99 protein-coding genes, 1 tRNA gene and 3 pseudogenes are annotated in these 107,090 nt (G+C 64.3%); 66 read left to right on the forward strand and 37 right to left on the reverse strand.

All coding sequences use genetic code 11. The features are described from left to right. Nucleotides 1–296 precede the first annotated feature (296 nt). From QK290_RS10180 to QK290_RS10225, 10 genes are all read left to right on the forward strand, one after another. Nucleotides 297–2,066, forward strand: a complete 1,770-nt coding sequence (locus tag QK290_RS10180) for a hypothetical protein (RefSeq protein WP_282330553.1) — start codon at nt 297–299, stop codon at nt 2,064–2,066. Between the two features lie 5 nt (nt 2,067–2,071). After that, complete coding sequence (locus QK290_RS10185; RefSeq protein WP_282330554.1) at nt 2,072–3,061, forward strand: HAD-IIA family hydrolase; 990 nt, start codon at nt 2,072–2,074, stop codon at nt 3,059–3,061. Nucleotides 3,062–3,070: 9 nt separating this feature from the next. Beyond that, on the forward strand, nt 3,071–3,301 hold the full coding sequence (locus QK290_RS10190; protein WP_282330555.1) for a hypothetical protein: 231 nt from the start codon (nt 3,071–3,073) through the stop codon (nt 3,299–3,301). A 2-nt stretch (nt 3,302–3,303) separates the two neighbouring features. Continuing rightward, the gene (locus tag QK290_RS10195) at nt 3,304–4,116 is read left to right on the forward strand and encodes a TlyA family RNA methyltransferase (RefSeq protein ID WP_282330641.1); all 813 of its coding nucleotides are present in this window, start codon (nt 3,304–3,306) and stop codon (nt 4,114–4,116) included. A 13-nt stretch (nt 4,117–4,129) separates the two neighbouring features. Next, the gene (locus QK290_RS10200) at nt 4,130–5,155 is read left to right on the forward strand and encodes an NAD kinase (RefSeq protein ID WP_282330556.1); all 1,026 of its coding nucleotides are present in this window, start codon (nt 4,130–4,132) and stop codon (nt 5,153–5,155) included. 3 nt (nt 5,156–5,158) lie between these two features. After that, on the forward strand, nt 5,159–6,898 hold the full coding sequence (gene recN / locus QK290_RS10205; RefSeq protein ID WP_282330557.1) for a DNA repair protein RecN: 1,740 nt from the start codon (nt 5,159–5,161) through the stop codon (nt 6,896–6,898). 87 nt (nt 6,899–6,985) lie between these two features. Further along, nucleotides 6,986–8,731: a CTP synthase gene (locus QK290_RS10210; RefSeq protein WP_282330558.1), complete on the forward strand. Its 1,746-nt coding sequence runs from the start codon at nt 6,986–6,988 to the stop codon at nt 8,729–8,731. 25 nt (nt 8,732–8,756) lie between these two features. Further along, the gene (locus QK290_RS10215; protein WP_282330559.1) at nt 8,757–9,419 is read left to right on the forward strand and encodes an NUDIX hydrolase; all 663 of its coding nucleotides are present in this window, start codon (nt 8,757–8,759) and stop codon (nt 9,417–9,419) included. Next, the gene (gene xerD / locus QK290_RS10220; RefSeq protein ID WP_282330560.1) at nt 9,419–10,402 is read left to right on the forward strand and encodes a site-specific tyrosine recombinase XerD; all 984 of its coding nucleotides are present in this window, start codon (nt 9,419–9,421) and stop codon (nt 10,400–10,402) included. The genes QK290_RS10215 and xerD overlap by 1 nt, the downstream gene beginning before the upstream one ends. 31 nt (nt 10,403–10,433) lie before the next feature. After that, entirely contained in the window at nt 10,434–10,919 is a 486-nt protein-coding gene (locus QK290_RS10225; protein WP_282330561.1) for an 8-oxo-dGTP diphosphatase, read from the forward strand. A 186-nt stretch (nt 10,920–11,105) separates the two neighbouring features. Here QK290_RS10225 and QK290_RS10230 read toward each other — a convergent pair whose 3' ends face one another. The 4 genes and pseudogenes from QK290_RS10230 to QK290_RS10245 form a co-directional block, all read right to left on the reverse strand. Continuing rightward, nucleotides 11,106–12,245: a bifunctional 2-methylcitrate synthase/citrate synthase gene (locus QK290_RS10230; RefSeq protein ID WP_282330562.1), complete on the reverse strand. Its 1,140-nt coding sequence runs from the start codon at nt 12,243–12,245 to the stop codon at nt 11,106–11,108. Nucleotides 12,246–12,319: 74 nt separating this feature from the next. Next, nucleotides 12,320–13,225 carry a methylisocitrate lyase gene (gene prpB / locus QK290_RS10235; RefSeq protein ID WP_282330563.1) on the reverse strand — a complete coding sequence of 302 codons (906 nt, stop codon included), beginning with the start codon at nt 13,223–13,225 and terminating at the stop codon, nt 12,320–12,322. Between the two features lie 33 nt (nt 13,226–13,258). Then, on the reverse strand, nt 13,259–14,779 hold the full coding sequence (locus tag QK290_RS10240) for an MmgE/PrpD family protein (RefSeq protein WP_282330564.1): 1,521 nt from the start codon (nt 14,777–14,779) through the stop codon (nt 13,259–13,261). Then, nucleotides 14,772–15,432 (reverse strand): annotated as a pseudogene (locus QK290_RS10245) (GntR family transcriptional regulator). The gene QK290_RS10240 and the pseudogene QK290_RS10245 overlap by 8 nt, the downstream one beginning before the upstream one ends. A gap of 173 nt (nt 15,433–15,605) precedes the next feature. Here QK290_RS10245 and QK290_RS10250 point away from each other — a divergent pair. Together QK290_RS10250 and QK290_RS10255 are read left to right on the forward strand one after the other, a co-directional pair. Further along, nucleotides 15,606–17,504 (forward strand): AMP-binding protein, encoded by a 1,899-nt coding sequence (locus tag QK290_RS10250; protein WP_282330565.1) that lies wholly within the window; start codon nt 15,606–15,608, stop codon nt 17,502–17,504. A gap of 55 nt (nt 17,505–17,559) precedes the next feature. After that, nucleotides 17,560–18,585: pseudogene (locus QK290_RS10255) on the forward strand (aminotransferase class V-fold PLP-dependent enzyme). Nucleotides 18,586–18,617: 32 nt separating this feature from the next. Here QK290_RS10255 and QK290_RS10260 read toward each other — a convergent pair. Beyond that, nucleotides 18,618–19,331: a response regulator gene (locus tag QK290_RS10260; protein ID WP_282330566.1), complete on the reverse strand. Its 714-nt coding sequence runs from the start codon at nt 19,329–19,331 to the stop codon at nt 18,618–18,620. Further along, nucleotides 19,328–20,968: a sensor histidine kinase gene (locus tag QK290_RS10265; RefSeq protein ID WP_282330567.1), complete on the reverse strand. Its 1,641-nt coding sequence runs from the start codon at nt 20,966–20,968 to the stop codon at nt 19,328–19,330. The genes QK290_RS10260 and QK290_RS10265 overlap by 4 nt, the downstream gene beginning before the upstream one ends. A 139-nt stretch (nt 20,969–21,107) precedes the next feature. Between QK290_RS10265 and QK290_RS10270 the strand changes: the two genes are divergently transcribed. The 10 genes from QK290_RS10270 to QK290_RS10315 all read left to right on the forward strand — a co-directional run bounded on the left by QK290_RS10270 (nt 21,108) and on the right by QK290_RS10315 (nt 30,747). Then, nucleotides 21,108–22,454, forward strand: a complete 1,347-nt coding sequence (locus tag QK290_RS10270) for a cation:dicarboxylase symporter family transporter (RefSeq protein WP_282330568.1) — start codon at nt 21,108–21,110, stop codon at nt 22,452–22,454. A 248-nt stretch (nt 22,455–22,702) separates the two neighbouring features. Then, nucleotides 22,703–23,602: an AAA family ATPase gene (locus QK290_RS10275; RefSeq protein ID WP_282330569.1), complete on the forward strand. Its 900-nt coding sequence runs from the start codon at nt 22,703–22,705 to the stop codon at nt 23,600–23,602. A 7-nt stretch (nt 23,603–23,609) separates the two neighbouring features. Then, nucleotides 23,610–24,422: a ScpA family protein gene (locus QK290_RS10280; protein WP_282330570.1), complete on the forward strand. Its 813-nt coding sequence runs from the start codon at nt 23,610–23,612 to the stop codon at nt 24,420–24,422. Beyond that, nucleotides 24,419–25,069 (forward strand): SMC-Scp complex subunit ScpB, encoded by a 651-nt coding sequence (locus tag QK290_RS10285; RefSeq protein ID WP_282330571.1) that lies wholly within the window; start codon nt 24,419–24,421, stop codon nt 25,067–25,069. The genes QK290_RS10280 and QK290_RS10285 overlap by 4 nt, the downstream gene beginning before the upstream one ends. A 110-nt stretch (nt 25,070–25,179) precedes the next feature. Continuing rightward, entirely contained in the window at nt 25,180–26,424 is a 1,245-nt protein-coding gene (locus QK290_RS10290) for a pseudouridine synthase (RefSeq protein WP_282330572.1), read from the forward strand. A 3-nt stretch (nt 26,425–26,427) separates the two neighbouring features. After that, nucleotides 26,428–27,537, forward strand: coding sequence for a prephenate dehydrogenase (locus tag QK290_RS10295; RefSeq protein WP_282330573.1), 1,110 nt, complete (start codon nt 26,428–26,430; stop codon nt 27,535–27,537). After that, nucleotides 27,537–28,250 carry a (d)CMP kinase gene (cmk, locus tag QK290_RS10300; RefSeq protein WP_282330574.1) on the forward strand — a complete coding sequence of 238 codons (714 nt, stop codon included), beginning with the start codon at nt 27,537–27,539 and terminating at the stop codon, nt 28,248–28,250. Before QK290_RS10295 ends, cmk begins: the two co-directional genes overlap by 1 nt. 31 nt (nt 28,251–28,281) lie before the next feature. After that, on the forward strand, nt 28,282–28,962 hold the full coding sequence (locus QK290_RS10305) for a lysophospholipid acyltransferase family protein (RefSeq protein ID WP_282330642.1): 681 nt from the start codon (nt 28,282–28,284) through the stop codon (nt 28,960–28,962). Between the two features lie 10 nt (nt 28,963–28,972). Continuing rightward, on the forward strand, nt 28,973–30,523 hold the full coding sequence (gene der, locus QK290_RS10310) for a ribosome biogenesis GTPase Der (protein WP_193340025.1): 1,551 nt from the start codon (nt 28,973–28,975) through the stop codon (nt 30,521–30,523). 147 nt (nt 30,524–30,670) lie between these two features. Next, a tRNA-Pro gene (locus tag QK290_RS10315) sits at nt 30,671–30,747 on the forward strand. A 77-nt stretch (nt 30,748–30,824) separates the two neighbouring features. Here QK290_RS10315 and QK290_RS10320 read toward each other — a convergent pair. Both QK290_RS10320 and QK290_RS10325 read right to left on the reverse strand, forming a co-directional pair. After that, on the reverse strand, nt 30,825–31,694 hold the full coding sequence (locus tag QK290_RS10320) for a DNA-formamidopyrimidine glycosylase family protein (protein WP_282330575.1): 870 nt from the start codon (nt 31,692–31,694) through the stop codon (nt 30,825–30,827). 4 nt (nt 31,695–31,698) lie between these two features. Further along, nucleotides 31,699–32,316: a hypothetical protein gene (locus tag QK290_RS10325; protein ID WP_282330576.1), complete on the reverse strand. Its 618-nt coding sequence runs from the start codon at nt 32,314–32,316 to the stop codon at nt 31,699–31,701. Nucleotides 32,317–32,434: 118 nt separating this feature from the next. Here QK290_RS10325 and gcvH point away from each other — a divergent pair, with 118 nt between their 5' ends. From gcvH to QK290_RS10350, 5 genes are all read left to right on the forward strand, one after another. Further along, nucleotides 32,435–32,821, forward strand: coding sequence for a glycine cleavage system protein GcvH (gene gcvH, locus QK290_RS10330; protein WP_282330577.1), 387 nt, complete (start codon nt 32,435–32,437; stop codon nt 32,819–32,821). A gap of 145 nt (nt 32,822–32,966) precedes the next feature. Continuing rightward, a complete protein-coding gene (locus QK290_RS10335) occupies nt 32,967–33,443 on the forward strand; it encodes an FHA domain-containing protein (RefSeq protein ID WP_282330578.1) in 477 nt (158 codons plus the stop codon). A gap of 23 nt (nt 33,444–33,466) precedes the next feature. Further along, the gene (locus QK290_RS10340) at nt 33,467–34,183 is read left to right on the forward strand and encodes a MerR family transcriptional regulator (protein ID WP_254750277.1); all 717 of its coding nucleotides are present in this window, start codon (nt 33,467–33,469) and stop codon (nt 34,181–34,183) included. Next, nucleotides 34,183–34,686, forward strand: a complete 504-nt coding sequence (locus QK290_RS10345) for a bifunctional nuclease family protein (protein ID WP_282330579.1) — start codon at nt 34,183–34,185, stop codon at nt 34,684–34,686. Before QK290_RS10340 ends, QK290_RS10345 begins: the two co-directional genes overlap by 1 nt. A gap of 239 nt (nt 34,687–34,925) precedes the next feature. Beyond that, on the forward strand, nt 34,926–35,522 hold the full coding sequence (locus QK290_RS10350; protein WP_282330580.1) for a MerR family transcriptional regulator: 597 nt from the start codon (nt 34,926–34,928) through the stop codon (nt 35,520–35,522). 106 nt (nt 35,523–35,628) lie between these two features. Here the strand turns inward: QK290_RS10350 and QK290_RS10355 are convergent, their stop codons facing one another. Further along, a complete protein-coding gene (locus QK290_RS10355) occupies nt 35,629–36,450 on the reverse strand; it encodes a ParA family protein (RefSeq protein ID WP_282330581.1) in 822 nt (273 codons plus the stop codon). Nucleotides 36,451–36,747: 297 nt separating this feature from the next. On the opposite strand from QK290_RS10355, the gene QK290_RS10360 reads away from it, so the two are divergent. Then, a complete protein-coding gene (locus tag QK290_RS10360; protein WP_282330582.1) occupies nt 36,748–40,149 on the forward strand; it encodes a pyruvate carboxylase in 3,402 nt (1,133 codons plus the stop codon). An 81-nt stretch (nt 40,150–40,230) separates the two neighbouring features. Here the strand turns inward: QK290_RS10360 and QK290_RS10365 are convergent, their stop codons facing one another. Next, a complete protein-coding gene (locus QK290_RS10365; RefSeq protein ID WP_282330583.1) occupies nt 40,231–42,039 on the reverse strand; it encodes an AMP-dependent synthetase/ligase in 1,809 nt (602 codons plus the stop codon). A 179-nt stretch (nt 42,040–42,218) separates the two neighbouring features. On the opposite strand from QK290_RS10365, the gene QK290_RS10370 reads away from it, so the two are divergent. Then, entirely contained in the window at nt 42,219–43,307 is a 1,089-nt protein-coding gene (locus QK290_RS10370; RefSeq protein ID WP_282330584.1) for an ROK family glucokinase, read from the forward strand. A gap of 10 nt (nt 43,308–43,317) precedes the next feature. Here QK290_RS10370 and QK290_RS10375 read toward each other — a convergent pair whose 3' ends face one another. The 3 genes from QK290_RS10375 to QK290_RS10385 are packed head-to-tail and all read right to left on the reverse strand — an operon-like array spanning nt 43,318 to nt 45,582. Then, nucleotides 43,318–43,977 (reverse strand): hypothetical protein, encoded by a 660-nt coding sequence (locus QK290_RS10375; RefSeq protein WP_282330585.1) that lies wholly within the window; start codon nt 43,975–43,977, stop codon nt 43,318–43,320. Then, nucleotides 43,970–44,764: an alpha/beta fold hydrolase gene (locus QK290_RS10380; protein ID WP_282330586.1), complete on the reverse strand. Its 795-nt coding sequence runs from the start codon at nt 44,762–44,764 to the stop codon at nt 43,970–43,972. Before QK290_RS10380 ends, QK290_RS10375 begins: the two co-directional genes overlap by 8 nt. Further along, nucleotides 44,761–45,582, reverse strand: a complete 822-nt coding sequence (locus tag QK290_RS10385) for an alpha/beta fold hydrolase (RefSeq protein ID WP_282330587.1) — start codon at nt 45,580–45,582, stop codon at nt 44,761–44,763. Before QK290_RS10385 ends, QK290_RS10380 begins: the two co-directional genes overlap by 4 nt. A 111-nt stretch (nt 45,583–45,693) precedes the next feature. Here QK290_RS10385 and QK290_RS10390 point away from each other — a divergent pair, with 111 nt between their 5' ends. Continuing rightward, a complete protein-coding gene (locus QK290_RS10390; protein ID WP_282330588.1) occupies nt 45,694–46,473 on the forward strand; it encodes a lysophospholipid acyltransferase family protein in 780 nt (259 codons plus the stop codon). Nucleotides 46,474–46,544: 71 nt separating this feature from the next. Beyond that, complete coding sequence (locus QK290_RS10395) at nt 46,545–47,936, forward strand: 3-deoxy-7-phosphoheptulonate synthase class II (RefSeq protein ID WP_282330589.1); 1,392 nt, start codon at nt 46,545–46,547, stop codon at nt 47,934–47,936. A 52-nt stretch (nt 47,937–47,988) separates the two neighbouring features. On the opposite strand, the gene pknB is transcribed toward QK290_RS10395, so the two are convergent. Together pknB and QK290_RS10405 are read right to left on the reverse strand one after the other, a co-directional pair. Beyond that, nucleotides 47,989–50,061, reverse strand: a complete 2,073-nt coding sequence (gene pknB, locus QK290_RS10400) for a Stk1 family PASTA domain-containing Ser/Thr kinase (RefSeq protein ID WP_282330590.1) — start codon at nt 50,059–50,061, stop codon at nt 47,989–47,991. 112 nt (nt 50,062–50,173) lie between these two features. Further along, nucleotides 50,174–51,583 carry a lytic transglycosylase domain-containing protein gene (locus tag QK290_RS10405; protein ID WP_282330591.1) on the reverse strand — a complete coding sequence of 470 codons (1,410 nt, stop codon included), beginning with the start codon at nt 51,581–51,583 and terminating at the stop codon, nt 50,174–50,176. Nucleotides 51,584–51,823: 240 nt separating this feature from the next. Between QK290_RS10405 and QK290_RS10410 the strand changes: the two genes are divergently transcribed. Beyond that, nucleotides 51,824–52,177, forward strand: coding sequence for an Rv2175c family DNA-binding protein (locus tag QK290_RS10410; protein WP_282330592.1), 354 nt, complete (start codon nt 51,824–51,826; stop codon nt 52,175–52,177). A 60-nt stretch (nt 52,178–52,237) separates the two neighbouring features. Here QK290_RS10410 and QK290_RS10415 read toward each other — a convergent pair whose 3' ends face one another. Both QK290_RS10415 and QK290_RS10420 read right to left on the reverse strand, forming a co-directional pair. Then, nucleotides 52,238–53,332 (reverse strand): polyprenyl synthetase family protein, encoded by a 1,095-nt coding sequence (locus QK290_RS10415; protein ID WP_282330593.1) that lies wholly within the window; start codon nt 53,330–53,332, stop codon nt 52,238–52,240. Then, the gene (locus tag QK290_RS10420) at nt 53,329–53,856 is read right to left on the reverse strand and encodes a hypothetical protein (protein ID WP_282330594.1); all 528 of its coding nucleotides are present in this window, start codon (nt 53,854–53,856) and stop codon (nt 53,329–53,331) included. The genes QK290_RS10415 and QK290_RS10420 overlap by 4 nt, the downstream gene beginning before the upstream one ends. 74 nt (nt 53,857–53,930) lie before the next feature. Here QK290_RS10420 and dinB point away from each other — a divergent pair, with 74 nt between their 5' ends. The 23 genes from dinB (at nt 53,931) to dnaE (ending at nt 80,977) form a co-directional block, all read left to right on the forward strand. Beyond that, nucleotides 53,931–55,154 (forward strand): DNA polymerase IV, encoded by a 1,224-nt coding sequence (gene dinB, locus QK290_RS10425; RefSeq protein WP_282330595.1) that lies wholly within the window; start codon nt 53,931–53,933, stop codon nt 55,152–55,154. Nucleotides 55,155–55,418: 264 nt separating this feature from the next. Next, nucleotides 55,419–55,793 carry a DUF3040 domain-containing protein gene (locus tag QK290_RS10430; protein WP_282330596.1) on the forward strand — a complete coding sequence of 125 codons (375 nt, stop codon included), beginning with the start codon at nt 55,419–55,421 and terminating at the stop codon, nt 55,791–55,793. Nucleotides 55,794–56,247: 454 nt separating this feature from the next. After that, on the forward strand, nt 56,248–56,676 hold the full coding sequence (gene mraZ / locus QK290_RS10435; RefSeq protein WP_058929387.1) for a division/cell wall cluster transcriptional repressor MraZ: 429 nt from the start codon (nt 56,248–56,250) through the stop codon (nt 56,674–56,676). 170 nt (nt 56,677–56,846) lie between these two features. After that, a complete protein-coding gene (gene rsmH, locus QK290_RS10440; protein WP_282330597.1) occupies nt 56,847–57,839 on the forward strand; it encodes a 16S rRNA (cytosine(1402)-N(4))-methyltransferase RsmH in 993 nt (330 codons plus the stop codon). Further along, on the forward strand, nt 57,836–58,489 hold the full coding sequence (locus tag QK290_RS10445) for a hypothetical protein (RefSeq protein WP_282330598.1): 654 nt from the start codon (nt 57,836–57,838) through the stop codon (nt 58,487–58,489). The genes rsmH and QK290_RS10445 overlap by 4 nt, the downstream gene beginning before the upstream one ends. A 70-nt stretch (nt 58,490–58,559) precedes the next feature. Further along, nucleotides 58,560–60,356 (forward strand): penicillin-binding protein 2, encoded by a 1,797-nt coding sequence (locus QK290_RS10450; protein ID WP_282330643.1) that lies wholly within the window; start codon nt 58,560–58,562, stop codon nt 60,354–60,356. 89 nt (nt 60,357–60,445) lie between these two features. Continuing rightward, complete coding sequence (locus tag QK290_RS10455; RefSeq protein WP_282330599.1) at nt 60,446–62,086, forward strand: UDP-N-acetylmuramoyl-L-alanyl-D-glutamate--2,6-diaminopimelate ligase; 1,641 nt, start codon at nt 60,446–60,448, stop codon at nt 62,084–62,086. Nucleotides 62,087–62,092: 6 nt separating this feature from the next. Further along, nucleotides 62,093–63,559 carry a UDP-N-acetylmuramoyl-tripeptide--D-alanyl-D-alanine ligase gene (gene murF / locus QK290_RS10460; protein WP_282330600.1) on the forward strand — a complete coding sequence of 489 codons (1,467 nt, stop codon included), beginning with the start codon at nt 62,093–62,095 and terminating at the stop codon, nt 63,557–63,559. Further along, nucleotides 63,556–64,665 (forward strand): phospho-N-acetylmuramoyl-pentapeptide-transferase, encoded by a 1,110-nt coding sequence (gene mraY / locus QK290_RS10465; protein WP_282330601.1) that lies wholly within the window; start codon nt 63,556–63,558, stop codon nt 64,663–64,665. Before murF ends, mraY begins: the two co-directional genes overlap by 4 nt. Next, complete coding sequence (murD, locus tag QK290_RS10470) at nt 64,647–66,224, forward strand: UDP-N-acetylmuramoyl-L-alanine--D-glutamate ligase (RefSeq protein ID WP_282330602.1); 1,578 nt, start codon at nt 64,647–64,649, stop codon at nt 66,222–66,224. The genes mraY and murD overlap by 19 nt, the downstream gene beginning before the upstream one ends. 2 nt (nt 66,225–66,226) lie before the next feature. Then, nucleotides 66,227–67,618: a putative lipid II flippase FtsW gene (gene ftsW, locus QK290_RS10475; RefSeq protein WP_282330603.1), complete on the forward strand. Its 1,392-nt coding sequence runs from the start codon at nt 66,227–66,229 to the stop codon at nt 67,616–67,618. 6 nt (nt 67,619–67,624) lie between these two features. Then, nucleotides 67,625–68,725, forward strand: a complete 1,101-nt coding sequence (gene murG / locus QK290_RS10480) for an undecaprenyldiphospho-muramoylpentapeptide beta-N-acetylglucosaminyltransferase (RefSeq protein WP_282330604.1) — start codon at nt 67,625–67,627, stop codon at nt 68,723–68,725. After that, nucleotides 68,722–70,098 carry a UDP-N-acetylmuramate--L-alanine ligase gene (murC, locus tag QK290_RS10485; RefSeq protein ID WP_282330605.1) on the forward strand — a complete coding sequence of 459 codons (1,377 nt, stop codon included), beginning with the start codon at nt 68,722–68,724 and terminating at the stop codon, nt 70,096–70,098. Before murG ends, murC begins: the two co-directional genes overlap by 4 nt. A 163-nt stretch (nt 70,099–70,261) precedes the next feature. Next, nucleotides 70,262–71,020 (forward strand): FtsQ-type POTRA domain-containing protein, encoded by a 759-nt coding sequence (locus QK290_RS10490; protein ID WP_282330606.1) that lies wholly within the window; start codon nt 70,262–70,264, stop codon nt 71,018–71,020. A gap of 187 nt (nt 71,021–71,207) precedes the next feature. Then, nucleotides 71,208–72,440 (forward strand): cell division protein FtsZ, encoded by a 1,233-nt coding sequence (gene ftsZ, locus QK290_RS10495; RefSeq protein WP_248761656.1) that lies wholly within the window; start codon nt 71,208–71,210, stop codon nt 72,438–72,440. Nucleotides 72,441–72,448: 8 nt separating this feature from the next. Further along, the gene (locus tag QK290_RS10500) at nt 72,449–73,138 is read left to right on the forward strand and encodes a polyphenol oxidase family protein (protein WP_282330607.1); all 690 of its coding nucleotides are present in this window, start codon (nt 72,449–72,451) and stop codon (nt 73,136–73,138) included. Next, nucleotides 73,131–73,871, forward strand: a complete 741-nt coding sequence (locus tag QK290_RS10505) for a YggS family pyridoxal phosphate-dependent enzyme (protein WP_282330608.1) — start codon at nt 73,131–73,133, stop codon at nt 73,869–73,871. Before QK290_RS10500 ends, QK290_RS10505 begins: the two co-directional genes overlap by 8 nt. A gap of 88 nt (nt 73,872–73,959) precedes the next feature. Then, nucleotides 73,960–74,490 (forward strand): cell division protein SepF, encoded by a 531-nt coding sequence (gene sepF / locus QK290_RS10510; RefSeq protein WP_056342219.1) that lies wholly within the window; start codon nt 73,960–73,962, stop codon nt 74,488–74,490. A gap of 120 nt (nt 74,491–74,610) precedes the next feature. Beyond that, complete coding sequence (locus QK290_RS10515) at nt 74,611–74,898, forward strand: YggT family protein (RefSeq protein WP_282330609.1); 288 nt, start codon at nt 74,611–74,613, stop codon at nt 74,896–74,898. A 177-nt stretch (nt 74,899–75,075) separates the two neighbouring features. Beyond that, nucleotides 75,076–75,768: a DivIVA domain-containing protein gene (locus QK290_RS10520; protein WP_282330610.1), complete on the forward strand. Its 693-nt coding sequence runs from the start codon at nt 75,076–75,078 to the stop codon at nt 75,766–75,768. Nucleotides 75,769–75,861: 93 nt separating this feature from the next. After that, entirely contained in the window at nt 75,862–76,452 is a 591-nt protein-coding gene (lspA, locus tag QK290_RS10525; RefSeq protein ID WP_282330611.1) for a signal peptidase II, read from the forward strand. Beyond that, nucleotides 76,445–77,371, forward strand: coding sequence for an RluA family pseudouridine synthase (locus QK290_RS10530; RefSeq protein WP_282330612.1), 927 nt, complete (start codon nt 76,445–76,447; stop codon nt 77,369–77,371). The genes lspA and QK290_RS10530 overlap by 8 nt, the downstream gene beginning before the upstream one ends. 48 nt (nt 77,372–77,419) lie before the next feature. Continuing rightward, on the forward strand, nt 77,420–80,977 hold the full coding sequence (dnaE, locus tag QK290_RS10535; protein WP_282330613.1) for a DNA polymerase III subunit alpha: 3,558 nt from the start codon (nt 77,420–77,422) through the stop codon (nt 80,975–80,977). A gap of 10 nt (nt 80,978–80,987) precedes the next feature. Here dnaE and QK290_RS10540 read toward each other — a convergent pair whose 3' ends face one another. Further along, a complete protein-coding gene (locus QK290_RS10540) occupies nt 80,988–81,485 on the reverse strand; it encodes a flavin reductase family protein (protein WP_282330614.1) in 498 nt (165 codons plus the stop codon). A 158-nt stretch (nt 81,486–81,643) separates the two neighbouring features. Between QK290_RS10540 and QK290_RS10545 the strand changes: the two genes are divergently transcribed. From QK290_RS10545 to nrdR, 3 genes are all read left to right on the forward strand, one after another. Further along, entirely contained in the window at nt 81,644–82,177 is a 534-nt protein-coding gene (locus tag QK290_RS10545) for a hypothetical protein (RefSeq protein WP_282330615.1), read from the forward strand. Between the two features lie 9 nt (nt 82,178–82,186). Next, nucleotides 82,187–83,563, forward strand: a complete 1,377-nt coding sequence (gene hisD / locus QK290_RS10550; protein WP_282330616.1) for a histidinol dehydrogenase — start codon at nt 82,187–82,189, stop codon at nt 83,561–83,563. 151 nt (nt 83,564–83,714) lie between these two features. Beyond that, nucleotides 83,715–84,209 (forward strand): transcriptional regulator NrdR, encoded by a 495-nt coding sequence (gene nrdR / locus QK290_RS10555; protein ID WP_282330617.1) that lies wholly within the window; start codon nt 83,715–83,717, stop codon nt 84,207–84,209. A gap of 77 nt (nt 84,210–84,286) precedes the next feature. Here nrdR and ppgK read toward each other — a convergent pair whose 3' ends face one another. Both ppgK and map read right to left on the reverse strand, forming a co-directional pair. Further along, nucleotides 84,287–85,090, reverse strand: a complete 804-nt coding sequence (gene ppgK / locus QK290_RS10560) for a polyphosphate--glucose phosphotransferase (protein WP_185263238.1) — start codon at nt 85,088–85,090, stop codon at nt 84,287–84,289. Nucleotides 85,091–85,147: 57 nt separating this feature from the next. Further along, on the reverse strand, nt 85,148–86,026 hold the full coding sequence (gene map, locus QK290_RS10565; protein WP_282330618.1) for a type I methionyl aminopeptidase: 879 nt from the start codon (nt 86,024–86,026) through the stop codon (nt 85,148–85,150). 120 nt (nt 86,027–86,146) lie between these two features. On the opposite strand from map, the gene QK290_RS10570 reads away from it, so the two are divergent. Continuing rightward, complete coding sequence (locus QK290_RS10570) at nt 86,147–86,311, forward strand: SPOR domain-containing protein (protein ID WP_185263240.1); 165 nt, start codon at nt 86,147–86,149, stop codon at nt 86,309–86,311. Between the two features lie 64 nt (nt 86,312–86,375). On the opposite strand, the gene panB is transcribed toward QK290_RS10570, so the two are convergent. Then, on the reverse strand, nt 86,376–87,281 hold the full coding sequence (gene panB / locus QK290_RS10575; RefSeq protein WP_282330619.1) for a 3-methyl-2-oxobutanoate hydroxymethyltransferase: 906 nt from the start codon (nt 87,279–87,281) through the stop codon (nt 86,376–86,378). Between the two features lie 263 nt (nt 87,282–87,544). Between panB and glnA (QK290_RS10580) the strand changes: the two genes are divergently transcribed. From glnA (QK290_RS10580) to QK290_RS10595, 4 genes are all read left to right on the forward strand, one after another. Next, on the forward strand, nt 87,545–88,885 hold the full coding sequence (gene glnA / locus QK290_RS10580; RefSeq protein WP_282330620.1) for a type I glutamate--ammonia ligase: 1,341 nt from the start codon (nt 87,545–87,547) through the stop codon (nt 88,883–88,885). 6 nt (nt 88,886–88,891) lie between these two features. Next, nucleotides 88,892–91,903, forward strand: coding sequence for a bifunctional [glutamine synthetase] adenylyltransferase/[glutamine synthetase]-adenylyl-L-tyrosine phosphorylase (locus tag QK290_RS10585; protein ID WP_282330621.1), 3,012 nt, complete (start codon nt 88,892–88,894; stop codon nt 91,901–91,903). Between the two features lie 66 nt (nt 91,904–91,969). Then, nucleotides 91,970–92,413 carry a VOC family protein gene (locus QK290_RS10590; RefSeq protein ID WP_282330622.1) on the forward strand — a complete coding sequence of 148 codons (444 nt, stop codon included), beginning with the start codon at nt 91,970–91,972 and terminating at the stop codon, nt 92,411–92,413. Beyond that, entirely contained in the window at nt 92,410–92,937 is a 528-nt protein-coding gene (locus QK290_RS10595) for a GNAT family N-acetyltransferase (protein ID WP_282330644.1), read from the forward strand. The genes QK290_RS10590 and QK290_RS10595 overlap by 4 nt, the downstream gene beginning before the upstream one ends. A gap of 965 nt (nt 92,938–93,902) precedes the next feature. Here the strand turns inward: QK290_RS10595 and QK290_RS10600 are convergent. The 12 genes from QK290_RS10600 to QK290_RS10655 all read right to left on the reverse strand — a co-directional run bounded on the left by QK290_RS10600 (nt 93,903) and on the right by QK290_RS10655 (nt 101,788). Then, the gene (locus tag QK290_RS10600; protein ID WP_282330623.1) at nt 93,903–96,836 is read right to left on the reverse strand and encodes a phage tail tape measure protein; all 2,934 of its coding nucleotides are present in this window, start codon (nt 96,834–96,836) and stop codon (nt 93,903–93,905) included. Beyond that, a complete protein-coding gene (locus QK290_RS10605; protein WP_282330624.1) occupies nt 96,829–97,104 on the reverse strand; it encodes a hypothetical protein in 276 nt (91 codons plus the stop codon). Before QK290_RS10605 ends, QK290_RS10600 begins: the two co-directional genes overlap by 8 nt. A 10-nt stretch (nt 97,105–97,114) precedes the next feature. Further along, entirely contained in the window at nt 97,115–97,450 is a 336-nt protein-coding gene (locus QK290_RS10610; RefSeq protein WP_282330625.1) for a P27 family phage terminase small subunit, read from the reverse strand. A gap of 288 nt (nt 97,451–97,738) precedes the next feature. After that, nucleotides 97,739–97,996: a hypothetical protein gene (locus QK290_RS10615; RefSeq protein WP_282330626.1), complete on the reverse strand. Its 258-nt coding sequence runs from the start codon at nt 97,994–97,996 to the stop codon at nt 97,739–97,741. Continuing rightward, nucleotides 97,983–98,630 (reverse strand): hypothetical protein, encoded by a 648-nt coding sequence (locus QK290_RS10620; protein WP_282330627.1) that lies wholly within the window; start codon nt 98,628–98,630, stop codon nt 97,983–97,985. The genes QK290_RS10615 and QK290_RS10620 overlap by 14 nt, the downstream gene beginning before the upstream one ends. Nucleotides 98,631–98,745: 115 nt before the next feature. Then, on the reverse strand, nt 98,746–98,949 hold the full coding sequence (locus QK290_RS10625; protein ID WP_282330628.1) for a hypothetical protein: 204 nt from the start codon (nt 98,947–98,949) through the stop codon (nt 98,746–98,748). Next, nucleotides 98,946–99,356 (reverse strand): hypothetical protein, encoded by a 411-nt coding sequence (locus QK290_RS10630; RefSeq protein ID WP_282330629.1) that lies wholly within the window; start codon nt 99,354–99,356, stop codon nt 98,946–98,948. Before QK290_RS10630 ends, QK290_RS10625 begins: the two co-directional genes overlap by 4 nt. A gap of 100 nt (nt 99,357–99,456) precedes the next feature. Continuing rightward, nucleotides 99,457–100,605, reverse strand: a complete 1,149-nt coding sequence (locus tag QK290_RS10635) for an AAA family ATPase (RefSeq protein ID WP_282330630.1) — start codon at nt 100,603–100,605, stop codon at nt 99,457–99,459. Between the two features lie 101 nt (nt 100,606–100,706). After that, nucleotides 100,707–101,054 (reverse strand): hypothetical protein, encoded by a 348-nt coding sequence (locus tag QK290_RS10640; RefSeq protein ID WP_282330631.1) that lies wholly within the window; start codon nt 101,052–101,054, stop codon nt 100,707–100,709. Next, complete coding sequence (locus QK290_RS10645) at nt 101,047–101,259, reverse strand: hypothetical protein (RefSeq protein ID WP_282330632.1); 213 nt, start codon at nt 101,257–101,259, stop codon at nt 101,047–101,049. The genes QK290_RS10640 and QK290_RS10645 overlap by 8 nt, the downstream gene beginning before the upstream one ends. Beyond that, nucleotides 101,256–101,486 carry a hypothetical protein gene (locus QK290_RS10650; protein WP_282330633.1) on the reverse strand — a complete coding sequence of 77 codons (231 nt, stop codon included), beginning with the start codon at nt 101,484–101,486 and terminating at the stop codon, nt 101,256–101,258. Before QK290_RS10650 ends, QK290_RS10645 begins: the two co-directional genes overlap by 4 nt. A gap of 74 nt (nt 101,487–101,560) precedes the next feature. Beyond that, nucleotides 101,561–101,788: a helix-turn-helix domain-containing protein gene (locus tag QK290_RS10655; RefSeq protein WP_282330634.1), complete on the reverse strand. Its 228-nt coding sequence runs from the start codon at nt 101,786–101,788 to the stop codon at nt 101,561–101,563. A 115-nt stretch (nt 101,789–101,903) separates the two neighbouring features. On the opposite strand from QK290_RS10655, the gene QK290_RS10660 reads away from it, so the two are divergent. Together QK290_RS10660 and QK290_RS10665 are read left to right on the forward strand one after the other, a co-directional pair. Next, a complete protein-coding gene (locus tag QK290_RS10660) occupies nt 101,904–102,305 on the forward strand; it encodes a helix-turn-helix transcriptional regulator (RefSeq protein ID WP_282330635.1) in 402 nt (133 codons plus the stop codon). Next, nucleotides 102,280–103,350: a site-specific integrase gene (locus QK290_RS10665; RefSeq protein ID WP_282330636.1), complete on the forward strand. Its 1,071-nt coding sequence runs from the start codon at nt 102,280–102,282 to the stop codon at nt 103,348–103,350. The genes QK290_RS10660 and QK290_RS10665 overlap by 26 nt, the downstream gene beginning before the upstream one ends. Nucleotides 103,351–103,469: 119 nt before the next feature. On the opposite strand, the gene glnA (QK290_RS10670) is transcribed toward QK290_RS10665, so the two are convergent. Beyond that, nucleotides 103,470–104,894: a type I glutamate--ammonia ligase gene (gene glnA / locus QK290_RS10670; protein ID WP_282330637.1), complete on the reverse strand. Its 1,425-nt coding sequence runs from the start codon at nt 104,892–104,894 to the stop codon at nt 103,470–103,472. Nucleotides 104,895–105,178: 284 nt separating this feature from the next. Here glnA (QK290_RS10670) and QK290_RS10675 point away from each other — a divergent pair, with 284 nt between their 5' ends. Then, nucleotides 105,179–105,616, forward strand: coding sequence for an RDD family protein (locus QK290_RS10675; protein ID WP_282330638.1), 438 nt, complete (start codon nt 105,179–105,181; stop codon nt 105,614–105,616). A gap of 70 nt (nt 105,617–105,686) precedes the next feature. Here the strand turns inward: QK290_RS10675 and QK290_RS10680 are convergent, their stop codons facing one another. The 3 genes and pseudogenes from QK290_RS10680 to QK290_RS10690 form a co-directional block, all read right to left on the reverse strand. After that, entirely contained in the window at nt 105,687–106,043 is a 357-nt protein-coding gene (locus QK290_RS10680) for a DUF3817 domain-containing protein (protein WP_282330639.1), read from the reverse strand. A 101-nt stretch (nt 106,044–106,144) separates the two neighbouring features. Continuing rightward, nucleotides 106,145–106,897: a DUF4191 domain-containing protein gene (locus QK290_RS10685; RefSeq protein ID WP_282330640.1), complete on the reverse strand. Its 753-nt coding sequence runs from the start codon at nt 106,895–106,897 to the stop codon at nt 106,145–106,147. 86 nt (nt 106,898–106,983) lie between these two features. Beyond that, a pseudogene (locus QK290_RS10690) lies at nt 106,984–107,090 on the reverse strand (lipoyl synthase); the annotation flags it as partial.

The raw sequence follows: 107,090 nt of genomic DNA on the forward strand, positions 1-107,090 counted from the left end.
CACGTGTTGGGGGGTTCTCCCACGTTAACCACCCAACACCAAAAACCACCCAACCGGGACCACAAACCCGTCCAGGGAACGCCGCAGAAACTGTGCGGGCGGCCGCTGGGAGTGTGAACATTCCCACGACGGCGGCCTGGAGCCGGATCCATGTCATCTGTCGGTGGGCTCTCGCCTAGAATTGACTGAGATGTACGGACTTCGAAGCGCTTGATTTCGGGTTGCGTAGGATAACGAAACACGGAACGAGCGGCTGCGATTGCGCCAGTGGTCGGCTCATAACAGGAGGAATCCCCATGGCTGAGCACAACGGCGGCAACCGCGGCGGTAACGACCGCGGTCCTTTCCGCGGCAACAACAATTCCGGCGGCGATCCGCGTGGATTCCGTTCCCGGGAAGACCGTAACTCCGAGTCTCCGAAGCGTGCGCCTGGTTCCGGTGAGCGTAAGCCCTTTAGCGGTGGCGGGGAGCGTAAGCCTTACGGCGACCGCGACAACAAGTCCTTTGGTGATCGTCCGCGTCGTGAGGGTGACGGTGAGCGTCGTACCTTCGGTGGTGGTGAGCGTAAGCCGTTCAGTGGTGGCGGGGAGCGTAAGCCTTACGGCGACCGCGACAACAAGTCCTTTGGCGATCGTCCGCGTCGTGAGGGTGACGGCGAACGCCGTGGATTCTCCGGTGGCGGTGAGCGCAAGCCTTACGGCGACCGCGACAACAAGTCCTTTGGCGATCGTCCCCGCCGTGAGGGTGACGGCGAACGTCGTGGATTCTCCGGCAGCGGCGACCGTAAGCCGTTCAGTGGTGGCGGCGACCGTAAGCCATACGGCGACCGCGACAACAAGTCCTTTGGCGATCGTCCCCGCCGTGAGGGTGACGGCGAACGCCGTGGATTCTCCGGCAGCGACAACCGCAAACCGTTCGGCGACCGCCAGGACCGTGCCCCACGCAGCTTCGACCGTGGAGACTCCGGCCCCCGCCAGTTCGGCGGGGAACGTGCCGAAGACCGCCCGGCCCGTGTACCCAACGCGCGCGATCTTCGCAGCGCCAACCGCCCGGACCGCGAGCGTTCGCCGGAAATCGATGAGGATGTCACAGGCAAGGAGCTCGACCGCGCTACGCAGCATCAGATCAAGACCCTTGAGGACAAGAGCGCTGAGTGGGTGGCCCGACACCTGGTAATGGCCGGACGCCTGATCGACGAAGAGCCCGAGCTGGCCTTCCAGCACGCCCTCGCCGCGAGCCGGCGTGGTGGCCGCCTGGCTGCCGTCCGTGAAGCCGTCGGCCTGACCGCTTATGCGGCAGGACACTACGGCGAAGCACTGCGCGAATTCCGGACCTACCGCCGCATCAGCGGTTCGAACGTGCACCTGCCCGTGATGGCAGACTGCGAGCGCGGACTGGGCCGGCCTGACCGCGCCCTCGACGTAGTGCGGTCCGAGGAAGCCAACGATCTGGATGCGCCCGGCAAAGTCGAGCTGGCCATCGTTGCTGCCGGGGCACGGTCTGACCTTGGCCAGTTGGACGCTGCCGTGGCGGAACTTGAAATTGCCCAGTTGGACATCAACCGTGCGTTCTCCTACAGCCCGAGGCTCTTCCGGGCCTACGCAAACGCCCTGGCCGCGGTCGGTCGCGAAGATGAGGCAGCAAAATGGCAGAGGCAGGCCGTCGTGGCTGAAAATGCCTTGGGTATTGGTGCCGATGAGGAACCGGACATCGTGGACCTGGGCTGGGACGAGGAAGAGGAAGCCCGCGAGGAAGCACAGCGCCGGCGCCTGTTGGAGCGCGCTGCCGCAAGTCCCGAGGCAAGTGCCTCCACGCCTGCTGCCCGCTCCCAGGTCGCCGCGGACAAGACTGTCGTTGAGACCGCCGGCGTTGATGAAGCCATCGACGACGTGGAATCGGATTTTTTCGAGTCCGATGACGCCGAGTCTGACGAGGATTCCGTCGAAGCAGACGAGCTGGAAGCCGGTGACGCCAAGCAGGATGAAGAAGAGCGTGACGCCGAGCCCACCGACGCAGACGACAGCACCAACGGCAGCGATGCCCACTCTGATGGACGGGACAACTAGCAGCTATGACTGAAATTCCACTGATTTCCCTGTTCGACGCCCTTTTGGCGGACCTGGACGGTGTGGTCTACACCGGACAGCACGCCATCCCCGGCGCCGTGGACTCGCTACGGCAACTGGAAGGTTTGGGCATTGGCCTCGGCTATGTCACCAACAATGCTTCCCGCACTCCGGCGCAGGTGGCGGCGCATCTCCGTGAACTGGGTGCGCCGGCCGACGACGAGCAGGTGGTCAGTTCCTCGCAAGCCGCGGCAGAACTCCTGGCATCGCTCGTCGCCCCCGGCGCTCGGGTGCTGATCACCGGCAGCCCCGCTCTGGCACAGGAAATCGAGCTCGTGGGACTCACTCCTGTCTACAGCCAGGACGAGAATCCGGTCGCCGTGGTCCAGGGATTCAATCCCGGGATCGGCTGGAAGGATCTGGCCGAGGCATCGTTCGTCGTGTCGGCCGGAGCCCTGTGGATCGCTACCAACACCGATATGTCCATTCCGCAGGCTCGCGGCATGGCCCCGGGAAACGGCACGATGGTGGCAGCCGTGGCCGCCGCTACCGGACTGACTCCGAAGGTTGCCGGCAAGCCGGAGGCTCCGCTGTTCCACGCCGCCGCCAAACGGCTCGCGGCTGACCGCCCGCTGGTGGTGGGGGACCGCCTGGACACGGACATTCTCGGCGGCAACAACGCCGGGTTTGCCACGGTGGCGGTGCTGACCGGCGTCGACACCACGGCCAGCATCCTGGCCGCACGTACGGCCGAGCGTCCGGACTACATCATCAATTCCCTCAGCGACCTCCACCGTCCCTACCCGGCCGTGAACCAGACTGACGGCACACACCGCTGCGGGGCGTCAGCCGCGCGGGTCAGCGGTGACACGGTCCAGATCAGCGGCAGCGAGAGCGACCTGGATTCGTGGCGGGCCGCTTGCGCCGCCTGGTGGACTGCGGTTCCTGACGCCGCGCGGCCCACCGAGCCCAAACTCGAGTGGCGCGATCATTAGACTGGCCCGATGACTGAGCTGAACGAAGCGCACCGTCCGGAAGCAGCCCAGCCAATGCCGGAATGGCCGGACACAGCTGCACCGGCAACCACCGATCCGTCCATTGCGGCCCTTGTGGCCGCACTGGGCGGCGTCGAAAAGTTGCCCGTATCGGAGCATGAAGCTGTTTACAGCGACCTCCACGATGCCTTGCTGCACGCGTTGAACGAAGAGGCCCCAAACGGCGAAGGAGCAGCTTGAGCATGGCACGACTTGACCAGGCGCTCGTCGCCCGCGGCCTGGCCAGGTCCCGGACCCATGCTGCATCGCTGATTGCCGAAGGCAAGGTGAGCTCGGCCGGCCAGGTTCTGTCCAAGGCGTCACTCCAGGTCGACGACGGCAAGGACCTGTCGGTCGAGCACACGGTAGCGGACAGCTACGTCAGCCGGGCCGGGCACAAGCTGGCGGGCGCTTTGGACGTCTTCCCGGAGATTACGGTTGCGGGCAAAAGGTGCCTGGACGCCGGGGCCTCCACCGGCGGCTTCACCGAGGTGCTGCTGCGGCGCGGTGCGGCACACGTGGTGGCGGTCGACGTCGGCCATGACCAGCTGGTCGCGCAGCTCCGCGCCGATGACCGGGTAGCCGTTCATGAGGGCCTCAACGTGCGGTACATGGCGCCGGCGGACATCGGCGGACAGGCCGAACTCACGGTGGCCGACCTCTCCTTCATCTCGCTGACCCTTGTGGTCCTGCCCCTGGCGCTGTGCACGCAGCCGGGCGGTGACCTGGTGCTGATGGTGAAGCCCCAGTTCGAGATCGGCAAGGACCGGCTGGGCCGCACCGGCGTGGTCACCTCCGAGCGCGAACGCCGGACGGCCGTGGAAAAAGTGGCCAATGCAGCGCTCGACGCCGGACTGGACTTACGCGGCTTAGCGGCCAGCCCGCTGCCGGGCCAGGACGGAAACGTCGAATACTTCCTGTGGATAAAGCGCAGGATGGCCCAAGAACTGCCTAAGATCGAAGAGCGCCTCGCAGCCATTGACGGTTTGCTGGGCCGAATCTGGCCGAACCACTAGAAAGCGGAACCCGATGAGCAGGCGAGTACTTGTCCTTGCCCACACTGGCCGCGAGGAATCACTGAAGGCCGCTTGGGAAGCCTGCGCCCAACTGCATGACTCCGGCATTGTCCCGGTCATGCAGGAGTCTGAACTTCGTGACATGGAAAGATTCTTCGGGCAACTTACCCGGCCGGTGGAGATCCTGCACGACCACGTACAGTTGCCGGACGTTGAGCTGGTGATGGTCCTGGGCGGTGACGGCACCATCCTGCGCGCCGCAGAGCTGGTGCGCGAGGTGGACGTTCCCTTGTTGGGCGTCAACCTTGGCCACGTCGGCTTCCTGGCCGAAAGCGAGCGGGCGGACCTGGCGCAAACGGTGGAGTGGATTGCCCGCCGCGACTATACGGTGGAAGAACGCATGACCATCGACGTCCAGGTCTGGGTCCGCGGCCAGAAAATCTGGCACACCTGGGCCCTGAATGAGGCCGCGATCGAAAAAGGCAACCGCGAACGCATGATCGAGGTGGTGACCGAAGTGGACGAGCGTCCGCTGACTTCCTTCGGCTGCGACGGTGTGGTGGTGGCCACCCCCACAGGATCCACCGCGTACGCGTTCTCCGCCGGCGGGCCCGTCGTCTGGCCGGAGGTTGAGGCACTGGTGATCGTGCCCATCAGCGCCCACGCGCTCTTCGCTAAACCGCTGGTGGTATCGCCTCGGTCCCGGCTGGCCGTGGAAGTCCTCACCCGCACCGGTGCCCAGGGCGTGCTCTGGTGTGATGGCCGGCGTTCCGTGGATTTGCCGCCCGGCGCCCGCATTGAAGTGACTAAGTCCGCCACGCCGGTCCGGCTGGCCAGGACGCACCAGACGCCTTTTTCAGCGCGACTGGTCCGCAAATTTGAACTTCCCATCCATGGCTGGCGCGGGCCCGTGCCGCAGTCGGAGACCATCCACACCGGACCCATTCCGATCGTCCGGACGCCGCGGCCCATGCCGCCGCTCCAGCTTGCCTCCGGCGACCAGCCGGAGGACGAAACCGATTCCGCGACCGCAAAGTGAACCATGCTTGAAGAACTGAGAATCCGCGATCTGGGCGTCATCACCGATGCCACGCTGCCGCTGGGCCCCGGGCTGAGCGTCGTTACAGGCGAAACCGGTGCCGGCAAAACGATGGTGGTCACCGCCGTCGGCCTCCTGCTCGGGGCGCGGTCCGATGCCGGGGCGGTCCGGAGCGGCGCGAAGAGCGCCACTGCGGAGGCTGTCCTCAAGCTTGACGCCGGGCATCCGGCGATTGCCCGGGCCGTGGAAGCGGGTGCCGACGTGGAGGAATTCGACGGCGGCACCGAGCTCATCCTTGCGCGTCGCCTCGGTGCCGACGGGCGCAGCCGGGCCTTCCTGGGCGGGCGGGCAGCCCCGGTGGGCGTCCTCGCGGAGATCGGAGAAACCCTCGTAGTGGTCCACGGCCAGTCGGACCAGATCAGGCTGAAAGGCGCAGCCGCCCAGCGCGGCGCGCTGGACAAATTTGCCGGCGATGCGCTGGCGGGCCCTATGACCTCCTACCAATCGCTCTACAGCCATTGGAAGGCCAGCCAGGCGGAGCTGGAAACTCTGCGCAGCGCCGCCCGCGACAGGCTCCGCGAGGCCGAATCGCTGGAAGTTGCCCTGGCCGAAATCAGCACCGTGGATCCGCAGCCGGGGGAGGACGAGTCTCTCAAAGCCGAGGCCGTGAAACTGGCCAACGTCGAAGAGCTCAGGATTGCCGCGAACACGGCGCACCAGGCGCTCATCGCGGAGGACTACGGTGACTCAGGTGATGCCACCACCCTCGTGGACGTGGCGAAAAGAACCCTGGAGCACGTGGCCGAGCACGACGCCGAGCTGGGGTCCGCCGCAACGCGGTTGGCCGAAGTGGGCTTTCTGCTCAACGACATCGCTACGGAGCTGGCCAGCTACCAGGCCGGCCTGGACTCGGAGGGCCCCGAACGCCTGGCCGAGATCGAGGATCGGCGGTCCGCCCTGGCCACCCTGGTCCGCAAGTATGCCCCCAGCATCGACGAAGTCCTGGTGTGGGCGGAAAATGCCCGGGTCCGTTTCGACGAGCTGCAGGACGACTCCACCAGGATCGAAGCCCTGGATGCCGACGTGGTCCGGACCGAAGCGGAACTGCAGAAGCAGGCAGCCGCCGTCAGCAAAATCCGGGCCAAGGCTGCCAGGGAGCTGTCCGCCCGGGTCAGCGCGGAGCTGAAGGCACTCGCCATGGCCGACGCCACCCTGGTCATCACCCGTGAGGCGGCCGGTCAGTTGACACAGCATGGAGCGGACGAGATTACGTTCCTCCTCCAGCCGCACTCCGGAGCCCCGGCCCGTCCGCTGGGCAAGGGCGCCTCCGGCGGCGAACTGTCCCGCGTGATGCTGGCCATCGAAGTGGTGCTGGCCGCAGTGGATCCGGTGCCCACTTTTGTGTTCGATGAGGTGGACGCCGGCGTCGGCGGGCGCGCCGCCGTCGAGATCGGACGCCGGCTGGCCATGCTGGCACAGCACGTGCAGGTCCTGGTGGTCACGCACCTGCCGCAGGTGGCAGCCTTCGCGGACCAGCACATCACCGTCACCAAGACATCCGTCAGAGGGGCCGACGGCGGCACCGCCACCGGGTTCACGTCCAGTGATGTTCGCCTCCTCGACGGTCCCGAGCGCGTGCGGGAACTCGCCCGGATGCTGGCCGGCCAGGAGGATTCAGAATCAGCCCAGGCACACGCCCAGGAGCTGCTGGACGACGCAAAACTGCTGCCGCAGCGGGCCTGACCGCGGCTGCCCCTTGATCGGAGGGCGCCTTGCCCTGCACACTGGATCATTTGGGGAGACAGTTCCTGATCGGGAAAGGCTCAATTGATGATAGGCTCGAATTCCGTGGTGCAGCGATCAAATTCCCGTGTAAATTCCCGGTTCCCGGGCTCGTCCAAGACGACCAAACACATCTTCGTAACCGGTGGTGTGGCGTCCTCGCTCGGTAAGGGACTGACGGCTTCGAGCCTCGGTCACCTCCTGCGGGCACGCGGCCTGTCTGTAACTATGCAGAAGCTCGATCCTTACCTGAACGTGGATCCGGGCACGATGAACCCCTTCCAGCACGGCGAGGTCTTCGTCACTGACGACGGCGCCGAGACGGACCTGGACATAGGGCACTACGAGCGGTTCCTCGACGAAAACCTCGAGGGCTCAGCCAACGTGACCACCGGCCAGGTCTACTCCACGGTGATCGCCAAGGAACGCCGCGGCGAATACCTCGGCGACACCGTCCAGGTTATCCCGCACATTACCGATGAGATCAAGCGGCGGATGCGGCTTCCGGCCGAAGGCAAAAACGCGCCGGACGTCATCATCACCGAAATCGGCGGCACCGTCGGCGACATCGAGTCGCAGCCCTTCCTCGAGTCGGCCCGCCAGGTCCGCCAGGACATCGGCCGCGGCAACGTCTTCTTCGTCCACGTCTCCCTGGTGCCCTACATCGGGCCCTCCCAGGAACTGAAGACCAAACCGACGCAGCACTCCGTGGCGGCCCTGCGCTCCATCGGCATCCAGCCCGAGGCAATCGTGATCCGCTCGGACCGCGAAGTCCCCGAACCGATGCGCGCCAAAATCGGCCGCATGTGCGATGTCGATATCGAGGCAGTCATCGGATGCCCGGATGCCCCCAGCATCTACGACATCCCCAAGACCCTGCACACCCAGGGACTGGACTCCTACATCGTCCGAGCCCTGGACCTGCCGTTCAAGGACGTTGACTGGACCAGCTGGGACAAGCTGCTCGAAGCAGTCCACAACCCCAAGCACCACGTGGAAATCGCGCTGGTGGGCAAGTACATCGACCTGCCGGACGCCTACCTGTCCGTGACCGAGGCCCTGCGTGCCGGCGGCTTCGCCAACGACACCAAGGTCAAGATCCGCTGGGTTCCCTCGGACGAATGCGAAACCCATGAAGGCGCCGTCGCTTCCCTCGATGGCGTGGACGCGATCTGCGTTCCCGGCGGCTTCGGCATCCGCGGCCTCGAAGGCAAGCTGGGCGCCCTGAAGTACGCCCGCGAAACCAGGCTTCCGGTCCTGGGCCTGTGCCTGGGCCTGCAGTGCATGGTGATCGAATATGCACGCAACGTGGTGGGTCTCGAAGGCGCTTCCTCGAGCGAGTTCGAACCGGATTCGAAATACCCGGTGATCGCCACCATGGAAGAGCAGCTGGACATCGTGGACGGCAAGGGCGATCTTGGCGGCACCATGCGCCTGGGCCTGTACGAAGCCAAGCTCGACGACGGATCGGTCATCGCAGAAACCTACGGCAAGACCACGGTCAGCGAACGGCACCGGCACCGCTACGAGGTCAACAACAAGTACCGCGACCAGATCGCCGCCGAGGGCCTCGTGTTCTCCGGAACGTCGCCGGACGGGAAGCTCGTGGAATTTGTTGAACTGCCCCGCGAGGTCCACCCGTTCTACGTGGCAACCCAGGCACACCCCGAACTGAGCTCACGGCCCACGCGGCCGCACCCGCTCTTCGCCGGGCTCATCAAGGCCGCCCTGGACCACCAGAACGCACAGGACGCGCCGGCAGCCAAGCCGTTGCGTACGGTTGCCGCGAAATAGAACCGAATAAGTAGAGGACGGCGCGATGCCCGGCACACCTGAAACCCCCCAAGCTGCACGGCAGGTTTCGGATGCACCGAGCCCGCGCCGTCTTCTGTCTACGGAGATGGTCTACAAGGGCCGGATCTGGGATGTGGTCAGTGACAGCTTCCAGCTGAGCGAAACGGGGGAGTCCCTGACCCGTGACTACATCGACCACCCCGGCGCCGTGGCCGTCCTGCCGATGAACGACGCCGGCCAGGTCCTGCTGATCAAGCAGTACCGGCACCCCGTGGGCATGGACCTTTGGGAAATCCCCGCGGGCCTGCTGGACGTGGAAGGCGAAGACTTTGTGGTGGGCGCTGCCCGCGAGCTCGCCGAGGAAGCGGACCTCGCAGCCGGCGAATGGAACGTCCTGGCGGACTTCTTCAATTCGCCTGGCTCCTCCAGTGAGGCCATCCGCATCTACCTCGCCCGGGACCTCACGGAAGTACCTCATCACGAACGCCACGAGCGGACCGATGAGGAGGCCGAGATTGAATTCCACTGGATCTCGTTGGAGGACGCCGTGGCCGCGGTCCTGGCGGGCAAGCTGCACAACCCATCCGCCGTCGTCGGAATCCTGGCAGCCGCCGCCGCGAAGGCTTCCGGCTTTGGCGGACTGCGTCCCGCGGATGCACCGTGGCCCGCGCACCCCAGCCAGCGTTGATGACGGCGACCACTGAGGCGGAAGCCCCGACGCCGCCGGTCCGGCCACAGACTGCCATCGACCTCGCCATCACCGGGTATCTGCAACATATGGGCGTGGAACGCGGCCTGGCCGCCAACACGCTCTCCGCCTACCGCCGTGACCTGGCGCGGTACTCCCGCTATGTGACCTCGGAAGGGTGCCACAGCCCCGGCCAGATCACCCGCCATCACGTGACGGGGTTCGTCATGGCACTCAACGACGGATCCGACGGCGGCACAGCCCTGGGCGTCAGGTCTGCGGCCAGGACCGTGGTGGCGGTCCGGGGACTCCACAAGTTCTGGGCCCTGGAGGGCATCACCACGGCGGACCCCGCCAGCGACGTCCACCCCCCGATGCCGGGCAAGCGGCTACCCAAGGCCATCAGCGTTGACGAAGTCACCCGGATCCTCGAAGCCGCGGGCACGGACACCGCAACAGGGCTCAGGGACCGTGCCTTGCTCGAATTTCTCTATTCCACCGGCGCGAGGATCAGCGAGGCCGTGGGCCTGGACGTTGACGACATTGCCCTGCAGGACGCCGAAGCCGGGCCGGCCGTGGTCCGCCTGTTCGGCAAGGGCTCCAAGGAACGGCTGGTGCCGCTGGGATCCTATGGGGCGCGGGCCGTGGATGCGTACCTGGTCCGCGGACGTCCGCTGCTGGCGGCGAAGGGCAAGGGAACACCCGCCCTGTTCCTGAACGCCCGCGGCGGAAGGATCAGCCGGCAAAGCGCCTGGACCATATTGAAGGCCGCCGCGGACAAAGCCAACGTCACCAAGGATGTTTCCCCGCACACACTGCGGCACTCCTTCGCGACGCATCTGCTCGAGGGTGGCGCCGATGTCCGTGTGGTTCAGGAACTGCTGGGGCACGCCTCGGTCACCACAACGCAGGTCTACACCCTGGTTACGGTTGACACACTGAGGGAAATCTACGCGTCAGCCCACCCCCGGGCGCTGGGCTGACACCCGGCGGCCAGGCTATAGGGTTGGTGGCATGACGTTCACCCCTGTCACGCTGTGCTTCCTCACCCGTGAGTCCGCCGGTGTGCCACAGGTCCTGCTTGGCCTGAAGAAGACCGGCTTCGGCCGCGGCAAGGTGGTGGGGCTCGGCGGGCATGTTGAGCCGGGGGAGACGGATGAAGAGGCTGCCTGCCGCGAAGTCCACGAGGAAGCCGGCATTGTGGTCCGGCAGGAGGATCTGCGCGACGCCGGTGTGGTGGCCTTCGATTTCCCGTTCCGCCCGGAATGGAACATGAGCACCCGGCTCTTTGTCGCCGCGCGTTGGACCGGGCAGCCGGCCGAAAGTGCCGAGATCCGGCCGGAATGGTTCGACGTCGGCGCCTTGCCGGTTGACCGGATGTGGCAGGACGCAGCGCACTGGCTGCCGCTGGTCCTTGGCGGCTCCAGGCTGCGCCTCACCATAGTCCTGAATCCGGACAACGAAACCGTCCGGGAAGTGCTGGACTCCTCGAGCCGCTGAGTTTTTGTCCACTTACCGCCGTTTTGGGAGCCGGTGGGGAGGATTATCTGGACAAAAACTCCCAGAACGCACGACGGCGGGCCGGTCACTTATAAAGGTGACCGGCCCGCCGTCGTGCGTCGGTTGGGCCCACGCCGGCGAGGGACCCGAGCCGAGCTTGCGAGTTTTGGGAGCCGGTGGGGAGGATCAGGGTACGTGCCGTTCTTCCAGTCCGTTGTATTCGCTCAGCGGGCGGATCAGGGAGTTGCTGGCCGCCTGTTCCATAATGTGGGCGGTCCAGCCGGTGATGCGGCTGGCCACAAACAGGGGAGTGAACGTGGGGGTGTCGAAGCCCATGAGGTGGTAGGTGGGGCCGGCCGGGTAGTCGAGATTCGGTTTGATGGCCTTGGCCTCGTCCATGGCCTGCTCGAGGCCGTTGTAGAGTCCCAGCAGTTCGGGCCGGCCGTAGTGGGCGATCATCTTATCCAGCGCGGCCTTCATGGTGGGGACGCGGGAGTCACCGTGCTTGTAGACGCGGTGGCCGAAGCCCATGACTTTTTTCTTCTGTGCCAGGGCGTCCTCCATCCAGGCCTTGGCCCGGGTGGCGGCTTCGTCCAGTGATTCCTCGGGCCGGATGCCGATCTCGTCGAAGGTGTGCATCACGGCTTCGTTGGCGCCGCCATGCAGCGGGCCCTTGAGGGCGCCGATCGCACCGGTCACTGCCGAGTGCAGGTCGGACAGGCTGGAGGTGATGACCCGGGCGGTGAAGGTGGAGGCGTTGAAGGAGTGCTCGGCGTACAGGATCATCGAGACGTTGAAGGCGTCCACAACTTCCGGGACCTGGTCTTCGCCGAAAGCCATCCACAGGAAGTTTTCCGAGTAGCCCAGGTCATCGCGGGGCTCAACGACTTCCTGGCCGCGCCGGCGTCGCTGGTCGTAGGCAACCACGGCGGGCATGGCGGCGAAGAGATCCACGGCCTTGGCCATGTTGGCCTCGGGTGAGGAGTCTTCGGCCAGAGGGTGCCGGGCGCCCATGACTGAGGCCGCGGTCCGGCAGACATCCATCGGGTGGGCGCTGGTGGGAATTGTGTCGACGATCTGCTTTACCACGGGATCAAGGGCTCGGCCGGCGCGCTCGCGGGCAGAGAACGCGGAGAGCTCATCGGGGGTGGGCAGTTCGCCGTTCCACAAGAGGAATGCCACTTCCTCGAAGCTGCAGTTCGCGGCGAGCTCCTGGACGGGATAGCCGCGGTACAGCAGCGAATTGGTGTCCGGGTTGACCTTCGAAACCGCGGTGTAGTCCACCACGACGCCGGCCAGGCCCTTCTTGATATCAACAGCTTCCATGCTGTCCTCCTTCGTTCATTGGGCAAGCCCGGGTGTGCCGGAATGCTTGCAGTCTCCTTGGTGGCTCCCGGGTCCTAGCGGACGCCGGGAACGTGGAAGTTGAAAACGCCGGTATCGAAGTGGTTGTAGGCCTCGTAGTCCACAAGGTCATATAGCCGCGCCCGGGTGAGCATGTTCTCCACCTGTGCTTCCTGCGACCCTGTTGCCTTGATCGATTCCAGAGTACGCTCTGCTGCGCCCATGGCAATGCGTAGCAGCGTGACAGGATAAATGACCATGTTGACGCCGACTCCCTGCAGCTCGTCCACGGTGAACAGGTCGCTCTTGCCGAACTCGGTCATGTTGGCCAGGATGGGCACGTCCACGGCGTCGCGGATGGCTTGGAACTCGGACAGGTCCTTCATCGCTTCCGGGAAGATGGCGTCCGCACCGGCATCCACGAGGGCCCGTGCCCTGTCCGTGGCGGCTTCGATCCCGTCCATGGCGCGGATGTCGGTCCGGGCCATGATGAGGAAGTTCGGATCGCGGCGGGCATCAGCCGCGGCGCGGATGCGCTTGGTGGCCGTGTCCAGGTCCACCACGTTTTTGCCGTCCAGGTGCCCGCAGCGTTTGGGGTTGAACTGGTCTTCGATGTGGCAGCCGGCCAGTCCGGCGTTCTCCAGTTCCTGGATGCTGCGGGCTACGTTCATGGGCTCGCCGAAGCCGGTGTCCGCGTCCACCAGCGTGGGTAGATCGGTCATGCGGGCGATCTGACCGGCACGGGTGGCCACCTCGGTGAGGGTGGTCAGCCCGATGTCCGGCAGGCCAAGGTCATTGGCCAGGACCGCACCGGAGACGTAGACGCCGGCGAAGCCCTTTTCCTCGATCAGCCGCGCCGAGAGCGGGTTGAACGCGCCCGGGAACTGCTGGATGGTGCCGGACGCGAGCATGTCGCGCAGCGCGACCCTCTTCTGTTCCGGGGTTGTCTTGGAATACAGCATCTGATTCTCCTGTACGGGGTGGGTAGGCAGAGCTTAGAAAAGGCCAGCGGGTGCGTTGCTGAGGTCGATGACGCCCGGGGCGGCCGTGATGTTCAGCTGGTCCAGTTCGCCCGGGCCCAGGTCCGGGAGGCTTTCGGCGGCGGCGAGGAAACGCTCTATTTCCTCTTCGGCGACCAGGCCTGCTGCCAGGCTGCGGAACTTGTTGATGTACTGCTGGCGGGCGAACGGGCGGGCGCCGAGCGGGTGGGCGTCGGCTACGGCGATCTGGGCGGTGATGACCGTGCCGTCGTTCAGGGTGATCTTCACGGAACCGCCGAAGGCCTTCTCGGCGATGTCCAGGGAGTGGTAGCGGCGGGTCCATTCGGGGTCTTCCGCGGTGGTGACCTTGTGCCATAGCTCCACGGTGTCGGCGCGGCCGGCACGCTCAGGGCTGTAGGAGTCCGCGTGGTGCCAGGAGCCGTCCTGGAGTGCCACGGTGAAGATGTACGGAATGGAGTGGTCCAGGGTTTCCCGGCTTGCCGTGGGGCTGTACTTCTGAGGATCGTTGGCACCGGAACCGATTACGTAGTGCGTGTGGTGGCTGGTCTTGATCAGGACTGAGGCCACGTTGGCCGGGTCGGTGGCCTCCGGGTGCTCAGTGTGCAGCTTGCGGGCGAGGTCGATCCAGGCCTGGGCCTGGTATTCGGCGGAGTGTTCCTTGGTATACGTGTCCATGATGGCGCGCTTGGCTTCGCCGGCCTCTGGCAGCGGGACCTCGTAGGAGGCGTCCGGACCGTCCAGCATCCAGGCGATCACACCGTCTTCGCCCTCGTAGATCGGCACGGGGGAAGTCTGGCCGCGCATGGAGCGGTCCACGGCTTCGACGGCCATCTTGCCTGCAAACGCCGGTGCGTGGGCCTTCCAGGTGGAGATTTCGCCTTTGCGGGACTGGCGGGTGGCAGTGGTGGTGTGCAGAGCCTGGCCCACCGACTGGAAGATGGTTTCGACGTCGAGTCCCAGGAGTGTGCCGATGCCGGCAGCCGCGGACGGGCCGAGGTGGGCCACATGGTCGATCTTGTGCTGGTGCAGGCAGATCGCTTTGACGAGATTGACCTGGATCTCATAGCCAGTGGCGATGCCGCGGATCAGGTCTTTCCCGCTGGATCCGACGTGCTGGGCGACGGCGAGAATCGGCGGGATGTTGTCGCCCGGATGGGAATATTCCGCGGCCAGGAACGTGTCATGGTAATCGAGCTCGCGGACGGCCACGCCGTTCGCCCAGGCTGCCCACTCGGGGGAGACCCGGTCCGTGATGCCGAAGACGCCGGAGCCCTTGCCGTTGGTGGTCGGTGCGTGGGTCAGCGCCTGGGCCCGGGCAGCGACAATCGGTGCACGGTTCAGTGAAGCGATGGCCACGGAAGCATTGTCGATGACACGGTTGATAACCATCTCGGTGACCTCGGGCGTGACCTCGACGGCGTCGGCGGCGACGACCGCGATCTTGTGTGCCAATTGGTCTTCACGGGCGAGGTTTTCTTCGCTTTTGTAGACGCGGACGTGGTTGAGCTTAACCATGGTGCTCCTTCTTAGTGCTGTGGATGGGTAGCTTTGACGTGGGAAAGGCTGCGGTGCAGGTGCAGGGTGGTGGCTGCTTCGGCGAGCCTGGCGTTGCCTGCGGCGATGGCCTCGGCAATGGCCGCGTGCTCGACGGCGGCCGCGTACAGTCGCGGTGCGTCATCGGCTGCGAGGCGGCGGACCCGGACCAGATGGACCCGCAGGCTGCGCATCGCCTGCGCGAGGTAGGAGTTTGAGATGGCAGCGTCGATCGCCTCATCCAGCCGGCCCACCAGGGCGTAGTACTCATGGCGGGCAGGATCGGTGTCGCTGATCAGCTCCTGCGCCCGCAGGAGATCGGCGTGGAGCTTCGCAAAGACAGCGCGCTCGCCGCGTTCGGCAGCGAGGGCAGCAGCCTTGCCCTCCAGGGTTTCGCGGAGCTCGAACATCTCATCGATGTCCTCCAGCGAGATATCGGTGACGACGACGCCGCGGCCGCCTGCCGCCGTCGTCAGCCCTTCGGCGCTGAGCCGGCTCAGCGCCTCCCGGACCGGCGTGCGTGAGACGCCCAGGCGCTCTGATTGCTCCACTTCGGCGAGGACCGTTCCGGGCGTCAGACGCCATTCGATAATGTCTTCGCGCAGCGTTGCATAGGCTTTGTCGCTGGCCCGCATAGTCCCTCCCGTCAATCTGCTCATAGGCCCCAGTGTATACAAGAATTGTTAAATGGCCCAGCAAAAGCCGGTTCGTTAGCGGAATGGTCGCGTGTATGTATACATGGGGCTTGTCTGGGAAGGGTTGCCCGCATAGCATGGTGGCAACACAGCGACGTGAACGGGAGCCCATGATGGTCAGCGGAAATTACCGGGAAGCATATTCGCGCAGCATCGAACAGAAGGACGCCTTCTGGCTCGAGGCAGCAGGCGGCGTGACCTGGTCCAGGACTCCGGAGACCGCGCTTGATGGATCGGCCGCCCCGCTGTTCCGCTGGTTTCCCGATGGCATACTCAATACGAGCTACAACGCCCTGGACCGCCACGTTGAGGCCGGCCGCGGGGACCAGGCTGCCCTCATCTACGACTCCGCGATGCTGGGGATCAAGCGCACGTACAGTTACGCCGAACTGACGGACCTAGTGGCGCGGTTCGCGGGTGTGCTGCGCTCGCAGGGGGTCCACAAGGGGGACAGGGTGGTCATTTACATGCCCATGATTCCCGAGGCCGCCATTGCAATGCTGGCGACGGCGCGGCTCGGAGCCGTGCATTCGGTGGTCTTCGGCGGGTTCGCGCCCAGAGAACTCGCCGCCCGCATCACGGATGCCGGTCCGGCCGCGATTGTGACGGCATCGGGAGGGATTGAGCCCTCACGAAGGGTGGAGTATCTTCCGGCGGTCGCTGAAGCGCTCGAGCTTGCCGGTGCCGGGCAGACGCCCGTCATCGTCAAGGGCCGGGAAGGCTTTGTGCACCACGCCTCCGAGTATCCGGACTGGCTGGACTGGGACCTGTGCATTGAGGCTGCCGCCCCTGCGGCAGCAGTGGACGTCGCAGCAACCGACCCCCTCTACATCCTCTACACCTCGGGCACCACCGGCACGCCGAAGGGCGTCGTGCGGGACAACGGCGGCCATGCTGTCGCGCTCAGCTGGACCATGGCAAACATCTACGACGTCGGTCCGGGTGACGTGATGTGGACCGCGTCCGACGTCGGCTGGGTGGTGGGGCATTCCTATATTGTTTATGGCCCACTGCTGGCCGGTGCCACCACGGTCCTCTATGAGGGCAAGCCGGTCGGGACCCCTGATGCGGGAGCGTTCTGGCGCGTCGTGCAGGACCACAAGGTCAACGTCCTGTTCACTGCTCCCACTGCCCTCCGCGCGATCCGTAAGGCAGACCCACATGCTGCGGAACTGGCCCACTACGACATTGAAACCCTGCGATCGCTGTTTGCCGCCGGCGAGCGGCTGGACACGGACACCTACCGCTGGGCAGGTGAGGTCCTGGGTGTTCCGGTGGTGGATCACTGGTGGCAGACCGAAACTGGCTGGGCCATCTGCGCCAACCCGCGCGGGCTGGAGGACCTTCCCTTCAAGCCCGGGTCACCGACAGTGCCCATGCCCGGCTTCGAACTGAAGATTGTGGACGGCTCCGGAGCTGCGGTGCAGCCGGGGGAGGAGGGCAACATTGTCCTCCAGCTTCCCTTGCCTCCCGGCACCCTGACCACCCTCTGGCAGAACGACGACCGTTATGTGTCCTCGTACCTTGCGGCCTTTGAAGGCAGCTACGCCACAGGTGACAGCGGCTACCGGGATGCCGACGGCTACGTCTTTGTGATGGGCCGGACCGACGACATCATCAACGTGGCGGGCCACCGGCTGTCCACCGGCGCGATTGAGCAGGTCATTGCCAGCCACCCCGCCGTCGCAGAATGTGCCGTGATCGGTGTGGCAGATCCCCTCAAGGGTCAGCGCGCCAGCGGCTACGTGGTACTCAAGGCAGGCGTGACCGCCAACGGCAACGAGGTGGTCCGCGAGCTGATCGCCCTTGTCAGGAAGGACATCGGGCCGGTGGCCGACTTCAAGCACGCCGCGGTGGTCGAAGCACTCCCCAAGACCAGGTCAGGGAAGATCCTGCGCAAGACCATGCGCCAGATTGCCGACGGCGACGAGTACATTGTGCCCTCAACGATTGAGGATCCGGAGGTGATCGGGCAGTTGCTGGGCGTGCTCCGGCCGGAAAGCGCCGTTTAGCACCCGCGGTAGTAGCCCCGGACGCCAGGAAGGCTTGACTGACGAAGGAGTTCCAATGCCACAGGCTTTGACCTCACGGTTCCTGTTCGGTCCGGGACCGAGCAATTGCTACCCGGAAGTGACCGCCGCGTTGGCGCATCCGGTGATTGGGCACCTGGATCCCGTCTTCATTGAACGGCTCGACAACACCTGCGAGGGCCTCCGCACGGTCTGGGGGACTCGGAATGCCCGCACTCTGCCCTTGAGCGTCACCGGTTCCGGTGGCATGGAAGCGGCTTTGTGAACACCGTGGATGACGGTGACGTGGCAGTGATCCCCGTCAACGGTCTCTTCGGTGAACGCATGTGTGAGGTGGCCCGCCGCTGCGGCGCGACTGTGGTGCGTGTTGACCACGAATAGGGTACGCCCATCGACGTCGAGCGCGTTCTGACCGTTCACCCACAGCCGAAGGTGATTGCGGCAGTCCACGCCGAAACGTCAACGGGCGTCCATCGGCGGGGCTGGAGTTGCACGCCGATGACTGGGGAATCGACGTCGGCTATGGCGGCACCCAGAAATGCCTTGGTCTGCCGCAGGGACTCTCGCCCTTCACAATGTCGGGCAGGGCCTTCTAGCGAAGAATCAAGGATCCCTCCTCTTACCTGGACGTCGGCCTGCTGGGCGGTTACGCCGGGGCCGCCACTGGCAGCGGACGAACGTACCATCACACGCCACCGGTGACTATGCTCGCCGGCTTGGAGGCGGGGTTGCAAAGAATTCTGGCCGAGGGACTGGACACGGTCCAGGCACGCCACCGCGCGGCAGGGGCCGCGTTGCAGGCGGGGCTCCAGGAGATGGGACTTGAGCTGTTCGCGGCCGAGGGCCACCGGCTGCCCAGCCTTACCACTGTAAAGGTCTGGACGGCGTCGACTCCGCGGCCGTACGCCATTATCTTCTGGAGCATTTCAGCATCGAGATTGGCTCAGGGGCGGGCAAGTACGCTTCCAGCATCTGACGGAACGGCCTGATGGGCCCCCACGCAAACGCCGCGTCGGTGACCCTGGTGCTGGGGCCTCTGAAGGAAGCCATCTTCGCTGCCTAGCCGCGGGCTCCAGGGAAAACATGCCTGTAGTATCAGGGCCGCTTCCAGGCGTACTCGTTTTCCGGCCGGCCGGGCGTGCCGTAGCGGGGCGCCCGGGAGGCGATGCCGGCGTCGGCGAGGTATTCGAGGTAGCGGCGGGCCGTCACCCGGGACATTCCAAGCGCCGCCATGACCTCTGTGGCCGAAGCGGATCCCGAATGGTGTTTCAGGTAGTCCCGGACCGAGCTCAGCGTGGAGACGGAAAGGCCCTTCGGGAGGGGCATTTCCGACGGCGCCCGGAGGCTTGCGAAGGCCTGGTCAACCTCGCTCTGGGATGCGCCGGTCCTCCCGGCTCCGGACCCAGGGGTTGCCAGCTGCTCCCGGAACAACCGGTAGCTCGAGAGTTTGTCTTCGAACGTGGCAAAGGTGAAGGGCTTGATCAGGTACTGCACAACACCGATGGCCACCGCGCTCCGGACAATCGCCACTTCCCGGACCGCGGTGATCGCAATAATGTCCGCGAGGATTCCTGCCGCACGCATCCGCCGGGCGATGTCCAGGCCGTGCAGGTCCGGCAGGTTCATGTCGAGCAGGACGAGTTCCACCGGCTCACCGGCAGCGGCGAGCTCGCCCAGCAGCCTGAGTGCGGACTGGCCGTCAGGGGCCGTTCCGGCCAGCATAAATCCTGTCATCCTGCCCACGTAGGCTGCGTGCGCGGCCGACGCCACCGGCTCGTCTTCCACAACGAGGACGCGGATATCGGTCACTGGAACTGCTCGTCTTTGTCGGTTCCGGCGGCCACGGCCGGCAGGAAGACCTGGAAGCGTGCGCCGTCCGTGCCTGTGATGCTCATGGTACCGTCCAGTCGCTGCACGGCCTGGCGGACGAGGGCCAGGCCAATGCCGCGTCCGAAGGGGCCGGGTGTCTTGGTGCTGAAGCCGTGCCGGAAAATATCCTCCACGGCTGCGGGGTCCACGCCCGATCCGGAATCCTCCACGGTGATGTCCAGCCCCTCGGCGTCGGACTCAACGGTCAGTTCCACAGTCCTGGGGGGAGCGCCGTCCGCGGCGGCGTCGATCGCGTTGTCCAGGAGGTTTCCCAGGATGGTGACGAGGTCCTGGACCGCGAGGCCCGCGACGGACGCGGACCCTTCGGCGGAGAGCGTCAGCTTCACCCCGCGCTCATTCGCTTCCGCAGCTTTGCCCATGATCAGGGCGCTCAGGACGGGTTCGTCCACTGAGCTCACCATCTCGTCAGTCAGTTGCTGGCTCAGTTCGAGATCCTTGGTGGCGAATTCCAGGGCCTCCCGGGTCCGCCCCAGCTCCAGCAGGGAAACCATGGTGTGCAGCCGGTTTGCGTGCTCATGGGTCTGGGCGCGGAGGGCGTCGGACAGCGTCCGCATCGTTTCCAGCTCGCTGCCCAGTGATTCGATCTCTGTCCGGTCCCGGATGGTGGCCACGGTGCCGAACACCGCGGGGCTGCGGAGGCCGGGAGAGTCGGGCCCGACGGCCGGGCCCTGGTTCACCACCACGATTCGTGGTCCCGTCAGGTGGATTTCGTCGTGGGCCGTGCGGCCGGATCCAAAGAGTTCCTTGAGGCTCTCGGCAAGAGGCAGGTCTGACAGCAGGGGTGGCCGGGACGGGTCGTCGCCTGAACCGCGGTGCGCAAGCCCCAGCAACTCGGCTGCATGGTCGTTGTACATGACCACCCGGCCCTTTGTGTCGATCAGGATGAGCCCCTCGCGGACGGAGTGCAGGACCGATTCGTAATAGGCGAACAGCTGTGCCAGCTGTTCCGGGCCCCACCCCCTGGTGACACCGCGCAGGTAGCGTCCCAGTAACCAGGCTGCGAGTGACCCCCCGAAGAGCATGGCCAGAACAATGATCACTACAGCGGGCAGCCTTCCCAAAACGTCGCCGTCGACGGACCCTACAGTGACGCCCGCAGCCACAAGCCCTCGCACTGTTCCCCCGCTGTCGAGCAACGGGACGATGGTGCGCACGGAGGGGCCGAGGGTTCCGGAAACTATTTCAGTCTCAGGACGCCCCTTTAGGGCAGCGTCAATGGAGCCGATGTAGGGCTTCCCTAGCTCCTGATCGTTCGGGTGCGTCCAGCGGGTCCTGTCCGGCGCCATGATCGTGACAAAGTCCGCGCCGGCACCTTCCATGACGTCTTTCGCGTAAGGCTGGAGGATTGATGACGGATCGGTAGACTCGATCGCCTCCAGTACAAGGGGGTTCGTGGCCACGGCTGCCGCAATGCCGCGCATCCGAAGTCCGGCCTCGGTGTAAGTGCGGTCCCGGGCGTCGAGGTACGATGCCGTTCCGACGAGCATCGTCAGAGCCAGCGTGAACAGCAGGTGTGCGACCAAAAACCTCTTGGCGAGACTCCATTTGTGGATCATCGGCACCTTCCATGACCAATATGAACGCAACGGTGAGCTATGTCACGGTGTGCCTAATGATGGATATCACACCGGACCGACGCGATGGGCCAGAGACTGCGCCGCAGCGTCTACCAGATTATCCATAAGGAGACACATCATGGCTTCTCAACGAGGAGAGTCACCAGCGCCTGCAAAGGCCGCCCGCAAGGGCTTGGACAAATCCCACTATCTCTACATCGCCGTCATCGCCGCCGTGATCCTGGGCGCACTCGTCGGTCTGCTGTTCCCGGAAGTCGGCAAGAGCCTCAAACCGCTCGGTGACGGGTTCATTAAACTCATCAAGATGATGATCGCGCCGATCATCTTCTGCACTATCGTGCTGGGCATCGGGTCAATCGCCAAGGCCGCCACGGTTGGCAAGGTAGGCGGCCTGGCACTGGGCTACTTCCTCATCATGTCCACCTTTGCCCTGGCCATCGGCCTCGTCGTGGGCAACATCATCCATCCGGGTGAAGGCCTGAAGCTGACGGCCTACGATCCGAACAAGAAGGCTGCCACGGACAGCACCGTGGACTTCCTGCTGGGGATCATTCCCACCGACATTCCGGTTCTGCCCACCCTGCTCGCGGCCATCCTGATCGGCTTCGCGCTGCAGAGGATGGGAACGCAGGGTGCCCCGATCCTCAAGGCCATCGGCTACGGCCAGGCACTGGTTTTCCGTATCCTCATCATGATCATGTGGCTCGCCCCGGTCGGTGCCTTCGGTGCCATCGCCGCCGTTGTCGGCGCAACTGGCTTCGCGGCAATCGTGAGCATGTTTACGCTCATGGTGGCGTTCTACATCACCTGTGCACTATTCATCGTCGTCATCCTGGGCGGACTCCTGCAGGTTGTTGCCGGAGTGAACATCTTCAAGCTGATGCGGTACCTGGCCCGCGAATACCTCCTGATCTTCTCCACTTCGTCCTCTGAAGCAGCACTCCCGCGCCTCATTGCCAAGATGGAGCACCTCGGGGTTTCCAGGCCGGTTGTCGGCGTTGTGGTCCCCACCGGTTACTCCTTCAACCTGGACGGCACCGCCATCTACCTGACCATGGCTTCGCTGTTCGTCGCCAATGCCATGGGCACCCCGCTGGATCTTGGGGCGCAGATTTCGCTCCTGATCTTCATGATCATCGCCTCCAAGGGTGCTGCCGGCGTCACCGGCGCGGGGCTGGCAACCCTGGCGGCCGGACTCCAGGCCCACCGGCCGGAACTCCTCGGCGGCATGGGCATTATCGTCGGAATCGACCGCTTCATGTCCGAGGCCCGTGCACTGACCAACTTCACCGGCAACGCCGTGGCCACTGTGCTGGTAGGCACCTGGGTCAAGGAAATCGACGGTGAACAGGTCAACAGTGTCCTGTCCGGCAACCTGCCCTTTGACGAAACGACCATGGCTGCCGGCCACGCTGACCGGTTTGGCGGCTCCCCAGAGACAAAAGCTGTGCCCGCCACCGCCTAGGTCGGCTGTCCCACGACTACTCGAGAAACGCCGCCCAGAACCGCCCGTACAGCTCCGGCTGCACGGGCGGTTTGCATGTGTAGAGGCTCAACCTTCGACTTCTAGTAGAAGGTAAAGGCTCAAATTCCCGCTAAAGTCAAGTTCCCTCGAATACCGTGCCGGGGCCTGTAGCCTTGGGATGAAGAAGGAATGGCGCTGGACATAACAGCGGCAGGAAAATCACCGTCATCGAAAGTGTGGATAGATACGTGAGCAGCGAACAGGGTTCGGCAACTCTGGAAGGCACGGAACTCGATCTGGAAGATGCCGTGATGGGTCCCACCGGGCGCCCCCACCGCGAGTTTCCGGAACCCGCTCCGCTGTCGTCCCACGGTCCCGCGCGCGTGATCGCCATGGTCAACCAAAAGGGCGGCGTTGGCAAGACCACATCCACCATCAACCTGGCAGCGGCCCTTGCTGAATACGGCCGCAAGGTGCTGCTGGTTGACTTTGACCCGCAGGGTGCCCTGTCCGCGGGCCTGGGCATCAACCCGCACGAACTGGACCTGACGGTGTACAACGTCCTCATGGATCGCAAGGTGGACATCCGCGACGCCATCCACCAGACCGGCGTCGAAAACGTGGACCTGTTGCCGGCCAACATCGACCTCTCCGCCGCAGAAGTGCAGCTGGTCAACGAAGTCGCCCGTGAGCAGGTCCTCGACAGGGCGCTGAAAAAAGTCGAAGACGATTACGACGTCGTCCTGATTGACTGCCAGCCCTCCCTGGGCCTGCTGACGGTCAACGCCCTGACCGCCGCCCACGGCGTGATCATCCCGCTGATCTGCGAGTTTTTCGCGCTCCGTGCGGTAGCCCTGCTGGTGGAAACCATCGACAAGGTCCAGGACAGGCTGAACCCCGGCCTGCAGGTTGATGGTGTCCTGGCCACCATGTACGACGCCCGCACGCTCCACAGCCGCGAAGTCATCACCCGCCTGGTGGAAGCCTTCGGCGACAAAGTCTTCGAGACCGTCATCAAACGCTCCATCAAGTTCGCGGATGCCACCGTCGCGGCCGAGCCGATCACCAGCTACGCCGGCAGCCACATCGGTGCCGATGCCTACCGCCGCCTGGCCAAAGAGCTGATTTCGCGCGGCGGAGCGCCCTAGTCAGGCCGTGGCCGAGTCCAAACCCGGCTTTGAGGTGCGGCTGGCCAACTTCACCGGCCCGTTCGACCTCTTGCTGGGCCTGATCGCCAAGCACCAGCTGGATATTACCGAGGTGGCCATTGCCACCGTCACTGATGAGTTCATCAAGTACATCAGGAAGCTGCAGAAGCTCGGCGAGGAATGGGCACTGGACGAAGCCAGTGAATTCCTGGTCATCGCCGCCACCCTCCTGGACCTCAAGGCGGCGCGGCTCCTGCCCGCCGGCGAGGTGGAGGACGATGAAGACATCGCACTGCTGGAAGCGCGGGACCTCCTTTTTGCGAGGCTTCTTCAATACAAGGCATTCAAACAGGTGGCGGCACTGATGGCTGGAACCCTTGAACAGGAAGCCGGCCGGTTCCCGCGTCAGGTGGCCTTGGAGGAGCACTTTGCCGCAATGCTCCCGGAACTGGTGTGGAAGCACTCGCCGGAACAGTTCGCCCGCCTGGCCGAGTCCGCCCTGAAGCCTAAAGCGCCGCGGCCCACCGAGGTGGGCCTTGCCCACCTGCATGGCAGTGCCGTCAGCGTGAAGGAACAGGCCGAGATCCTGGGGCTCCGGCTCCAGCTGGGAAAGCCCCTCTCTTTCCGCGCGCTGATCGCCGACGCCGATTCCACGCTGGTAGTGGTTGCCAGGTTCCTGGCCTTGCTGGAGATGTTCCGGGACAGGGCAGTGTCCTTTGAGCAGGTGTCGCCGCTTGGCGATCTCACCGTGCACTGGACAGTGGATGGCCGGGAATGGTCAACAGAAAACCTACGTGAAGAATACGAGGAACTGCCGTGAGCCAAGAACTTCCGGATCCGGGCGTCGACGTCCGGGACCTTCCCGGCGGCGCCCGGGCTGCACTTGAGGCGGTCCTGATGGTCCTGGACCAGCCGGCCACCGCTATCGAACTGGCCGCCGGCCTTAATCTGGCTGTCGCCGTCGTCGATGAGTTACTGGCGGAACTGCAGCGTGAGTATAGCGGCTATACTGTTAAAGCCCCGGACATGGACGATGCCAGCGATTTTGGTTTCAGTACCAGCCCCCGGGGTTTTGAATTGCGGAACATCGCCGGTGGCTGGCGGATCTACTCCCGCGCAGACTTCGCCGAGATCGTCGGACGGTTTGTGCTAGAGGGTCAGACGGCCAGGCTCACACAGGCGGCCCTGGAAACACTGGCTGTCATCGCGTACCGCCAGCCCGTCTCAAGGGCCAGGGTGTCTGCAATTCGAGGAGTCAATGTTGATTCTGTTGTACGGACATTGACCCAGCGCGGGCTGATCGAAGATTCGGGACATGATCCTGAGTCGGGCGCCATCCTCTACCGGACCACGTCGTATTTTTTGGAACGGATGGGAATCGGCTCCGCAGCGGAACTGCCTCAGCTTTCACCCCATCTTCCGGGGCTTGAGGGCATCTCGGAGTTCTACGACGCCGACAGAATGTAGGCGGGAAATCCCGCCTACGCACAAGAATATTCATAAGTGCAGATAATTTCTGCATGGCTGGCTAGGGTTGTCCTTGGACAACCAGCCGGCCAAATAACGAAGGACGGGTCATGACACAGGCGGGACGCCAGGGTTCACCACGTAACAGTTCGGGACGCAACAGTTCAGAACGCAATGCCGGACAGGGCGGCGCCAGCCGCAATCCGGCGCAGGGCGGCAGTGGCCGCCCCAGCGCGGCAGGCGGCGGTTTCCGTGCCGGCGCTGGCAAGCGTAACGCCGGATTCGGCGGCGGCGACCGGCCGTTCAAGGCCCCGAGACCGCGCGAGGAGCCATTTGTGGATCCCGGCGATGCCCCGGCGTCGCCGCCGGCCGGCCGCGGTGCCTCCGACTGGAAGCCCGCCGCCAGCGCCTCGGCGCGCAAGCCTGCCGCCCGCAAGCCGGGTGCCAATAAAGCTCCCGGCACTCCGGGCGCGCTCAAGCCCAAGCCACGCACCGGCCGGCCCGGAGCCGCGGCCTCCCGCGCCTTTGGCAGCGAACGTTTCGGCCAGAACCTTGGCCCCGTGCGGAAGCCTGCCCGCCAGCGCGGACCCCGCGGTTCTGTTCCGCAGTCTGAAATGCACGACGCCGATGGCACCCGCCTGCAGAAGGTCATGGCACAGGCCGGCGTGGCTTCGCGCCGCGTCTGCGAAGAGATGATCTCCGAGGGCCGGGTGGAGGTCGACGGCCAGGTGGTCACTGAACTTGGTGTCCGGGTGGACCCCAAGACTGCGGTCATCCACGTTGATGGCCTGCGCATCCAGCTGGATGAAAACCTCGTGTACATGGTCTTCAACAAGCCCAAGGGTGTGGTGTCAACCATGGAGGATCCCGATGGCCGTCCCTGCATCAGCGATTTTGTGCGGAAGACCCACCAGGGCGAACGCCTGTTCCATGTGGGCCGGCTGGACGTCGCCACCGAGGGCCTGCTGTTGCTGACGAACGACGGCGAACTGGCCAACCGGCTGACTCACCCGTCCTATGAGGTCCCCAAGACCTACCTGGTCCAGGTCCGTGGTCCGTTCCCGCAGGGAGTCGGCGCCCAGCTCAGGGAAGGTGTGGAACTTGAGGATGGCTTTGCCTCCGTTGACTCCTTCAAGCTGGTGGACTCCACTCCGGGTCACGTGCTGATCGAAGTGGTCCTGCACTCGGGCAAGAACCGGATTGTCCGGCGCTTGTTCGACGCCGTCGGATTCCCGGTCCTGCGCCTGGTGCGCGTCAAGGTGGGCCCCATCGGCCTGGGTGACCAGCGCCAGGGCAGCATCCGCAACCTTGGCAAGCAGGAAGTCGGCCACCTGCTGGCATCCGTAGGACTCTGAGGCATGTCCGCATTTCGCTCCCACGGACGGGGACACCTCAACGGACCGGTCGTGGTGATTGGCACCGGCCTGCTCGGTGCCAGCATCGGGCTTGGCCTGCGTGGACGCGGCGTGCCCGTGTTCCTGTCTGACCCGTCGCCCACCAACCAGGCGGTGGCCGTCGATATCGGTGCCGGCCAGCCCCTGGATCAGCTCGGGGACGCGGCGCCGGAGCTTGTGGTGGTGGCAGCACCGCCGGACGTGACCGCCGACGTCGTGGCGCGGGCGCTTGCCGACTACCCGGATTCCGTGGTGGTTGACATTGCCAGCGTCAAAGCCGCCATCCTGGCGGAGCTGGGCGGCCGCGGCGCGGACCTCAGCCGCTATGTGGGCACCCATCCGATGGCCGGGCGCGAAAAGTCCGGTCCGGTTGCGGCCCGCGGCGAGCTCTTCACGTCCATGCCGTGGGTGGTTTGCCCGGCCCCGGAGTCATCCGCGGCGGCCGTGCAGACCGCGCGTTCCCTGGCGACCGACCTGGGCGCTGTGGTTTCCCAGTTCACTGCCGACGAACATGACGAAGCCGTGGCGCTGGTGTCGCACCTGCCCCAGATCATGTCCTCCCTGCTGGCCAGCCGGCTGCAGGGGACGCCGCTGCACGCGCTGTCCCTCGCGGGCAACGGGCTGCGGGACGTCACGCGGATCGCCGCGAGCGATCCTACGCTGTGGGTCCAGATCCTGGGCGGTAACGCGGGGAAGGTCGTGGAGATCCTTTACGGGGTCCGCGCGGACCTGAACCGGCTCATCGGCACGCTCGAGGAACCGTTGGCGCCCGGCGCCAGGCTTGACCTGGCCCAGCTGATCAGCGAAGGCAATGCCGGGCAGGCCCGTATCCCGGGCAAGCACGGTGGCCCGCCGCAGGCGTACTCCTGGCTGACGGTCCTGGTTGATGACCGGCCGGGACAGATCGCGCAGCTCCTCACCGAAATCGGTGAGATCGGCGTGAACGTGGAAGACCTGCGGCTGGACCATTCCTCGGGCCAGAACGTGGGCATGGTGGAACTGTCCGTGCTGCCGAACAAGCATGACCATCTGATCGAAGCACTCAACGACCGCGGATGGCGGGTATTGCAGTAATGACACAAGAACTTCTTGACACCCTTCCGGCCTTGCGCGTCGGCAGGCCCCTGGTGGTGGCCATCGACGGGCCGTCAGGCTCCGGCAAGTCCAGCGTGAGCAAGGAAGTGGCCCGCCGGCTGCACCTTGCCTACCTGGACACCGGCGCCATGTACCGGGCCCTGACCTGGTTCTGCGTCACCACCGGAATCGACCTCAGCGACGCCGCTGCCGTGGAGCAGGCTTCCCGGGACCTGGTCCTGGAACTGAGCACCACACCGCGGGAGGACTACGTCCGCGTGGATGGGGCAGATGTTACGGACGCCATCCGCGAACCGGCAATTTCTTCAGCGGTCAGTACGGTGGCCACCACCCTTGGTGCCCGGACCGAATTGATCCGCCGGCAGCGTGGACTTATTGAAAAGCACCACCGCCGCATCGTGGTGGAGGGCCGGGACATTACCACCGTCGTCGCGCCGGGCGCTGAAGTCCGCATGCTGCTGACGGCCAGTGAGGAAGCACGGCTTCGCCGCCGCGGCATCCAGCTGGGCGGCACGCAGAATGCGGAGCAGCTCACCGCCCAGGTCACCCAGCGCGACGCCAAGGATTCCACGGTGGTGAACTTCACCCAGGCTGCCGACGGTGTTGTCACCCTGGATTCGTCCGATCTGGACTTCGCCGAGACCGTGGATGCGGCGCTCGTGATCGTCACGAAGGTGCTCAACCGTGACTGACGGCGGCGTGCGTCTTCCCTCCGGCTGGACCATGACCTGGAGCAGGCCCGTCGGCTGGCTGCTTGATCATGTGGTGTACCGGACGTCCGTCACTGGCCGGGACAACGTGCCGACAGGCGGGCCGGTGATTTTTGCCGGCAACCATATCAGTTTCCTGGACGGGCCGGTGATGTTCGGTGCGTCGCCGCGTCCCATGCACATTCTGGTTAAGAAGGAGATGTTCAGGGGAGTGCTGGGACGGGTCCTTCGGGCCTCAGGCCAGCTGCCGGTGGACCGCTCCGGGGGCCGGGCGGCGCTGCTGCTGGGCAAAAACATGCTCGACGCCGGCCGTTGCATCGGGATTCTTCCGGAAGGTAACAGGGGGAGCGGCCAGGCAACGGACATCAACAACGGGGTGGCCTGGCTGGCGCTGAACTCCGGCGCCCCAGTGGTTCCCGTGGCGATCCTCGGAACCCGGACTGGCAACGAACACCTCGACACAGTACCCAGGCCGGGGCGGCGGTTCCACGTCAGCTTCGGCGACGCGCTGACCCTCAGCCGAAACCCCGGCGAAACGGGCCGTGCTTCAATGGACAGGGCGGGAATGGAAATCCGCGCTGCGCTTTCGGGGCACGTCCAGGAGACCATCCAACACAGTGGGCAGCCTTTGCCCCACGCGGATTTCCGCACGAACTTCACAGCAGTAGCCGGGACGCCGGCAGATGACCACTAAGGAAAGCGCAATGAGCGATACGACTCAAACCTCCGGCCACTCCGGCGCCGGCGAAGACGAATACACGCCCACCGGCACGGACCAGGTGGCCGAGCGGCTGGCCGCCCTGGACGACGACGAAGCGGAGCTGCGTGCCGCGTCGCTCCGCGCCGGCCTGGCCGACTACGAACTCGACGACGAAGACGCCGCCCTTCTGAGCGGGGAATTCGACGACGAGGACTTTGACGGACCGGTCAAGCTCGATCCCGTGCTGGCAATCATCGGCCGTCCCAACGTGGGCAAATCCACTCTCGTGAACCGTATCCTGGGCCGACGCGAAGCCGTGGTCGAGGATACTCCCGGGGTGACGCGGGACCGGGTGATGTACTCGGCACACTGGAACGGACGCAACTTCACGGTCGTGGACACCGGCGGCTGGGAGCACGATGCCCGCGGCATCCACGCCCGGGTGGCCGAACAGGCGGAAATGGCCGTGGAAATGGCCGACGCCGTGCTCTTCGTCGTCGACTCTGCGGTGGGCGCCACCGCGACGGACGAGGGCGTCATGAAGATGCTCCGCCGCAGCAAGAAGCCGGTCATCATGGTGGCCAACAAGGTGGACGACTTCGCCCAGGAAGCGGACTCCGCCACCCTGTGGGGCCTCGGCTTCGGCGAGCCCTACCCCGTTTCCGCCCTGCACGGCCGCGGCGTCGCCGACCTCCTGGACCACGTGATGGACACCTTGCCGGAGTTCTCCACGATTGAGGGCCTGGAACGCTCGGGCGGCCCGCGCCGCATCGCGCTGATCGGCCGCCCGAACGTGGGCAAGTCATCGCTGCTGAACAAGCTGGCAGGGTCCGAACGTGTAGTCGTGGACAACACCGCCGGGACCACCCGTGATCCGGTGGATGAGTTCATTGAACTCGGCGACCGTACCTGGCGCTTTGTGGACACGGCGGGCATCCGGCGCCGCCAGCACATGGCTCAGGGCGCCGACTACTACGCCTCGCTCCGGACGCAGGCCGCGCTCGAGAAGGCGGAGGTCGCCGTCGTTCTTCTCGCCGTTGACGAGGTGCTCAGCGAGCAGGACGTCCGCATCCTGCAACTGGCCATCGAGTCGGGCCGTGCCCTGGTGCTGGCCTTCAACAAATGGGACCTGCTCGACGACGAACGCCGCACCTATCTGGAGCGCGAAATCGAGCAGGACCTGGCCCACGTAGCCTGGGCGCCGCGGGTCAATATATCCGCACTGACCGGCTGGCACAAGGACCGCCTGGTTCCCGCCCTGGACCTGGCGCTGGAGAACTGGGACCGGCGCATCCCCACCGGCAAGCTCAATGCCTTCCTCGGCGAGCTTGTGGCGGCGCACCCGCACCCGGTGCGCGGCGGAAAGCAGCCGCGCATCCTCTACGGCACGCAGGCGTCCAGCCGGCCGCCGAAGTTTGTGCTGTTCACCACCGGGTTCCTGGACCCGGGCTACCGCCGTTTCATCACCCGAAGGCTCCGCGAAACATTCGGTTTCGAGGGCACGCCCATCGAGGTCAACATGCGCGTCCGCGAAAAGCGTGGCAAGAAGCGTTAATTAGGACACGCGGGGGGCGTGCAGGCGGCAAAGTGTCACTTGCACCCTCCGGAATCGTGTAAGCTTTTCAAGGTGGTTCGGCCGGACTGCTGAGTTGAAATCCTGGCTAACATCAGGAGTAAACGCAGCGGAGAACGGCGGAACTAACGGGCTGTAGCGCAGCTTGGTAGCGCACTTGACTGGGGGTCAAGGGGTCGCAGGTTCAAATCCTGTCAGCCCGACCAGAACAGAAGCGTCCCGGAGAATTTTCTCCGGGACGCTTCTGTTTTGTGCCGTCCTTTTGCATGTCTCGTCACCTGGCTTATTTCAGGAACTTCGATGTCCTGCGGTCCGCCAGGAGTTTTCCCTTGGTCTGGCAGGTTGGACAGTACTGCAGGGACGTATCGGCGAAAGACACCTCCCGGACTGTGTCACCGCACACCGGGCAAGCCTCGCCGGTCCGGGCATGGACGCGCATATGGCCGCGTTTGACGTCCTTTAGCTCGCTGGGTGGTTTCCCCTTGGCTTCAGCCAGGGCGGTTCCGAGCACGCCGTGGATGGAGTCGTACAGCGTCTGCACCGCGTCGCGGTCCAAGGACTTGGCGGTCGCAAAAGGGGAGATCCTTGCAGCATGCAGGATCTCGTCGCTGTAGGCGTTTCCGATCCCCGCGATCACGCCCTGGCTCCGCAGGACTCCCTTGATCTGCTGGGACGTTGAGCCAAGAATTTCCGCCAGCATGTCGGCGTCGAACGCTGCGCTGAACGGGTCCGGCCCGAGGGCCGCGATGCCCGGCACATCCTGGGGATCGCGCACCACGTACACGGCCAGGCTCTTTTTGGTCCCCGCCTCGGTGAGATCCATGCCATGGGCGCCGTCCGGCCCGCTGAACGCCAGCCGGGCAGCGATGTAGCCCTTTCCCATCCGGAGCTGGGCACCGTTGGGTGAGTCCGTGAAACGAACCCATCCTGCCCGGGCGAGGTGGAAGACAAACGAAGGTCCGTCGGTGTCAAGGCTGACAAACTTTCCGAACCGGCGGACGCCGCTGATGGTGCACTCCTCCAACGCGGTGAAGGGCGGATCCGCTGTCTTCAGCACCGCAAAGGATACGATCTGGATCTTCCGCACCACCGCTCCGCGCAAGTGCTCGTCCAGGAAACCGGCCAGGCCTGCAACCTCGGGTAGCTCCGGCACGGCTTTACCTGCGGTCAGCCTGGCTGTCGGTGGCGGCCGGTGCCTCAGGAACAGGTGAGCGGGCCGCGGTGTCATTGGCCGCCTTAGTCGCCATGGAGCGCTCGGCATCTGCCTTTTTGAGCGCCCTCATCTTCTTGCCGCGCTGACGCCAGACCCTCCACAGGAACAGGCCAACAACAAAGCTGACTGCGGCGGCGATGGCTGAGATTTGCGTCCACATAGCGAACCAAGTGGCCTCGGTGCCTAGGATCCGCTGTCCGTTGTGGGCGGCCTGCGAGCTGCCGAACATGATTCCGGCGGTCAGTAGATTAGGGGACGCGAGGGCCGCAGCGGAGACGAGGATGGCCAGCTTCCAGTGCCAGCTCACGGATTTGCGCGTTGCCTGCCAGGCCACCAGAAGGGGGACGAACGTGAAAACGAACCCGTAGAACATCCCCACCAGGATGCCGGCCCCGAGGTTGCCCTGGACCTGGTTGCGGATAACATTCGCCCACCAGACCGGGAGGATAGCCGCAAAGGCAAAGTAGGCGGCTGTGAGGACCACCAGCGCCACCACAACGAGGATGATCCGCGCAGCCCAGTTCGCCTGTTTCGCTGGCGATTCCTGTGAGTGTGTTCTCATGCGTCTCATCATGTCAGAATCCTCCTCGAACGCCCGTGGAGTTGTGCCTATACTTTCAGCGGCGGCTTGTTTTCCAGGCCCCGTTGACATTGGTGATTGACCCGATGAAAGGCCCCTGATGAGCAACATTCCCGAAGACCTGTCCTACACTGCCGAGCACGAGTGGGTATCCGCACCGAGCGCCGACGGCGTGGTCCGGGTGGGCATCACCGACTTCGCGCAGGACGCACTCGGAGATGTTGTCTACGCCCAGCTGCCGGAGGCGGGTACTAAAGTCAGCGCCAACGAAGTCGTTGGCGAAGTCGAATCCACCAAGAGTGTCAGCGATATCTATGCTCCGGTGAGCGGCGAGGTCGTCGCACGCAACGAATCCCTCGATACCGATTCGGCTTTGATCAACTCCGATCCGTACGGCGACGGCTGGCTGATCGAAATCCGGCTTGCCGAAGCAGACGCCGTGGAATCCTTGCTCAGTGCATCCGAGTACGAACAGCAGGTAGGCTGAAGCTACCGGGTTCATCCGGTCCGGCCAGCGGGCGTCTTCGCACGTCAGTGGCCGGATCGGTGCCCGGCAACGGATCCGCGAGGCGTGTCCGTCAGGGCAAATGTTGATTGCAGGCGTCAGAGCTGCAGCGAAAGAGGAGGAATCCATGGTTGGCCACGAACAGGTCCCTGCCGAAGGCGAGCACGGCACAGGTGCAGCCAGGGCTTCGGAGACCACCTCGATTCATCTCACCCCCGTCACGGACGAGCCCACGATTGCCCCCAAGCTGTCCATGGACGAGCGTTCATCCGTGGAGGCACTGCCGGCCGGTTCCGCGCTCCTGGTAGCCCACAGCGGCCCGAACGCGGGTGCCCGCTTCCTGCTTGACACGGACATCACCACGGCCGGCCGTCACCCTGACGCGGATATCTTCCTGGATGACGTCACGGTATCCCGGCGCCACGTCGAGTTCCGCCGTACAGCGCGGAGCTTTGAAGTGGTGGATACCGGCAGCCTCAACGGCACCTACGTTAACCACGACCGCGTGGACAGTGTTGAGCTGAAGTCCGGGAACGAAGTCCAGATCGGCAAGTTCCGTCTCACCTTCTACCTGAGCCCTGCCCGCGCAGCAGGCCGCGCCTGATCCCGGGACACTTGCCTGTGGCAATGGCACAACCGGAACGCCGGGGCCCCCAAGTTCTGAACATCGGGGAAGTCCTCGCGCAGCTGAGCGGCGACTTTCCGGGTATGACCGCGTCGAAAATCAGATTCCTGGAGGAAAAAGGACTGATTAATCCGCGCCGCACTCCGGCTGGATATCGGCAGTACTCGGACGGCGACGTCGAGCGTCTCCGTTTCGTGCTGGCGCTGCAGCGGGACCAATACCTGCCACTGAAAGTCATTAAGGACTACCTTGATGCGATTGACAGGGGAGAACGGCCGGAGAACCTGCCGCCCGGCGTCGTGGTTTCGCCTCGGATCGTTTCGGATGAACTGGCCGTGGAGCTTCAGAACCGCGGCCGGAAATTCAGCGAGGAACAGCTGCGGACTGAATCCGGTGCCAGCATTCCGTTGCTTCAATCCCTGCTGAGCTTCGGACTGATCAGCCACAGCAACGGCAAGTTCGACGAGCACGCCCTCCAGGTTGCCCGTGCCTGCGTGCAATTGGAGAGCCACGGCCTTGAACCGCGCCACCTGCGTCCGTTCCAGGCCGCCGCGGAACGTGAATTCGGGCTCGTGGAGCGGGCAGTTGCACCGCTCGCGTCCCGGCGCGATTCCGCGTCGCAGGCGCGGGCTGCGGAAGCCGCTCGCGAAATCAGCGACCTCTGCCTGGTCCTGCACCGGGCTCTGGTCCAGGACCGCATCTCACGTATGGACATCTGATGATCGAAGTGGAGATAGTCGGCGTTCGCATCGAACTGCCGTCCAACCAGCCGCTCGTCCTGCTGCGCGAGATCCACGGCGAACGCCACGTGCCCATCTGGATCGGGACTCCGGAGGCAAGTGCCATCGCCCTGGCCCAGCAAGGGGTGGTGCCTCCGCGCCCGATGACCCACGACCTCCTGGTGGACGTGGTGGAATCACTGGGCCACTCGGTTGTCAGCGTCAACATTGTGGCCGTTGAGGACAACATTTTTTATGGCCAGCTCCAGTTCGAGAACGGCACCACCGTCAGCTCACGCGCATCGGACGCCCTCGCGGTCGCGTTGCGGGCCAAGTGCCGGATCTGGTGTGCCGACTCCGTGATGGATGAAGCCGGAGTCCGCATCACCGAGCATGACGAGGGTGAGGACACTGACCCGGGCCCCACGGTCGACGAGGAGCGCGAACTGCGGCGGTTCCGTGAGTTCCTGGACGATGTTGAGCCGGAAGACTTCGACGGCTGAGGTCACATTAAGGTTAAAGTTGAGCCTGAAAGTTCCGACACGCCTGCTCCAAGAGGCCTGGATCTTTGACCTTGGGGCGCGGCGGGCCTAACGTCGAAGGTATCAAGCTCCCATTGCTTAGAGCAGCCGCGCAAGTCACACTGTAAAAGTACGACCCACGCGAAATTACATGCATGGACTTCATGCGTGCACCGGCTGATGCAGTGGTCCCCCGGGAGCTTATATGAAGGAGGATCCAGGTGAGTCCCAAAGGCGAAGCAGGCGGGCTGAAACAGCCCACAACTGCTGGTGTGGCTGTGCCCGCGAGCGGTGCCCAGGGCCTCCTGTTTACCGAAGACCTTCCCGTCCTTGATGAGGACGCCGGATACCGCGGCCCCACCGCCTGCAAGGCGGCCGGGATCACGTACCGCCAGCTGGACTACTGGGCACGGACCGGGCTCGTTGAGCCAGCAGTCCGCGGCGCCGCTGGCTCGGGCTCACAGCGGCTCTACGGTTTCCGGGACATTCTCGTCCTCAAGGTAGTCAAACGGCTCCTGGACACCGGTGTTTCCCTTCAGCAGATCCGCACCGCGGTGGAACACCTGCGCGAACGCGGAGTGGAAGACCTGGCGCAGATCACCCTTATGAGCGATGGTGCGAGCGTCTACGAATGTACGTCCGCTGACGAGGTCATCGATCTTGTCCAGGGCGGCCAAGGTGTTTTCGGCATCGCCGTGGGCAGGGTCTGGCGCGAAGTCGAAGGCAGTCTGGCTTCCCTGCCGAGCGAACACGCCGTCGAACAGTCCTTTCCCGACGACGAACTGGGCCAGCGGCGCGCCGCCCGCAAGATCGGCTGACACCGCAGGCTGACACATAGCAACGAGAAGAGGCCACCCCGACGGGTGGCCTCTTCCCGTTGTCCGCGGAACCTGTGGCTGCAGCGGGACGCTGCAGCCACAGGAGTTACCGCTGGGTTCGGTTCCGCAGGCCGCTTCCGGTCGCCAGGATGTTGGCAAGGAGTGCGTCGAACAGTGCAGCTGAAGACTTCGCGGATTCGCCGGGCCAGTGGTGCACGGGGTGGGCCGCGCCCTGGATCTGCTGCCAGTTCGCCTGTTCGGGGATGCGCGGGCTCAACAGGAGGTCACCGAACATCGATTCCATTTCCGCGAGCCGGTAGGTGTGTTCGGAGGAGCCCGTGCGCACGCGGTTGGCCACGATGCCGGCGGGGGACAGGTTCGGCGCAAATTCCTGCTTGAACAGCTGGATGGCGCGCATGGTCCGCTCCGTTCCCGCCACCGAGAAGAGTCCGGGCTCGGCCACTAAGGCCACCTTGTCACTCGCAGACCACGCCATCCGTGTCAGCCCGTTCAGTGACGGCGGGCAGTCTATGAGGACCAGCTCGTAGCGGTCGGCGCCGGCCAGGACTGCGGAAAGCCTGCGGAGGTCGCGGCGGCCAAGGTCGGGACGGTCGTAGATGCCGGTGTAGGCCGAACCCACAGCGACGTCCAGTACGGCCGGTCCGGATCCGTTGATGTTCGCCCGTGCAGTCCAGGAACTGCCTGCGACGTTGTCTGCCAGTTTGGCGCGGCGGGGGCTCTTGAGCATCCTGCCGATGTCCAGCTGATCTCCGGCCAGGACGCCCAGGGCAGTGGTCGCGTCCGCATGCGGATCGAGGTCCACCACCAGTGTGGGGATTCCCGCGGCAAGCGCCGCAGACGCCAATCCTGTGGTGACGGAAGTCTTGCCGACTCCGCCCTTGAGGCTGCTGATGCTGACTACTTGCACTTGTGAGACCAAAACCTAACGCCGGCTGCCGTGTTGGGGGTAGTGTTTGCTCCGGCACTGCCGAAGCCGGCGGCTTGAGCCGCCTTACTCATCATATGTGGCTGCGCCTGTGAATCCCGCCTTATGGGGGACGCGGCACGGCGATGGCGTGGGTGGCAGGCTCTGCCAGCCCCCGTTGATGTACGCGGGACATGACGGAGGTTTCTGTCACTGTGGCCACAGTGATTTGTATTTCTAAGCGCGGGTCTTAGACACTGTGACCACTTACCGATACACCCGCAAAGATGCAGGAGAATTATGTTTTCCAAGATTCTGGTGGCCAACCGCGGCGAAATCGCGATCCGGGCCTTCCGTGCCAGCTACGAGCTCGGCGCCAAGACCGTTGCTGTCTTCCCCAATGAGGACCGAAATTCGATCCACCGCCAGAAGGCCGATGAGGCATATCTGATCGGCGCGGTGGGGCATCCCGTCCGGGCCTACCTCGATGTCGCCGAAGTGGTACGAGTCGCCAAGGAATCCGGCGCCGACGCGATCTACCCCGGCTACGGCTTCCTCTCGGAAAACCCGGACCTCGCCCGCGCGGCCGAGGAAGCGGGCATCACCTTTGTAGGCCCGCCGGCTGAAGTGCTTGAGCTGGCGGGCAATAAGGTTGCAGCACTGAAGGCTGCCCGTAAGGCCGGTGTGCCGGTTCTGAAATCGAGTGAACCCTCCAAGGACATCGATGAGCTGATCGCCGCGGCCGATGAGATCGGGTTCCCCATCTTCGCGAAGGCCGTCGCCGGCGGCGGCGGACGTGGCATGCGCCGCGTTGATACCCGGGAGGGCCTTCCTGAGGCCCTGCAGGCCGCCATGCGTGAGGCCGAAGCCGCGTTCGGCGACCCCACCATGTTCCTCGAGCAGGCAGTGCTCCGCCCGCGCCACATCGAGGTCCAGATCCTGGCCGACGCCGAGGGCAACGTCATCCACCTCTTCGAACGTGACTGCTCCATCCAGCGCCGGCACCAGAAGGTCATCGAGATTGCCCCGGCACCCAACCTGGACGAAGGTATCCGCCAGGCGCTTTACCGTGACGCGGTGAAGTTCGCCAAGGCCCTGAACTACGTCAACGCCGGAACCGTGGAGTTCCTGGTGGACACCGTCGGCGAACGCGCCGGCCAGCACGTCTTCATCGAAATGAATCCCCGCATCCAGGTGGAGCACACCGTTACTGAGGAAGTGACGGACGTTGACCTGGTGCAGGCACAGCTTCGGATCGCCTCCGGCGAAACCCTCGCGGACCTCGGTCTCTCCCAGGAGACGGTCCAGCTCAAGGGTGCAGCGCTGCAGTGCCGCATCACCACCGAGGACCCTGCGAACGGGTTCCGGCCCGACGTCGGGAAAATCACCGGCTACCGCTCCGCCGGCGGTGCGGGTGTAAGGCTCGACGGCGGCACCGTCTACTCGGGTGCCGAGATCAGTCCCCACTTTGACTCAATGCTCGTGAAGCTGAGCTGCCGCGGCCGTGACTACCCTGCCGCCGTGGCCCGCGCCCGCCGGGCTCTCGCAGAGTTCCGCATCCGAGGTGTGTCGACCAACATTTCCTTCCTCCAGGCCGTCCTCGATGATGCCGATTTCATTGCCGGAAACGTTGCCACGAACTTCATCGACGAGCGTCCCCAGCTGCTGCAGGCCCGGGTCTCCGCCGACCGCGGCACCAAGCTCCTGACCTGGCTGGCCGAAGTCACCGTCAACAAGCCCAACGGCGAGCTGAAGGTGCACTCGGATCCGGCTGCCAAACTCCCCGCCGTTGGCGATCGGCAGGCCGCACCCGGATCACGCCAGCGACTGCTGGAGCTAGGCCCCGAAGGATTCGCCAAGGCCCTGCGTGAGCAGACCGCCGTGGCCGTCACCGACACCACCTTCCGCGACGCCCACCAGTCACTGCTGGCCACTCGCGTACGTACCCGGGACCTCGTGGCCGCCGGACCCGCGGTCACGGCCCTCCTTCCGGAACTTCTGTCCGTTGAGGCCTGGGGCGGCGCAACCTATGACGTTGCGCTGCGCTTCCTCGGCGAGGACCCCTGGGACCGCCTGGCCGCCCTGCGGAAGGCGCTGCCCAACGTCTGCCTGCAGATGCTGCTGCGCGGCCGGAACACGGTGGGCTACACACCGTACCCGGAGGAGGTGACGGTGGCTTTCGTCAACGAGGCCGCCGCCACCGGTATCGACATTTTCCGCATCTTCGATGCCCTGAACGACGTGAACCAGATGGCACCCGCCATCCGCGCTGTCCGGGCCACCGGCACAGCTGTAGCCGAAGTAGCACTGTGCTACACCGGCGACATGCTGAACCCGGACGAGAAGCTGTACACGCTGGACTACTACCTGGAACTGGCCCAGCGGATTGTGGACGCCGGCGCGCACATCCTTGCCATCAAGGATATGGCCGGGCTGCTCCGCCCGGCAGCGGCCGCCAAACTGGTCGCCGCACTGCGCGAACGCTTCGACCTCCCGGTCCACCTCCACACCCATGACACGGCCGGCGGTCAGCTGGCCACCCTGCTGGCGGCAGTCGACGCCGGCGTCGATGCTGTTGACGTTGCCTCCGCCTCGCTGGCCGGGACCACCAGCCAGCCGTCCGCCTCCGCCCTCGTGGCGGCGTTGGCGCACACCCCGCGGGACACCGGCTTGAGCCTTGACGCAGTCAGCTCCCTTGAGCCGTACTGGGAAGCCGTGCGCCGCGTCTACGCGCCGTTCGAGTCAGGACTTCCGGGCCCCACCGGCCGTGTCTACCAGCACGAAATACCGGGCGGCCAGCTCTCCAACCTGCGCCAGCAGGCCATGGCGCTGGGTCTGGGGGAGCGCTTCGAAGCGATCGAGGACATGTACACCGCGGCGGACCGGATCCTGGGCCGCCTGGTGAAGGTCACGCCGTCGTCCAAGGTGGTGGGCGACCTCGCCCTGCACCTCGTGGGCCTCAACGCAGATCCGGCGGACTTCAACGAAAATCCGGAGAACTACGACATCCCCGACTCCGTCATCGGCTTCCTGTCCGGCGAACTTGGTGACCCGCCGGGAGGATGGCCGGAGCCCTTCCGTACGAAGGCGCTCAAGGGCCGCAGCATCAAGGTCCGCGATGCTGACCTCAGCCCGGAGGACAGCACCGCGCTCCAGAGTGATTCCAAGACCCGCCAGAACACGCTGAACCGCCTGCTCTTCGAGGGCCCCACCAAGGATTACCTCAAGAGCGTGGAGACCTACGGCAACATTTCCGTCCTCGACACCCGCGATTACCTTTACGGCCTTCAGCACGGCGCCGAGCACGAGATCCAGTTGGAGAAGGGTGTCCGGCTGATCGCCTCGCTGGAAGCCGTTTCCGAGCCCGACGAGAAGGGCATGCGCACGGTGATGTGCACGCTCAACGGCCAGTCCCGCCCCGTTGTGGTCCGTGACCGCTCTGTGGTGAGCAACGTCAAAGCCGCAGAGAAGGCAGACCCGGCCCAGCCCGGCCACGTTGCCGCGCCGTTCGCCGGCGCCGTCACCGTGACCGTCAAGGCCGGCGACACGGTCAATGCCGGCGACACGGTGGCCACCATCGAAGCGATGAAGATGGAAGCCTCCATTACGACGCCGGTAGCAGGCAAAGTCGCGCGGCTCGCCATCTCCGCAGTGGAGCAGGTCCAGGGCGGGGACCTCCTCCTGGTCGTAGAGCAGGGCTAAGGAATCCAGGCTTAAAGGCAGGGGCCCTCCCGGCGGAAGTTTCCACTTCCGCCGGGAGGGCCCCTCGTTTTGCAGTGCCGCTTAGACGCGCGGTGCGCCGTACATTTCCTCGATGACCGACTCGAAGTCCTTCATCACCTGGGCCCGCTTCACCTTCATGGATGGTGTCAGATGACCGGACGCTTCCGTGAAGTCCGAAGCGACGATCCGGAATGACTTGATGGACTCCGCCTGCGACACCGAGGCGTTGGCCTGCGTGATGAGGTCCTGCACGGCGGCCTTGACCACCGGGCTCTCGACCGCCTCGTCAGGCGTGGTGGTGGCGGGCAGCCCGTGCCGCTGGAGCCAGCCTGGCAGTGCTTCCGGGTCCAGGGTCACCAGGGCGCCGATGAACGGCCGGTTGTCGCCCACTACCAGGACCTGGGAGACCAGCGCATCCGCCCGGATCTGGTCCTCCAGCAGGGCCGGAACCACGTTCTTGCCGCCGGCCGTGACGATGATTTCCTTCTTGCGGCCGGTGATCCACAGGAAGCCGTTCTCGTCGAGCCTTCCGATGTCTCCGGTGCGGAACCAGTCATCGGCAAACGTATCGGCCATCAGGTCTTCGCGCTGGTAGTAGCCGCGCATCACGCAGACACCCTTGGCCAGGATCTCGCCGTCTTCGGCGATCTTTACTGAGTTGCCCGGCAGCGGCTTGCCGACGGAGCCGATCTTGATCAGGGCGGGGGTGTTGACCGAAATGGGGGCCGTGGTCTCGGTAAGGCCATACCCTTCAAGGATCTGCAGGCCGATGCCCTGGAAGAAGTGGCCCAGCCGTTCCCCGAGCGGGCCGCCGCCGGAGACGGCATGGGCCACGTTGCCGCCCATGGCCGCGCGCAGCTTGCCGTAGACGAGTTTGTCGAACACTGTGTGCTTGAGTTTGAGCCCCAGGCCAACGTGCCCGGCCTGGCGGGCTTTGGAGAACGCGATGGCGGTCTCCGTGGCTTTGTGGAAGATGGCACCCTTGCCGCCGTCCTCTGCCTTTGTCAGGGCCGAGTTGTAGACCTTCTCGAAGACGCGCGGCACGGCCAGGATGAACGTGGGCTGATAGCTCTGCAGGTCGGCCAGCAGATTCTTGATGTCCGGGGTGTGCGCCACCGTGGCGCCGGCGGCCACTGCCAGCACCGAAATGAACCGTGCAAAGACATGGGCCAACGGCAGGAACATGATGGTTTTGGCCTGCTCGTTCACCACGTCGCCAAGCAGCGCCAGGGCGTTGTCGGACAGTTCAACGAAGTTGCCGTGGGTCAGCTCGCAGCCCTTCGGCCGGCCGGTGGTGCCCGAGGTGTAGATGAGGGTGGCCACGTCGCTGAGCTGTGCCGTTGAGCGGCGGGCCTCCAGGTCGGCGTCGCTGACGTCCTGGCCCGCCTCACGGACGGCGTCCAGTCCGCTGCCTTCGAGCTGCCAGACGTGCTGCAGGGCGGTGAGGCCTTCGGACGTGGCCGCCTGCCGGATGATGTCCTCATGGTGGGCGGCCTCGCCGAATGCGGCAACCGCCCCGGAGTCACCGAGGTTCCAGGCAACCTGCGACGGCGATGAGGTCTCGTAGACGGGCACCGAGACGGCGCCGGCGAACCAAATGGCGAAGTCGACGAGCGCCCACTCGTAGCGTGTGCGGGACATGATGCCCACCCGGTCGCCGGCTCCCACGCCACTGGCCATCAGGCCCTTTGCAAGGGCTTGGACGTCCGCCAGGAAATCCGTAGCCGAGACGTCCCGCCAGGCGCCTGCGGAGTCCAGCCGGGAGAAGAGTGCCGGGTTGCTGGGCTTGGCTGCCTGCCGAAGCACAAGATCGGTGATGTTGGTTTCCGGTGGGACAATAACCAGGGGCGGAACACTGAATTCGCGCACTATAGCTCCTTTGATATCCATAGACCCGCACAGGGTATGCCTAAAGACTAATACGCCCTGTAACTTGGCCGTGCAGAAACAAACCTACTGGCCAGTAACATAGGAGTCAAAGAGGAGTGCGAAGACCATAGGCCCGGCCTCCGGTGCTGCCCGCCCGGGGCGCCCTAGAATGAATCACTATGTACGCAATGCCCCCCGGCGAGCCCGCCGATCAGCTCCGACGTCCAGCCCCCTGGCGGCGGCGGCCGCTGGGATTGAGGGCCCGGCCCAGGCAGGTGGAAACGTTCCGCGAGCACCTGCGGCTCGGACGCAAGGGACTGGCGATCGGCATCGATATCGGCGGCACCAAGGTCGCCGCCGGCGTGGTGGACGCCGACGGAAGGATTCTGAGCGAGGCCCGGCGGTCCACCCCAGGCAGCGACCCGCGCGCTGTAGAGCAGGTCATCGTCGAGCTCGTGGACGAATTGGGAGCACGCCACAGGGTCTGGTCGGTGGGCATCGGTGCGGCCGGTTGGATGGATCTGGATGGCGGAACAGTGCTTTTCAGTCCGCACCTCGCCTGGCGCAATGAGCCGTTGCGGGCCAACCTTGAGCGCCTCCTGCGACGCCCTGTGCTGCTGACGAACGACGCCGACGCCGCGGCCTGGGCGGAATGGCGCTTTGGTGCAGGGCAGGGAGAGGACCGGCTGGTGTGCATCACCCTCGGTACCGGTATCGGCGGCGCCATGGTGATGGACGGGCGGGTGGAGCGCGGCCGGTTCGGTGTAGCCGGCGAATTCGGCCACCAGATCATCATGCCCGGCGGGCAGCGTTGCGAGTGCGGGAACCGGGGCTGCTGGGAGCAGTACGCCTCGGGCAACGCCCTCGGCCGGGAAGCGAGGATCCTGGCGCGTGCGAATTCGCCGGTTGCCCAAGAACTGCTGGCCACCGTCGGCGGTGACGCGGAGCAGATCACCGGGTCGATTGTCACCGAACTGGCACTCGCCGGTGACGCGGCCTGCCGCGAACTCCTTGATGAAGTGGGCGAATGGCTGGGCCTGGGACTGGCGAACCTGGCAGCAGCGTTGGATCCCGGACTGTTTGTGATCGGCGGGGGACTCTGCTCGGCGGGCGACCTGCTGGTGGAGCCCGCCCGTAAAGCCTTCGCCCGAAACCTCACCGGCCGAGGCTTCCGTCCGGCGGCCGGCATCGAGCTGGCAGCGCTCGGGCCAAACGCAGGGCTCATCGGAGCGGCCGATCTGTCCCGAGTCAGCAGCCGCATGCGGTGACGGTCGCTTCTTAGACGCGGGCGCCGTCGTCGTTCTCGTCTTTTTCCTGGGGCAACTTCATGATCAGGTAAACCACCGCAAGGATGAAAACTGCCACCATGCCCACAATCGCCAGCATCGGCGCTGACCGCCAGAACATGACCGCCAGCAGCAAGGCAAGGGGCGCACCAATTGCGCCGAGCCAGGCAAGCATGGTCAGGGGATCCGTCCCGGCAAGGCTTGGCGGTTCTTCCGGAACGAAGTCCCCGGCGTCGTTCTCCACGGCATAGTCACGCGGGCCGAAGGCGGCGGTGCCGCCCTGAACATAACCGCCGGTCCCCTCGCCGGCGTCGACCTGCCCGCCGTCACCGGTGCCCGGCGTCGCCGCCTGCCGTTCGGCTGCTGACAGTTCGGTAGGGGCTGTTCCCGCCAGACCCAGCGGATCAAAGTCGCGGAACGTCGCGGACCTGCCGGACCCGGCCACGGCTTCCGGGCCTGCTAAATCAGGAGTTTTGGCGTCATTACCCGCGGCGTCAGGGCCCGGGGCAATCGGGCCGGGGGTGGTGGCGCTCGCCGGGACTGTGCCGGAAGGGGCTCCGGGCTTTTCTTCGAGCCGGGCCACCAGGTCCAGCCACACTGCATCGTCCTGGTTTGCGCTTTGGTCCTGTGAGCCGGAGTCGGGCCTATTCATGGGCGGTACCCTCCTGGACCTGGGCTGCTGCCGTGCCGGCAACCACCGCCCGGACGAAGTCGGCGGATCCTCGGAAAATCTCCTCAGCGTCGTTATCAAGCGTTGCCACGTGGTAGCTGTTCTCCAGCGTGGTCAGTGTCAGTGGTGCGTTTGCCAGGCCGCGGCGCAGCGCTGCCACACTCGTGTCCGATACGACGTGGTCCACGGTGGAGCGGAAGATCCGGACGGGCGCGGTGACGCGGGGGAGCAACCGGATGGTGTCCTTGAACATCTTGTTCAGCTCATGGGCCGCAGCTACGGGCGTCCGGGGGTAGGCGCCCTCGTCCATCCCGGGTTTCAGGATGTCGTTGGCGATGGCCGGAGTACTCTTCAGGACCAGTTTCAGGATGCCGGCCAAGGGCGCTCGGGGATCATCGATAACGAGGCCGGGGTTCACCAAGATCACCCCGGCCACGGGCCGGCTGGCCGCAATTCTCAGGGCCAGGGCGCCGCCCATGCTCAGCCCGGCGACGAAGACGTGGTCGCAGTGCGAGTCAAGCTCCAGGTAGGCGTCGTCCAGTGCGCTGTGCCACTGCGGCCACCGCGTGCGCGCCAGGTCCTGCCAGCTGGTGCCGTGCCCGGGCAGCAGCGGCATGCGTACGGCGAACCCGGCGTCGGCGAACGACTGCGCCCACGCGCGCAGCCCGTGCGGACTGCCCGTAAATCCGTGGGAGAGGACCACCCCGATGCGGGCTCCGTCGCCGTTGAAGGTGCTGCTGAAAGGGCTGTGGTCCGGTGCACCGGTCATGAGGTCTCCGAGGTGGTGTGAGGTGTGGCCGCTGTTCGGGCTGGCGGGGCAGCGGTGGGTGTATGGGCCAGGAAGAAGGCGCTGGAACGGGCAAATATCTCTGGCGCATCAACATCCAGCGTGGCCACATGTCCGCTGTTGTGCAGGTCCACTACTTCCACCAGCCGTGGGCCCAGACGCTGCCGCAGCGTCAGGAGCGAGGTGGCCGGAACGACGACGTCCGACTGGGACTTGAAGACCTGCACCGGGGCGCTGACCTGGTGCAGCCCCCGCGTGGCTGTGCCGAAAAGCTTCTTGAGCTCATGGACGGCTGCCAAAGGCGTCCGCGAATAGTCGCCGTTATTGCTGACTCCCGCCGTCGGCTGTTCCTCCTGGATGGGCACGGTAGTGCGCTGAAAATACTTGAGCACACCGATGACACGCACGCGGCGGTCATAAAAGCTAAGGCCGGGATTCACCAGAGAGACGCCAGCCGCAGGATGCCTGGCGGCCGTCAGCAACGCAATGGCGCCGCCCATCGAGAGGCCGGCCACAAAACACTGCTCCGTCCGGTCGCTCAGTTCCAGGTACGCCGATTCGAAAGTCCCGTACCAGTCGCGCCAATTTGAGCGCGCAAGCTGACGCCAATCTGTCCCATGGCCGGGAAGAAGCGGTACCGACACCGCGAATCCCTGGGCGGCGAGGTGCTCTGCCCAGGGCAGGACGCTCAGGGGGCTGCCGGTGAAGCCGTGGCAGATGGCAATCCCGGTGGTGGCATTGGGTCCGTGGCCGGGGTAGCTGAAAGCGGCAGGCCGGGGCGCGATGCTGCTTTCTGTCATAACACCATCGTGTCATTGTTCTCGACAAATCTCACTAGAGTAGGGTTGCACTGAAGTGCCCGCCCGGCCCGCTGAAGGGCCGGCCGGCCGGCTTCCGGAGAGGTTCGTCACGTGTTCTATTGGGTCATGAAGAGGATCTTCCTGGGGCCGGTGCTGCGGCTCCTTTTCCGCCCCTGGGTCAAGGGTCTGGACAATGTTCCTGCGCAGGGCGCGGCAATTATCGCCTCAAACCACCTGTCTTTCTCCGACTCCATCTTTATGCCGCTGATGGTCCGCCGGCCGGTTGTTTTCCTGGCCAAGTCCGAGTACTTCACCGGCACCGGCCTCAAAGGCAGGCTGACGGCCATGTTCTTCAGGCTCACCAACCAGCTGCCCATGGACAGGTCCGGGGGCGCGGCATCGGCTGTTTCGCTCAACGCCGGCATGGATGTCCTGACAAGCGGGGGACTGCTGGGCATCTACCCTGAAGGGACCCGCAGCCCCGACGCTCGCCTCTACCGGGGAAAGGTGGGGGTCGCCAGGCTGGCCCTGCAGGCTGGTGTGCCCGTGATCCCCGTGGCCATGATCGGCACGGACAAGGTTCAGCCCATCGGCAAACGGATGCCGAATATCCGGCGGATCGGCATGATTTTCGGTGCGCCCTTGGATTTCAGCCAGTACGCAGACCAGGCGGAGGACCGGCTGGTCCAGCGCCAGGTCACCGACGAGATCATGTTCGAGCTGATGCGCCTCTCCGGCCAGGAGTACGTGGACGAGTACGCCGCCGTGGTTAAGCTCCGCCTTGCGGGAGCAGCGGCGGCCGAGGCTGGCGATCCCTCCGCGAAACGGGCTGAATCTGACGGCGGTGCTGAGGGCACTGAGGCCGAGGGCAAGGACCCGGCAGCCAGCTGACTGTGACGCCGCACCCGGGATGCGTGACGGTCAGGTGTCCTGAAGCCAGCCGCGCACATTAGTCTTAGATAGTGACTGAGCTATCTGCAAGACCTGCCTTTTCGCTGTCCAGCACCGCCCAGAGCGGAGCAGCCAACTATCCCGGACTGGATGTTTGGCGTGACCTTCCCGTTTCCCAGCAGCCCAGCTGGCAGGACAAGGACGTTTTCGACGCATCTGTCGGGGAACTTTCCGTGCTGCCACCGCTGGTTTTCGCCGGCGAAGTGGACGTTCTCCGTGAACGGCTGGCAGCTGCCGCGGAGGGCAAAGCCTTCCTGCTGCAAGGTGGCGACTGTGCTGAGACCTTTGAAGCGGCAACGGCGGATAAGATCAGCGCCCGCGTCAAGACCATCCTGCAGATGGCAGTGGTGCTCACTTACGGCGCAGCGATGCCGGTCATCAAGATGGGCCGGATGGCCGGCCAGTTCGCCAAGCCCCGCTCGTCCAACGATGAAACCCGCGACGGCGTGACCCTGCCGGCGTACCGAGGCGACATCGTCAACGGCTACGAGTTCACTCCCGAGTCCCGTGGCCATGACGCCGCCCGGTTGCTCAAGGCCTACCATACGTCCGCCTCCACGCTGAACCTCATCAGGGCCTTCACACAAGGCGGTTTCGCGGACCTGCGCTCCGTGCACCAGTGGAACAAGGGTTTTACCGAAAACCCGGCGCACGCCCGTTACGAATCCCTCGCCAGAGACATCGACCGCGCCATCAAGTTCATGGCCTCCTGCGGCGCTGATTTCGAAGCACTCAAGCGGGTGGAATTCTTCGCCAGCCACGAGGCCCTGCTGCTGGACTACGAGCGTGCACTGACCCGCATCGATTCGCGGACCGGTTTTCCGTATGACACCTCGGCGCATTTCCTGTGGATCGGGGAGCGTACGCGCGAACTTGACCACGCGCACGTTGACTTCCTCTCACGCGTTCGAAATCCCATTGGCGTGAAGCTGGGCCCGTCGACAACCGGCGACGACGCCCTCCGCCTCATCGACAAGCTGGACCCCGAGCGGGAGCCGGGCAGGCTGACGTTCATCACGCGCATGGGAGCGGGCAATATCCGCAAGAAGCTTCCCGCCATTGTGGAGAAGGTCACAGCCTCCGGCGCCAAGGTTCTCTGGGTCACCGATCCGATGCACGGCAACACGGTTACGTCGCCGAACGGCTACAAGACCCGCAACTTCGACGACGTCATTGACGAAGTACGCGGGTTCTTCGAAGTGCACCAGGCCCTGGGCACGGTTCCCGGTGGCCTCCATGTGGAGATGACCGGTGACGACGTCGCGGAATGCCTGGGCGGAGCCGATCCGGTGGACCAGGAATCGTTCCTCGACAAGTACGAGTCGGTCTGCGATCCGCGACTGAACCACATGCAGTCCCTCGAAATGGCGTTCCTGGTGGCCGGAGCACTGGCCAAGCACTGACCGCCCGATGCGGAGTCAGGCTTCCACGGTGGTGTGGCCGGCAGACCGCTGGCTACACCACGGTGAGAGTAACGACGGAGCCTTCGGGCACCTTCTTCTTCACCGGGTCCTGATCACGAACCGTGCCGAAGAAGCCGCCGAGGATATTGTTTACCCGTACCTCGAAGCCCAACCCACGCAGCGCTTCTTCGGCTTCTTTGGCTTGTTTGCCGATGAAGCTGGGGACTTCAACCAGCTTGGGTCCGTCGGAAATGGTCAGCGTCACTGCGCCGCCCTTGGTCAGGGTGCCGGTCGCGGGCGACTGCGCAGCAACTGAGCCCTTGGGCACCTTGGGATCGTTGACTTCGTCCCTCGCGACATCGGCCTTGAGGCCGGCAGCTTCGATGGCGTTGACGGCGGCGTTCTTCGCCAGTCCCACCACTGACGGGACCGGGATCGGCTGCGGCCCCTTGGAGACCAGAAGATTGACCGGGGTGCCGTGGCGCGCGGGAGTCGCGGCGGCCGGCTCCTGGGAGAGCACGACGCCGGCGGCAACGGCGTCGTCAAATTGTTCAGTGACGGTGCCGAGCGCCATTTCGGCCTGGTTCAGTGCATTTTTCGCTTCGTCAAGCGTTCCGCCGGTCAGCCTCGGGAGTTCATAGAGTTGCGGGCCCTTGGAAACAAACAAGGACACCGGCTGGTACTTCCGGGTCTCCGCGCCGGCAGCCGGGTCGGAGCCCACCACAAGGCCGGAGGGAACGTCGTCGTCAAAGACATCGTTGGTTCGTGACTGGAACCCCGACTCGCTCAGCAGTTGCTGGGCCTGAGCCACCGACTTGTTGGCGACCGCCGGAATGGTGCCCGGGGACCCTGGCCCCATGCCGAAGAACCAGCCGGCTCCGGTGGCAAGCAACGCGATGATGACCAGGACCACCACCCAGAGGACGCCGCGGCGCCGCGGGTTGCCCTCCCGAAGGCTCCGGACCGGGGTGGCCGCAGCCCGCGCCCTTGCCTTCTGTTCCTCCCTGTCCAGCCTGCGCCGGGCGCGTTTGCTGATGGGGATCGCTGCCGGGACGGCGTCTTGAGCATCTGGCCTGTGGTGCGCTTCCGGCCGGTACTGTTCGCCTGGCCGGAAGTCGGCGTCGGGCGGATACAGGGCATGCGGAGCGTGCGGTGGGTGCTGAGGCTGGGGCCGTGAGAAGGATGACATTACGGCGGTGGGGTTGTTGGTGCGGGCGATGATCTCGGTCTGGTTCTGCTGGCCTTCTTGGGTCGCGGCAGGCGGCCTGAGGTCCAGTTCGGCATCCGTGAGGTTGGTCCGGATGTGGCGGAGTTCCTGCAGCAGGGCGTTGCCGTCGACGGGGCGGTTCTCGGGATCGTTTGCGGTGCACCACTGGACGAGTTCATCCACCTCGGCGGCGAGGCCGGGCACCAAGGCCGAGGGAGGACCGACCGTTTCATTCACGTGCTTGTACGCAACCTGGATGGGGACCTCGCCGTCGTACGGCTGCTGGCCGGTCAGCATCTCATAGAGCATGATGCCCACGGAGTAGATATCACTCCGGGTGTCAGCCTGTTTTCCGAGCACAAGCTCGGGGGAGAGGTAACCCACGGTACCGATGAGTGTCCCGGTGCTCGTGGACGTCGTTACGGCACGGGCCAGTCCGAAGTCGCCGATCTTGATCCGGCCGTCGTCGGCAATCAGGACGTTCTCCGGTTTCACATCCCGGTGGATCAGCCCCGCCGCATGGGCTGCACCGAGGCCCTGCACTACCGGATCGATCAGGGCAAGGGCCAGCCTGGGAGGCAGCGCACCTTTGGTTCTGATGACGTCCCGGAGGGTGTGGCCCTTGATGTGTTCCATGACCAGATAAGCGGTCTGGCCGTCGTTGCCCTGGTCCAGGACTCCCACAACGTGGGCGTGGGACAGCTTCGCGGCGGCTTTCGCCTCGCGGCCCAGCCGGTCCAGGAACGTCTCGTCGGTGGCGAGGTGTGGATGGAGGACCTTCAGGGCAACATCGCGTTCCAGCCGGAGGTCCGTTGCCAGATATACGGTAGACATGCCGCCGCGCGCGAGTTTAGAGCGGACGGCGTAGCGGTTGTCCACCAGCGTTCCAACGAGACGGTCTGACACTTGTTCCTGCACCCTACGATACTAATCCCGCATGGAAAAGGGTCCGAACCGACGTGCGGTCCGGACCCCTATCATTATCCCCGGGCTGGCGCCAGCAAGCACGCGGGGCACTGATATACGGGATTTAGCCGAAGTTCTTTTGGTGCGCCTTGATCGCAGCTACGTAGGCCTTGGTGTCGTCGTACATACCGTATTTGCTGACCGAGTACTGACCCTGGTAGTACCCCGCTATCGCGGTGTCCTCGTCCTTGCTGGTAGCGATAAGCCGCTTGATGATCGCCACGCCGGCCGTTGCGTTGTCGTAGGGGTCCAGCAGGTTGAGCTTCCGCCCTACGAGGTCTGACGCCCACTGCCCGGAGGATGGGATGACCTGCATGGTGCCGATTGCGTTGGCCGGTGACACCGCCCGCTGGTCAAAGCCGGACTCCTGCTGTGCGAAGGCCAGAGCCAGTGCGGGGTTCACCCCCAATTGGCGGGCCGTGTCAGCCACAATTGTGCGCATCTCAGCCCGGGACGGTACGGGAGAGGCGTTCAGCAAGGCCTTGTTTTCGTTGGCGGAGCTCACAACGGTCGCGGGGTAGGTGAAGCCCAGGAAGGAGCTCCCTACCAGTGGAGCGGCGGGGGCTGCAGGGGCGGCCGGGGTGGAGGAAGCGGGCTGGATGGAGGCGCCCGGAATGACCAGCTTGTTGCCGGGGTAGATGACAGTAGTCATGGTCAGCTTGTTGGCCGCCAGGATGTCCGAGAGCTTGACGCCGTGCCGGGAGGCGATCGCTGACAGGGTGTCCCCGGCCTTGATCGTGTATGAACCGCCGGGAGCCGGTGCTACGGGAGCCGGCGCTGCGGGAGCGGACGTGGGCTGCACGGCTGCAGCTGGTGCTGCAGGAGCGGAAGCAGGCTGGACCGCTGCAGTCTCACCCGCGCCCACGTTGATCTTCTGGCCCGGGTAGATGATGGATCGCATGTTCAGGCCGTTCCAGCTGAAAACATCGGACAGACTGACGTTGTGCCGGGCCGCGATGGCGCCGAGCGTGTCGCCGGACTTTACCGTGTAGCTGCCTCCGGCATTGGCCGGAGCGGCCGCGTTGGGGGCTGCCGGCGCCGGCGCAGGCGCAGCCGGGGAACCCGAGCCGGACAGCTTGATCTTCTGGCCGGGGTAAATGATGGTGTTCGCCTGGAGGTTGTTGAGCTTGAGGACTTCGTACGTGTCCAGTCCGAATTTGCCGGCAATTCCGCTGATGGTGTCGCCGCGGGCGATGGTGTATTCCGCGGGCGCTGCAGGCTGCATGGGCTGGAAGGCAGCCGGAATAGTAGTGGAGACAGAAGCCGCCGGGATCAGGCCAACTTTCGTTTCAGCCGCTTGGGCCTTCATCGCGGCGGCAAGGGTTGCCGGGATTGCGCGGGCAGGTGCCTCTGCCGCAGCAGGCTGGGCCAGGGCCAACGACGACAAGACAACCGCAGGGAGCGCCGCCGTGGTGACAGCAATCATGGGCAGGCTCTGCCTCGGGGGCTGTTTTGGCGAACGGGACGTCGTCATGGAAAGAATCCTCTTCTTCAACTGCCGTGGGCGGGAGATGCAATGTGACTATTGATACTAATGTTACTTAAGTTATTGCTGTTACAAATGTGATCTATGTGAATCTCTCATGAAATGTCCCTTAGCACAAGAATTCCGACCCCGGTGGCATAAAGAGTTTTGTGGAGTGTTGGATAATTCGCGGCAATGGCAGCCGATGCCGACTAGGCGGCAGGGGTCCGGCCGTGGCAACCTTGATCCGTGAGTAACGTAGAAAGCCTTGTGGGCGAGTGGCTGCCCCTGCCGGATGTCGCGCAGATGTTGGACGTTTCGATTACGAGAGTCCATGGCCTTATTGATGAACGCGCCCTGGCGGCCCTGCGGGTCGGGGAACGGCGAATACGGTCAGTTCCAGCCGCGTTTATCCTGGAGGGCCAGGTTGTTGACAGCCTCAAGGGGACCATTGTGGTCCTGGCAGACGCCGGCTACTCCGACGAGGACCTGATCGTCTGGCTGTTTACCCCCGACGAGTCGCTCCGGGGCCGGCCAATTGATGCCTTGCGGGAAGGCCGCAAGACGGAAATCAGGCGCCGGGCCCAAACTCTGGCCTGGTAAACAACATAAGGAGCCCGGTCAACGCCGGGCCCGCAGCTGCTGCAAAGACCAGTACGAATGTCAGGACGCGCGGCTGACCGTGGCTTCCGCCAGCTTCCGCAAGGCGGTCTTGGGCAGTTCGTCCAGCGGCAGCTGTTCCAGCGCGTTATACGCCGCGGCGCCGAATTCGTTGATCAGCACTTCCGTCGCCTGAAGCGCACCCGACTCTTCGATGATCCGCCGGATCTCGGACACGTCAGCGTCGCCCAGGTCCGGGCTGCCCAGCTTGGCGTCGATAAATTCCGATTCTGCCGTTGTCGCCTGGCCCAGCGCGAGGGCAATGAGCACTGTCCGCTTACCTTCGCGAAGATCGTCGCCTGCCGGCTTGCCCGTAGTGACAGGGTCCCCGAAGACCCCCAGGACGTCGTCGCGCAGTTGGAAAGCCTCGCCCAGCGGCAGCGCGAAGGCCGAGTAGCCCCGGAGCAGGTCGTCCGGAGCGCCCGCCAAGGCGCCGCCAAGCGCCAGCGGGTGCTCAGTGGAGTATTTGGCGGACTTGAACCTGATGATCGACTGTGCCCTCGTCACCGCTCCGGCCCGGTCCCGGACGGGACCTGCCACTTCCTCCAGGATGTCAAGATACTGACCCGCCATAACCTCGGCGCGCATGAGGTTGAAGATCAGACGCGCCCTACTGCCTGCAGCCGCATGTTCGCCGATGTCCGTGAAGGCCTCCTCGCTGAAGGAGAGGCATAGATCCCCGGTGAGGATCGCGGCTGCCTGCCCAAACCGCTCGCTGTCCAAGGCCCAGCCTTGCGCGTGGTGCAGCTGGCTGAAGCGGCGATGCACGCTGGGCCCGCCACGCCGCGTGTCCGAGCGGTCAATGATGTCGTCATGGATCAGGGCAGCTGCCTGGAAAAGTTCCAAGGCCGATCCCGCCGTCACGATTTCCTCGGCCGCCGGATCGCCGCCCGCGCCGCGCCACCCCCAGTAACACATCAGGGCGCGGAGCCTCTTGCCGCCCGTCACCAGGTTGGAAATGGAACCCATGATGGGATCGATATCGGGTGAAATGGCAGCCATGAGCGATTGCCGCGTGGTGAGGAAGTCTGTGAGCTCACCGGCTACGGCGGCGACGAATGCAGTCTGCTCAATCCTTAACTGCTCCGAAACGCTCACTTGGCGGACTCAGCAGCCACGTTCGCGCCGATGGTGAAAGTAGAAAGGCCGGCCGCTTCGACGGCTGCGATGTTGACCGTTTCGGAATCGTTCCGGACGAAGTCTTTGGAAGCGACAGCGCCCACAGCGTCGCCGGGGACGGCTTTGAATCCCTGCGCTTCCAGGTGCTTTGTGTAGAACTCCACGACGGTGGCGGTCGGGGCGTTGATGCTGGCCACGAGGGCCGCCGTGGCGGGCGTTGATGACTTATCAAAGCTGCTCGAAATCACCGTGGCGCCGGGCATCAGTGGGAGCAGGGTTTCCGGGAATCCCGCGACGATTGTCCCCACCGTGGCGGAAGTTCCCGGCGACGCCGTCGGGCTCGCGGACGCGGTTACGCTGGCGCTGCCAGTCGCTGGTGAGGATGTAACTGAGGAGGATGATGCCGCTCCGGGCTCTGCGGGGCTGCAGGCAGCGAGAGCCAGAATGGCGCCTGCGGCCAGTGCCGCTAATCCTGTTGGCTTAAGACTTTTCATGACGGTCACGGGGACTGTCCTCCTGGTGTTGATGCCGGATTCAGCCTCCAGTTTAGTCAGTACCAGCCGATACAATTGCCGGTGTGGGACCTGAGCGGAACAACCAGTACACCGAAGCGGGTCTTCGTGAGCTCCGGCGCAACTGCATCATGCACGTGGATATGGACGCATTCTTCGTCGCAGTGGAGCTTCGCACCCGGCCGGAACTCCGCGGCAAACCCGTGATCGTTGGCTTCCCTGCGGACCGCTCGGTAGTACTCTCGGCGTCGTATGAAGCCCGGGCCTTCGGAGTGAAGTCCGCCATGCCCATGGTGGTCGCAGCCAGGATGTGCCCCAAAGCCGTCATCATTGAACCGCGCCACAAGCTGTACTACGACGTTTCCGCCCGGCTGATGGAAATCTTCGCGTCCATCACCGATCTGGTGGAGCCGCTGAGCGTCGACGAAGCTTTCCTGGACGTCGGTGGCGCCATCCGGCGGTTGGGGCCCCCGCGCGAAATAGGTGAACTGATCCGGCGCCGGGTGGCTGCCGAACTGGGCATTACAGCCTCCGTGGGCATCGCAGCCAGTAAGTTCGTAGCCAAGATTGCTTCCACGCGTTGCAAGCCTGACGGGCTGTTGCAGATCGGACCCGACGAGACGGTGCCCTACCTCCACAGCCTGCCCGTCGGGGCGCTGTGGGGCATCGGCGCCAAGACCGCGGACGTCCTTGCCCGGATGGGCATCAGGACGGTGGCGGACGTGGCTGCCACTCCGGTGTCCGCACTGAAGAAAATGCTCGGGGCCACCGGTGAACACGTCTACCGCCTGTCGTGGGGGATCGATCCGCGGCCCGTAACCCCCGTGCGGCCTGAGAAGAGCATCGGCGCTGAAGAGACCTTCGCCGTGGATACCGGCGACAACGCACTGATCGCACGGGAGCTGCTGCGGCTTTCCCACAGGACGGCAGGACGGCTGCGGAGTTCGGGGATGGTGGCACGGACGGTGGCGTTGAAACTCCGGTATGCCGATTTTTCCACAATCACCAGGAGCCGCACTGTCCACGCACCTGTAGACAGCGCCCAACTGATTTATGCCGTGGCAATTCAACTCCTGGAATCGTTGGGGAGTCGGCCCATGACCGTGCGCCTTGTTGGCATCCGGGCCGAGCAGTTGGAAGACGCCGCCCACACGTCCCTCCAGCTGAGCTTTGACCGCCGGGATGATAACTGGCGGGCAGCAGAACAGGCACTGGACGAGGTCAGCCGGAAGTTCGGAAACAAATCGATTCTCCCCGCCAGCCTGCTGGATTCCGGAAACGCGTCTTAGCCGAACGCCGGCACGTTGCGTGTTTGGTTCAGGGAGGTGATGGCCGTCTTTCAGAACGGCCCCCGACAAACTATCCTTATATATACATAGTTCTCAGTTATTGCCGGACTTCCTGGACATGCTGCAGTTCCGAAGCCCCGCATGCCGGTGTTCGCTTTCCGCCATCGTCGGCGGGGCGGGAACCTCCCGGCCATGCCGGTCGTTATCGAAGCAGTAGTACGGGATGGGACCAGCCCGTACGTTGGCCTACTTAAGGAGGTCGTGATGCCGCTCTCGGAGCACGAACAGAAGCTGCTGGAGCAGCTGGAGAAGCAGCTGCACGAAGACGATCCGAAATTCGCCAATTCCATGGGTTCGGATCCCGGGCGAACGTGGTCCACCCGCCACATCGTGATTGGTGTGCTCTGCACACTTGCGGGCATCGCCCTGCTCCTGGTCGGCGTCACAGTCCAGAACATCTTTGTCGGTGTCCTGGGCTTCGTAGTTATGGGCGGCGGTGTGTACTTCGCCACAATGCGCAGCGCTGCCGGCGGCCAGCAGCGCTCCGCCCCTGGTACAGGTAAGTCCGGAAAACCAAGAAGTTCATTTATGTCCAGCCTGGAAGAGCGCTGGGACGAGCGCCGCCGCGACGAATCCTAAGGCAGCGCCTGTAAGTCGGGTGCCGTGGCCGTAGGTTCAGGCCTGCCCTCCATTTCGCTCCCCACGGTCAGGATGACCGCAGCAGAAGACCCGCCACGGCGGGTCTTCTGCGTTTAACCGCAGCAGGTAGTAGCCCGGTGCCCTTTTGCGCTCAAATCGACCCCTGCTGCGGGTCTGGATGGATGGCCGGACGCCCGCTGATGCGCCGGCGGGGCCCGTTTTGAGCCTGACGGTGGCAGGGCGCCGCCGTGGGGCACTTATGATTCCAGCCGAAACGGCGACGGACCCTCCACTTCCATCTCCCACGCCATTTGGGGGACAGTGGCCTGAAAGGGGGAATATTGGCCGGATTCGCGTTGACTGTGGTGGAAAGTGGAGTAATGTGGAGGACATAAGAGGGTAGTTGCAACACAGGGGATATTGCAGTTCCTGACGGCAGACAGGCGGTGGGCCAGTGTTTCTGGGCACACACTCGCCACGTCTGGACGAAAAGGGCCGAATTATCCTCCCCGCGAAGTTCCGTGAGGAGCTTGCCAGCGGACTTGTTCTCACCAGGGGACAGGAACGTTGCATTTACGTCTTCAGTGAGCAGGAATTTGCACGGGTCCACGAGCAAATGCGGGAGGCGCCCATTTCCTCCAAGCAGGCCAGGGACTACATCCGCGTCTTTCTCTCTGGAGCCTCTGACGAGGTACCTGACAAGCAGGGGCGCATAACCATTCCGGCCGCGCTCCGGGAGTACGCAGGCCTCGGCAGGGAACTGGCCGTCATCGGTGCAGGAACCCGGGCCGAGATCTGGGATGCCCAGGCCTGGAACGAGTACCTCGCGGAGAAGGAAACCGCCTTCTCCGAAACCGACGACGCCATTCCGGGAATCCTGTGATCCCCTGAACGGCCCGGCGGAACCGCTTCTTGAACGAGATCTCCAGCCGCCCATCAGAGAGTCAACCTGGCCTCACTTCCCCGGAGCCAGGCCGGCAGGATGATAGGCGCGGATGGGGATCTGGCTCAAGAAGCAGCACACCAACACTCACGGCAAGAAAGGACGAAGGCATGACCGATGACCCGAAGCCAACGTCCGAACGCCATGTGCCGGTCCTCAAGGACCGGTGCATTAATTTGTTGGCGCCCGGCTTCGAAGCTGGCCGCCGCCGAGGTGAAACCCCGATCGCCATTGATGCGACCCTTGGCATGGGCGGCCACGCCGAAGCCATGCTGGAGCGTTTCCCTGATCTGCACCTGATCGGCATCGATCGTGACGAGGAAGCCCTGGTGCTGGCAGGAGAGCGGCTGGGGCGCTTTGCTTCCCGGACGGATCTGGTCCACGCCGTCTACGACGAAATCGACGACGTCCTCGAAGACCTGGGTGTCGCCCAGGTCCACGGCATCCTGATGGACCTGGGTGTGTCGTCGCTGCAGCTGGACGAGCGCGAGCGTGGCTTCGCCTACTCCTTTGACGCTCCCCTGGACATGCGGATGGACACCAGCCGCGGGCAGACCGCAGCGGATGTGGTGAATAACTACAGCGAAGAGGATCTCGTCAGGATCATCCGGAAGTGGGGCGAGGAGAAGTTCGCTGGCCGGATCGCCAACAGGATTGTCGCGGCGAGGACTGCCAAGCCTTTCGCCACCACGGGGGAACTGGTGGAACAGATCCGCTCCGTGGTTCCGGCCGCAGCCGCCAAATCGGGCGGCCATCCCGCCAAACGGACATTCCAGGCACTGCGCATCGAAGTCAATGAGGAACTGGACGTGCTGGAGCGCGCCGTTCCGGCAGCCGTGGAAGCAACGGCACTGGGCGGACGCATCGTGGTCATGTCCTACCACTCCCTCGAAGACAAGATCGTCAAGTCATTTTTCCAGGCCGGGTCCAAGTCCTCCGCGCCGCTCGGATTTCCGGTGGAACTTGAGGAACACAAGGCCTTCCTCAAAACCCTGACCAAGGGCACCGAGGTGCCCACCGCCGTCGAGATTGCAGAAAATCCACGCGCGGCCTCCGCCAGGTTGCGGGCCGTGGAACGTATCAGAGCCAGGAGCGAAGCATGAGCACTGCCGCCGTCAAGAACTTTCCGGTCGTCTCCGGCAGCAGCGCCCCGGCGATCAGGTCGCTTCCGTCCGGCGCTGGCCGCCGGGAACGCACACCTCTGTCTGTGGTCCGTTCCGCCCCCAAGAAGCGCCGGGCGCCGTTTGTCGTCATGTGTTTCGCCTTGCTCGCCGTTGCGCTCGTCACCGTGCTGGTCCTGAACATCTCAGTCTCTACCTCCCAGTACCAGCTGGTGGAACTGAGGGGTAAGCAGAGCACGCTGACCAAGCAGAACCAGGACCTGACACAGCAGGTCCAAAACTTCGAGGCTCCCCAGAACCTGGCAGCCAAGGCCTCAGACCTGGGAATGGTCGCTTCGACGGTTAAAGGCCAGATCGATCTCTCCACCCTTGCCGTTACGGGCAAGGCAACTCCAGCTGTGAAGGGCGGCGCGGCTGGAGCGGTCATCCCTGCCCCGGCCGTCGAGGGAATGCTCATTGTGGTTCCCCCGGCAACGTCCGGGGAGCCGCTGGCGAACCGTAAACCGGCTACCGAAGAATTGGCACCTGCCGCGGCAGCCCCGCCGGTTGAAGCACCCGCTCCGCCGGCACCTGCCGTGGAGCTACACGGCGGTTCGGTACCGGCACCCGAACAGAAGGTGCCCGGGCTGTAACCGGTAGCCGCTGAAGGACAGCCAGTCAGGCATTAAACAGGCAATAATGGCGAGCAGCAAGGGAATCACGGTGGCGCAGAGGACCGGCAAGGCAAAAAGCGGTATGGCCCCTAACGCCACAAAACGGCTGCGCCTCGGCCTCGGCATTATGCTGACGCTGCTGTTGGTGGTGGGCGGCAAGCTCTTCTTCGTCCAGGGGCTCGACGTCGGCGGGATGGCTGCCGCTGCGCTCGATTACCGGATGCGCGCGACTGCGCTCCCTGCCGAACGCGGCAGCATCCTGGACGCAGCCGGGACGGTCCTGGCAAACAGCGTGATCCGCTACAACATTGTGGTGGACCAGACCACCAACACAAAGACCGATAAGTTCTGGCGCCTGGAGGAAGGCGCCGACAAGCTGGTTGAAGTCAGCCGGGAGCAGGGCATCAGCGAACTCGCGGCTGTCCTGGGCATGGACACTGAAGACCTCAAGAACGCCCTGACAGGTGAATCGAAATACCACATCGTTGCCAAGGACCTGAAACCGGACGTTGAGCTCAGGGTCTCGGATCTTAGTATTCCCGGCATTGTCACCGAGGGCGTCAGCAAACGCGTATACCCCAACGGTTCCGTGGCCGGTGGCATCATCGGCTTCCTCCAGGACGGAAGTACCGGCCAGGCGGGGATCGAACAGACCCAGGATGGGCTGCTGCGGGGCAAGGACGGCAAGCGGCTTTTCGAGATCGGCGCGGACGGTCTTCGGATTCCCGTCGGCGTCGATGAGCTGACACCCCCGGAAGACGGCAAGGACGTCAAGCTCACCCTCAATTCCGATCTCCAGTATTTCGCCCAGCAGGCCATCCAGAGCCAGTCGGACAAGCTCGGTGCCGAGTGGGGTGTCATCATCGTGATGGATGCCAAGACCGGCAACCTGATCGCGATGGCCGATACCAATGCGCCGGACCCGAACGATCCAGGCCGGGTGGCCGCCAAGGACCGCGGTGTGCGCTCCGTGACTGCTGCGTATGAGCCCGGATCGGTCCAGAAGATGATCACCGCGGCCGCCCTGATTGAGGAAGGAAAATCCAGCCCGCTGGACACCTTCACGCTCGGCCCGTCGTACACGGTGGACGGCCAGACGTTCACGGACTCCTTTACCCATGGCACAGAAGAGCGCACGCTCGCCGGCATCCTGGGCTGGTCCATGAACACCGGCACCGTGGCGGCCGGCTCCCGGCTCACCAAGGACCAAAGGCACGACTGGCTGAAGAAATTCGGTATCGGCGAAGCGCCGGACATCGGGCTGCCCGCCACCGCGGCCGGCATTCTTACCCCGGCCGACCAATGGGACGGCCGCCAGGAGTACACAGTGCTTTTCGGCCAGGGCGTGGCGCAGTCGACGCTGCAGACGGTCCGGGCTTTCCAGACGATCGCCAACAATGGTGTGATGCTCCAGCCGCGCCTGATTGATGCGTATGTGTCCCCGGACGGAACAGAAGAGGCGGTTGCCCCGCAGCCTTCCCGCCAGGTGGTGTCTGACGGCACGGCGCAACAGGTCCAGGACATCCTGGAAAGCGCGGTGACCGAAGGTCAGATCAAGGACGCCGCGATCGACGGGTACCGGGTGGGGGCAAAGACCGGAACCTCTGAATCTCCCTGCGACGACGGGAAGTCAGGGTTCTGCGGCTACACCGCTTCCATCGTGGGGATGGCACCGATGGACGACCCGCGGTTTATTGTTGAGGTGGTACTGCAGCGTCCGAAGGGCAGCATCTACGGCATCACGCAGGGGCCGGTGTTCCGTTCGGTCATGAGCCAGGCCCTGCGCACCTACAACGTCCAGCCGTCCACGGGTGAACCGGCCAGGTTGCCGCAGTACGCCAAGTAACATCAAGCCAGGCAGCAGTTCCCCCAATGCCCGCAGTGGAAGCAGTTTCCCGCGGGCATGATCCACTAGCACCACCATCGGAGATTCCCTTGTCAGACCAGAACGCATCAGCCAACAACGCGGGGCAGGCAGGGGAGCCAGCCTCCGCGCGGTTCAGGCCTACGGCCGTTGCTGCGGTCCGCCTGGACGCGATCGGAGACGCGATCGGTGTGCAGGTCCCGGGTGCCTCCGCTGCCGTCAGCGTCATGGGAATTTCACTGAACTCGCGAACCGTGGAACCGGGAGACCTCTATGTGGCGCTGCCCGGTGCCGCCCGCCATGGCGCCGACTTCGTTTCGCAGGCGGTCGGCAGGGGAGCGGTGGCAGTCCTGACCGACGACGCCGGCGCCCGCCTTCTCGCGCTGTCAGGGGACACTGCCGTTCCCGTCCTCGTGGTGGACGGACCGCGCAACGTGGTGGGGCCGCTGTCCGCCATGATCTACCAGAGCCAGCCAACAGCCGGGCGGACGCCGCGCTTGTACGGTGTGACGGGAACCAACGGCAAGACCACTACCACATACTTCATTAACGCCCTCCTCCGTGCGCTCGGGCAGCAGACCGGCCTGATCGGAACCATCGAAATCCTGGCCGGTGGAGAGCCGGTTCCCAGCCTCCTGACCACACCCGAGTCACCGGATCTTCACGGCTTGCTCGCCCTCATGCGGGAACGGGGGCTGGACGCCGCGTCCATGGAAGTTTCCTCCCACGCCGTATCCTTCCAGCGGGTGGACGGTGTGCTCTTCGACGTTGCCGGTTTTACGAACCTGACGCAGGACCATCTGGACCTGCACGGCACCATGGAGGACTACTTCGCCACGAAGGCGGAACTGTTCACCCGGGGCCGTGCCCGCAGGGCTGTGGTGACGGTCGACGACGAATGGGGCCGCAGGCTTGCCGCCACGGCACCGATCCCGGTCACCACACTCTCGATGGCACCCGGCGCAGCTCCCACCGACTGGACGGTCACCGCCGCTGCCGCGCGGGGGTTGGGTACCGACTTCAGCCTCGCGGGACCCGAGGGCGTCACCCTGAATGTACACACGGGCCTGCCCGGCGCTTTCAACGTCGCGAACGCCGCGCTGGCCACGGTAATGGTCATCGCCAGCGGAATGGACGCCACCACGGTGCAGGCCGGCCTGGACCACCACGACCCCTTCACCGTGGCCGTTCCGGGACGCATGCAGCTCGTCTCCGAGGAACCGGCGGCTGTAGTGGACTTCGCCCACAACACTGATGCCCTGGCACGCGCACTGGAAGCAGTCAGGTCACCGCTTCCCGGCTCCCGGGTGATTGTGGTTTTCGGAGCCACAGGACAGCGCGACGAGGGCAAGCGACCGGCCATGGGCGCCGTCGCCGCGAAGATGGCCGACATCGTCATCGTCACGGATGACGACCCCCACGATGAGGACCCTGCGGCCATCAGGGCAGATGTGCTGGCGGGCGCACGGCCAGCCCGCGAACAGGAATCACCGGGGTGCGTCATCGAAGAGGTATATCCCCGCGACGCTGCCATCCGACGGGCCGTTGAACTGGCAGGTCCAAGCGACACCATTCTGGTGGCAGGCCGGGGGCACGAGGTCTGGCAGGAAGTCAAGGGCGTCAACCTGGCGCTCGACGACCGGGTGGAACTGCGGAACGCCTTGACAGCCAGGGGATTCACCGTTCTTCGAGACGACCGGATAGAGTCCTAGACCGAGATGATTGCACTTACTGCGGCGGAAATCGCCGATATCACACACGGCCGCCTGGACGCCGATCCGGGGATTGCACCCCTGTCAGTGGTCACTGATTCGCGGGATGCTGCCCCCGGGTCCTTGTATGTGGCGAAACCCGGCGAGCACGCTGACGGCCACGACTTCGTTGCCGCGGCCGTCAGCCGCGGCGCGGTGCTGGTTCTGGCTGAGCGCCCCGTGACGGGGCCGGATGGCGTTAACTATCCGGCCGTGCTGGTCGATGATGTCGTGCTGGCCATGGGCGCACTGGCATCCGAAGCGGTACATCGGATCCGGCTGGCCCGGTCTGCTGCAGGTGATGCCCTGACCGTCATTGGGATCACCGGTTCCGCCGGTAAAACCACCACTAAGGACCTCCTCGCCGGCATCCTCACCGGGCAGGGCGCCACCGTTGCCCCGCAAGGGTCCTACAACGGCGAGGTGGGCGTGCCCCTGACGGTCTTCCGGGCCGACACCCAAACGCGGTATCTGGTGATCGAGATGGGCGCGACGGGCATCGGGCACATCCGCTACCTGGCCAACATGGTGAAGCCTGACATCGGCGTCGTCCTAGGCATCGGCACTGCCCATGCCGGAGAGTTCGGCGGCGTGGACAACATTGCCCGGGCCAAGGGCGAGCTGGTGGAGGCCCTCGCGGCCGGCGGCACGGCCGTCATCAACCTCGACGACGACCGCGTCGCTGCCATGCGCAGCCGCACCGGCGCCAGCGTGCTGGGCTTCTCGGCCGAAGGGCGCCCTGACGCGACTGTTCGGGCCATGAATCCGGATACTAACGCCCAGGGCAACCCGGAATTCGAGCTCGTCCTACCCGGCGGTGAAACAGGCGTGCACGTCAGCAGCCGCCTCATCGGCGCCCACCACACAGTCAACCTCCTCGCCGCAGCAGCTGCCGCGCACGCGGCCGGAGTTCCCGGCAAGGACATCGCCGCATCGCTGAGCACACAGTCAGCGGCAAGCCGTTGGCGGATGGAACGCACGGAACGTGCTGACGGGGTGACCGTCATCAACGACGCCTACAACGCGAACCCGGAGTCCATGCGGGCGGCCCTGCGCACCCTGGCCGACCTGGGCCGCGGACGCCGCACCTGGGCGGTACTGGGCGCCATGCTGGAACTGGGACCTGATTCAATCCGTGAACACACCGTTGTGGGTACCCAGGTGGTCCGCCTGAACATTTCCCGGCTGGTCGTCGTCGGCCGCGAAGCCCGCGCACTTTACGTTTCCGCCGTCCAGGAGGGTTCCTGGGGCGACGAATGCGTATTTGCCGAAACCGCCGAGGACGCCTACGCGCTTCTGAACGCTGAGCTTCAACCCGGTGACCTGGTGCTTTTCAAGTCGTCCAACAGCGTTGGACTGCGGCACCTTGGCGATCGGATAGCATTACCCCCACAATCCACCGAACCCACCGATGAAGGGAGCGAACTGCTGTGATTGCACTCTTGATCGGCGCAGGACTTGCCCTGCTGTTTGCCTTGGTGGGAACGCCGCTGTTTATCCGCTTGCTTGTCCGCAAGAGCTACGGCCAATTCATTCGTGATGACGGACCCACCTCCCACCACACTAAACGCGGTACTCCCACGATGGGCGGCACCGTGGTGGTGGGCGCGGTCCTGCTCAGCTATGGCCTGACCCACCTGATTATGTGGATGATGAACCCGGATTCAGCAGGCCCCTCCGCCTCGGCCCTGATCCTGTTGTTCCTGATGGTCGGCATGGGGCTGGTGGGCTTCCTGGACGATTTCATCAAGATCTCGCGGCAGCGGAGCCTTGGCCTCGATGCGAAGGCCAAGCTCATCCTCCAGGCTGCCGTGGGTATAGCCTTCGCTATCCTGGCACTGAACTTTCCCGATGCGGACGGCCTGACGCCGGCCTCGACCAAAATTTCCCTGGTCCGTGACATTCCCTGGCTGGACCTGGCCTTCGCCGGCACGGTGGTCGGTGCAATCCTCTTTGTGTTGTGGTCCAACCTGATTGTCACCGCTGCGACCAACGGCGTGAACCTCACTGACGGACTGGACGGGCTAGCGGCCGGTGCGTCGGTCATGGTATTCGGTGCCTACACGCTGATGGGAATCTGGCAGAACAACCAGGGTTGCGGGTCGCCGCGCGAGACCGGCAGCGGATGCTACTCCGTCCGGGACCCCCTGGACCTGGCGCTCCTGGCCGCTATCCTGAGCGCAGCCTTGGTGGGGTTCCTCTGGTGGAACACGTCCCCGGCGAAGATCTTTATGGGCGACACCGGGTCATTGGCCATCGGCGGCGCGATCGCCGGCTTTGCCATCCTGTCGCGCACGGAACTGTTGCTGGGAATCATCGGCGGCCTGTTCGTCCTGATTACGCTGTCCGTGATCATCCAGGTGGGCTACTTCAAGGCCAGCGGCGGGAAACGCGTCTTCAAGATGGCGCCGCTGCAGCACCACTTCGAGCTCAAGGGCTGGGCAGAAGTCACGGTGGTGGTCCGGTTCTGGATCCTGGGCGGGCTCTTTGTGGCCGTGGGCCTGGGTGTCTTCTACGCTGAATGGGTTGTGCTCCTGTGACTGTTTCTCCCCGCCTGCAAAACCTGGTCAGTTGGGATTCGGATTGGGCAGGGCTGCGCGTTGCAGTGACCGGCATCGGAGTGTCCGGGTTCGCCGCTGCAGATACCCTTATCGAACTCGGGGCCCGGGTGGTTGTGGTTGATGCCGCCACCAGCGATACAGCCAGGGCACAGGCCGACACCCTGAAGATCGTCGGTGCCGTGGACGTGCTACTGGGCGAGGAGGCCGTAAACCGGATCCCCAAAATCGATGGCGGCTTCCCCGAACTCATCGTGACCTCCCCCGGCTGGCGTCCCGACCAGGCGCTCCTGGCAGCCGCTGCACGCGCGCACATTCCGGTCTGGGGCGACGTCGAGCTTGCCTGGCGCCTGCGCGTCCGGGCCGGGCACAAAACCGCTGACTGGCTGACCATCACCGGCACCAACGGCAAAACCACCACGGTGGGCCTGACCGCGTCGATGTTGCAGGCTGCCGGACTTAAGGCCATCGCGGTCGGCAACGTGGGCACCCCTATCCTGGATGCCCTTCGCGACCCCGTGGAGTACGACGCCTTCGCCGTTGAACTTTCCAGTTTCCAGCTGCACTGGGCTGAATCACTGTCGCCGGTGGCCAGCGTCTGCCTGAATGTTGCCGAGGACCACGTTGACTGGCATGGTTCCTACAATTCTTACCTCGCGGACAAAGCAAAGGTCTACGCGCGGACCCAGAAGGCGTGCATCTTCAACGCGGAGCAGATCGAGACCGAACGGATGGTTGAAGACGCCGAGGTCATCGAGGGCTGCCGTGCGGTCGGGGTCACGACGCTCACCCCGGCCATCAGCATGCTCGGCGTGGTTGAGGGCCTGCTGGTGGACCGTGCGTTTATCGAGGAACGCAAGGACAGCGCAGCCGAGCTGGCCTCGATGAGCGACCTGGGCCAGTTTGCGCCCCGGCACATGGTGGCCAACGCCCTTGCGGCGGCTGCCCTGGTCCGGGCCTACGGTGTGGATGCGAAGGCAGTGCGCCAGGGAATCCAGGACTACGTGCCCGGCAACCATCGCATCCAGCCTGTCGCCAAGCAGAACGGCGTGCTCTGGGTCAACGATTCCAAGGCCACCAATCCACACGCAGCGGCAGCTTCACTGGCCACCTTTGAGAACGTCATCTGGATCGCGGGCGGCCTGTCCAAGGGCGTCAGCTACGACCACCTGGTCCGGGACCACGCGGCCCGGCTCAAGGCCGTGGTGCTCATCGGCACGGATACCGCAGCCCTGGCGGACGCCTTGCAGCGACACGCGCCCGATGTCCCCGTGATCACGACGCCGGCGGGCGACACTGAAAATATGCAGACTGCCGCAACGGGCGGGGACATCACGGGCAGCTCGCCGGATTCCGGTGCAGCCGTGATGTCCCGGGCCGTTGCGTCAGCGGCGCAGCTGGCTGCATCAGGCGACACCGTGCTGATGGCCCCGGCAGCTGCTTCCATGGATCAGTTCTCTTCCTATGCTCACCGCGGCGACGCCTTTATTGACGCTGTCCGCGAGCTGGTGGAAGGGCAGGCCCAGACCGGCGAGGAGTAACAATGGTCAGCACGCCCACCCGGTCGCCGGACTCACAACCGCACTCCGGGAAACCCGCTTCGCCCATAAAGTCCACCATCACCCTGCCGGACCGGATCCGGGACATGTACCTGGCCTTCTGGTCAATGCTGGAAGGAACCGGTACTTCCAAGAACGGCTCAACGTACTACCTGATCCTCGGTTCCACGCTGGCCCTGACCGCAATCGGCATCATGATGGTGCTGTCGGCCTCAAGCGTCGAATCCATCGCTGCCGGAAAATCGCCGTACGGCGACGCCCTCAAGCAGGGTATGTTCGCGGCCATCGGCATTTTCACCATGTTCGTCCTCTCGCGGATCAACGTGGTCTGGCTGAAGCGCCTGGCTTGGCCCGGCCTGGGCGTGGCCCTTCTCCTCCTGGTCCTGGTGCAGCTGATCGGTGACGAAGTCAACGGAAACAAGAACTGGATCGACCTCGGCGGCATCACCTTCCAGCCGTCCGAGGCGTCCAAGCTGACACTGGCTCTGTGGATGGCCACAGTCCTGGCCAGGAAAGGAAAGCTGCTGCGGCGCTGGCTCCACGTGCTGATCCCGGCCGTGCCGCTGGCGGGTGCGGTGATCGGCCTGGTCCTGCTGGGCAATGACCTGGGGACAGCCATGATCATCATGATGATCACCGCCGCCGCCCTCTTCTTCGCCGGCGTACCTCTGTACCTGTTCGGGTTCGCCGCACTGGCGGCCGCAGCAGGCACAGCTGTCATGGCCATCACCAGTTCAAACCGCATGTGCCGCATCACCTCGTGGTGGACCGGCCAGTCCTGTGCCGACGGCATTGACGCCAATTACCAGGCCACCAACGGGCTCTACGGGCTCGCCTCCGGAGGCTGGTTCGGCGTCGGCCTCGGCCAGAGCCGGCAGAAGTACAGCTGGATCCCGGAAGCCCACAACGACTTCATTTTCGCCATTATCGGCGAGGAACTCGGCCTCGTGGGCACCGTCGTCGTGCTTGTCCTCTTTGCCATCCTCGGGGCTGCCATCTACCGCGTAGTGGTGGCTCAGGAAGATATGTTCCACCGCGTGCTGGCGGGCACCATCATGGTGTGGCTGCTGGGGCAGGCCACGGTCAACATGGCCGTGGTGACTGGGCTGATGCCTGTGATTGGCGTGCCGCTCCCGTTCATTTCCTACGGCGGGTCGGCACTTCTGATGTCGCTCTGCGCCGTGGGGGTGGTGTTGTCGCTAGCCCGCGCTCAGATGGCGCCGGCCCTCCGGCCGAAGAAACTGCTCAATTTCGGCGCCCGGAAGGCCGGCTTTGCCCCTGGCCGAACAGTTGCCGGCCGCAAAACAACTGGCACCAACACGGCCGGCCGCAATAAAACCGCCGGCGCCAAAACAACAGCAAGAAAGCGTTCGTAGCTCCAGATGACTTCCCAGAACCTGTCCATTGTCCTGGCGGGCGGCGGAACCGCCGGCCACATCAGCCCACTGCTGGCTATCGCGGCCGCCCTGCGTGCGGCTGCGCCCGGTGTTAGGCTGCTCGCCGTGGGCACACCTGCCGGCATGGAAACCCGGCTGGTGCCCGCCGCCGGCCTGGAACTGGCCACCATCGACCGGGTGCCGTTTCCGCGGAAACCTTCCGTTGATTTGCTCAGGCTGCCTGCACGCCTGGCCGGGGCGGTCAGGCAGTCCGGACGTATCCTCGATGAAGCTTCGGCCGACGTCCTGGTGGGTGTCGGCGGCTACGTCTGCACACCGCTGTACCTCGCTGCCCGGCGCCGGGGAATCCCCATCGTGATCCACGAAGCCAATGCCAGGCCGGGCCTGGCCAACCGGGTGGGATCGTTCCTGACACGTCACGTAGCCACCGCGTTCGACACCACGCGCCTGCGCCACGCCCGCCATGTGGGCATGCCCATGCGGACCGAAATCTCCAGCCTGGACCGGGACGCTGCCCGGGCCGCCGCCCGCGAAGCCCTGGGCCTGGATCCCACCATGCCCACCCTGATTGTGACCGGCGGTTCCTCCGGGGCCCAAAGCATCAACCGGGGGGTGGCCGCCGCCGTCCAGGACCTTGGCGCGGCAGGAATCCAGACCTTCCACATCACCGGCCGCGGCAAGCCGGTTTTGGGGCCGGACGGCAGCCCCCTCACTGTACCGGGCTACCGGCAGGTGGAATACGTGGACGGCATGGAACAGGTGTACGCCGCCGCGGACGTGCTGCTTGCGCGGTCCGGCGCAGCCACCGTCTGCGAAGTGGCCGCCGTCGGAGTGCCTGCGGTCTTTGTCCCGCTGCCAATCGGCAACGGCGAACAGGCACTCAACGCGGCGGGGCTCGTGAACGCCGGCGGCGCACTTCTGGTCCCGGACAAGGACTTCACCGCGAAGTGGGTGGCGAGCCAGCTGATTCCCCTGGTCACCGACCCCGGCCGCCTTGCCACCATGGCCGCAAGCTCGCGACACCTTGGCATCCGTAACGCCGATCAGCGCATGGCTGATCTTGTCCTGGAAGCGGTATCCGCATGATCCCCGCAAGCATCCGCAGCCAGGAGTCCCTGGGCCGCGTCCATTTCATCGGCATCGGCGGGGTGGGAATGTCCGCTGTGGCCCGCATTATGGTCGCCCGCGGGGTCGCCGTCAGCGGATCGGACGCGAAGGACCTTCCGGTCATGGCGGAGCTGGCAGCTGCCGGCGCGAGGATCGCGGTGGGATACGCCGCAGCCAACCTGGGCGATGCCCAGACCGTGGTGGCCGGCTCGGCGATCCGTACGGACAACCCCGAACTCGTAGCTGCGCGGGCGGCTGGCCTGCCGGTGCTGCACCGCTCGGAGGCGCTGGCGGCCACCATGGGCGAGGACCTCGTGGTGACTGTGGCAGGTACCCACGGCAAGTCCACTACCACCTCCATGATCACCGTCCTGCTCCAGGGTGCGGGGGTGGATCCGTCGTTTGCCATTGGCGCCAACGTGCCTGCGCTCGGCGTCAATGCCGCCCACGGCACCTCAGCGGTCTTTGTGGCCGAAGCGGACGAATCCGACGGGTCCTTCCTGAACTACAGGCCCAGGATTGCCGTGGTTACCAATGTCGAGCCCGACCATCTGGACCACTACGGCACTGCCGAGGCCGTCTACGAGTCCTTCGACCGCTTTACGGCGCTACTCCCGGCCGACGGGGTCCTGATTGCCTGCGCCGATGACGCGGGTGCAGCGGCCCTCGCAGAGCGAACGCGCGCGCGCGGCAATACCCGGGTGGTGTTGTACGGCACCTCGGGCGGGTCGGATCTGGTACTGCACGACGGCGGCCCGGGGGACGTGGCGGTCTCCTCACCCGCCGGACGGTTCGCCCTAAACCTGCAGGTCCCGGGCCGTCACAACGCGCTGAACGCCGCCGCCGCCGTAGCCGTCGCGCTGGAGCTGGGGGTCGGCGCCGAAGCTGCCGCAGGTGCCCTGGCGCACTTCTCGGGCGCTTCCCGGCGCTTTGAACTTAAAGGGGAGGCGCGCGGCGTGCGCGTCTATGACGACTATGCCCACCATCCCACCGAGGTCCGGGCCGCCCTGACGGCTGCCCGGTCCGTGGCCGGCGGGCACCGCGTCCATGTCCTGTTCCAGCCGCACCTGTTCTCCCGCACCAGGGAGTTTGCCACGGAGTTCGCGGCAGCGTTGAACCTTGCGGATACCGCTCTGGTCCTGGACATCTACCCCGCGCGCGAAGATCCCATCCCGGGCGTCACCAGCCAGCTCATCGTCGAACATCTGGCCGCCGGCGGACGGCTGGTGGAGTCGGGCAAAGCGGTCGCTGCCCTTACGGACGTGGCCGGTCCCGGCGACATCATCCTGACCGTCGGGGCAGGGGACGTGACGGCTTTCGGGCCGCAGGTAGTGCAGGCACTCGGTGGGTAGTCCGCGCCGGCCCACCTACGCTTCACCGGGCAGGCGGCAGCCACCCGCGCCAGCGGAACCGGAGGTCATCTCGGCGTCCAAAAGCGCCCCGGAAGCGGATACGCCGTCTCCGCCTGGCCGCAAAAGAGTGCAGGCCGCTGGCCGCCAGCGGTCAGCGGAAGAGGTGCCAGCGGGCCCTGACAAGGCACCGGCAGGTGCTGACAATGTGCTGGTATTCCCGGAGCCGCCCGGAAGGCGCCGCAAACGGAACATCCTGGTGACGCTGGGCATTGTCCTGGCGCTGGTCTGCGCGCTGCTGGCCGCCGCAATCTTCTCGCCGGTCCTTGCCGTAGGCACTGTGTCGGTGTCCGGGACGCAGCTCGTCACGACGGAGCAGGTCCAGGCCGCACTGGAACCGCTGAAGGGCAAGCCCCTGCCCCAGATCAGCGATGAGGAGGTCAGCCGCCTCCTGGCGCCCCTCGTTCAGATTAAATCCGTCTCAACCCAGGCGCGGCCGCCGTCAGGATTGGTGGTCCAGGTGCTGGAGCGAGTTCCGGTGGCACTGGTCAAGCAGGGGGAGCAGTACCAGTCGGTGGATGTGGACGGCGTGGTGCTGGCCAGCCCCGCGGACCCGGCCGGGGTTGCCCTGCCCGTGATCGACGGCGGCGCCGGAGCGATCGGTAAGGACCTTTTCCAGGCCACTGCAGCGGTCCTCGGTGCACTCCCCCTGGACGTGCTGTCGAGGCTGTCCAACGCGTCCGCTCAGTCGGTGGATGCCGTGGAGCTCAAATTGGTGGACGGCCAGACCATTATTTGGGGGAATGCGGGGGAGAAGGAGCTCAAAGCCAAGGTGCTCGAAGCCCTCCTCAAGGTTCCCGCGGACCCGAAGAACCCCGTCCGTGTGTACGATGTGAGCGCGCCCCGGCATCCGGTGACGCGCTGATCGCTTTATTTACCGGGTATTCGCGCGACACGCGGCTCCGGTTATTGAATGTCTGAACCATAGGAAATAGCGTTCCAGACATGAGTTACTTGACATAACTATAACCTTCAACTCGAAGGTTAAGGTTCGATGCTTCAAGCCCGACTCCACAGTTTTCGCAATAGGACACGAACAAGGGACACGTAACGTGGCAGCTCCGCAGAACTACTTGGCCGTCATCAAGGTCGTCGGCATCGGCGGCGGTGGCGTGAACGCAGTCAACCGCATGATCGAGGTCGGCCTCCGGGGTGTTGAATTCATCGCCATCAATACAGATGCCCAGGCTCTGCTGATGAGCGACGCCGACGTCAAACTCGACGTCGGACGCGAACTGACACGCGGGCTCGGTGCAGGCGCCAACCCCGAGGTGGGCAAGCAGGCTGCGGAGGACCACGCCGACGAAATCGAAGAGGTCATCCGCGGCGCGGACATGGTCTTCGTCACCGCCGGTGAAGGCGGTGGTACCGGAACCGGTGGCGCCCCCGTCGTTGCGCGCATCGCCCGCTCCCTGGGTGCGCTGACCATAGGCGTTGTTACCCGTCCGTTCACCTTCGAAGGCCGCCGCCGTGCGGGCTCCGCCGAGGCCGGCATCGACGCCCTGCGCGACGAAGTCGACACCCTGATCGTGATCCCGAACGACCGCCTCCTGTCCATCAGCGACCGCAACGTCTCCGTCCTGGACGCTTTCCGCTCCGCTGACCAAGTGCTCCTCTCCGGTGTCCAGGGCATCACGGACCTCATTACCACCCCCGGCCTGATCAACCTTGACTTCGCGGACGTCAAGTCGGTCATGCAGGGTGCCGGCTCCGCACTCATGGGCATCGGCTCCGCCCGCGGCGAAGACCGCGCGGTGAAGGCCGCGGAACTGGCCATCGCGTCCCCGTTGCTGGAAGCCTCCATCGACGGCGCCCACGGTGTCCTGCTCTCCATCCAGGGCGGTTCCGACCTCGGCTTGTTCGAAATCAACGAAGCTGCCCGCCTGGTCCAGGAAGTGGCCCACCCGGAAGCCAACATCATCTTCGGTGCCGTGATCGACGACGCACTTGGTGACGAGGCCCGCGTCACGGTCATCGCCGCTGGTTTTGACGACGTCAAGGCCACCTCTCCTTCGATGGACCAGTCGCAGCCGCAGGTTGCTCCGCAGCGGCCCGCAGCGGCCCCTGCTCCGGCCCAGGCGCCCACGTCGGGTGGCAGCCACCAGCATAACGTCCAGCCGGTTCACGCAGGCGTTGGTGCGTCAGGCCTCAGCAACTGGGGCCAGCAGCGCCCGTCGGCGGTCCCCGCCGATTCAGGCTTCGACGTCGACCTGCCCTCAGTTGTGGAGCCGGACCTCTCGGGGAACCGCGCCGATGACCTGGATGTCCCCGACTTCCTGAAGTAGGGCCCGGGTTGTTCTATTGGCGGGCCGAAGTCTCTGCTGGCGTAAGCGTGGCGTTTACAGACACACAGGCCGGCAATCTTGCCCTGCACGTCGGCGACAATGCCGGCCGCGTTCTCCAGCGCCGCGAGGCGTTGGAGAACGCGGCCGGCATAACCCGTGGGTCCCTCCGGTTCATGGAACAGGTCCACGGCACGTCCATTGTCATGATGGAGCCGGCCACGCCGGCGCCGACCGCCGACGCCATGGTGTCGCGGGGACTGCCGCTGGCGGTCATGGTGGCTGACTGCATCCCCGCGGTGCTGGTGGGTCAGGGGCCGGGCGGTCCGGTGCTCGCCGCCGTACACTCAGGCCGGCCGGGGATAGAAAACGGAATTCTCCCGGCGGCAGCGGCGCGTATGCGCTCAGCCGGGGCCACCGGCATCCGTGCCTGGCTGGGCCCGTCAATCTGCGGACGTTGCTATGAAGTGCCGGCCGACCTGCGCGGCCACGTGGCAGAGCAGGTACCCGCAACGTGGGCCGCCACATCCTGGGGCACACCGGCCCTTGATCTCCCGGCGGGGGCGAAGAGCCAGCTTGAAGCAGCCGGGGTTGTCATTGAATATGCGGGCCCGTGCACGCTCGAGTCCGACGAGCTCTTCTCCTACCGCAGGTCCCACAGCACCGGGCGCTTTGCCGGACTGGTGTGGTCGCATGAATGAGGATGTGGTGGAGGACGATCCGGCGCGGATGGCTGATCTGGCGGAACGCCTCGGCGCCGTGCAGCGTCGTATTGAAGCCGCCCTCCAGGATTCAGGCCGGGAAGGGGACCGTCCCACGCTGATTGTGGTCACCAAGTTCCACCCGGCCGCGGATATCAGGCTTCTCGCCGCGCTGGGCGTCCACGACGTCGGCGAGAACCGGGATCAGGAAGCCTCTTCGAAGGCGGTCGAACTGGCGGGCCTCGGCCTCAACTGGCACTTCGTCGGGCAGTTGCAGAGCAAAAAAGCGAAGTCCGTGGCCAAATATGCCCACGCGCTCCATTCGGTGGACCGGCTGGCCCTGGTGGAGGGCCTGGAGCGCGCCATTGCGGCGGAACAGGAGCGGACGGGCCGGGGAGCCCTGGAATGCTTCATCCAAGTCAGCCTCGACGACGACGCCGGCGCCCACCGCGGCGGCGCGGCTGCGGCGGAGGTGCCGCTCCTGGCGGAGCAGTTGGCGGCCGCGGCAGGACTGGAATTGGCGGGTGTTATGGCCGTCGCCCCGTTGGGTACCGGCCCGGCGGCAGCCTTCGAAAAGCTGGCAGCCATCTCGGCGCGCTTGGTGGCCGAGCATCCCGGCGCAACGGCCATCTCGGCCGGCATGAGCCAGGACCTGGAAGCGGCCATCCGTTTCGGTGCGACACACCTGCGGATCGGTTCCGATATTCTCGGATCGCGTCCTGACGTGGGGTAGCGTCGAACCCATAGGAAGTGAGTGGCGGGGGATTCAAGGCTGTCAAGTCATTGGGCGGCCCGCCTACGGACACGATTAGGAGTCGACCATGGCCGGCGCTCTGCGCAAGACAATGATCTATCTTGGGCTCGCCGATGGCGATGAACACTACGAGTCCGAGCACACCACAACACGTAAGGACGAGGACGATTCGATGGAAGTTGACCGCGAGGAACGCCGTGCACCGGCACCCGTCCGCGATGTCAGCCGCGAGTCATCTCACGCCCCTGAAGAGGAATACCGCGCACCAGTGACCCCCATCAAGCGTGCGGCCTCGAGCCGCGAAGAACCGTCTGGGCTTCGGCAGATCACCACGATCCACCCGCGGTCCTACAATGACGCCAAGCTCATCGGTGAGAGTTTCCGGGACGGAATTCCTGTCATCATGAACGTGACCGATATGGGCGAAGCGGACGCGAAACGACTCGTCGACTTCTCGGCCGGTCTGGTTTTCGGCCTCCGGGGCAGCATCGAACGCGTCACCAACAAGGTTTTCCTGCTGTCGCCGTCCTACATTGAAGTCATTGGCGATGACAAAAAGGTCAGTGAGACCCAGGCCAGCTTCTTCAATCAAAGTTAGCCCTGAGCTTATTCCGGATGCCAGACAGGTACACCTGTCTGGCATCTGTGCTGAAATAGACAAGAAACATTGGCAAGGCGCCGCGGTATCGGGAATGGACATGGAGATATGAGTTAAGTCATGGGAATTATTTTCGGACTTGTCTATATCGCCCTTTTGCTGTTCTTCGTGGCGTTGATCATCCGGCTGGTTTTTGACTGGGTCCAGATGTTTGCCAAGGGATGGCGTCCGCGTGGTATTGCCCTTGTGGTGGCCCACGCTGTGTATTCGATCACCGATCCACCGCTGAAGGGGCTCCGTCGGCTGATCCCGCCGTTGAGGCTCGGAGGGGTGACCTTGGACCTCGGGTTTTTGGTCCTGTTCATCGGCGTCAGCATCGCGATGGCGGTCACCAGGGGTTTCGCGTAATCTTCGACAAGACCTAGCAGAGCAGGCGGAGTTCCTGCAATTGGAACTCCCTCTGAGCCGCGAAGAAATCTCCGGTTTGACACTCAGTGTTGAATTAGAGGAACCAGACAATATTTAGGTACCGTAGTTTTGACGGCCGGAAGGCCTACTGACTAACTAGACCAATGAGGTGACCAGATGGCTTTGACGCCAGAAGACGTTGTCAACAAGCGCTTTCAGCCGACCAAGTTCCGCGAAGGCTACGACCAGGATGAAGTTGATGACTTCCTGGACGAGATCGTTGTGGAACTCAGGCGCCTGAACCAGGAGAATGACGAGCTCCGCAAGAAGCTTGCAGAATCAGGTTCCGGAGTGCCGGCCAGCTCGGCTGCGTCCGCCCCCGTGGTCGAGAACGTTCCCGCCCCCGTCAAGGCTGACAAAGTTGAGTCTCCGGCGAAGGCTGAAGTCGAGACTAAAACTCCCGATGCTGCCAAGAAGAAGGAAGCCGAGCCGGTCGCACCTGTCGCAGCCGCTCCGGCTGTGGCGCCCACCGCCGCCGGGAGCTCGGTTTCGGCCGAGTCCGCTGCAGGACTGCTCGCCATGGCGCAGCAGATGCATGACCGTCACGTCGCCGACGGTCAGTCCCAGAAGGACAAGATCATCGCCGAGGCCCAGATCGAGGCCAGCAGCCTGGTCAACGATGCCCAGGAGAAGTCCCGGAAGATCCTCGGTGCCCTCGAACAGCAGCGCTCCGTCCTGGAACGCAAGGTGGAGCAGCTCCGCGGCTTCGAACGCGACTACCGCTCACGCCTGAAGGCCTACATTGAAGGCCAGCTGCGCGACCTTGACGCCCGCGGTTCCGTAGCGGCCCCAGAGGTTGAAGCGAACTAGTTCGCCAAGCACGTATTCTGAGAACCGGTGGCTGAGGATTCCTCGGCTGCCGGTTTTTGGGATTTAACATCGGTTTCACAAAATGAAAGCACCATGACTGACCACCTCGCCGCTGACGCCGCAAACCCTTCTCCCGCATCGGTCCGCCCCCGGCGGGCACTCCTGCTCTCGCTCTTCGCCGGCTTCGCGGTTTTTGCGTACGTCCTGGACCAGCTGACAAAACAGTGGGTGACGTCCTCGATGGTGGAGGGTGAACGTATACCGGTGCTGCCGCCGCTCCTGCACTGGTACTTCATCCGAAATTCCGGAGCCGCATTTTCGATCGGTGAAAATGTTACCTGGGTGTTCTCCATCATCATGGCCGGCGTCGCCATCGCCATCCTGTTCCAGGTACGCAAGCTGGGCTCGTCCTGGTGGTCGCTGGCACTCGGCCTTCTCCTGGGCGGTGCCCTGGGCAACCTGACGGACAGGCTCTTCCGGGAGCCCTCGTTCGGCATGGGGCATGTGGTGGACTTCATCCAACTGCCGAATTTTGCGATTTTCAACATCGCCGATTCCGCCGTGGTTTCAGCAGTAGTCATCATCTGCATCCTGACATTGCGGGGGATCGCCCTTGATGGCTCACGGCACGACGCGGCACCACGGAAAGAGGCGGCCCAGCCGAAGGACACGGACGGTGTCTGAGCGTGTGGTGGTCGCCGACGAAGTCGGTGGAACACGGGCGGACGCCGGGCTCGCCAAGCTGATGGGGATTTCCCGGTCGATGGCCGCGACCCTCATTGCCGAGGGCAATGTGGTGAGCCGCGGCAAGAAGCTCGGCAAGTCCGCGCGGTTGGTTACCGGCGATGTCCTGGAAGTGACGGTGCCTGAACGACGGGACCCGCTCGAAGTGGTGGAGGAAGTTGTGGAAGGCCTGAATATCCTGCTGGACGACGACGAATTTGTTGTTGTTGACAAGCCAGTGGGCGTTGCCGCGCATCCATCCCCCGGCTGGGTAGGCCCCACCGTGGTTGGCGGGCTCGCCGGAGCCGGATTCCGGATCTCGACGTCGGGTTCTCCCGAGCGGGTGGGGATCGTGCACCGGCTCGACGTCGGCACGTCCGGGGTAATGGTGGTGGCCAAGACGGAGCGCGCCTATACGGCCCTGAAGCGGGCCTTCAAGGAGCGCACCGTGGACAAGGTCTACCACGCGGTGGTCCAGGGGCTACCGGATCCGCTGGAGGGCACCATCGACGCGCCAATCGGGCGCCACCCCGGACACGACTGGCGCTTTGCGGTGATCGAAGACGGCAGGCCGTCGGTCACGCACTATGAGGTGTTGGAGGCGTTTGGCAAAGCCACCCTGGTGGAGGTGCACCTTGAGACCGGGCGCACACACCAGATCCGTGTCCACTTTTCGGCGCTGCGGCACCCATGCGCGGGAGATCTTACCTACGGAGCGGATCCTCGGCTCGCCGCCACCCTGGGCCTGACCCGGCAATGGCTCCATGCCCGGCAGCTCGGCTTCGACCACCCGGCAACGGGGGAGCGCGTCACCGTGACCAGCGAATACCCGCAGGATCTGGCCTTTGCCCTCGCAGTCCTGGAGTCGGGCGAAGCCTAGCAGGGGCTCGCTGGCGTTGGGCGGCCGGCCAGCGCTTAGAATGGTGCGGTGACTTCCAGCAATGCCTCGTTCGTCCATCTCCATAACCACACCGAATACTCCATGTTGGACGGCGCAGCCCGCCTGGGTGAGCTCTTCAACGAGACTGAACGCCTCGGGATGCCGGCACTGGCCACCACCGACCACGGATACCTGTTCGGGGCTTTCGATTTCTGGAAGCGCGCCACGGACCAAGGGATCAAGCCGATTATCGGTGTGGAAGCCTACGTCACCCCCGGTACTGCGCGCACGGACAAAAGCCGTGTCCGCTGGGGCGAGGAACATCAGCGCAAGGACGACATCTCCGGCGGTGGTTCCTACACCCACATGACGCTGTTGAGCTATAACAACGTCGGCATGCGCAACCTCTTCCGGGCTTCGTCCATCGGCTCGCTGGACGCAGTTTTCGGCAAATGGCCGCGTTTGGACCGTGAGCTCCTCAACACATACTCCGAGGGCCTGATCGCCACCACGGGCTGCCCTTCGGGGGAGGTCCAGACCCGGCTGCGGCTGGGCCAGTACCGCGAGGCCTTGGAAGCCGCCTCGGAATTCCGCGACATTTTCGGTGCGGAGAACTATTTCTGCGAACTGATGGACCACGGCCTGGACATCGAACGACGGGTCACGGGAGACCTGCTGCGGCTCGCCAAGGATCTGAACCTGCCGCTGGTGGCCACCAACGACCTTCACTACACGCACGAACATGACGCCAAGGCACACGAGGCACTGCTTGCGATCCAGTCAGGTTCCACGTTGCTGGAGCCGTCCTATGACAACGGCGGCTCCCGCTTTGCTTTCTCGGGCAGCGGCTACTACCTCAAGTCCCCGCAGGAGATGCGGGAGCTGTTCAGGGATCACCCGGATGCTTGCGACAACACCCTGCTGATCGCCGAGCGCTGCGATGTCTCGTTCAACACCGGCGCAAACTACATGCCGCGGTTTCCATGCCCGCCGGGCGAGGACGAGACATCCTGGCTGGTCAAGGAAGTTGCTACGGGACTGGAATACCGGTACCCGGGCGGTGTCCCGGACAAAGTCCGCACCCAGGCGGACTACGAGCTCGAAGTTATCACTTCCATGGGCTTCCCGGGATACTTCCTGGTGGTGGCCGACTTCATCAACTGGGCGAAGAAGAACGGCATCCGCGTCGGTCCCGGCCGCGGCTCCGGCGCCGGCTCCATGGTGGCGTACGCCATGCGCATCACGGACCTTGATCCGCTTCATCACGGCCTGATCTTTGAGCGGTTCCTCAACCCTGACCGGGTGTCCATGCCTGACTTTGACGTTGACTTCGATGACCGGCGCCGGTCCGAGGTCATCGACTATGTGACCCGGAAATACGGCGACGAGCGCGTGGCAATGATTGTCACGTACGGCACCATCAAAACCAAGCAGGCGCTGAAGGACTCCTCCCGTGTGCTGGGCTACCCGTTCAGCATGGGAGAGCAGCTGACCAAGGCGCTCCCGCCGGCCGTGATGGCCAAGGACATCCCGCTCGCCGACATCCAGAACAAGGACTCCAAGCGCTACAGCGAGGCCGGTGACTTCCGCCAGCTGATCGCCACCGATCCCGAGGCCGCGAAGGTCTTTGAGACTGCCCTCGGCATTGAGGGGCTGAAGCGCCAGTGGGGCGTGCACGCCGCTGGCGTCATTATGTCCTCGGACCCCATCATCGACGTCATCCCGGTCATGCGCCGTATCCAGGACGGCCAGGTGATCACGCAGTTCGACTACCCCACCTGTGAGGGGCTGGGCCTGATCAAGATGGACTTCCTCGGCCTGCGGAACCTGACGATCATTTCCGACGCCCTGGAGAACATCAAACTCAACCGCGGCCTGGACCTTGACCTGGACAGCCTGGCACTGGATGACGTGGCCTCGTATGAACTGCTGGCCCGGGGCGACACCCTGGGTGTTTTCCAGCTTGATGGCGGTCCCATGCGGTCCCTGCTGAAGCTGATGAAGCCTGACAACTTCGAGGACATCTCCGCAGTGCTGGCTCTTTACCGGCCCGGTCCGATGGGCGCGAATGCGCACACCGACTACGCGCTGCGCAAAAACGGGATCCAAGAAGTCATCCCCATCCACCCCGAGCTCAAGGAACCGCTTGCTGAAATCCTTGGCGGGACCTACGGACTGATCGTTTATCAGGAGCAGGTGATGGCCGTAGCCCAGAAACTCGCCGGCTATTCGCTTGGGCAGGCAGACATCCTGCGGCGCGCTATGGGCAAAAAGAAGAAATCCGAGCTGGACAAGCAGTTCGCCGGATTCTCCCAGGGAATGCAGGACAACGGCTACTCCATGGCCGCAGTGAAGACCCTGTGGGACATCCTGCTGCCGTTCTCCGACTACGCCTTCAACAAGGCCCACTCGGCCGCGTATGGCGTGATCTCCTACTGGACCGCGTACCTGAAGGCGCACTTTGCGCCGGAGTACATGGCTGCCCTGCTGACGTCTGTTGGGGACGACAAGGACAAATCGGCAATCTACCTCAACGAATGCCGGCGCATGGGAATCACCGTGCTGCCGCCGGACGTGAACGAATCCGCGCTGAACTTCACTCCGGTAGGCACCGACATCCGATTCGGCATGGGCGCCATCCGCAACGTGGGCGTCAATGCCGTCGAAGCTATGGTGGTCGCGCGCGAGAAGGAAGGCGCCTACACGTCCTTTAAGGACTACCTCATGAAGGTCCCCGCGGTGGTCTGCAACAAGCGGACCATTGAATCCCTGATCAAGGCCGGTGCCTTCGATTCCCTCAACCACCACCGGCGTGCGCTGGCGATGATCCATGAGGAGGCCATCGACTCCGTGATCACGCTCAAGCGAAACGAAGCAATCGGCCAGTTCGATCTCTTCGCCGGTTTCGAGGAGGCAGAATCCGAAGCGTCGCTGAGCATCGAGATCCCCGACCTGCCGGAATGGGAGAAGAAAGACAAGCTCTCCTTTGAGCGCGACATGCTTGGCCTGTATGTGTCAGATCACCCGCTGCAGGGCCTGGAAGGACTGCTCAGCCAGCACGCGGACCAGTCCATCACCTCGATCATCGGCGAAGACGGGCCCCACGACGGTGCCATCATCACCATCTCCGGCATGATCACCTCCCTCAGCCGCAGGATCGCCAAGGCGAGTGGCAATGCCTATGCCCGGGCCGAAATTGAAGACCTCGGCGGTTCGATGGAGGTGATGTTCTTCGGCCAGGTCTACGGCCCCATCGCGTCGGTCCTTGCCGAGGACCTGATCGTCGTGGTCAAGGGCCGCCTGCAGCGGCGGGACGACGGTGCCGTGGCGCTGAACTGCATGGAACTGTCCGTTCCGGACCTCAGTGAAGGAACCAACGGCCCCGTGCTCATTTCAATGCCCACGCACAAGGCCACCGAGGCTGTTGTCACCGAACTGGGAGATGTCCTTCGGAACCATCGGGGGAACTCGGAGGTCAGGCTGCACCTGCAGGGCGACACCCGGACGGAGGTCATGGGGCTGCCCGTCCATCTCCGGGTCAACCCCAGTCCGTCACTGTTCGGTGACCTGAAGGTGCTCCTGGGCCCAACCTGCCTGGATAACTAGGTTCCGGTCATCAGATCTGGTAGTCCAGGGGGACCGGCTGGCCATAGCCGCCGGCGTGGTACAGGAGCGGCGAGCCGTCGTCGCCCACTTCGCCGTCCACAACCTCGACAACCACCACGGCATTGTTCTCGAAGGAGAGCCGCATCTGGATCTTGCCGATCAGCCAGCCGGCGACGTCTTTGAGGATCGGGACCTCGTGCGGGCCAAGTTTCCAGTGGTCCCCGCCGAACCTGTCCTTGGTGCGCGCGAAACGGTCTGCAAGCGCCTGGTTTTCCAGGCCCAGCATGTGGACACCGAGATGGGTGGCGTTGGCCACGGCCGGCCAGGAACTTGAACTGCGGGCCATATTGAACGTGAACCGCGGCGGCTGCGCGGAAAGTGACGCCACGGACGTGGCGGTGAAGCCGTAGGGCTCGCCCTGGTAGTTCACGGTGATGATGGCGACCCCGGCCGCATGCCGCCGGAACATTTCCTTGAAAGGGCCCTCGAACGGCGTTTTGTCTGTCATCGTAAAATTTGCTCCCTGGAAAGCAGGCTGGAATGGACTCTTCCTTAAGGGTATTGGTACCCGCCGGACGGGGAGCAATCCCTGGCCCCGGCACGTCATCTGTCAAGACTGCCCACGTCATCTGACCGGACACGCCGAGATTTGTTAAGGTTTGTTACATGAGAGAACACTTCAGCAGCCGGTCCGCCCGGCTGCCGTGGAAATGCTTTGCCGCTGCTGCTGCCGGTGGTGTTCCTGTCGGCCTGTTGTGGTGGCTGCTTGCCCCAGGTGGCTTGAACCTGATCACGCGTGACCCCGCCCTGGCAGCCGGGACCAACCCGGACGTATGGCTGCCCAGGGACCTCACCCTTGCTGGACTTTGTGTGTTCGCAGGGTGCCTGGTTGCCGTGTTCCTCGCCGATAAAGGCGGCCGCGATGCGCAGGCGGCCTTTCTCCTGGGCCTGGCCGGCGGACTGGGCGGGGCGCTGATCGCGTGGCTGACCGGCGTCCTTGCGGGCCAGCTATGGGGCGGACCCGCAGACACATCGGTCAATGCAAGCGTCGCGTTCACGCTCCGGTCCCTGCCCGTGCTTATTTTGTGGCCGGCCGCGACTGCCGCGTCCGTGTTTGTCCTAAGCCTGATGAACCTGCTCAAGAGCGGGCCCGGGAGCACGGGCACGCCGGTAGCCGAAGGCAGCGCGCCCGGCGCGTAAAATGGACCGGTGACCATTTCTCCTGAATCTTCCGCCACACCTACTGCCGCCGCTGTCAGCTTCCGGACAGTCGACCTTCGCGGCAGGGGTCTGACCCTCGCCGGTTTGCGCGCCGCTGTTCCCCGGGCGCGGCAGCACACCGTGGCAGACGCGGAACAAAAGGTTGTGGACATCATCAAGGCCGTCCGCACGGACGGCTTCACCGCCCTCAGCAACCTGGCACTCCGTTTCGACGGAGTCCAGCAGCTCCACCCCCGGGTCCCGGCAGCCTCCCTGGCCCGGGCGCTGACGGAGCTGGATCCGGCGGTACGCGGCGCGCTGGAAGAATCCATCAGCCGCGCCCGGCGATTCGCGGACGGGCAGCGGCCGCGTGATCTCGACGTTGAACTCGGCGACGGCGCGCTGGTGAGCCAGAATTGGGTTCCGGTTTCTCGGGTGGGTTTGTACGTGCCCGGTGGCCTTGCCGTATATCCGTCGTCGGTCATCATGAATGTTGTCCCGGCCCTGGCTGCGGGAGTGCAGTCCATCGCCCTGGCATCACCGCCGCAGAAAGATTTCGGCGGCCTCCCCCACCCCACCATCCTCGCGGCAGCGGCCCTGCTCGGCATCGACGAGGTCTACGCGATCGGCGGTGCACAGGCAATCGCTGCCTTCGCCTACGGCGTGGAGGCAAACGACTCCGGGCCCGCCTTGGAACCCGTCGATGTAGTCACGGGTCCGGGAAACATTTTTGTGGCGACGGCGAAGCGCCTGGTCAAGGGTGTAGTGGGAATCGATTCCGAGGCCGGAACCACCGAAATCGCCATCCTGGCTGATGCAACGGCGCAACCTGACCTCGTGGCAGCAGACCTGATCAGCCAGGCGGAGCACGATCCCCAGGCGGCTTCCGTGCTCATCACGGACTCGGAGGACCTTGCCGCGGCAGTCCGCACCGAACTGGACCGGCAGGCGGCGGGCACCAAGCACTCCGCGCGCGTATGTGAGGCGCTGTCCGGCCCGCAGTCGGGAGTGGTCCTGGTGGAGGACCTGGAACAAGGCATCGCCGCGTGCGACGCCTACGCTGCTGAACACCTTGAAATCATGACCGCGGATGCGCCGGCGGTAGCTGCCCGGATCCGGAACGCCGGCGCGATCTTTGTGGGGGACTACAGTCCTGTCAGCCTGGGCGATTACTGCGCCGGCTCAAACCACGTCCTGCCCACCAGCGGGACGGCGGCGTTTTCCTCCGGACTGAACGTGACCACCTTCCTGCGTGCCATTCAGGTCATCAACTACAGCCGCGCCGCGCTGCAGGAAGTCAGTGGCCACATTGTGAGCCTGTCCGGCGCCGAGGACCTGCCGGCGCACGGTGAAGCTGTCACGGCACGCTTCCGTCATACCCGCTGATGCAGACGGTCCGCGGCGCAGACTGCAGGCACCACTACATGTGGTAATTACAGGATTGTTATTCCGCAACATGTAGTCGTAAACTGAGAGGCGGAGGGGTCTGCCGGGGCCAGGAACATCGGCACCGGAAGACATCGAGGGAGGGGACACCATGTACTGTCCATTTTGCCGCAATCCGGACTCCCGCGTTGTGGACAGCCGGATGGCCGATGATGGCTCGGCCATCCGCCGCCGTCGGCAGTGCCCGGAATGCGGCCGCCGGTTTACGACCGTGGAAACCACCAGCCTTTCGGTGATCAAACGCTCCGGAGTGGGTGAACCCTTCAGTCGCAGCAAGGTTATCAACGGCGTGCGTAAGGCATGCCAGGGCAGGCCGGTCAGCGAAGATGACCTGGCGCTCCTGGCCCAGGAGGTGGAGGAGCAGATCCGTGCTTCTGGCGCGGCCGAGATCGATGCCCATGAAGTTGGCCTGATCATCCTTGGTCCGCTGCAGAAGCTTGACCAGGTGGCCTACCTTCGCTTTGCCAGCGTGTACCAGGCGTTCGAATCCCTCGAGGATTTCGAGACCGCCATTGCACTGCTCCGCCATGAATCAGTGGAAGAAGTCACACAACGCGCGGCGGCGGACGCCAAGAGCCCCCTTTAAACTCCGGTGGTGGCCGCGGAGGGGAAGCCGCCGCCACCACCGGCACCGGCTGCCCTCGGGCGCCGGTCAATAACCGGTTATTTTGTGAGTTTGTGCTTCACGGCAATTTCGACGGCGGCGCCGACGATCCCGGCCTCATTCTTGAGTTCGGCCGGCACAATCGGGGTCCGCAGTTTCATGTGCGGCAGGTATTCGTCGGCGCGCTTGGAGATGCCGCCGCCCACGATGAACAGTTCGGGCGAGAAGAGAAACTCCACGTGGGAGAAGTAGCGCTGCAGCAGCACGCTGTATTCCTCCCAGGTCAGTCCGTCCCGTTCACGGGCCACCGCTGAGGCCTTGCTTTCGGCGTCAAAGCCGTCGATCTCCAGGTGCCCCAGTTCCGCGTTGGGGACGAGCCGTCCGTCGAAGATGAATGCCGAGCCGATTCCGGTGCCCAGGGTGATGACCAGGACAGTTCCGTCCACGCCCTTGCCCGCGCCGTAACGGGCTTCCGCCAGCCCGGCGGCGTCGGCGTCGTTGATGACCTCCACCGGGCGGCCAAGCCGTGCGGTGAGCAACGCGTCAATATCGGTGTTGAGCCAGCTCTTGTCAACGTTAGCCGCCGAATGGACCACGCCATGCTGGATGATGCCGGGGAAAGTCACGCCCACGGGCGAGTCCGCGGCCGGAGCCTCCGGGCGGCTTGAAAGCTCGGCGACCACCTGCGCCACAACGTCCGCTACGGCGTCAGGGGTGGCGGGCTGGGGCGTCGGCACGCGGAACCGCTCACCCAGGAGCTTGCCTTTTTTCAGGTCGACGATGCCGCCCTTAATTCCCGTGCCGCCGATGTCAATGCCGATCAGCGGGGCGTTCTTGTGCGACTTCTCGTCCTTCTTGGCCAATGTTGTTCCGTTCGTGGCTGGGCGGGCTGGTCGGCCGGGCGGCTGACCGGGGAAATTTCAGGGGAGCGTGAGGATTTCGGCGCCGGACTCTGTCACCAGCAGGGTGTGTTCAAACTGGGCGGTCCGCTTGTGGTCCCGGGTGACAACTGTCCAGTCGTCTTCCCACATGTCCCATTCGATGGTGCCGAGTGTCAGCATGGGTTCGATGGTGAACACCATGCCGGTCTCGATCACGGTGTTGTAGGCCGGCGCCGCATCATAGTGCGGGATGATCAGGCCCGTATGGAAAGCTTCGCCGACGCCGTGGCCGGTGAAGTCCCGCACCACGCCGTAGCCGAAACGCTTGGCGTACGACTGGATGGCGCGGCCGATCACGTTGATCTCCCGGCCGGGGGCCACGGCTTTGACGGCGCGGTTGAGTGATTCCCGGGTGCGCTCCACCAGCAGGCGCGATTCGTCGTCCACGTCACCCACCAGGAAGGTGTGGTTCGTGTCGCCGTGCACCCCGTTTATATATGCCGTGATGTCGATATTGAGGATGTCGCCGTCCTGGACCACGGTGCTGTCCGGGATGCCGTGGCAGATCACTTCATTCAACGACGAGCACAGGGATTTCGGGAACCCGCGGTAGCCCAGTGTGGACGGATAGGCCTTGTGGTCCAGCAGGAATTCGTGACCCACCTTGTCCAGCTGGTTGGTGGTCACACCGGGCCTGATGTGGTTGCCCACCTCAACGATGGCCTGTGCGGCGATCCGGCTGGCGATCCGGATTTTCTCTACGGTCTCGGCGGACTTGATCTCGGAGCCGGTGAACTTGGCCGGGCCGGGCTTGCCCACGTATTCCGGTCGCGTGATGGACGCTGGAACGGCGAGTTGCGGGCTCACGGTTCCCCGGGTAAGGGTGCCGGTGGGTGCAGTCGAGGCTAGGGAAGGCATAGATTGATCATATAAGGCACCGCATTAGGCCAAGTAACTGGAAGCCCCAAGCTGTCCGCGTCGACGTTTAAGTTACGTGGATCACGGCCGGGCCTCCGCCAGCCGTAACGAGGAGCACCGATGACTGAGTACTGGTACAACGTAAACACCCACGAGGTGGAAGAAGACGCACTCTCGGACTGGAGCCAGCTGATCGGCCCCTACAAAACGCGGGAAGAGGCCGAACATGCCCTCGAAAAGGTCCGGGCCAGGAATGAGTCGTGGGAAAAGGGCGATGACGACTGAACTGCACTCATCTGCCGGCCCGTGACGTGCCAGCGGCCAGAACGGGCCCGCGACCTGCCGGGGCCTAGAAAGAGTGTTCCGGGCCGGGGAACGCACCTGTTCGGACCTCGTCGCCGTACGCCTTCGCCGCGTCACTGAGCGTCGTGCGCAGGTCGGCGTACTGCTTTACGAACTTCGCCATCCTGCCGCCGCGGAACCCGGCCATGTCCTGCCACACCAGCACCTGCCCGGTGGTGGCATTGCCGGCGCCGATCCCCACCGTCGGCACGCTGACCGCCGCGTCAACGGCGGCTGCCGTGTGCGCTGGAACCATTTCCATCAGGACGGCGAACGCCCCCGCCTCAACCAGCGCCACGGCGTCGTCAATCAGGCGCTGCGCATCATCCCCGCGGCCTTGGACCCGGTAACCGCCCAACGCGTGTTCGCTCTGGGGGGTGAAGCCGATATGGGCCATGACCGGGACGCCGGCCTGGACCATGGCGCGGACGGTTTCCGCGTAGTATTTTCCGCCCTCGATCTTCACGGCATGGGCCAGCCCTTCCTTGAGGAACCGGACGCCTGTTTCGACGCCCTGCTGCGCCGAAACTTCGTAACTGCCGAACGGCAGGTCTGCCACCACCAGGGCGCGCTTGGCGGACCGCGCCACGGCGCGGCAGAGGGGGAGGAGCTCATCCACCGTGACGGGCAGACTGGTCTCGTTGCCGAAAACGTTGTTGGATGCCGAATCGCCCACCAGGAGGACCTCGATGCCGGCCTGGTCGAAGATCTCCGCGCTGTACTGCTCATATGCGGTCAGCATGGCGAAGCGTTTACCGTCCCGCTTGGCCTGCTGCAGGTGGTGGATGCGCACCCTGGGTGCGGGCTTCGCATTAATTTCCGACGACGGCGCCAGCACCGGTGCAGGTCCGGTTCCGTAGGGTGCGTGTACTTCAGCGGACGCGCCTGACTCAGAGCTATTGGTGGAGTCCATGGCAAGAGCGTAATGCGGCACCGGCAGTCCTAGCCACCGCAGACGGGCCAACGGACCGTGATCCGTGTCATATTCAGCTGCCCGTCGGAGCATATTTGCCACCCGTGGGCGCGGCTGGCCGTGGTTGCCGTGTTAACGCTGTGTTAAGCGCGGTGCGGTCGCCCGCATTGGAGCCGATTGCTTAGTAAAGTAATGGTGAACTGCTGCCGGCCGCCGCTTCCGCGGGCCCGGGGCATGAACGATTGACCGGAGAAGAGGCCATCATGGACCGCCAGCAAGAGTTTGTCCTGCGCACAATCGAGGAACGCGACGTACGGTTCGTACGTTTGTGGTTCACCGACGTCGTAGGTTCACTCAAATCGGTGGCACTTGCCCCGGCCGAGGTCGAAGGGGCCTTTGAGGAGGGACTCGGTTTCGACGGTTCAGCCATCGAAGGCCTGGCGCGCGTGTTCGAATCGGACATGCTGGCACAACCGGATCCGTCCACCTTCCAGATCCTGCCGTGGCGTGGCGAGACGGAACAGACGTCGAGGATGTTCTGCGACATCCTGACTCCGGACGGCGAACCGTCGGCCGCGGATCCCCGCAATGTCCTCAAGCGCACGCTGGCCAAGGCCGCGGACATGGGCTTTACCTGCTACACCCACCCGGAGATCGAGTTCTACCTCCTCAAGTCCCAGCAGCCCGGGCCCGACGGCGCGCCCATACCCGTTGACGAGGGCGGCTATTTCGACCACGTGCCCGGCGGCGTGGCGCAGGACTTCCGCCGCACGGCCGTGACCATGCTGGAATCCGTGGGTATTTCGGTGGAGTTCAGCCACCATGAAGCCGGTCCCGGCCAGAACGAGATCGACCTGCGCTACGCGGACGCCCTGCAGACCGCGGACAACATCATGACCTTCCGCACGGTGATCAAGGAAGTGGCCCTCCAGCAGGGCACTTACGCCACGTTTATGCCCAAGCCCTTCACCGACCACCCCGGCTCCGGGATGCACACGCACTTCTCGCTGTTCGAGGGTGACGCTAACGCTTTTTATGAGGCGGGCGCCGAATTCCAGCTCTCCAAAACCGCCCGCCAATTCATCGCAGGCATCCTGAAGCACGCCCCCGAATTCACCGCTGTGACCAACCAGTTTGTGAACTCCTACAAGCGGCTCTGGGGTGGCGGCGAAGCACCGAGCTACCTCAGCTGGGGGCACAACAACCGTTCGGCCCTGGTCCGGGTCCCGCTGTACAAGCCCGGCAAGGGCCAGTCGGCCCGCATCGAATACCGCGGCATTGATTCAGCAGCGAACCCCTACCTTGCCTATGCTGTCCTGCTGGGGGCCGGACTGAAGGGGATCGAAGAAGGCTACGAGCTGCCCGCCGCAGCAGAGGACGACGTCTGGTCACTCAGCTCCGCCGAGCGTCGCGCCATGGGCCACGACCCCCTGCCCGCCAGCCTTCACGATGCCATCAGGTCCATGGAGGACTCCGAGCTGATGCCGCAGATCCTCGGTGAGCAGGTCTTCGAGCACTTCCTGCGCAACAAGCGTGCCGAATGGCAGGACTACCGGCTCCAGGTGACGCCTTACGAACTGCAGCGCAACCTCGGCATTCTTTAGGCGGCGGTGAGCCTCGCACGCCGCCTCATCTCAGCCGGCTTCAGTGACCTGGAGAAGGGTGAGCGCTTCCTTGCTGCCCCGGAGCTGATTGGCCTTGACCAGGACAGAATTTTCACCGGCCTGCAGCTTGCCGCCAACCCCGACACCGCCCTGCAGTCACTGGTGCGGCTGATTGAAAAGCACCCGGGTCTCCGGGAACTGGCGGCGGCCGATCCGGAGATCAGCGAGCCGCTCTACAGGGTGCTCGGGGCCTCCGAAGCGCTGGGGGAATTCCTTATCCGGCACCCGGAACACCTCGATGCCTTCGAAGTAACCGCCAGTCCCGAGCCATTGCAGGCAGATCCGGAGCAGCTCCGCTCTGTACTCCTGAAATCTGTCCGCGCGGAACCCTCGTCAGCCCGGCCCGTGGCAGGAGTGACCGGAACCGAAGCTTATGCGGCGCTGCGGTCGGCGTATCGCCGCGGGGTGGTGGACCTGGCGGTCAAGGACATGTGCGCCGCTGACCCGCTGGACTTTATGCCCGCCGTCGGGGCTGAGCTCGCTGATCTGGCGGGGGCCGCGATCGAAGCTGCGCTGGCAGTTTCCCGTGCCGAGGCTGCTGAGCAGTTCAGCGCCAGGGAAGTGGCCGCCGTCGGTCTGGCCGTCATCGGGATGGGCAAATGCGGAGCGCGGGAACTGAACTATATTTCCGACGTCGACGTCATCTACGTGATCGACGCCGGCGACCTCGATGACGCCCGTGCCAACACCATCGGCACAGCCTTGGCCGCCGGCATTTCCCGGGCCATCTCGTCGGTGGCACGTGAGCCCGGTCTCTGGGAAGTGGACGCCAACCTGCGTCCGGAGGGCAAGTCCGGCCCCCTGGTCCGAACCCTCGCGTCGCACGAAAGTTACTACGCGCGCTGGGCGGAAAGCTGGGAATTCCAGGCACTCCTGAAGGCCCGGACCATCGCCGGCGACAGGGACCTGGGGGAGCGCTACGAGAAGGCCGTGACTCCACTGATCTGGAGCTCCGCGGGCCGTGAAGGGTTTGTGGAGTCCGTGCAGGCGATGCGCCGCAGGGTCACCGAGCATATCCCGGCGGCGGAGGAACAGCGGCAGATCAAGCTTGGCCGGGGCGGCCTCCGGGACGTCGAGTTCACCGTGCAGCTGCTCCAACTGGTGCACGGCAAATCCGACGAAACCCTCCGCCGCAGGGATACCACCGCAGCGATTGCGGCCTTGTCCGCCGGGGGCTACATCGGCAGGACCGACGCCGCCGCTTTCGACCACGCCTACCGATACCTGCGGCTCCTGGAGCACCGCATCCAGCTGTTCCAGCTCCGGCGGACGCACCTGATGCCCGTGGGCGAGGCGGCACAGCGAGCCCTTGCAAAGGCAGTCCTTAGCCCTTTCTCCAATGACAGGCCACCACCGGCTTCGCTGCTGGCCACCTGGCAGAAGACCAAACGCTCTGTCCGTGAACTGCACGAGCGTATTTTCTACCGGCCGCTGCTGAATACGGCAGCCAAACTCAGCACCGAAGACGCCAGGCTGACGCCTGAGGCCGCCCAGGGCCGCCTTGCCGCACTGGGCTATCGCGATCCGAGGGGAGCGATGCGGCACATTGAGGCGCTGACCGCAGGTGTCAGCCGGCGCGCGGCGTTGCAACGCCAGCTGCTGCCCATCCTGCTGGACTGGCTCGCCGAAGGCGTTGATCCCGACGCCGGGCTGCTCGCGTTCCGGCGCGTCAGTGAGGCCCTTGGCACTACCCACTGGTACCTGGGCATGCTCCGCGATTCCACCGCCGCGGCCGAACGGTTATGCAACGTTCTCTCCAACTCACGGCTGATCGCTGACCTGTTGGAGGTGTCGCCGGAATCGGTGGCATGGCTGGGCACCAACAAGGACCTTGCGCCATTGAACTTCGAAGCCCAGTGGCAGGAAATCACGGCCAAAATGTCGCGGCACTCGGACCCCGAAAACGCCATCAGGCTGATCCGGCTGATCAGGCGCAGGGAGATCCTGCGGATCGCGATCGCCGATTCTGCCGGGCTGCTCAACCAGGACCAGGTGGGCGCGGCACTGGCGGACACCGACCGGGCAGCGGTGCTGGGCGCCCTGCGTGTGGCCGAAGGAATCATCACCGCTGAGGGACCGCTGAAGACCGCGATGCTGGTGGTGGCCATGGGCCGGCAGGGCGGCCGCGAGATCGGCTACGGCTCCGACGCCGACGTGATGTACGTGCACCGCGCGTTGCCGGGCTATACCGACGAGGAGGCGCAGGATCAGGCGGCCCGGATTGTGGCCAAGGTCTCCAGCCTGCTCACACAGCCACTTAAACCGGCCATTATGGCCGAGCGTGTACTGCAGATGGACGCGGATCTTCGGCCCGAAGGCAAGAACGGCGCCATGGTCCGCTCCCTCGATTCGTTTGCCGAATATTACCGCCGCTGGTCGTTGATCTGGGAGGCGCAGGCGCTGTTGCGGGCCCGGCCCATGGCGGGCGACGACGCCCTGGCCGAGGACTTCCTGTCGCTCATCGACCCGATCAGGTACCCGGCGTCGATTTCGGAGCAGGATGTCCGGGAGGTGCGCAGGGTCAAGGCGCGGGTGGAATCGGAGCGGTTGCCGCGCGGGGCGGACCCCGCACGCCACCTGAAGCTTGGCCGCGGGGGGCTGAGCGACGTTGAGTGGCTGGTACAGCTGCTCCAGCTCCAGCACGCTGCCAGGCACCCGGAACTGCGGACAACGTCCACGGTGGAGGCCCTTGAAGCCGCGGCTTCACTGAACCTGCTCACGGCTGCCGACGCAAAGCTGCTGGCCGAGGCGTGGCGGCTCGCCAGCAGGATCCGGTCCGCCAACGTCATTTGGAGCGGCAGGGCTTCGGACCTGCTGCCATCTGCGCGGGGGGACCTGGAGGCGGTGGCCCGCTGGTGCGGCTACGCACCAGGCCACGCGGCCGCCCTGGAAGAGGACTACCTCCGGCTGAGCCGGCGTGCCCGGGGTGTGTTCGAAAAAGCCTTCTACGGCCATTAGCTGCTGTTTGGGTCCTCCCCGGAGGGCTGAAGACAGTCGCGGAGGCTCGGTGCTAGGTTGGGGGCCATGGCAACGCAAATTTATGTGAACCTGGCCGTTAAGGACCTGAAGCGGTCCGTCGATTTCTTCACCGCCCTGGGCTTCTCGTTCAACCCGGACTACACCGACGAAAACGCGACCTGCATGATCATCAACGACAACGCCTTTGTTATGCTCCTGGTAGAGGGATTCTTCAAGACCTTCACCTCCAGGGACGTGGCCGACGCCACCAGTTCCACCGAAGCCATCATGGCCTTTTCGGTAGACAGCAAGGAAGGCGTCGACGCAACCGTACGCAAGGCGTTGGCCGCTGGCGGCACCCCGTCGCAGGAGGTCCAGGACTACGGCTTTATGTACAACCACAGTTTCCAGGACCTGGACGGGCACCTGTGGGAGGTACTCTGGATGGACCCTGCCGGTCCACCTGCCGACGACGGAACTCCCGCCGGATCAGACGGACAGCCCACCTGAAAACCCGGGTTGATTCTGTCTGGCTCATCGCCCTGGATGACCTCGACGGTGATGCCCTTGCCATCCAGCTGGGTGAGGTAGCCAACCTTGAACTGGGCCCAGGACAAAGCAGCTTCGTGGGTGACCCGCTCCGCATGGTCCTGGCGGGACTGGAGGAGGATTCGCGGTTCCCGTATGTCGTGGAGGCTGCGGGCTACGCAGTCGGCGTGCTGACCCTCCAGGCCGGTGCCGCGCGCCTGGCCGGCTGGCCGGACGAGGATTCTGCGTGGCTGCTCCGCGGTTTCCTGATCGACAGGCGCCACCAGGGGCAGGGCCTCGGACCGCTGGCGGCCACGTCCGCAGTGGACGCCGCCGCGAAACTGACCGCCAGGCGCGGAACCCACGAGGCCGGCGTCGTGCTTTCCGTCAACGAAACCAACCCGGCCGGCCTGGCCGCATACCGGACCGCCGGCTTTGTGGACCAGGGGCAGTACCTGGGCGGCAGTTCCGGACCGCAACGGACCATGTACCGGAGCTTCACATAATAGTCTTCGGCGGTTTGCATTGCCTCCGGCTCAACATTGACGGATCATGTGGATTGGCGGTGTTCTTCAAACCTTGTTGGGGGGAAGGCTTGAAAAGTCTTCGTCTCGGGGAGCACATGTCAGGGGGCTGGCTCCTGGTCTCAGCACGTCTGGAGGCAGCCCCCACCTAAAGAGCCAAAAAAGTCCGCCCGGGCTGCAGCACTGATGCTGGCAGCCCGGGCGGACTTTTTGGCGGACTGAACGGGTTCAGCCGCCCATCGTGCTAGACGCCGTAGTAGAGCTCGAACTAAACAACGGTGGTTGGCTGATGCTGGACGCCGTAGGAATCCGCTAGATTCCGGGGTTTTCATGGTTGGTTCTGATGGTCTGAAATTGCCCGTTTGCGGACCTCTTGCGGACTTTCTGCGGACTGATGGCGTGATGGTCACGGTCACCGCATCGGCACCACCTATGATCAGGACATGAAACGAATATTGGGGGTAGCCGCTGCTGCGGCGGCGTGCTTGTTAGCGGTGTCGGCCTGTGCTCCGGCGGCTGCGGAGAAAGACGCCACTTATCGAGACTTGGACGGCTTGATTAGCGCTGTGCAGGCGACTGGATTGAAGTGTGAGGGTCAGCTTCAAAAGTTCCCTGACGGCTCTAGCGAGTACCGCACATGTGGCATGCACGGCCTGGCTGCTATCTGCGCAACAACCGCCGAGCGAGATCGTCAGGTCAAGATGAATGCGGGATCAAAGGATTCGGTCATGGTCGTTGGTTCGAACTGGATTGTCAGGGCACCTCTCGGTGACGCCAAAGTTGTCAACGACATGATGGGCGGAACCCTCCGCGAGTGATCTGATTTAGCACGCCTGCGCTACTTCACTTAACGAGGGAAGGCCCCGGCCGGTCGTGAGACTAGCCGGGGCCTTCTTGGCCTATTCGCTATTGGGGGATGCGAATAGGCCAATCGCCACACTACACGTCTAGCGGCGTCCGCCTGCCACGGTGGCAACATTGTTGAGTTTCGCGTCTGTGACACTGCCCGCGACAACCTCAATGCGGGCGTCGATCTGTTCGTTGCCGATGAACACCCGCACGTCGGGCGCTGAGACGTTTGTTGTCCCTGCACCGCCCATAACCGCGGCCGGTGCCGATGCCCCGTACATGGGACGCACGCCGCCATCCAGCGCAGCCCTTCGCATCTGGTACATGGCCGATTGTCCGCCGACAGCATCGACTTCCTGCGCGGTCCATACGTGCTCACCGCGAGCCAGCCGGTAGGTGTCCTTATCGACACCCTTTGGCCCCGAACCGTCGATCGCTCCACCACCAGCACGCCCCGGAGTCAGCGCCGTCATGGACGGGTCGTCAGCGTAGCCGCCGCCAGCAACTTGCTTGTTGATGTGGTTGATGACGACGTCCACGGACTTGCCCTGGATACCGTCGATGGCACGCTTGATCTCCTGCGCCTTCGCCATCGTGTCCGCGAAGTTCTGGATCGCCGTGTTGATTGGCACATCCTTGGGGATGCCCATGACCTTGCGGGCCATGGTGTCCGCTTCGCCGCCCGTGATGCCGAACTTTTCGGCTGCCTTGATCAGGGAGTTGTAGGTGCCCTCAAGTTGAGCCTGGACTTCCGGTTGGGTTGCCCCCGCCCTTGCCATCGCCTCAGCCGACCGGAGACCAGCCCCGGCAATGCCGTCGAACGCCGCCTCGTTAGCGCGGCCCTTTTCGGTGCTGATGTCCAGGGTGGTGCCGTTCGTCTTGATCGCCTCATCAAGGGCATCAAGTGAGGCTTCGAAAGCTCTTGCGGCGTCCTTCGCTGAGAGGGTAATGAGCCCCGAAGCGATCATTGAAGCGACGAGCCTGTCAAGGTGGAGGATCGCCCCATCAGCGGCGATACCTAGGTCATCCAAAGCCTTCTGCTGCGCCTCGGTCGCCTTGGCCGCGATCTCTGCCATCTTCGCCTGACCCTCGGTGGAGTTCATGGCGTCCTTCATTTTCTGCGGAACCTGACCAACAGCCAGGTTCAAAAGATCCTGCTCAGTGATCGGCACCTTCAAGTCATTTGCCATGCCCTTGAGCGCGTCCCGGTATCCCGGCAGGTAATCGAGGGCATCCTTCGCGCCCTTGCCGTTCTTCTCAAACTCGGTCGTGAGCTGCTTGAAACCTTTAGCCGCAAGGTCGGCGCCGCCCGTCTTGACGAGGTTACCCATCGCGTCCCCAAGGCCCCTGAGACGGTTTTCCAACTGCCCAATCTCACCCTTCGGCAGACCGATAAAGTCAGTGAACCCCTGGAAGAACTTGTTCCCGGAATCGTCAAAGGTTTGATTGGTCAGGCGCTTCACCGCGTCCGAAAGATTGTCTACCTTGCTTACGTCGATGCCGTTGACCTTATCGAACTTCCCAAAGATCGAATCTAGGCCGGCGCCGTCCCCCTTGCCCACCTTCAGCAGGGCCTGCCCATAGTCATCCAAGGACTTGCCGCCCTTCTCCGTGAGCGTGGCGGCGGCGATCTGTAACGCAACAACACCGGCCGCGGCAACGCCCGCAGCCTTCCCGATAGACCCCAAGGCGCCGGCAGTCTTCGGGGATGCATCCCTCAGCGACTGGACAGCACTCACCGTGTCACTGATCTTGGGAATGACCGTCAGCAGCGCCCCGCCTAGCAACAGCCCTGCACCAGTCACGCCGGCAACGGCCATACCCGCGCCCTTCACCGGCTCGGGCAAGCTGTTGAACGCGCCTATCGTGTCCGTGAGGCCTTGAACCACCGGCCTGAGGAACCCATCAGACGCCGCGCCCATCTCAATAAGCCCGGTTTCGAATGATGCCTGCAATTTCTTAAAGTCGCCATTGAGTGAATCCATCTTGCCCGCGGCCTGCGTGGCGGCGAACCCCTGATCATTCACGTCAGAAATCAACTTGCGGATCCCGGTCGAACCTTCCTTCATAAGGACGGCGGCGGAACGCATAGCATCCGTACCAAAGATCGTAGACAGTGCGGCGCTACGCTGCGCATCTGACAGCGGCCCGAGCTTGTCATGCAGCTGCCCCGCGAGGTCAGCAACACCCTTGAAGTTACCCTTCGCGTCATACGCGCTAATGTTGTACTCGTCCAGCGCCTTCTGCGCAGCCTTCGACGGTGACGCAAGCGCTAGGAACATGGTCTTCATGGACGTGCCAGCGTCGGAACCCAAAAGGCCAGCGTTAGCGAATGCCGCAAGCGTACCGACCGTGTCATCAATCGTGAGCCCGAACTGGGATGCGATCAGGCCACCCTGCTTCAGCCCGTCGCCAAGCTCAGAGACGCCACCGAGCGCCTTGTCAGCACCCGCGGCCAGAAGGTCAGCGACGTGCGGCACGTCCTTGCCCTTGAGGTTGAACTGGGTCAGTGCGATAGTTGCAATCTCAGTAGCCTTGCCCACGTCAATCTGACCGGCCGCAGCAAGAGCCAGAGCGCCAGGCAATGCCCCGCCCATCATCTCCTTCACCGAGACTCCAGCCTTCACCAACTCAATCTCAGCGTCAGCCACGTCATTAGCTGACAGACCAAACGCCGTACCCATCGACAATGCCGAGTTGGTGAGTATGTCCATCTCAGCCGCAGACGCATGGGAAAGAGACTGGACCTGAGCCATGCGCCCCGAAAATTCACTGTACGCAGCCACCGCAAAGCCGATGCCAGCCAGGACAGCGCCGCCCATAATCGCGGCGTCCCTGCCCACCGACTCCATGTGTCCGCGGTTGGCATCGACAAAGCCTCTTGTCTGCTTCGACGCCTTTTCAGCATCCGTCCCGTACTTCGAGAAACCCTCCCCCGCCTTGCCAAGATCCTGCTCAGCCTTCGAGAGCCCCTTGGATAGCTCGGTTGTATCCGCCCGGACCTTTACGTCAATTACATGTTCATTAGCCACGTGAATCCTCCTTTGACTGTTGCGCCCGGCTCGCTGCCAGGACTTCCTCGAACCGCTCGTCGTGGTCCGCGTATCGTGTTTTGATGCCACGGCGAGCGAACCAGTCAGCAAACTTGGTTCGCCGCGCCGCTTCCGCCGTCTGCTGCCTCTCAGCGGCGGCGGGATCCATTCCTAAACGGCCGTTCTTCGGAACGGTGAAGGAATCGAAGAGGTTGTTCGATGGCAGCAACTCCGCCGGCAGGACGTCAGCGGACGGTGGGCGGGGCACCGCGCGCCGCTTAGCCACCGGATGCCCGCCTGCCCTTTGCCGAATCCCAGCGAGCCCGTGCGGCCTTACTGGCATCCTCAGAAATGGAACGCTCCGCCGCCGTCTGATGCTCGTCATCCTCCGATGGCAACGCCAGCGCCTTGACCATCCGCTCAAAAGCAGCCCGCGCCTGGCGCACCTCTAGAAGTGCCGGATTCACCACCAACTGACCTGTACTGCCCTTCACCATCGGGCCGTGCTCATTAGCCGCCGCCTTGAGCGCGTCGATCTCGTCCAGCGTCCGGCACGCCTCCTTCAATACCTCAAGTTCGGCCGAATCAAGCTCGAAACCCTCGGTAATCAGCACCCAAAACGCCCTACCACGGGCATTTAGCCCGCTCGGTGCCCTAACTTTTGCCATCAAAACTCCCTAGAAATCAACGAAACCAAGCCCGAAAGGGCGAAAAATGGGCGATGCTGCGTGCGTCTGAGAAGAGCACCCTACCCGGCGCGTCAAAAGCAGGGGTGCACCCTGGGGTCCCCGGTGGTGCCTGTTGGCCTTGCCTGTGGGGGTGGCGCCGCCTGCCGGTTCCGTGGTTGGCAGGCGGCGCCGTGGCACGCTTCACGGGTCATGGTGGAGTCGCGCCGGTTCATGTCAGGACTCGCTGTCCTGTGGTGTGACCACCGGAGTTTCATCAACATCGGTGGTGAGCTTGGCGTTCTCTGCGTGGATGGATGCCATCAGCACCTGTTCGGGGGTGGTGACAAGGTGGATGACGGTGTGCTGTTCGGGTGCGTTGACCGGTTGGCCGTTGCCGTCGATCTGCGGCATCCCTGCATTGATTCGGGCGATGGTTGCCATGATGTCGCCGGGGGTGTGGCGGATGGTCTGCTGCGGGCTACTTGTCGTCATCGTTGAACAGCTCCTGCTTGAGGTTGGTTACGAGGTCGTTGATATCCACGCGGATGAGGTGGGGGCGGTCGCCGTTGCGGGATGCGGTGACCAGTTCAGTGAGAACGAATCCGGGGATGGGCTGGTACTGGTTGCGGTGATACCAGCCGCGGATCATGTCGAACTCGTTGTATTCGGCGTAGGCCTTCTGGAAGGCGTCAAGGGCGTCACGTGTGACCTTGGCGAGTTTGCGGGCCTGTCCTGCTGCTGACGGGTCTGCGTCGGCTTCATCCCTGAGGGTCCAGAACTCGGCGTAGGCCTGGGTGATGGCGGCGTTGATCCCGTCGAGTTCATGCTGTGCGGTGGCGATGTCCTGGGCGAGCTGGCGTTGAGCGTCCTGAACAACCACGCCTTTCTTGCCCGCCCGAACCTGCTTACCGTGTTCAGCGAGATCTGCGGCTTTAGCGGCAGCGGCGTGCTCGTCGCTGGTGAACTCGTTGACCTTGTTGACGGCGTCGCGCTGGCGTCCGGAGAGGCCCCGGATTTCGGTGATGACCTTGGCGAGTGCCGGGGGCAGGAGTTCGAGGGGCGGCACGTCGTGGATGGCGGCGTAAGTGACGTCAGAGGGTGCGGAGTTGGGGCGTGTGCGTGTCATTTGGATTCTTCTTTCTGAGTACGGCGGTCTGAGTCGATGGTGCTGGTCGTGCTGGTGGCGGCGAGTTCGCGGGCGCGTCTCTTTTTGACGCCAGGATCGTGGGCTTGCTTTGCCATTAGTTGGTCTCCTTTGGGGTCTGGGGCTCATAAGCGGCCCTGAGGGTAGCTAGACGGGACTCCGCGAGCAACGCCCGGTTCATCCATGCGCGCATGTCCTGGTGGGCCTCCTGGGCCTTATCCCGGAACCTGTCGCAGAGTTCGATGCACTCGGCCTTGCTGAGCTTCATAACGGCAACAGACGGCGGTGGTGTGGTGGTCATCGGGCCTGCTCCTGCTGCCACTGCTTTTCTTGGGGGATCCAGACGTCCAGGACGGTGGCGACGTCGGTGCGCAGGACGGTCGCGGAAGTGTAGGAACTGACGCCGGGAAGTGTCATCCAGTAGTTGCCTTTACGGATGCTGAGAACCGCGCTCTTGACGAAGGGGTAAACCTGTTCCTGTAGCCAGTCGCGGGCGGACTCTGGGGGGTCTGAGGCGTTCCACCTGTCCAAGACGATGGTGCAAGCTGATGGCCCGTAGCCGTTGGGGTTCACTCTGACGCTGAGCCAGGGCTGACGGCCGTCTACTGGACCGCCTATGGGGACCGTGTAGTAGCCGCCCGTGCGCCGTCCGCCGTGCTTGACGATGGCTTCATGAAATGCCGTGCGTAGTTCCTTCGCGGTGGTCAAGATGCTTCCCTTTCGCTGAGTGTGTCCGACTGTGTCCCGACTGTGTCCCGGACACGGTGAGTGTGTGTGTCCCCGTTCGTTTCTTTAGAACGGGACACACTCACACTGCTTTTAGACTGGTGAGTGTGTCCCCGGCTGGGTAAGGGTGGATTAGGTGGTGGAGGTGTGAATTTCGGGGGCCTTGCTCTATGCGGATGTGTCCGAGCTGCACCAGATCCGTGATGGCCTTTTCGATGGTTTCCCTCTTGCCTCTGACGCAGGCGTTGATGCTTCGGAATGAGAGAGCCTTTCCTGAGTCCTGGAGGGTCTGCGATATCTGCCCCATGAGCGCCGTGGGCTGCCAGTTGGTCCCGGAACCTTCGTCCACGCTGCGGGGCGCTTCCAGCCGGTAGTGGATCTTGCCCGGTTCGGTGGAGTCGAACACTGCCACCGCGATTTCCTGAGTACGGTCTGACTTCCGCCAGGTTCCGGCGTTCGGTCTAACCTGTCCGGGGCGGTCCTTGCCGATGCGCAGGGCTATGCGCCCGATCATGCCCACTCCTCCGGGTTCGATCACTTCCAGGCCGTAGGCGGCTCCGGTGAGGTAAGAGAGCTTGGCTTGGGCTCCGATGGCGAACCGTCCGCGGCCCTCCTCTGACTTGGTGACGTGGTCGATGAGGAACACGGCCGCCCCGGTTTTGTCAGCGATCCTGCGGGGGATCTCCCGTCCCCAGCGGGTTACTTCGTCGTTGTCGATGCTCTTGACTCCGAAGATGGCGAACGCTTCCGTTATGCCGTCGATGATGGCGAGCCCGTAGTCGCGCTGCAGTAGTCCGTGGAAGGCTAGGCGTTCCTGTTCGGTTCCGGCGGGGTGCATCTGGGGGCGGACGTAGTGGAAATAGTCCTTGATCTGTTCCGGGCGTGCTCCCAACATGAGAAGCCGGTTGATTACCGCGCCCTGGTCGGACTCGCAATCGATGTAGAGCACGTCTATGCCCTCATTGACGCTCCGGGCTGATTCGGCCTGAGCGACCATGGATTTCATGGACTCAGATTCGCCGTTGAGCGCGTGAACCAGTGCCGGATAGCCAAGACAGACGCCGTCTTCCCGTTCCATGTAGGTAGGCTGCGGGGCCTGGTGAGTGCCGTTGAGGACGGCGGTTAGGTCGATGGGTTCCCATGTGGCGGGTTCCCTCTCGGAAACATCCTCACCTTCCGCTGCCCTGGACTGCCAGTGTTCCTCCGGCGGGGCTGCGTAGTCGTCCGTCACGCGGCGGCCTCCAATTCCTTCATGTAGTCGGGGTCATGTACGGCGAGCCAGCGCAGGAGCTCCCAGTGCCGGTAAGTGGCTACGCTGATCATCCGTGCGGCCTACTCGCCTTCAGTGACGCCGGCAGCCTGCGCGGCCTGGATTAGTGCTGTGCCGAGTTCGAGGGCTTCAGTGGGCGTCAGGTCCCGGTCCTGGACGGTCCAGACGTTGATGCAGTGGCCGGTGTCGAACTTCCATCCCGGCGTGAGGATCCAACCGCGGTTCATCGTCTCGTCAGCAACCCATAGGTCATCGCAACCCGGTGCCAGGGTGTAGCCGGCCGGCGGCATCGGGATGGGGCCGGCTTCCCTTTCGAGCTCGTCCATTAGCTCGACAATGTTCAGGCCCTGCTTTTCGGCCATGTCGCCGAGCTCTCGCACTGTGGCGGGCCAGTTGGTAGCATTAGTCATTGGAATCATCCTTTTCGTAGGTGTTTTCGGTGGCGGCGTCGGTGTTCTTCTTGGCTGAGGAACCGGCGTCGCTTTCTTTTTTGATGTACGGGTTCTTAGCCGCTACCGCTGCGTCATTCAGCGGGCCGGTGTGGCTGGTGCCGTGCCAGTAGCCGGACTCCCAAGCGGCCGCCAGGTCAGCCTCGCTGTAGGTTCGGACGCTCATCCCGTCACCTGGGCCGCGTTGTGCTTGAAGTCCATCCAGCGGCGGGCAACGCCTTCCCCTACCGGGTCCGCGTATGTCAAGCGCCGGTAGGATTCGGGGTCATTCTTGGCCAGGTAGTCGCCAGCCAGTTTCTTGGCCCGCCTGACGCTCATGACCGTGCCGGCTTCGGCGGCCGCGGCGAGAATCCATCCTTTGATTTGGACGAAGCTCGGGGGATTTTCGGGCATGCTGGTATCTCTTTTCTCAGCTTGTGGGCTTGCCGTCTGACAACGGTCCTTGTGGTGCTGGACTTGCGGTGGACTTATGCCGACTTCGCTTCGCCTTCAAATGCGGCGTTGATCCAGTCGATAACGTCCTGTTCCCGGTACATCACGCGACCACCCAGCTTGGCGCAGCGCGGGCCGGTGCCGTTGTGACGCATCCACCGAATCTGAGCCGGGGTCTTGCGCAGCATCTCGGCCACCTCGTCCAGCGTTAGCAGCTTGATTGCTCGTGCGCGCTCTTGTTCAGTGATCAGTTGGACTGTCATGGCTTGCTCCCTCTGTCGTCGTCAACCTCTAATCGGTTGAACCGATATTGATATAGAATCATGGATTGTTGGATCGGTCAACCTATAATCGGTTGATTTAGGGTATGTTGGTGCAATGGCAACAGATGATCCAAAAGACCTTTGTTATGGGCTGAGCACCAGCTTGGACGGTCGCAAGTACCGAATCGGCATTAATTGGTTTGCCCCCGAAGCCGTGGAAGGGGTTGGCGAGTTATTCGGGCACCACGCACGTGAGCGCCGCGAATACTTGAACTTGTCTCAGCAGGCGGTAGCGGCCTACATGAAGGATTTCTTCAAGATCCCGTGGCACCAGACGGTTGTGGCGAAGATCGAGTCGGGAGAGCGCAGGGTGAAGCTGAACGAGGCGATGGCGCTGGCGTACACCTACGGGATGCCGCTCGATAATCTAGCCGGTGGCATCTTGGTCCAGGACAAGTCGCGGCTAGTGCCGTTGGACGAGGGGGGAGAAGATGGCGAGCATTCAGAAGAGGGATAACGGTTCCTGGCGTGCCCGATACCGCGATGACGCGGGGAAGGAACATGCCCGGCACTTCACGCGGCAGAAGGATGCAAAGGCGTGGCTCGATGAGGTTACGGCGTCGGTGGTCACAGGGACTTATGTGGATCCGAAGACGGCGCTGACCACTGTTCAGGAGTGGTCGGTTATCTGGCTGAAGGGCTACGAGAACAACCGGCCCTCCACTGTCCGCCAAGCGAAAACGCACCTAAAGCGGATCAATGCGGCGTTCGGGAATCGGGCGCTGAAGAGCGTACGGCCGTCAGAGGTCAAGGCGTGGACTGCGAAGCTCAGTGATGAGGGCCTGGCTGATTCCACGATCTACGCGCTGCATTCGCGCATGGGGCAGCTCTACAGCGACGCCGTGCACGATGGGCTGTTGCCGAAGTCGCCGCTGAGCCGTCGCACGGCGCCGAAGGCAGGGGAGCAGCGGCCCTATGTAGCCACAACGGAACAGGTCTGGGCACTGCATGACGCGATGCCGGACGGCCTGCAGCCTGCCGTGCTGCTGGCGGCGTTCGCTGGGCTTCGTGTTGCTGAGGCCGTGGCGCTGCGGGTTTCTGACGTGGATTTCATGCGCGGAATTGTCGCGCCGGCCATCCAATATCCGGGCGTTGAACTGAAGACCAAGGAATCCAGGACGCCTATCCCGATTCCTCAAAATCTATGCCTTGAACTGTCGGTGAATCACACGCGCTGGGGGAGTGAAACGCTCGTCACTAACGCATGGGGCCGGGCCATCTCGCCTCACCGGCTGGAACACTACTTCCGGGAAGCGCGGGCCACGGTCAAGGATCTTCCTGAAGGGTTCAGGTTCCATGACCTCCGGCACTACTTCGCATCGCTACTCATTGCCCAGGGCCTTGACGTGAAGGTGGTTCAGAAGAGCCTCAGGCACTCGTCAGCGAAGACGACGCTGGACACCTACGGGCATATGTGGCCGGACAAGGAAGAGTCAGCCAGGGCGGCGGTAGCCGGCGTGCTGCGGGAGCGGCTGAGCTCGCGGACTGAGCAGCACGGCTGAGCCTGTCAGGGCACAACAAAAGGCCGGCCCTGGGTGGTGAAACCTGGGACCGGCCTTCGCTGTATCTGGATTCTTGCGGACTGTGTGCGGACTATGCCCGCTTCAGCCGCGTGTTCTAGCTAGACGCCGTAGTAGAGCTCGAACTCGTACGGGTTCGGGCGCAGGGACAGCGGGCGGATCTCGTACTCGTACTTGTACTCGATCCAGGTGTCGATCAGGTCCTGGGTGAACACGCCACCGGCCTGCAGGAACTCGTTGTCCTCGCGCAGGGCCTCCAACGCCTCTTCCAGCGAACCAGGAGCCTTCGGGATGTCCTTGGCTTCCTCGGCAGGCAGCTCGTAGAGGTCCTTGTCGATCGGCGCCGGCGGTTCGATGCGGTTGCGGATGCCGTCAATCCCGGCCATCAGCTGGGCAGCGAAGGCCAGGTAGGGGTTGGACGAGGGGTCCGGAGCGCGGAACTCGATGCGCTTGGCCTTGGGGTTGGAGCCCGTGATGGGGATACGGATCCCGGCGGAGCGGTTGCCCTGCGAGTACACCATGTTGACCGGAGCTTCGAAGCCCTTGACCAGGCGGCGGTAGGAGTTCACCGTCGGGTTGGTGAAGGCGAGAACGGCCGAGGAGTGCTGCAGCAGGCCGCCGATGTACCAGCGGGCCATGTCGGACAGGCCGGCGTAGCCCTTTTCGTCGTAAAACAGCGGCTCGCCGTTGGTCCACAGCGACTGGTGGCAGTGCATACCCGAACCGTTGTCGCCAAAGACCGGCTTCGGCATGAAAGTCACGGACTTGCCCCAGGAATCGGCCGTGTTTTTGATGACGTACTTGAACTTCTGCAGGTCGTCCGCGGCGTGGGTCAGGGTGGTGAACTTGTAGTTGATTTCAGCCTGGCCGGCGGAGCCTACCTCGTGGTGGCTGCGCTCGACCTCGAGGCCTGCCTCATCCAGGGCGATACACATGGCGTCGCGGAGGTCAGCCTGCTTGTCGGTGGGGGAAACCGGGAAGTAGCCGCCCTTGATGGGCGTCTTGTAGCCGAGGTTTCCGCCCTCTTCTTCGCGGCCGGTGTTCCAGTGTGCTTCTTCGGAGTCGATCTTGTAGAAGCTGCCCTCGGGGGAGGACTGGTACTGGACGTTGTCGAAGACGAAGAATTCGGCCTCCGGAGCGAAGAACGCGGTGTCGGCGATGCCCGTGGAGGCGAGGTAGGCCTCAGCCTTTTCGGCTACGCCGCGGGGATCGCGGTGGTACGGGTCTCCGGTGCGGGGGTTCACGATCGAGAAGTTCAGCGCAAGGGTCTTTTCCATGCGGAACGTGTCCAGGAATGCGGTGGTAACGTCCGGGATCAACTGCATGTCGGATTCGGCGATGCCCTGGAAGCCGCGGATGGAGGAACCGTCGAAGAGCTGGCCGTTGATGAAGAAGTCCGCGTCGACGCTCTTGGCCGGCACGTTGAAGTGCTGCTGCACACCCGGGAGGTCGGTGAAGCGGATATCGACGAATTTAATGTCTTCGTCTTTGATGAACTTGAGGACTTCGTCCGCAGTCTTGAACATCTATGCTCCTTACGCATATGTAATATCTGGCTGGCAAGCCAACTGATCCAGCGCAATCCGAAGGGCAGGGAAACCTGGTTTCCCTGCTTGGGAGGTATTGCTTGAAACTGCTATCAGCCTATGGACACGTCATTTCCCGTCAGTGTCCACATTGTTTCGGGCAGGTTACAGAATGCCCTGTTGAGGTTACAGAATTGTCCTGATCAGGTAACGCTATCCGGTGTCCACAGTGTGGTCCAACGGTTTCCACTCTGTGGTCGGCGGTGAGTCGGTAAGCTTGGACGGTGGTAGATCGCAATGATATTGGTTCCTGGCTCAGCGGACCGGACACGTCCGGCATCTCAAGGTACCCGGGGGAGCGGTTGGGAATGCCCGAATCCGGTTCCGGCTCCATGGCCAGGGCAGGCAGGCGCTTCCTCGCCATCGCCCTTGACTGGGGGATAGCCCTGCTGATCAGTAACTTTGCCTTTGGCGGTGACTCCTGGGCCACGTTGGCGGTATTTGGCTCGGAACAGATGCTGCTCGTGGGCACCCTTGGTTACAGCATCGGCCACCGCATGGCCGGGATCCATGTGCTGCGCCTGGGCGGCGGGCCCGCTGGTCCGATGGCCGCCGTGGTGAGGTCAGTGTTGCTGTGCTTGGTGATTCCTGCCGTAATTTTCGATCCGGACCAGCGGGGACTGCACGACAAAGCGATGAATACCGTTCTCGTCAGACGCTAGCAGGGTCCATGCGCCTGGCGATGGCGGTGTGCCGGCACCTCGCGGCGCGGGAATACAGTGCCGTGCCGGGTCAGACCCCCGCCGTTTCCTTCGTCCCGGCAGGAACGGCCGTGCTTGGTGTCAGGTAACCGCGCTTTCCGGCCCAGCGTTCGAACGCGACCGTGGCGAACGGGATCACTGCCGACAGCCCCGCGAACAGGGCCACCACGAAGTGCCACCGCTGGAGCCGCCACAGGGCGAGGGCGGCGATGCCGTAGCCCACAAACAGCGCACCATGGATAGGGCCGGCGATCTCCACGCCCAGTTCGGTGGTTTTGGCGATCCACTTGAAGTACATGCCAGCCAGCAGCGCAGCCCAGCTGAAGCCTTCGGCAACCGCCAGGACGCGGAAGGCCCGGATAACAAGGGTTCTAACGGGAATCGTCATGTAGCTACTTCCAATCAATGTCCCGCCTGGTTGGGCGGCGTCCGGCAGACAAAAACCGCCCTGGTTCCGGTCAAGCCGGGAACCAGAGCGGTTCAAGAGTTTTAGCGTCCGCGGTTGGGGCGCGCTTTGTAAGGGTCGATTCCCTTGGGAATCGGGAGGCGGTTGCCCAGCGAGGAAATACGCTTGGAGACCGCATTCACCTCAAGCTTGGTCAGTTCATTCTTCAGCTTGCCCATTTTCTTGGCTACCTGGCTGATGGGAACCTGGCCCTCGCCGCGGCCGCTTTCGATCATGTGGACCGTGACGTTCGGGAGGATGCGCGCAAGGCGTTTACGCTCGGCGTCGAGCATTGGCTTGACGCGGATGGTGGGGCCTTCGCTGACGAGGACGACGCCGGGACGGCCGACGGCGCGGAACACGGCGTCCTGCGTGCGCGGGTTTACGGCGACCGGCTGGTCCTCGGTGATCCAGCCGCGCTTCAGCGTGCCCAGTGCGGCGCCTGAGGCTCCCGGCTGGTTCTCGATCTGGGCGAAGGCGGCGCGTTCGGCACGACGCGAGAGGATCAGGGTGGCGCCGAGGAGGCCCAGCGGAATGCCGATGAGCAGTCCAGTGATCCAGTTTTCCAGCCAATAACCCACCAGGAAGCTGACAGCCACAACACCCAGAAACACCAGCAGCATCAGCCACGGGACCATGGGATCATGGCGGCGGGTCATGTTAAAGACTTCGCCGATCTGCTTGAGCCGGCTGGGCTTCTTGACCTTTGCCTGTTTTGGCTTGCGCGAGAAGAGGCCACGTTTCGGGGCGTCAGAGGCCGCCGGAGTGCTGTTACTGGAATCAGGGGTGTTCGCCATAGTTCCTCAATTCTACGTGATTTATGCCTGCGGGCCGGACACCGGAGAATGTCCGGTGCCGGCCCGCAGGGATACCAAACTACGGCTTAGGAACGGGCTGCCAGCAGTGTGCTGGCTTCCTGGCGGGTGCTGCCGGAGGACTCGATGTGGGCGAGCTGGGCGGGGATTTCCCAGCCCTTCTTGCGCATCGCGG

This window comes from Pseudarthrobacter sp. AL07 (assembly GCF_029960665.1).
Classification (GTDB): domain Bacteria; phylum Actinomycetota; class Actinomycetes; order Actinomycetales; family Micrococcaceae; genus Arthrobacter.

Bases quoted from the DNA above. Each gene is read 5' to 3' on its own strand.
- panB (WP_282330619.1), bottom strand. From the start codon at position 87,281: ATGGACTCCACCAATAGCTCTGAGTCAGGCGCGTCCGCTGAAGTACAC.
- QK290_RS10385 (WP_282330587.1), bottom strand. From the start codon at position 45,582: ATGACAGAAAGCAGCATCGCGCCCCGGCCTGCCGCTTTCAGCTACCCC.
- QK290_RS10360 (WP_282330582.1), top strand. From the start codon at position 36,748: ATGTTTTCCAAGATTCTGGTGGCCAACCGCGGCGAAATCGCGATCCGG.
- QK290_RS10505 (WP_282330608.1), top strand. From the start codon at position 73,131: ATGAATGAGGATGTGGTGGAGGACGATCCGGCGCGGATGGCTGATCTG.
- QK290_RS10430 (WP_282330596.1), top strand. From the start codon at position 55,419: ATGCCGCTCTCGGAGCACGAACAGAAGCTGCTGGAGCAGCTGGAGAAG.
- QK290_RS10215 (WP_282330559.1), top strand. From the start codon at position 8,757: ATGCCCGGCACACCTGAAACCCCCCAAGCTGCACGGCAGGTTTCGGAT.
- QK290_RS10615 (WP_282330626.1), bottom strand. From the start codon at position 97,996: ATGACGACAAGTAGCCCGCAGCAGACCATCCGCCACACCCCCGGCGAC.
- QK290_RS10230 (WP_282330562.1), bottom strand. From the start codon at position 12,245: ATGGAAGCTGTTGATATCAAGAAGGGCCTGGCCGGCGTCGTGGTGGAC.
- nrdR (WP_282330617.1), top strand. From the start codon at position 83,715: ATGTACTGTCCATTTTGCCGCAATCCGGACTCCCGCGTTGTGGACAGC.
- QK290_RS10545 (WP_282330615.1), top strand. From the start codon at position 81,644: ATGAGAGAACACTTCAGCAGCCGGTCCGCCCGGCTGCCGTGGAAATGC.
- QK290_RS10445 (WP_282330598.1), top strand. From the start codon at position 57,836: ATGAGCACTGCCGCCGTCAAGAACTTTCCGGTCGTCTCCGGCAGCAGC.
- QK290_RS10240 (WP_282330564.1), bottom strand. From the start codon at position 14,779: ATGGTTAAGCTCAACCACGTCCGCGTCTACAAAAGCGAAGAAAACCTC.
- QK290_RS10195 (WP_282330641.1), top strand. From the start codon at position 3,304: ATGGCACGACTTGACCAGGCGCTCGTCGCCCGCGGCCTGGCCAGGTCC.
- QK290_RS10650 (WP_282330633.1), bottom strand. From the start codon at position 101,486: ATGCCCGAAAATCCCCCGAGCTTCGTCCAAATCAAAGGATGGATTCTC.
- der (WP_193340025.1), top strand. From the start codon at position 28,973: ATGAGCGATACGACTCAAACCTCCGGCCACTCCGGCGCCGGCGAAGAC.
- QK290_RS10680 (WP_282330639.1), bottom strand. From the start codon at position 106,043: ATGACGATTCCCGTTAGAACCCTTGTTATCCGGGCCTTCCGCGTCCTG.
- murF (WP_282330600.1), top strand. From the start codon at position 62,093: ATGATTGCACTTACTGCGGCGGAAATCGCCGATATCACACACGGCCGC.
- ftsW (WP_282330603.1), top strand. From the start codon at position 66,227: ATGGTCAGCACGCCCACCCGGTCGCCGGACTCACAACCGCACTCCGGG.
- QK290_RS10375 (WP_282330585.1), bottom strand. From the start codon at position 43,977: ATGAATAGGCCCGACTCCGGCTCACAGGACCAAAGCGCAAACCAGGAC.
- QK290_RS10340 (WP_254750277.1), top strand. From the start codon at position 33,467: ATGGCACAACCGGAACGCCGGGGCCCCCAAGTTCTGAACATCGGGGAA.
- gcvH (WP_282330577.1), top strand. From the start codon at position 32,435: ATGAGCAACATTCCCGAAGACCTGTCCTACACTGCCGAGCACGAGTGG.
- QK290_RS10270 (WP_282330568.1), top strand. From the start codon at position 21,108: ATGGCTTCTCAACGAGGAGAGTCACCAGCGCCTGCAAAGGCCGCCCGC.
- QK290_RS10540 (WP_282330614.1), bottom strand. From the start codon at position 81,485: ATGACAGACAAAACGCCGTTCGAGGGCCCTTTCAAGGAAATGTTCCGG.
- QK290_RS10655 (WP_282330634.1), bottom strand. From the start codon at position 101,788: ATGACAGTCCAACTGATCACTGAACAAGAGCGCGCACGAGCAATCAAG.
- map (WP_282330618.1), bottom strand. From the start codon at position 86,026: ATGCCTTCCCTAGCCTCGACTGCACCCACCGGCACCCTTACCCGGGGA.
- glnA (WP_282330637.1), bottom strand. From the start codon at position 104,894: ATGTTCAAGACTGCGGACGAAGTCCTCAAGTTCATCAAAGACGAAGAC.
- QK290_RS10180 (WP_282330553.1), top strand. From the start codon at position 297: ATGGCTGAGCACAACGGCGGCAACCGCGGCGGTAACGACCGCGGTCCT.
- QK290_RS10515 (WP_282330609.1), top strand. From the start codon at position 74,611: ATGGGAATTATTTTCGGACTTGTCTATATCGCCCTTTTGCTGTTCTTC.
- QK290_RS10640 (WP_282330631.1), bottom strand. From the start codon at position 101,054: ATGACTAATGCTACCAACTGGCCCGCCACAGTGCGAGAGCTCGGCGAC.
- prpB (WP_282330563.1), bottom strand. From the start codon at position 13,225: ATGCTGTATTCCAAGACAACCCCGGAACAGAAGAGGGTCGCGCTGCGC.
- QK290_RS10625 (WP_282330628.1), bottom strand. From the start codon at position 98,949: ATGACCACCACACCACCGCCGTCTGTTGCCGTTATGAAGCTCAGCAAG.
- QK290_RS10335 (WP_282330578.1), top strand. From the start codon at position 32,967: ATGGTTGGCCACGAACAGGTCCCTGCCGAAGGCGAGCACGGCACAGGT.
- recN (WP_282330557.1), top strand. From the start codon at position 5,159: ATGCTTGAAGAACTGAGAATCCGCGATCTGGGCGTCATCACCGATGCC.
- QK290_RS10295 (WP_282330573.1), top strand. From the start codon at position 26,428: ATGTCCGCATTTCGCTCCCACGGACGGGGACACCTCAACGGACCGGTC.
- QK290_RS10185 (WP_282330554.1), top strand. From the start codon at position 2,072: ATGACTGAAATTCCACTGATTTCCCTGTTCGACGCCCTTTTGGCGGAC.
- QK290_RS10520 (WP_282330610.1), top strand. From the start codon at position 75,076: ATGGCTTTGACGCCAGAAGACGTTGTCAACAAGCGCTTTCAGCCGACC.
- QK290_RS10645 (WP_282330632.1), bottom strand. From the start codon at position 101,259: ATGAGCGTCCGAACCTACAGCGAGGCTGACCTGGCGGCCGCTTGGGAG.
- QK290_RS10660 (WP_282330635.1), top strand. From the start codon at position 101,904: ATGGCAACAGATGATCCAAAAGACCTTTGTTATGGGCTGAGCACCAGC.
- QK290_RS10345 (WP_282330579.1), top strand. From the start codon at position 34,183: ATGATCGAAGTGGAGATAGTCGGCGTTCGCATCGAACTGCCGTCCAAC.
- QK290_RS10200 (WP_282330556.1), top strand. From the start codon at position 4,130: ATGAGCAGGCGAGTACTTGTCCTTGCCCACACTGGCCGCGAGGAATCA.
- murG (WP_282330604.1), top strand. From the start codon at position 67,625: ATGACTTCCCAGAACCTGTCCATTGTCCTGGCGGGCGGCGGAACCGCC.
- glnA (WP_282330620.1), top strand. From the start codon at position 87,545: ATGGACCGCCAGCAAGAGTTTGTCCTGCGCACAATCGAGGAACGCGAC.
- QK290_RS10190 (WP_282330555.1), top strand. From the start codon at position 3,071: ATGACTGAGCTGAACGAAGCGCACCGTCCGGAAGCAGCCCAGCCAATG.
- QK290_RS10265 (WP_282330567.1), bottom strand. From the start codon at position 20,968: ATGATCCACAAATGGAGTCTCGCCAAGAGGTTTTTGGTCGCACACCTG.
- QK290_RS10225 (WP_282330561.1), top strand. From the start codon at position 10,434: ATGACGTTCACCCCTGTCACGCTGTGCTTCCTCACCCGTGAGTCCGCC.
- QK290_RS10290 (WP_282330572.1), top strand. From the start codon at position 25,180: ATGACACAGGCGGGACGCCAGGGTTCACCACGTAACAGTTCGGGACGC.
- QK290_RS10620 (WP_282330627.1), bottom strand. From the start codon at position 98,630: ATGACACGCACACGCCCCAACTCCGCACCCTCTGACGTCACTTACGCC.
- QK290_RS10405 (WP_282330591.1), bottom strand. From the start codon at position 51,583: ATGACGACGTCCCGTTCGCCAAAACAGCCCCCGAGGCAGAGCCTGCCC.
- murD (WP_282330602.1), top strand. From the start codon at position 64,647: ATGGGTTGTGCTCCTGTGACTGTTTCTCCCCGCCTGCAAAACCTGGTC.
- sepF (WP_056342219.1), top strand. From the start codon at position 73,960: ATGGCCGGCGCTCTGCGCAAGACAATGATCTATCTTGGGCTCGCCGAT.
- QK290_RS10305 (WP_282330642.1), top strand. From the start codon at position 28,282: ATGACCTGGAGCAGGCCCGTCGGCTGGCTGCTTGATCATGTGGTGTAC.
- cmk (WP_282330574.1), top strand. From the start codon at position 27,537: ATGACACAAGAACTTCTTGACACCCTTCCGGCCTTGCGCGTCGGCAGG.
- lspA (WP_282330611.1), top strand. From the start codon at position 75,862: ATGACTGACCACCTCGCCGCTGACGCCGCAAACCCTTCTCCCGCATCG.
- QK290_RS10665 (WP_282330636.1), top strand. From the start codon at position 102,280: ATGGCGAGCATTCAGAAGAGGGATAACGGTTCCTGGCGTGCCCGATAC.
- QK290_RS10590 (WP_282330622.1), top strand. From the start codon at position 91,970: ATGGCAACGCAAATTTATGTGAACCTGGCCGTTAAGGACCTGAAGCGG.
- QK290_RS10210 (WP_282330558.1), top strand. From the start codon at position 6,986: ATGATAGGCTCGAATTCCGTGGTGCAGCGATCAAATTCCCGTGTAAAT.
- QK290_RS10380 (WP_282330586.1), bottom strand. From the start codon at position 44,764: ATGACCGGTGCACCGGACCACAGCCCTTTCAGCAGCACCTTCAACGGC.
- murC (WP_282330605.1), top strand. From the start codon at position 68,722: ATGATCCCCGCAAGCATCCGCAGCCAGGAGTCCCTGGGCCGCGTCCAT.
- xerD (WP_282330560.1), top strand. From the start codon at position 9,419: ATGACGGCGACCACTGAGGCGGAAGCCCCGACGCCGCCGGTCCGGCCA.
- QK290_RS10570 (WP_185263240.1), top strand. From the start codon at position 86,147: ATGACTGAGTACTGGTACAACGTAAACACCCACGAGGTGGAAGAAGAC.
- QK290_RS10325 (WP_282330576.1), bottom strand. From the start codon at position 32,316: ATGAGAACACACTCACAGGAATCGCCAGCGAAACAGGCGAACTGGGCT.
- QK290_RS10685 (WP_282330640.1), bottom strand. From the start codon at position 106,897: ATGGCGAACACCCCTGATTCCAGTAACAGCACTCCGGCGGCCTCTGAC.
- QK290_RS10250 (WP_282330565.1), top strand. From the start codon at position 15,606: ATGGTCAGCGGAAATTACCGGGAAGCATATTCGCGCAGCATCGAACAG.
- QK290_RS10370 (WP_282330584.1), top strand. From the start codon at position 42,219: ATGTACGCAATGCCCCCCGGCGAGCCCGCCGATCAGCTCCGACGTCCA.
- rsmH (WP_282330597.1), top strand. From the start codon at position 56,847: ATGACCGATGACCCGAAGCCAACGTCCGAACGCCATGTGCCGGTCCTC.